The 115,343-nt window shown below is 36.1% G+C and carries 115 protein-coding genes, 1 tRNA gene and 2 pseudogenes (2 of these 118 running past the window's edge); 95 read left to right on the plus strand and 23 right to left on the minus strand.

Annotated features, from left to right (window positions below; translation table 11 throughout):
* The 7 genes from O7776_RS08890 to O7776_RS08920 form a co-directional block, all read left to right on the plus strand.
* Positions 1 to 42: the 3' portion of a hypothetical protein gene (locus O7776_RS08890; protein WP_274310237.1), read on the plus strand. 228 nt of this gene lie to the left of the window's left edge; only the last 42 of its 270 coding nucleotides appear in the window; the start codon falls outside the window, past its left edge; the stop codon is at positions 40 to 42.
* 93 nt (positions 43 to 135) lie between these two features.
* Complete coding sequence (locus tag O7776_RS08895) at positions 136 to 678, plus strand: DNA topology modulation protein (protein ID WP_274310238.1); 543 nt, start codon at positions 136 to 138, stop codon at positions 676 to 678.
* Positions 679 to 772: 94 nt separating this feature from the next.
* Positions 773 to 1,228 (plus strand): YoqH family protein, encoded by a 456-nt coding sequence (locus tag O7776_RS08900; protein WP_274310239.1) that lies wholly within the window; start codon positions 773 to 775, stop codon positions 1,226 to 1,228.
* Between the two features lie 194 nt (positions 1,229 to 1,422).
* Complete coding sequence (locus O7776_RS08905) at positions 1,423 to 1,872, plus strand: GNAT family N-acetyltransferase (RefSeq protein WP_274310240.1); 450 nt, start codon at positions 1,423 to 1,425, stop codon at positions 1,870 to 1,872.
* 967 nt (positions 1,873 to 2,839) lie between these two features.
* Positions 2,840 to 3,280 (plus strand): NUDIX hydrolase, encoded by a 441-nt coding sequence (locus O7776_RS08910; protein WP_274310241.1) that lies wholly within the window; start codon positions 2,840 to 2,842, stop codon positions 3,278 to 3,280.
* Between the two features lie 199 nt (positions 3,281 to 3,479).
* On the plus strand, positions 3,480 to 3,935 hold the full coding sequence (locus O7776_RS08915; protein ID WP_274310242.1) for a GNAT family N-acetyltransferase: 456 nt from the start codon (positions 3,480 to 3,482) through the stop codon (positions 3,933 to 3,935).
* Positions 3,936 to 3,937: 2 nt separating this feature from the next.
* Positions 3,938 to 4,198, plus strand: coding sequence for a hypothetical protein (locus tag O7776_RS08920; protein WP_274310243.1), 261 nt, complete (start codon positions 3,938 to 3,940; stop codon positions 4,196 to 4,198).
* 408 nt (positions 4,199 to 4,606) lie between these two features.
* Here the strand turns inward: O7776_RS08920 and O7776_RS08925 are convergent, their stop codons facing one another.
* Positions 4,607 to 4,888 carry a YmaF family protein gene (locus O7776_RS08925; protein ID WP_274310244.1) on the minus strand — a complete coding sequence of 94 codons (282 nt, stop codon included), beginning with the start codon at positions 4,886 to 4,888 and terminating at the stop codon, positions 4,607 to 4,609.
* Positions 4,889 to 5,384: 496 nt separating this feature from the next.
* On the opposite strand from O7776_RS08925, the gene O7776_RS08930 reads away from it, so the two are divergent.
* The 9 genes from O7776_RS08930 to O7776_RS08970 all read left to right on the plus strand — a co-directional run bounded on the left by O7776_RS08930 (position 5,385) and on the right by O7776_RS08970 (position 14,486).
* Entirely contained in the window at positions 5,385 to 5,585 is a 201-nt protein-coding gene (locus O7776_RS08930) for a transcription initiation factor TFIIIB (protein WP_274310245.1), read from the plus strand.
* A gap of 177 nt (positions 5,586 to 5,762) precedes the next feature.
* Positions 5,763 to 6,251 carry a DinB family protein gene (locus O7776_RS08935; protein ID WP_274310246.1) on the plus strand — a complete coding sequence of 163 codons (489 nt, stop codon included), beginning with the start codon at positions 5,763 to 5,765 and terminating at the stop codon, positions 6,249 to 6,251.
* A 477-nt stretch (positions 6,252 to 6,728) separates the two neighbouring features.
* Positions 6,729 to 7,190, plus strand: a complete 462-nt coding sequence (locus O7776_RS08940; protein WP_420802160.1) for an RNA polymerase sigma factor — start codon at positions 6,729 to 6,731, stop codon at positions 7,188 to 7,190.
* Positions 7,183 to 8,121, plus strand: coding sequence for an anti sigma factor C-terminal domain-containing protein (locus O7776_RS08945; protein ID WP_274310248.1), 939 nt, complete (start codon positions 7,183 to 7,185; stop codon positions 8,119 to 8,121). The genes O7776_RS08940 and O7776_RS08945 overlap by 8 nt, the downstream gene beginning before the upstream one ends.
* Positions 8,122 to 8,523: 402 nt before the next feature.
* Positions 8,524 to 9,972 carry a MocR-like pyridoxine biosynthesis transcription factor PdxR gene (gene pdxR, locus O7776_RS08950; protein ID WP_274310249.1) on the plus strand — a complete coding sequence of 483 codons (1,449 nt, stop codon included), beginning with the start codon at positions 8,524 to 8,526 and terminating at the stop codon, positions 9,970 to 9,972.
* Positions 9,973 to 9,976: 4 nt separating this feature from the next.
* Entirely contained in the window at positions 9,977 to 10,888 is a 912-nt protein-coding gene (locus tag O7776_RS08955; protein WP_274310250.1) for a D-alanine--D-alanine ligase, read from the plus strand.
* Positions 10,889 to 11,145: 257 nt separating this feature from the next.
* Positions 11,146 to 12,287, plus strand: a protein-coding gene (locus O7776_RS08960; RefSeq protein WP_420802120.1) for an IS3 family transposase whose coding sequence is annotated in 2 segments (ribosomal slippage) — positions 11,146 to 11,419 and positions 11,419 to 12,287 — 1,143 coding nt in all. Because the reading frame shifts where the segments join, the coding sequence is not laid out codon by codon here.
* Positions 12,288 to 12,865: 578 nt separating this feature from the next.
* The gene (locus O7776_RS08965; RefSeq protein ID WP_274310251.1) at positions 12,866 to 13,774 is read left to right on the plus strand and encodes a hypothetical protein; all 909 of its coding nucleotides are present in this window, start codon (positions 12,866 to 12,868) and stop codon (positions 13,772 to 13,774) included.
* Between the two features lie 31 nt (positions 13,775 to 13,805).
* Positions 13,806 to 14,486: a hypothetical protein gene (locus tag O7776_RS08970; protein WP_274310252.1), complete on the plus strand. Its 681-nt coding sequence runs from the start codon at positions 13,806 to 13,808 to the stop codon at positions 14,484 to 14,486.
* 169 nt (positions 14,487 to 14,655) lie between these two features.
* Here the strand turns inward: O7776_RS08970 and O7776_RS08975 are convergent, their stop codons facing one another.
* Together O7776_RS08975 and O7776_RS08980 are read right to left on the minus strand one after the other, a co-directional pair.
* Entirely contained in the window at positions 14,656 to 14,871 is a 216-nt protein-coding gene (locus O7776_RS08975; RefSeq protein WP_274310253.1) for a hypothetical protein, read from the minus strand.
* 272 nt (positions 14,872 to 15,143) lie between these two features.
* Positions 15,144 to 15,371 carry a hypothetical protein gene (locus O7776_RS08980; RefSeq protein WP_274310254.1) on the minus strand — a complete coding sequence of 76 codons (228 nt, stop codon included), beginning with the start codon at positions 15,369 to 15,371 and terminating at the stop codon, positions 15,144 to 15,146.
* A 52-nt stretch (positions 15,372 to 15,423) separates the two neighbouring features.
* Between O7776_RS08980 and O7776_RS08985 the strand changes: the two genes are divergently transcribed.
* From O7776_RS08985 to O7776_RS09000, 4 genes are all read left to right on the plus strand, one after another.
* A complete protein-coding gene (locus O7776_RS08985) occupies positions 15,424 to 16,545 on the plus strand; it encodes an S-layer homology domain-containing protein (protein WP_274310255.1) in 1,122 nt (373 codons plus the stop codon).
* Positions 16,546 to 16,865: 320 nt separating this feature from the next.
* Positions 16,866 to 17,348: a YjdJ family protein gene (locus tag O7776_RS08990; RefSeq protein WP_274310256.1), complete on the plus strand. Its 483-nt coding sequence runs from the start codon at positions 16,866 to 16,868 to the stop codon at positions 17,346 to 17,348.
* Between the two features lie 220 nt (positions 17,349 to 17,568).
* Positions 17,569 to 17,931: a VOC family protein gene (locus tag O7776_RS08995; protein ID WP_274310257.1), complete on the plus strand. Its 363-nt coding sequence runs from the start codon at positions 17,569 to 17,571 to the stop codon at positions 17,929 to 17,931.
* 104 nt (positions 17,932 to 18,035) lie between these two features.
* The gene (locus O7776_RS09000) at positions 18,036 to 18,452 is read left to right on the plus strand and encodes a hypothetical protein (protein WP_274310258.1); all 417 of its coding nucleotides are present in this window, start codon (positions 18,036 to 18,038) and stop codon (positions 18,450 to 18,452) included.
* A gap of 312 nt (positions 18,453 to 18,764) precedes the next feature.
* Here the strand turns inward: O7776_RS09000 and O7776_RS09005 are convergent, their stop codons facing one another.
* A complete protein-coding gene (locus tag O7776_RS09005; protein ID WP_274310259.1) occupies positions 18,765 to 20,654 on the minus strand; it encodes an acyltransferase family protein in 1,890 nt (629 codons plus the stop codon).
* Positions 20,655 to 21,277: 623 nt separating this feature from the next.
* On the opposite strand from O7776_RS09005, the gene O7776_RS09010 reads away from it, so the two are divergent.
* The 3 genes from O7776_RS09010 to O7776_RS09020 all read left to right on the plus strand — a co-directional run bounded on the left by O7776_RS09010 (position 21,278) and on the right by O7776_RS09020 (position 23,943).
* The gene (locus O7776_RS09010; protein ID WP_274310260.1) at positions 21,278 to 21,802 is read left to right on the plus strand and encodes a hypothetical protein; all 525 of its coding nucleotides are present in this window, start codon (positions 21,278 to 21,280) and stop codon (positions 21,800 to 21,802) included.
* 461 nt (positions 21,803 to 22,263) lie between these two features.
* Positions 22,264 to 22,977 carry an Ntn hydrolase family protein gene (locus O7776_RS09015; protein WP_274310261.1) on the plus strand — a complete coding sequence of 238 codons (714 nt, stop codon included), beginning with the start codon at positions 22,264 to 22,266 and terminating at the stop codon, positions 22,975 to 22,977.
* 357 nt (positions 22,978 to 23,334) lie between these two features.
* Positions 23,335 to 23,943: a cysteine peptidase family C39 domain-containing protein gene (locus O7776_RS09020; RefSeq protein WP_274310262.1), complete on the plus strand. Its 609-nt coding sequence runs from the start codon at positions 23,335 to 23,337 to the stop codon at positions 23,941 to 23,943.
* 211 nt (positions 23,944 to 24,154) lie between these two features.
* Here O7776_RS09020 and O7776_RS09025 read toward each other — a convergent pair whose 3' ends face one another.
* Positions 24,155 to 24,739: an NAD(P)-dependent alcohol dehydrogenase gene (locus O7776_RS09025; RefSeq protein ID WP_337999467.1), complete on the minus strand. Its 585-nt coding sequence runs from the start codon at positions 24,737 to 24,739 to the stop codon at positions 24,155 to 24,157.
* A gap of 195 nt (positions 24,740 to 24,934) precedes the next feature.
* Between O7776_RS09025 and O7776_RS09030 the strand changes: the two genes are divergently transcribed.
* From O7776_RS09030 to O7776_RS09090, 13 genes and pseudogenes are all read left to right on the plus strand, one after another.
* Positions 24,935 to 26,389 (plus strand): serine hydrolase domain-containing protein, encoded by a 1,455-nt coding sequence (locus O7776_RS09030; RefSeq protein ID WP_274310263.1) that lies wholly within the window; start codon positions 24,935 to 24,937, stop codon positions 26,387 to 26,389.
* A gap of 356 nt (positions 26,390 to 26,745) precedes the next feature.
* Positions 26,746 to 27,707 (plus strand): annotated as a pseudogene (locus O7776_RS09035) (helix-turn-helix transcriptional regulator).
* Between the two features lie 75 nt (positions 27,708 to 27,782).
* Positions 27,783 to 28,415: a type 1 glutamine amidotransferase family protein gene (locus O7776_RS09040; protein WP_274310264.1), complete on the plus strand. Its 633-nt coding sequence runs from the start codon at positions 27,783 to 27,785 to the stop codon at positions 28,413 to 28,415.
* A gap of 504 nt (positions 28,416 to 28,919) precedes the next feature.
* Complete coding sequence (locus tag O7776_RS09045) at positions 28,920 to 29,537, plus strand: DUF7010 family protein (RefSeq protein WP_274310265.1); 618 nt, start codon at positions 28,920 to 28,922, stop codon at positions 29,535 to 29,537.
* 184 nt (positions 29,538 to 29,721) lie between these two features.
* Positions 29,722 to 30,594 (plus strand): GNAT family N-acetyltransferase, encoded by an 873-nt coding sequence (locus O7776_RS09050; protein ID WP_274310266.1) that lies wholly within the window; start codon positions 29,722 to 29,724, stop codon positions 30,592 to 30,594.
* Positions 30,595 to 30,776: 182 nt separating this feature from the next.
* Positions 30,777 to 31,334 (plus strand): cysteine hydrolase family protein, encoded by a 558-nt coding sequence (locus O7776_RS09055; protein ID WP_274310267.1) that lies wholly within the window; start codon positions 30,777 to 30,779, stop codon positions 31,332 to 31,334.
* Between the two features lie 301 nt (positions 31,335 to 31,635).
* Positions 31,636 to 32,199: a GNAT family N-acetyltransferase gene (locus O7776_RS09060; protein WP_274310268.1), complete on the plus strand. Its 564-nt coding sequence runs from the start codon at positions 31,636 to 31,638 to the stop codon at positions 32,197 to 32,199.
* A 296-nt stretch (positions 32,200 to 32,495) separates the two neighbouring features.
* The gene (locus tag O7776_RS09065) at positions 32,496 to 33,014 is read left to right on the plus strand and encodes a hypothetical protein (RefSeq protein WP_274310269.1); all 519 of its coding nucleotides are present in this window, start codon (positions 32,496 to 32,498) and stop codon (positions 33,012 to 33,014) included.
* Positions 33,015 to 33,037: 23 nt separating this feature from the next.
* Positions 33,038 to 33,610, plus strand: a complete 573-nt coding sequence (locus O7776_RS09070; protein ID WP_274310270.1) for a TetR/AcrR family transcriptional regulator — start codon at positions 33,038 to 33,040, stop codon at positions 33,608 to 33,610.
* A gap of 23 nt (positions 33,611 to 33,633) precedes the next feature.
* Entirely contained in the window at positions 33,634 to 34,290 is a 657-nt protein-coding gene (locus O7776_RS09075) for a CPBP family intramembrane glutamic endopeptidase (protein ID WP_274310271.1), read from the plus strand.
* A gap of 260 nt (positions 34,291 to 34,550) precedes the next feature.
* Positions 34,551 to 35,006 (plus strand): AraC family transcriptional regulator, encoded by a 456-nt coding sequence (locus O7776_RS09080; RefSeq protein ID WP_274310272.1) that lies wholly within the window; start codon positions 34,551 to 34,553, stop codon positions 35,004 to 35,006.
* A gap of 230 nt (positions 35,007 to 35,236) precedes the next feature.
* Positions 35,237 to 35,695, plus strand: coding sequence for a GNAT family N-acetyltransferase (locus tag O7776_RS09085; protein WP_274310273.1), 459 nt, complete (start codon positions 35,237 to 35,239; stop codon positions 35,693 to 35,695).
* A 190-nt stretch (positions 35,696 to 35,885) separates the two neighbouring features.
* Positions 35,886 to 36,143, plus strand: a complete 258-nt coding sequence (locus tag O7776_RS09090; protein WP_274310274.1) for a DUF3953 domain-containing protein — start codon at positions 35,886 to 35,888, stop codon at positions 36,141 to 36,143.
* 366 nt (positions 36,144 to 36,509) lie between these two features.
* Here O7776_RS09090 and abc-f read toward each other — a convergent pair whose 3' ends face one another.
* On the minus strand, positions 36,510 to 37,958 hold the full coding sequence (gene abc-f, locus O7776_RS09095) for a ribosomal protection-like ABC-F family protein (protein WP_274310275.1): 1,449 nt from the start codon (positions 37,956 to 37,958) through the stop codon (positions 36,510 to 36,512).
* Positions 37,959 to 38,673: 715 nt separating this feature from the next.
* Here abc-f and O7776_RS09100 point away from each other — a divergent pair.
* The 3 genes from O7776_RS09100 to O7776_RS09105 all read left to right on the plus strand — a co-directional run bounded on the left by O7776_RS09100 (position 38,674) and on the right by O7776_RS09105 (position 40,248).
* Positions 38,674 to 39,030 (plus strand): cupin domain-containing protein, encoded by a 357-nt coding sequence (locus tag O7776_RS09100; protein WP_274310276.1) that lies wholly within the window; start codon positions 38,674 to 38,676, stop codon positions 39,028 to 39,030.
* Between the two features lie 137 nt (positions 39,031 to 39,167).
* Complete coding sequence (locus tag O7776_RS20325) at positions 39,168 to 39,455, plus strand: TIGR04104 family putative zinc finger protein (protein ID WP_420802161.1); 288 nt, start codon at positions 39,168 to 39,170, stop codon at positions 39,453 to 39,455.
* Positions 39,456 to 39,813: 358 nt separating this feature from the next.
* The gene (locus O7776_RS09105; protein ID WP_274310277.1) at positions 39,814 to 40,248 is read left to right on the plus strand and encodes an NUDIX domain-containing protein; all 435 of its coding nucleotides are present in this window, start codon (positions 39,814 to 39,816) and stop codon (positions 40,246 to 40,248) included.
* 218 nt (positions 40,249 to 40,466) lie between these two features.
* Here the strand turns inward: O7776_RS09105 and O7776_RS09110 are convergent, their stop codons facing one another.
* A complete protein-coding gene (locus O7776_RS09110; RefSeq protein ID WP_274310278.1) occupies positions 40,467 to 41,849 on the minus strand; it encodes an SMI1/KNR4 family protein in 1,383 nt (460 codons plus the stop codon).
* A 989-nt stretch (positions 41,850 to 42,838) separates the two neighbouring features.
* Between O7776_RS09110 and O7776_RS09115 the strand changes: the two genes are divergently transcribed.
* From O7776_RS09115 to O7776_RS09145, 7 genes are all read left to right on the plus strand, one after another.
* On the plus strand, positions 42,839 to 44,344 hold the full coding sequence (locus O7776_RS09115; protein ID WP_274310468.1) for a thiol-activated cytolysin family protein: 1,506 nt from the start codon (positions 42,839 to 42,841) through the stop codon (positions 44,342 to 44,344).
* A 634-nt stretch (positions 44,345 to 44,978) separates the two neighbouring features.
* Positions 44,979 to 45,596: a hypothetical protein gene (locus O7776_RS09120; protein WP_274310279.1), complete on the plus strand. Its 618-nt coding sequence runs from the start codon at positions 44,979 to 44,981 to the stop codon at positions 45,594 to 45,596.
* Between the two features lie 239 nt (positions 45,597 to 45,835).
* Positions 45,836 to 46,285 carry a GNAT family N-acetyltransferase gene (locus O7776_RS09125; protein WP_274310280.1) on the plus strand — a complete coding sequence of 150 codons (450 nt, stop codon included), beginning with the start codon at positions 45,836 to 45,838 and terminating at the stop codon, positions 46,283 to 46,285.
* A gap of 192 nt (positions 46,286 to 46,477) precedes the next feature.
* Entirely contained in the window at positions 46,478 to 47,002 is a 525-nt protein-coding gene (locus O7776_RS09130) for a GrpB family protein (protein WP_274310281.1), read from the plus strand.
* Positions 47,003 to 47,177: 175 nt separating this feature from the next.
* Complete coding sequence (locus tag O7776_RS09135) at positions 47,178 to 47,735, plus strand: cysteine hydrolase family protein (RefSeq protein WP_274310282.1); 558 nt, start codon at positions 47,178 to 47,180, stop codon at positions 47,733 to 47,735.
* Between the two features lie 826 nt (positions 47,736 to 48,561).
* Positions 48,562 to 48,690 carry a GNAT family protein gene (locus tag O7776_RS09140; protein ID WP_274310283.1) on the plus strand — a complete coding sequence of 43 codons (129 nt, stop codon included), beginning with the start codon at positions 48,562 to 48,564 and terminating at the stop codon, positions 48,688 to 48,690.
* A gap of 457 nt (positions 48,691 to 49,147) precedes the next feature.
* Complete coding sequence (locus tag O7776_RS09145) at positions 49,148 to 49,525, plus strand: DUF4181 domain-containing protein (RefSeq protein ID WP_274310284.1); 378 nt, start codon at positions 49,148 to 49,150, stop codon at positions 49,523 to 49,525.
* 432 nt (positions 49,526 to 49,957) lie between these two features.
* Here the strand turns inward: O7776_RS09145 and O7776_RS09150 are convergent, their stop codons facing one another.
* Positions 49,958 to 50,812 carry an effector binding domain-containing protein gene (locus tag O7776_RS09150; RefSeq protein WP_274310285.1) on the minus strand — a complete coding sequence of 285 codons (855 nt, stop codon included), beginning with the start codon at positions 50,810 to 50,812 and terminating at the stop codon, positions 49,958 to 49,960.
* Positions 50,813 to 51,410: 598 nt separating this feature from the next.
* Here O7776_RS09150 and O7776_RS09155 point away from each other — a divergent pair.
* The 11 genes from O7776_RS09155 (at position 51,411) to O7776_RS09205 (ending at position 60,207) form a co-directional block, all read left to right on the plus strand.
* A complete protein-coding gene (locus O7776_RS09155; protein ID WP_274310286.1) occupies positions 51,411 to 52,355 on the plus strand; it encodes a hypothetical protein in 945 nt (314 codons plus the stop codon).
* Between the two features lie 141 nt (positions 52,356 to 52,496).
* Positions 52,497 to 53,638 (plus strand): IS3 family transposase gene (locus O7776_RS09160; RefSeq protein ID WP_420802120.1). Its coding sequence is split into 2 segments (ribosomal slippage): positions 52,497 to 52,770 and positions 52,770 to 53,638, totalling 1,143 coding nucleotides; the frame shifts between segments, so codons are not numbered across the junction.
* A gap of 90 nt (positions 53,639 to 53,728) precedes the next feature.
* Entirely contained in the window at positions 53,729 to 54,676 is a 948-nt protein-coding gene (locus tag O7776_RS09165) for an alpha/beta fold hydrolase (protein ID WP_274310287.1), read from the plus strand.
* 61 nt (positions 54,677 to 54,737) lie between these two features.
* On the plus strand, positions 54,738 to 55,187 hold the full coding sequence (locus tag O7776_RS09170) for a hypothetical protein (RefSeq protein ID WP_274310288.1): 450 nt from the start codon (positions 54,738 to 54,740) through the stop codon (positions 55,185 to 55,187).
* 302 nt (positions 55,188 to 55,489) lie between these two features.
* On the plus strand, positions 55,490 to 55,693 hold the full coding sequence (locus O7776_RS09175; protein ID WP_274310289.1) for a helix-turn-helix transcriptional regulator: 204 nt from the start codon (positions 55,490 to 55,492) through the stop codon (positions 55,691 to 55,693).
* 1 nt (position 55,694) lies between these two features.
* A complete protein-coding gene (locus O7776_RS09180) occupies positions 55,695 to 56,081 on the plus strand; it encodes a DUF2178 domain-containing protein (protein ID WP_274310290.1) in 387 nt (128 codons plus the stop codon).
* Positions 56,082 to 56,333: 252 nt separating this feature from the next.
* On the plus strand, positions 56,334 to 56,774 hold the full coding sequence (locus O7776_RS09185; RefSeq protein WP_274310291.1) for an NUDIX hydrolase: 441 nt from the start codon (positions 56,334 to 56,336) through the stop codon (positions 56,772 to 56,774).
* A gap of 269 nt (positions 56,775 to 57,043) precedes the next feature.
* Positions 57,044 to 57,241 carry a DUF5412 family protein gene (locus O7776_RS09190; protein WP_420802172.1) on the plus strand — a complete coding sequence of 66 codons (198 nt, stop codon included), beginning with the start codon at positions 57,044 to 57,046 and terminating at the stop codon, positions 57,239 to 57,241.
* 551 nt (positions 57,242 to 57,792) lie between these two features.
* Complete coding sequence (locus O7776_RS09195) at positions 57,793 to 58,848, plus strand: ankyrin repeat domain-containing protein (protein WP_274310292.1); 1,056 nt, start codon at positions 57,793 to 57,795, stop codon at positions 58,846 to 58,848.
* A gap of 61 nt (positions 58,849 to 58,909) precedes the next feature.
* Entirely contained in the window at positions 58,910 to 59,923 is a 1,014-nt protein-coding gene (locus O7776_RS09200; protein WP_274310293.1) for a DUF4303 domain-containing protein, read from the plus strand.
* The gene (locus tag O7776_RS09205; protein WP_274310470.1) at positions 59,920 to 60,207 is read left to right on the plus strand and encodes a tyrosine-type recombinase/integrase; all 288 of its coding nucleotides are present in this window, start codon (positions 59,920 to 59,922) and stop codon (positions 60,205 to 60,207) included. The genes O7776_RS09200 and O7776_RS09205 overlap by 4 nt, the downstream gene beginning before the upstream one ends.
* Before the next feature lie 124 nt (positions 60,208 to 60,331).
* Here O7776_RS09205 and O7776_RS09210 read toward each other — a convergent pair.
* Both O7776_RS09210 and O7776_RS09215 read right to left on the minus strand, forming a co-directional pair.
* A tRNA-Val gene (locus tag O7776_RS09210) sits at positions 60,332 to 60,404 on the minus strand.
* 133 nt (positions 60,405 to 60,537) lie between these two features.
* The gene (locus O7776_RS09215) at positions 60,538 to 60,756 is read right to left on the minus strand and encodes a hypothetical protein (protein ID WP_274310294.1); all 219 of its coding nucleotides are present in this window, start codon (positions 60,754 to 60,756) and stop codon (positions 60,538 to 60,540) included.
* Positions 60,757 to 60,949: 193 nt separating this feature from the next.
* Here O7776_RS09215 and O7776_RS09220 point away from each other — a divergent pair, with 193 nt between their 5' ends.
* The 16 genes from O7776_RS09220 (at position 60,950) to O7776_RS09295 (ending at position 74,971) form a co-directional block, all read left to right on the plus strand.
* A complete protein-coding gene (locus tag O7776_RS09220) occupies positions 60,950 to 62,212 on the plus strand; it encodes a M48 family metallopeptidase (RefSeq protein ID WP_274310471.1) in 1,263 nt (420 codons plus the stop codon).
* Between the two features lie 297 nt (positions 62,213 to 62,509).
* Positions 62,510 to 62,836: a metalloregulator ArsR/SmtB family transcription factor gene (locus O7776_RS09225; protein ID WP_274310295.1), complete on the plus strand. Its 327-nt coding sequence runs from the start codon at positions 62,510 to 62,512 to the stop codon at positions 62,834 to 62,836.
* Positions 62,823 to 63,521, plus strand: a complete 699-nt coding sequence (locus tag O7776_RS09230) for an SRPBCC domain-containing protein (RefSeq protein ID WP_274310296.1) — start codon at positions 62,823 to 62,825, stop codon at positions 63,519 to 63,521. Before O7776_RS09225 ends, O7776_RS09230 begins: the two co-directional genes overlap by 14 nt.
* Before the next feature lie 218 nt (positions 63,522 to 63,739).
* Positions 63,740 to 64,453 carry a GntR family transcriptional regulator gene (locus O7776_RS09235; RefSeq protein WP_274310297.1) on the plus strand — a complete coding sequence of 238 codons (714 nt, stop codon included), beginning with the start codon at positions 63,740 to 63,742 and terminating at the stop codon, positions 64,451 to 64,453.
* Between the two features lie 266 nt (positions 64,454 to 64,719).
* Positions 64,720 to 65,145 (plus strand): phosphonate C-P lyase system protein PhnG, encoded by a 426-nt coding sequence (phnG, locus tag O7776_RS09240; RefSeq protein WP_274310298.1) that lies wholly within the window; start codon positions 64,720 to 64,722, stop codon positions 65,143 to 65,145.
* 11 nt (positions 65,146 to 65,156) lie between these two features.
* Positions 65,157 to 65,735, plus strand: coding sequence for a phosphonate C-P lyase system protein PhnH (phnH, locus tag O7776_RS09245; protein WP_274310299.1), 579 nt, complete (start codon positions 65,157 to 65,159; stop codon positions 65,733 to 65,735).
* Entirely contained in the window at positions 65,735 to 66,817 is a 1,083-nt protein-coding gene (locus tag O7776_RS09250; RefSeq protein WP_274310300.1) for a carbon-phosphorus lyase complex subunit PhnI, read from the plus strand. The genes phnH and O7776_RS09250 overlap by 1 nt, the downstream gene beginning before the upstream one ends.
* A complete protein-coding gene (locus O7776_RS09255; RefSeq protein WP_420802162.1) occupies positions 66,814 to 67,659 on the plus strand; it encodes an alpha-D-ribose 1-methylphosphonate 5-phosphate C-P-lyase PhnJ in 846 nt (281 codons plus the stop codon). Before O7776_RS09250 ends, O7776_RS09255 begins: the two co-directional genes overlap by 4 nt.
* Positions 67,659 to 68,495, plus strand: a complete 837-nt coding sequence (locus tag O7776_RS09260) for an ATP-binding cassette domain-containing protein (protein WP_274310302.1) — start codon at positions 67,659 to 67,661, stop codon at positions 68,493 to 68,495. Before O7776_RS09255 ends, O7776_RS09260 begins: the two co-directional genes overlap by 1 nt.
* A 12-nt stretch (positions 68,496 to 68,507) precedes the next feature.
* A complete protein-coding gene (phnM, locus tag O7776_RS09265) occupies positions 68,508 to 69,680 on the plus strand; it encodes a phosphonate metabolism protein PhnM (protein ID WP_274310303.1) in 1,173 nt (390 codons plus the stop codon).
* 13 nt (positions 69,681 to 69,693) lie between these two features.
* Positions 69,694 to 70,392, plus strand: a complete 699-nt coding sequence (locus O7776_RS09270) for a phosphonate C-P lyase system protein PhnL (RefSeq protein WP_274310304.1) — start codon at positions 69,694 to 69,696, stop codon at positions 70,390 to 70,392.
* Positions 70,389 to 71,210, plus strand: a complete 822-nt coding sequence (locus tag O7776_RS09275) for a PHP domain-containing protein (protein WP_274310305.1) — start codon at positions 70,389 to 70,391, stop codon at positions 71,208 to 71,210. Before O7776_RS09270 ends, O7776_RS09275 begins: the two co-directional genes overlap by 4 nt.
* A gap of 106 nt (positions 71,211 to 71,316) precedes the next feature.
* Positions 71,317 to 72,348 carry a PhnD/SsuA/transferrin family substrate-binding protein gene (locus tag O7776_RS09280; RefSeq protein WP_274310306.1) on the plus strand — a complete coding sequence of 344 codons (1,032 nt, stop codon included), beginning with the start codon at positions 71,317 to 71,319 and terminating at the stop codon, positions 72,346 to 72,348.
* Positions 72,349 to 72,458: 110 nt separating this feature from the next.
* Positions 72,459 to 73,313, plus strand: a complete 855-nt coding sequence (phnC, locus tag O7776_RS09285; RefSeq protein ID WP_274310307.1) for a phosphonate ABC transporter ATP-binding protein — start codon at positions 72,459 to 72,461, stop codon at positions 73,311 to 73,313.
* A gap of 24 nt (positions 73,314 to 73,337) precedes the next feature.
* Positions 73,338 to 74,126, plus strand: coding sequence for an ABC transporter permease subunit (locus O7776_RS09290; RefSeq protein ID WP_274310308.1), 789 nt, complete (start codon positions 73,338 to 73,340; stop codon positions 74,124 to 74,126).
* Positions 74,126 to 74,971, plus strand: coding sequence for a PhnE/PtxC family ABC transporter permease (locus O7776_RS09295; RefSeq protein WP_274310309.1), 846 nt, complete (start codon positions 74,126 to 74,128; stop codon positions 74,969 to 74,971). The genes O7776_RS09290 and O7776_RS09295 overlap by 1 nt, the downstream gene beginning before the upstream one ends.
* 273 nt (positions 74,972 to 75,244) lie before the next feature.
* Here O7776_RS09295 and O7776_RS09300 read toward each other — a convergent pair whose 3' ends face one another.
* Both O7776_RS09300 and O7776_RS09305 read right to left on the minus strand, forming a co-directional pair.
* Positions 75,245 to 76,675: a carbon starvation CstA family protein gene (locus tag O7776_RS09300; RefSeq protein WP_274310310.1), complete on the minus strand. Its 1,431-nt coding sequence runs from the start codon at positions 76,673 to 76,675 to the stop codon at positions 75,245 to 75,247.
* Positions 76,676 to 77,083: 408 nt separating this feature from the next.
* Entirely contained in the window at positions 77,084 to 77,758 is a 675-nt protein-coding gene (locus O7776_RS09305) for a glucosaminidase domain-containing protein (RefSeq protein ID WP_274310311.1), read from the minus strand.
* A 350-nt stretch (positions 77,759 to 78,108) separates the two neighbouring features.
* Between O7776_RS09305 and O7776_RS09310 the strand changes: the two are divergent.
* A pseudogene (locus O7776_RS09310) lies at positions 78,109 to 78,491 on the plus strand (DUF1801 domain-containing protein).
* Positions 78,492 to 78,700: 209 nt separating this feature from the next.
* The gene (locus O7776_RS09315) at positions 78,701 to 79,420 is read left to right on the plus strand and encodes a YwaF family protein (protein ID WP_274310312.1); all 720 of its coding nucleotides are present in this window, start codon (positions 78,701 to 78,703) and stop codon (positions 79,418 to 79,420) included.
* 137 nt (positions 79,421 to 79,557) lie between these two features.
* Here O7776_RS09315 and O7776_RS09320 read toward each other — a convergent pair whose 3' ends face one another.
* Genes O7776_RS09320 through O7776_RS09330 form a run of 3 tightly spaced genes read right to left on the minus strand, consistent with a single transcriptional unit; the run spans position 79,558 to position 82,006 of the window.
* Complete coding sequence (locus O7776_RS09320) at positions 79,558 to 80,613, minus strand: LLM class flavin-dependent oxidoreductase (protein WP_274310313.1); 1,056 nt, start codon at positions 80,611 to 80,613, stop codon at positions 79,558 to 79,560.
* A 13-nt stretch (positions 80,614 to 80,626) separates the two neighbouring features.
* Positions 80,627 to 81,565, minus strand: coding sequence for a ring-cleaving dioxygenase (locus O7776_RS09325; protein WP_274310314.1), 939 nt, complete (start codon positions 81,563 to 81,565; stop codon positions 80,627 to 80,629).
* A 12-nt stretch (positions 81,566 to 81,577) separates the two neighbouring features.
* Entirely contained in the window at positions 81,578 to 82,006 is a 429-nt protein-coding gene (locus O7776_RS09330; protein ID WP_274310472.1) for a MarR family winged helix-turn-helix transcriptional regulator, read from the minus strand.
* A gap of 136 nt (positions 82,007 to 82,142) precedes the next feature.
* On the opposite strand from O7776_RS09330, the gene O7776_RS09335 reads away from it, so the two are divergent.
* Entirely contained in the window at positions 82,143 to 83,264 is a 1,122-nt protein-coding gene (locus tag O7776_RS09335; RefSeq protein WP_274310315.1) for a DUF4362 domain-containing protein, read from the plus strand.
* A gap of 126 nt (positions 83,265 to 83,390) precedes the next feature.
* Here O7776_RS09335 and O7776_RS09340 read toward each other — a convergent pair whose 3' ends face one another.
* The 3 genes from O7776_RS09340 to mscL all read right to left on the minus strand — a co-directional run bounded on the left by O7776_RS09340 (position 83,391) and on the right by mscL (position 86,270).
* Positions 83,391 to 84,560, minus strand: a complete 1,170-nt coding sequence (locus O7776_RS09340) for an aminotransferase class I/II-fold pyridoxal phosphate-dependent enzyme (RefSeq protein ID WP_274310316.1) — start codon at positions 84,558 to 84,560, stop codon at positions 83,391 to 83,393.
* Positions 84,557 to 85,672 carry a methionine biosynthesis PLP-dependent protein gene (locus tag O7776_RS09345; RefSeq protein WP_274310317.1) on the minus strand — a complete coding sequence of 372 codons (1,116 nt, stop codon included), beginning with the start codon at positions 85,670 to 85,672 and terminating at the stop codon, positions 84,557 to 84,559. The genes O7776_RS09340 and O7776_RS09345 overlap by 4 nt, the downstream gene beginning before the upstream one ends.
* A 205-nt stretch (positions 85,673 to 85,877) precedes the next feature.
* The gene (gene mscL / locus O7776_RS09350) at positions 85,878 to 86,270 is read right to left on the minus strand and encodes a large conductance mechanosensitive channel protein MscL (RefSeq protein ID WP_274310318.1); all 393 of its coding nucleotides are present in this window, start codon (positions 86,268 to 86,270) and stop codon (positions 85,878 to 85,880) included.
* A 140-nt stretch (positions 86,271 to 86,410) separates the two neighbouring features.
* Between mscL and O7776_RS09355 the strand changes: the two genes are divergently transcribed.
* On the plus strand, positions 86,411 to 87,100 hold the full coding sequence (locus O7776_RS09355; RefSeq protein ID WP_274310319.1) for a lytic transglycosylase domain-containing protein: 690 nt from the start codon (positions 86,411 to 86,413) through the stop codon (positions 87,098 to 87,100).
* 71 nt (positions 87,101 to 87,171) lie between these two features.
* On the opposite strand, the gene O7776_RS09360 is transcribed toward O7776_RS09355, so the two are convergent.
* Positions 87,172 to 87,429, minus strand: a complete 258-nt coding sequence (locus O7776_RS09360; protein WP_274310320.1) for a GlsB/YeaQ/YmgE family stress response membrane protein — start codon at positions 87,427 to 87,429, stop codon at positions 87,172 to 87,174.
* 112 nt (positions 87,430 to 87,541) lie between these two features.
* Positions 87,542 to 88,087 (minus strand): cysteine hydrolase family protein, encoded by a 546-nt coding sequence (locus tag O7776_RS09365; protein WP_274310321.1) that lies wholly within the window; start codon positions 88,085 to 88,087, stop codon positions 87,542 to 87,544.
* A 367-nt stretch (positions 88,088 to 88,454) separates the two neighbouring features.
* Here O7776_RS09365 and O7776_RS09370 point away from each other — a divergent pair, with 367 nt between their 5' ends.
* The 10 genes from O7776_RS09370 (at position 88,455) to leuD (ending at position 101,626) form a co-directional block, all read left to right on the plus strand.
* On the plus strand, positions 88,455 to 89,630 hold the full coding sequence (locus O7776_RS09370) for an alanine racemase (protein WP_274310322.1): 1,176 nt from the start codon (positions 88,455 to 88,457) through the stop codon (positions 89,628 to 89,630).
* Entirely contained in the window at positions 89,618 to 90,943 is a 1,326-nt protein-coding gene (locus tag O7776_RS09375; RefSeq protein WP_274310323.1) for a D-arabinono-1,4-lactone oxidase, read from the plus strand. The genes O7776_RS09370 and O7776_RS09375 overlap by 13 nt, the downstream gene beginning before the upstream one ends.
* Before the next feature lie 340 nt (positions 90,944 to 91,283).
* Positions 91,284 to 92,954 carry a dihydroxy-acid dehydratase gene (gene ilvD / locus O7776_RS09380; protein WP_274310324.1) on the plus strand — a complete coding sequence of 557 codons (1,671 nt, stop codon included), beginning with the start codon at positions 91,284 to 91,286 and terminating at the stop codon, positions 92,952 to 92,954.
* 445 nt (positions 92,955 to 93,399) lie between these two features.
* Positions 93,400 to 95,142 (plus strand): biosynthetic-type acetolactate synthase large subunit, encoded by a 1,743-nt coding sequence (ilvB, locus tag O7776_RS09385; protein WP_274310325.1) that lies wholly within the window; start codon positions 93,400 to 93,402, stop codon positions 95,140 to 95,142.
* A complete protein-coding gene (gene ilvN, locus O7776_RS09390; protein ID WP_274310326.1) occupies positions 95,139 to 95,654 on the plus strand; it encodes an acetolactate synthase small subunit in 516 nt (171 codons plus the stop codon). The genes ilvB and ilvN overlap by 4 nt, the downstream gene beginning before the upstream one ends.
* An 81-nt stretch (positions 95,655 to 95,735) precedes the next feature.
* On the plus strand, positions 95,736 to 96,749 hold the full coding sequence (ilvC, locus tag O7776_RS09395) for a ketol-acid reductoisomerase (protein WP_274310327.1): 1,014 nt from the start codon (positions 95,736 to 95,738) through the stop codon (positions 96,747 to 96,749).
* A gap of 1 nt (position 96,750) precedes the next feature.
* Positions 96,751 to 98,295 carry a 2-isopropylmalate synthase gene (locus O7776_RS09400; protein WP_274310328.1) on the plus strand — a complete coding sequence of 515 codons (1,545 nt, stop codon included), beginning with the start codon at positions 96,751 to 96,753 and terminating at the stop codon, positions 98,293 to 98,295.
* A gap of 203 nt (positions 98,296 to 98,498) precedes the next feature.
* Positions 98,499 to 99,599 (plus strand): 3-isopropylmalate dehydrogenase, encoded by a 1,101-nt coding sequence (leuB, locus tag O7776_RS09405; RefSeq protein WP_274310329.1) that lies wholly within the window; start codon positions 98,499 to 98,501, stop codon positions 99,597 to 99,599.
* 15 nt (positions 99,600 to 99,614) lie between these two features.
* On the plus strand, positions 99,615 to 101,024 hold the full coding sequence (leuC, locus tag O7776_RS09410) for a 3-isopropylmalate dehydratase large subunit (protein ID WP_274310330.1): 1,410 nt from the start codon (positions 99,615 to 99,617) through the stop codon (positions 101,022 to 101,024).
* Positions 101,025 to 101,035: 11 nt separating this feature from the next.
* Positions 101,036 to 101,626 carry a 3-isopropylmalate dehydratase small subunit gene (gene leuD, locus O7776_RS09415; RefSeq protein WP_274310331.1) on the plus strand — a complete coding sequence of 197 codons (591 nt, stop codon included), beginning with the start codon at positions 101,036 to 101,038 and terminating at the stop codon, positions 101,624 to 101,626.
* A gap of 258 nt (positions 101,627 to 101,884) precedes the next feature.
* On the opposite strand, the gene O7776_RS09420 is transcribed toward leuD, so the two are convergent.
* On the minus strand, positions 101,885 to 103,621 hold the full coding sequence (locus O7776_RS09420) for an ABC transporter ATP-binding protein (protein WP_274310332.1): 1,737 nt from the start codon (positions 103,619 to 103,621) through the stop codon (positions 101,885 to 101,887).
* Positions 103,622 to 103,774: 153 nt separating this feature from the next.
* Here O7776_RS09420 and O7776_RS09425 point away from each other — a divergent pair, with 153 nt between their 5' ends.
* From O7776_RS09425 to O7776_RS09440, 4 genes are all read left to right on the plus strand, one after another.
* Positions 103,775 to 105,178, plus strand: coding sequence for an ABC transporter permease (locus tag O7776_RS09425; RefSeq protein ID WP_274310333.1), 1,404 nt, complete (start codon positions 103,775 to 103,777; stop codon positions 105,176 to 105,178).
* 13 nt (positions 105,179 to 105,191) lie between these two features.
* Positions 105,192 to 106,688, plus strand: a complete 1,497-nt coding sequence (locus O7776_RS09430; protein WP_274310334.1) for an ABC transporter permease — start codon at positions 105,192 to 105,194, stop codon at positions 106,686 to 106,688.
* A gap of 20 nt (positions 106,689 to 106,708) precedes the next feature.
* A complete protein-coding gene (locus O7776_RS09435) occupies positions 106,709 to 108,523 on the plus strand; it encodes an ABC transporter substrate-binding protein (protein ID WP_274310335.1) in 1,815 nt (604 codons plus the stop codon).
* A 321-nt stretch (positions 108,524 to 108,844) separates the two neighbouring features.
* Positions 108,845 to 110,662 (plus strand): S-layer homology domain-containing protein, encoded by a 1,818-nt coding sequence (locus O7776_RS09440; RefSeq protein WP_274310336.1) that lies wholly within the window; start codon positions 108,845 to 108,847, stop codon positions 110,660 to 110,662.
* A gap of 221 nt (positions 110,663 to 110,883) precedes the next feature.
* On the opposite strand, the gene O7776_RS09445 is transcribed toward O7776_RS09440, so the two are convergent.
* Together O7776_RS09445 and O7776_RS09450 are read right to left on the minus strand one after the other, a co-directional pair.
* Entirely contained in the window at positions 110,884 to 111,198 is a 315-nt protein-coding gene (locus O7776_RS09445) for an antibiotic biosynthesis monooxygenase (RefSeq protein ID WP_274310337.1), read from the minus strand.
* Positions 111,199 to 111,571: 373 nt separating this feature from the next.
* Positions 111,572 to 112,024 carry a YusW family protein gene (locus O7776_RS09450; RefSeq protein WP_274310338.1) on the minus strand — a complete coding sequence of 151 codons (453 nt, stop codon included), beginning with the start codon at positions 112,022 to 112,024 and terminating at the stop codon, positions 111,572 to 111,574.
* A gap of 301 nt (positions 112,025 to 112,325) precedes the next feature.
* On the opposite strand from O7776_RS09450, the gene O7776_RS09455 reads away from it, so the two are divergent.
* The 4 genes from O7776_RS09455 to O7776_RS09470 all read left to right on the plus strand — a co-directional run.
* Entirely contained in the window at positions 112,326 to 112,778 is a 453-nt protein-coding gene (locus O7776_RS09455) for a nucleoside deaminase (RefSeq protein ID WP_274310339.1), read from the plus strand.
* Positions 112,779 to 113,029: 251 nt separating this feature from the next.
* Positions 113,030 to 113,533, plus strand: coding sequence for an RNA polymerase sigma factor SigV (locus tag O7776_RS09460; protein WP_274310340.1), 504 nt, complete (start codon positions 113,030 to 113,032; stop codon positions 113,531 to 113,533).
* Positions 113,526 to 114,398 (plus strand): anti-sigma-V factor RsiV, encoded by an 873-nt coding sequence (rsiV, locus tag O7776_RS09465; RefSeq protein WP_274310341.1) that lies wholly within the window; start codon positions 113,526 to 113,528, stop codon positions 114,396 to 114,398. Before O7776_RS09460 ends, rsiV begins: the two co-directional genes overlap by 8 nt.
* Positions 114,399 to 114,682: 284 nt before the next feature.
* Positions 114,683 to 115,343, plus strand: partial view of a TraB/GumN family protein gene (locus tag O7776_RS09470; protein ID WP_274310342.1) — the beginning only. 692 nt of this gene lie beyond the right edge of the window; only the first 661 of its 1,353 coding nucleotides appear in the window; its start codon is at positions 114,683 to 114,685; its stop codon lies beyond the right edge, outside the window.

Below are 115,343 nucleotides of genomic sequence, written 5' to 3' on the forward strand. Positions count from 1 at the left end.
ATACTAGTGATGGAGTATTTTGATAAGTCCTTTTTAAAGTGATTTTTTACTAACGGAGCAGTATAGTTTAACAAAGAAGAACATTCTAATTTGTAGCAATATATTATCAATCCTAATAAAAGAAGGTGACATAAGGTGAAACGAATTATGGTAATTGGAGTTTCAGCAGGCGTGGGGAAGTCAACTTTTGCACAAAAATTAGGGAAAGCCTTAAATATAAATGTTAATCATTTAGACGCCTTATATTGGAAGCCAAACTGGGTAGAAGCAACCTTAGAAGAGTTTTCAGAAGCACAGCTGGATATTGTGAAACAATGTCAATGGATAATTGAAGGAAACTATAGTAATACTTTTCAGATTCGTGCCAAACATGCTGATACAATAATTTATTTGGAACTACCACTCTATGTTTGTTTATATCGTGTTGTTAAGCGATGGCTAAAATACATCGGAAAAACACGACCTGATATGGGAAATGGGTGTAAGGAAAAATTAGATTGGGAATTCATTAAGTTTATATATTCTACTTACTATCCTCGTAAAAGAAAAATGGTTGAACAATTTCAAGCATTTCAAGAAATAGACCCTAAAAAAGAAATTATTATTTTAAAGAGTAGACAGGAAATTAAATCATATTTATACAGTTTAAGTAATTGTGAAAGATTGCACTTAAACTAACGCGGCAGGATAGTTTAACAAGGAGCGATTGAAATACAATAAATATGGAGTTTTGGGGAATAATGATACTAAACAAATTTAAGGAGAATCAGAAATGAAAAAATTGCTTTTTAGCCTTATCTTCGTTTTAGTAATTCTTCCTTTACAAACACACTCTGAGAATAAAATTGAAGAGTTGCCACCTTGTTCAACAATACTTGAACCAACAAAAAACGTACCTAAAAATGCCAGAGGAGTAGCACTGATTTATAATATTGAAAGAAAGTTTAATGATGAACGAACTAGTCTCAGTGTTCACGCACTTCATTTACCAAAACCATCTAGTTTTGGGGATTATGATGGTTATGAAGTATTAGCATATATTCCGAAAGAAATAAGTTGGATTTTCTCATTGTCTCCTTTAACTAAATATGAAGAAACTACTTGGGCTGGGAATTTGGATGAAGTTTCTCCTATAATGCGACCTACTCGTATCAAAGTTCGGACAGTCAATACAAAGACAAAGAAAACGGGTCCTATTGTACTTGAAAAAATACTAAAACCTTGTTGAACTAAGGGGGGCGTTGATTAAAGAGGGATTAACGCTCTTTTTTTAACTTTTATTGTACTTACACACCATGTTATTGAAGGTGGATAGGAAGAAACTTTTTAAAAGCTAAAATACCTGCAATAGTTAGTATTCATCGAATATAGAACAAGAAAACAACAAATAAAGCAGTAAACAAAACTTGGGGAGGTATTGTAGTGAACCAACACAAAATGAAAATTACTCAGTATAACTCCAAATACGCTGAACAAACAGTGGATATGTGGCGAGATAGTAAGGAACAGGCTATTGGTCAAAAAGAAATTCACAGTTTTGAAAATCACGTTTACTTTTTAGATCATATATTACCTGAACAGTTTCAAATAGATTTAGCGTTAATTGATGAAAAGGTAGTTGGAGTGATTGCATATAATGAACGGGAAATAAGCCAACTATATATTCATGTAGATTATCAAGGAATCGGAATAGGTCAAAAATTACTAGATAAAGTTAAAGCACAATCAAGTGGAAGATTAACATTGTACACATTTGAAGTAAATGAAAATGCACAACGATTTTATGAAAAACATGGATTTGAAGTTATAGGTAGAGGTCATGAAAATGAAGAAAATTTACCTGATATTCAATATGAATGGATAATCCAATAAATGATGTAATCAGTTATTTTAGTGATAAAAAAGTTAGAGTTATTTTTCAACTGCTGGGGGCGTTGATCCAAGAAGGATTAACGTTCATTTTTGTTGAAATTATTGAACTAACGCAGCAGGTTATTTTAAAAAGGAACTGGAAACGCAAGCAGGATAATTGAGGTGGAATATTGAACAAATAGATAAAAAAGGAGGGATTTTCACGTGTCATATATTAATGAATTTCGAAATTACTTAGACTTTAATTCATTAGCATTACTACTGGAACTTTTACTAGTTACTTCCTGCATTTCGACGATTATATTTTTATTAACTAAAAATCAATATGTATCTTATCTTTCATCAGCACCAGTATTCTATGTTTTTTCATTGCTAACACACGTTTCTACACATTTGTTTTTTTTAGTTCTTGCGATGTCTATACAGGCGATAATTATAGTCGCAATACAATATCAAAGTAAGAAGGAAAAAAATCAGAAAGCACAAGAAAAAACTGTAACAAATTACGTCAACAATTAGTTGGCTTTTTTGTTGCATCGTTCTTGTTCCACTAACCGGGGCTATAGTGAAAGATCGTTGAGTTGCTTACGCAGCTCTTTTTTCTTATAGCACTAAAGAGGCTGTTTAGTGGAATAACTTATATGGGTTTGTGGTAATGTGAGGTTGTGAAGGGTGAAATCTAAGTAACCGGTAGGCCATCAGCGTTTGTGGCGAAAAGCCCTCTATTCATTTATCAGCTTCAAATAAAGTCCATGCTTTTGACAGTAACAATTCCATTCCCCCCTAAACTAGTAATATAAAAGGGATTATTGCCAACTTAATAGAATTCTGACATAAGGAGTGATCTTACTAACGTAGCAGTTTAGTTGAAGATCGAACAAAATATCTTCAACTAATATTTCTGATTAAAGGGAATCCACATAGTGTAGAGAATTTTCTGATAATTCCGAATAAATGAGGTGTAAATATGAAACTAGCATTTTATAATTTAGACTCTGTAAATGAAGCTAAGTTAGAATTTGTAGTAATAAGTGCCATTTATAAAGGAAAGTGGGTTTATGTGAGACATAAAGATAGAAAAACGTGGGAAATTGCCGGTGGTCATAGGGAACAGGGAGAAACAATCGAGGAAACAGCAAAAAGAGAATTATTTGAAGAAACTGGTTGTACAGATGTTGATTTAATTCCAATTTGCAATTGTTCAATGGATGATTCTGTTACCAAAACTTTTGGAAGGTTATATTTTGGAAGAATTAAGGGGGTTGGTCAGTTGCCGGTTTCGGAAATTGCTGAGATAAAGTTGTTTGATTGTCTTCCAGATAGTCTTACTTATTCAGAAACTCAACCAAAGCTATATGAAAAAACACTTGCTTTTATTCAGGATTGTGAAGTTATTCACTTAAAGTAACGGGGCTTTAGCTGAAAGGCGCTATCCTTAAATAAGGAAAGGGTCTTTTTGTTTATGGGCATATTATTGAATACACTTTAAATCTCCTGGATGTATATGTTAATGTTTGGATGAGTTTATGAAGAAATGTATCTATTAGGATAGAAGAGATAAGTAGTTTATTAAAAAGAATATTAAATCATACAAGTTGAGGTATATTATGAACTTACATTTTGAATTAATTAATCCTGAAAATTGGCGCATTTTTAGTTCATTAAAAGTAAAAAGGGAACAAGAAGATTGGGTAGCTTCAAACATAACAATATTAGCAAGAGCTTATGTATATCGTGAATATAAAAGTATTGCATATGCAATCTATGATTCTAACACACCTATAGGTTTACTTTTACAACGGGATTTTATAGATAATGGAAAAAGATGTTGTGTATTAGACCAATTTATGATTGATGAACAGTTTCAAGGTAAGGGCTATGGTAAAAAAGCAATGCAACTTTGGATTTCGTTAATTAAGAAAGATATAAATTATGATTCAATAATTCTCTGTTACAAAGAAGAAGATTTTATTGCATGTAAACTATATCAAAGTTTAGGATTTCAACATACAGGTGAAGTTGATGAAGATGAAGTAATAATGGAATATAAAATGTTCAACTAACAGTGACTTTATCGCATAAGCAATTCGCCCGCACGGTACATTTATGTCCTAATGGTGAAGCGAAAGAATCAACAGAACTCGTTGACCAATGGGCACCTACTGAAGAATACACGCGTCAAGCATTCGAATATGTGAAGCAAATTGTGAATGATATTGACATTGCGGTCAACCATAACGAAGATGGCAAAATATATGGTGTGACGTGTCTATTGAACGGTGAAAAGGTATCTGAAGTTAAGGATTTTGTAATTTCCGGAAAATAGATAACTGCAACTATTCGCTTACTTTCTTTTAATAAATGATAATGATTTTCCGCTTGAAGAAGTAACGAAAAGATTGAATATCCCACCATCCGAGACAACTAATGCTGGAGAACCATTGCCTTTAAATTCTGCTAGACATTATTTGACTACAACTTGTGAATATGGGTATTGGTATTGATCAATTCATGCATGTGAAAGAAACAGCAAGTGAGGTTATTTTAGAAGTGATACGTTCTCATTTATATAAATCGGAGCATAATGCAAAATCGATCAATACCGTAATATGACGCCGGACTTTAAACCGTTAAATAAAACAAGTACGTTCATTAATATTGAAACGGGCGAAGAATTAAAATGTATAGAACCGTTATTGAAACAAAAAAACCAAAGATTATGTCCTGAGAACTGTTATACGAGTGGCTTTTGAATTAATGTAGCAAATTCTAGTTGATGTACATGCCCATCATCAAGTGTAGTAATACCTTTGACAAAGTGTACATGTTTATCCTCGCTAACACGGATAGCAGGACCTGTTTCAATTGCAACCTCATGATGATGATCTAAAAAATCAGTATTAACCATAATTACATGTACATGACTATTCCCCTTAGGAATTACTTCACTTGTAACTCCTGCAAAACGAAGATTATGTCTGTCATCTCCTTCTTCAGCTAATTTGGTACTTGCCAAGAATTCATGAACATGTGTTTGTACTGACTCTCTGAAGCTTTTTTCTTGTTTGACGGTTCTTCTTTATTGAGCTTTTCTTTTTCGTTGAACTCACTATTCATTAAATAGAGCCCTCCTTAAAATTAGACTACTGAATATACTACTCGATAGCGAAAGTATTTATGATTAAAAGGAAAAATAATTATTCTAAAAGTATATAAACATAGCTACAATAAGACTTTTCAAGAAAGTGAAGAAAACACTGCAGGTGTTGTGCTATCTGAAAAAAACTTGTATAAATAGACAATTTATTTTAAATCTGCACCTCAACTTCAATTACAGACGTTAGTTGAATAACGATCTTCAACAATCGGGCGCGATTATGGGAAGGTTTGAACTCCAACTAACGGACAAGTTAGTTAGAGTAGGTGAAACTAATTTATTGTTCATTCGTAATTAGATTAAGAACATCAAAAAAATTACGATTCAATCAATTTTCTAAGATGGAGGTTTTCAAATGATTCATTCTATGAAAGCAACAGAATGTCCAAAATGTGGTGGAAAAGAATTGGGGAAAGGTAAACATAGTGGATATGGTTCTATGTTACCAAATAATAAATTCTTAGGGGTAGATGTTGAACACATTATTTGTACTGAATGTGGGTTTGTAATCGAAAGCTATGTAAAAAAACCAGAGAGATTTAAGGGGACACTTTAGATATTATTCAAGTAATGGGGTCTTTAATTGAAAACGATCTTTAACAATCGGGCGCTATCCTTGAATAAGGAAAGTGTTCTTTTCATTTCATTAAAGGGCCATTTAACGGTATAAAGAAGGAGAATTCAAAAGAGCATTGAAATAGAAAAGATATAATTAAAAGGGAGTGTGATTGAAATGTCCCATGCTAAAGATGTTTTGGTCGATCAGTTGTTAGCAAATGCGAACGACCCTAGCTTTTACGTTCCGTTTTCGGAATCAGTAGCAAACTTGTCAGAGGAAGAAGCGTTTTGGAAACCAAACGATGAAAGTAACAGTATCGCTGAAATTGTGCAACATCTACTTTACTGGAATGAGACATGGCAAAAGAGGTACAAAAAATCTCATGTGAATGCTGTTGCGCCAATAGATGATAATAATAAAAGCTTTATTATTCCGGAAAATAAAAGATTTGCTGACTTAAAAGAGTGTCTCCTAGAGGTTCTGCTTCAGTGGCAAGATCTACTAACTGAAGAAAAGGTTGAAAGTGAAGTGAATGGTTTCCCAGAGACTGCAAAGTGGTGGGGGGTACTGGGAAATATGTCTACGCATAACGCATACCATATTGGACAAATTGTTTACATCCGAAAACAACTACAAAAAGGCTGGAAAACTAATATTAAATGAGATAGTGAGACAACTTACATTTCTTGTTCCACAATCTGGCGCATTTCAAGAACAAGAAAAGTATCTATTTCAAAAGAAATGAGGTTTATTTGTAGAAGGAACATAAGATTGAGGTAGACGGCAAAGAAATGTATAGAATTTGGAATTCATATAGTAGATAAAGTTATTCAACAATCTGGCGCAATTATTGAATATGCCCATTTTTTCTACTTCAACTAACGAAGGCTATCTTCAATAGAAGAGTAGCTTTTTTTATTTTATTCAAAAGCGTATTCTCATACGAGAATTAACTAGTACACAATCATTAATTCCACTGTTTAAGCGTAGCCCCTTTATACACGGTTCGTCCAACGAAAATTTATTTCTCATTTTTTGTAAACTTTTTGTTACAAATAGACTCTGTATTAGTGAATGCTTTAGAAAGGAGTGCCTATGGATTCGCATCTTTTGTTGGAGATATACAAGAAGCAAGCAAAGATGATTTATTTTTATTTAAAAAAGAACGGCTGCAGTCATGAAGATGCAGAAGATATTGTTCAAGAAAGCTATACGAAATTCATTGCTTATAGCAGTGGTGTTCCTTCCGATAAAGCACTTTCCTATATTTTTACGATTTCCATGAATGAATTTAAAAAACTGTTAAGGAAACGGGGCAAGGAACAATCCATATCGATTGACGATAATCAATTTTGGATCAATTTTGCTAATGACCAGGATACAGAACTGAGTGTATTAACGAACGAAATGAATCATGAAATCGCACTGGTTTTAGATCTTATTCAAGAAATCTTTAAGCAGCTTTTACTATTAAAATATGAGCTGGAACTTAGTTATAAAGAAATTGCTTTGTTACTGGGCATGAAGGAAGAAACGGTCAGGACTTATTTATTTCGGGCAAGAAAAGAATTTCAAAAGAAGTGGAGGGAGCTACATGAATGATTTTTCAGATGACCTTTTTGATGAAAAGAAGATCAAGAAAGCCGTAAGAAAAGGGAAATTGAAGACAATCATTACCGTTATTATTATTTCTATCGTGGTATTCGTAGTTTTAAACATCGCGAATACTGCAATTTCGGCACATTATAGTGAAAAGGCATTTAAGCAATGGGATGCTTATGTCCGGCTCAGCACGCCAAATGGTTACATAAGTGAAACTGTCGATTCCAAAGGTATTTTAGGTGGTACAAGTAACTATGAAATTTCGAAAGATTTTAAAATCAAACCGGTTGTTATCGAACGAAAACAATACTCATTTGGTCAGAATTCACCTGTTTTAACATCTAGGTTTAGAGATAGCAAAATAGGTAGTACAGGTGAAGATTGGCAATTTGGCTATAAAGAAAATGGTTGGCGAGAAATGATGTTTTTCCATCCGAATGTATCCTATCAAAAATATAAGGATGATGAAGAACTGATTGAGCGTATGCAAAGCGATAAAATTTATGAAGTGGCACTTTCCTTTGACCAGCCTTACAAACCAAGGGAACTGTTCATGCAGCTTCCCGAAATGACATGGTTTTGGATAGACACTTATAGTCGTGAACAATTAAACGAGTTTCAACAAGAGGCAAAAGAAAACGATTGGTCTTCAACATTTATTCGTGAATATGATGCGCTAGGCTTCTCAATAAACAGACCTTATATTTCAATCCATGATTTAAAAGGTGAGTATGAAGAATTTGTAGAATTACTGCCAATGAGTATTTCCTCTGATCACCAGAATGCTTTTAACAAGATGAAAGATGTTAAGTTAGAGGATGTAGAAATATTAGGGGTGGTCGTTTATGGAACGAAGGAAGAAATAGTAGAAATTTTAAAAGAGCCGATTATAAAAGCTTCATCAATAGGTGGAGTCATTGAAAATTATTAGGATAAAATAAATAATATTGTCTTGAATTATCGAGTATTAAACAAGCCAGCTAGTAAAAGCTGGCCGTTATTCCAGAAAAGGGCGCTTTCCTTGGATAAGGAAAGGGTCTTTCTTCATGAAGAAGGTCAGATTGTTTAGTGAGAAATCCGCTAATTCCAGCATTATTTATTATGTTCAACCTGAATGGCATATTAAAGTTTTTCCAATTTCACTTGACGCACTGTAATAATAAATACTTTAAATTTCAGGTTTCTAAATATAGTATTTAAATGAAATAAACAAATGCATATTTAAAAACATGATAGTTCCACACAGCTACCACAAGGCAGTAAAAATACATATTGGGTGGACCTTTTGAAATCAGTGCAGGAATGTAAAAATGTTAGCAAGGGGATGAATTGAGTGTTTAACGATTTTAAGATTACGGAAGGCCGTCCTGTATATATACAACTTAAGGAATATTTAAAAAGAATGATAACCAACGGGCATTTACTTGAGCACCAAAAGCTTCCATCCACTCGTGAACTCTGTTCTTTATTATCAATTAGCCGAAACACCGTTCTAACAGCTTATGCGGATTTGGAACAAGAAGGGCTTATATATGCGGTAAAGGGAAAGGGAAACTTTGTCAGTCATGTTGAGATAATCAAATCCCCATCCATCCAAGTAAATTGGACTGAAAAAGTTAACGAGCAAACCTTTTTGGCAGATGAATTGGACCTTAAAAAGCATGGTGTACGCTGGAATAAGGAAATTATTTCATTTAATAGCATCGCACCCGATGAAAAGCTTTTTGATATAGAAAATTTTAAACGGGCTTTTTTAAATCGGATGTCTATTGAAGGAGACATCATTCTTAACTATGGATATGCAAAGGGCTATAAACCACTTATCGAATACTTACTTCGCTACATGGAAATTAAAGGAGTAGACACTCGAAATAAAGATATTTTAATTACCAATGGATTCACGGAAGGTCTGGAACTCATATTATCCTCTTTAAAGAAAAAGAGCGGCCGTGTTATTTGTGAAAATCCAACCAATGACTCTGCTCTTAAGCTCTTTCGATTACATGGCTTCGAAATTGATGGAATTGAAATGGATAATGATGGTGTCAATATTAGTCAGTTGGAAACAATCCTATCAAAAAATGAATATGATTTTGCGTACTTAATTCCGTCTTACCATAATCCAACTGGAATCGTAACGTCTTCAAAAAAAAGGAAAGAAATCATGGATTTGTTTTCCATATATCAGCTTCCTATCATTGAAAATGGATTTAATGAAGAATTACGTTATTCAGGGTCACATCTCGCATCATTGGCATCCTTCGCCGGACAAGGTAATAATGTTATTTATATTAGTAGCTTCTCTAAAATTCTTTTTCCTGGTTTACGGGTTGGCTGGATTTTGGCAGATAAAGATTTGATTAATTACTTAGAAAGTATGAAAAGAGCTCGAACAATTCATACGTCTACATTAGATCAAGCTGTGTTATATCAATATTTGATTGATGGATACTTTGAGAAGTATATAAAAAAAGCTAAATCAGTCTATAAGAAAAAGTATGAATTAACCGTTCATTATTGTAAGCAATTTATTCCTTTCAAACGAATAACTGGTGACGGAGGGCTTCACATTTTTATAGAACTAGAAGACCACATTGATTCACAAAAACTTTTAGAAAAATGTTATCAAAGGGGCGTTATTTTCTTACCTGGTAATGTTTTTCACACGGACAGCAGTGGAAACCATACTTTACGATTAGGATTTTCTAGGCTGAATGAAAGAGAGATTATTCAGGGCATAAAAATCATAGGGGATACGTTAAAAAATAATTATGGGGGCTAGAAAAATGAAAGTTGGCGTAATTATGGGAGGGGTTTCTTCCGAGAAACAAGTTTCGATTATGACAGGTGAAGAAATGATCGCGCATTTAGATAAAAATAAATATGAAATTGTACCGATTCACATAGAGAACAAAGAAGACTTAGTGGAAAAGGTGAACGATCTTGACATTGCACTACTGGCGCTGCATGGCAAATTCGGTGAGGATGGCACTATTCAAGGTACTCTTGAAACCATGGGAGTTCCTTATACTGGGAGTAGCATTCTGTCCAGCAGCTTATGCATGGATAAGAATATCTCAAAAAAAATCATCCGCTTTGAAGGCGTGCAAACACCGGATTGGATTCACCTTACGAACATGGAAGAACATAAAATGGATGAACTAGACAAAATGGGTTTCCCGCTAGTTGTGAAACCTAATTCAGGCGGTTCAAGTGTGGGAGTAAAAATTGTTTATGATAAAGAAACACTAAAGCCAGCTATTGCGGAAGTATTCAAATGGGATTCCGAAGTGATAATTGAAAAGCTAATTGTGGGAGAAGAAATCACTTGTTCCATTTTGGATGGAAAGCTTTTACCTGTGATTTCGATTCGTCATCAGGGAGAGTTTTTTGATTATACCTCCAAATATAATGATGTGGCTACGATTGAAGAGGTGGTCCAGCTCCCTCCCGAAACACATGCCCGTGTCTCTTTAGCTGCTATGACTTGCTATAATTCTTTGAAATGTAGTGTTTACGCCCGAATCGACATGATGATTCAAGATGGTATCCCTTATGTGATGGAAGTTAATACATTACCAGGGATGACGAAAAATAGTTTGCTGCCAAAAAGTGCACAGGGAACGGGTATTCCTTATCATAAGCTACTTGACTTAATCATTGAACATTCACTTAAAGTGAGGAGAAATAGTATTTAGAATATGCTGAAGTTAGTCCTAGAAATATTGGCTATACGCTCAAAGTTTAGGCATATTTATAATGGGAACAGCATTTTTTATAAATACCAAACAATTAAAAAATTAGGATGCGTAAAGCGAGTTGCTAAACTGACGGGTGCTTTACTTGAAGGTCATTGAGTTGCGGCACTGACCTAATAACATGAGACAAATAAAAACACCTTTCATTGAATAACGGGGACTTAAACCTGAAATAATCAATGTGGAGGTGTTTTTCTATGGGAACAAGAGTCAGTTATCCAGTAGAAGTGAAAATGAAGGCAATTGAAATGCGAATGGCTAACGTACCGGTAAAAGAAGTAATGGAAGAATTGGACATTCGAAACTATACGCAGTTGAAGCGATGGATGCATTGGTATCGAAATGGTGAAATGCACCGTCTTAAACAACCAGTTGGTAAACAATATGCCTTCGGCAAAGGACCGGAATTTGAAAGTGAGACAGCCAAGCTACAGGCAGAGAATCTAGAGTTGAAACAACAGATTGAAGTTTTAAAAAAGTACGCGGAATTGGAAGGGAAGTGGCGCCAAAAGTAGTACTTCAATTAGTTGAAGAATTAAAAGATGTTATGCCAATTGGTGAAATCTGTCGTCATTTAGGCGTAGGTCGCTCGTCATACTATCGTTGGAGAAAGGATGTGGATCAATCCACACAAAAGGAGATTCGAGATCAGCAGATTGGCGACTTGTGCAAACAGAATAAATTTCGATATGGTTATCGAAAGATTGCTAATCTGTACCCAGGAGTTTGTAGGAAGACTGTGCAGCGTGTTATGCAAAAATATGGTTGGCAATGTAAAGTAAAGGTGAAGAAACGGAAGCGTACCGGGCAGCCAGCATACGTCGCACCGAATTTATTAGCACGCGATTTTACAGCATCTAAGCCTATGGAGAAGCTAGTCACGGATATTACGTACTTGCCTTTTGGACAATCGATGATGTATCTTTCTAGTATTCTCGATGTCTACAATGGCGAAATTGTGGCACAAACTACTGGTATCAAACAAGACACTGATTTTGTGTTGGATACGCTCTATCAATTGCCTAAGCTACCAGAAGGATGCATTCTGCATAGTGACCAAGGCTCCGTTTATACATCCTATGCTTATCAAAAAGCAGCCAAAGAAAAAGGAATTACCATGAGCATGTCCCGCAAAGGCACGCCAGCTGATAATTCCCCAATCGAATCGTTTCATTCCACGCTAAAGTCTGAAACGTTCTATCTCGACGATATCTATCGCACAACGAACGCACGTGTGATACAGATTGTCGAAGAATACATTACTTATTATAACAATATCCGTATTCAAACGAAACTAAACAGCCAATCGCCGGTTCAATACCGTCAATTGGCTGCATAAAAGGGTGTTTTATTCTTGTCTCAAAAAGGGTAGTCAGTGCCTTGCATATGCAGCTCTTTTTTTAATTGAACTAATGGTGCAGGATAGTTCAACAAGAAATTAGAAAATAATGTTAAAATATACCTATGATTAAGGGAGGGATTTTATGGTTTTTGAAACGTTAACAGGACAACTTTCTACCGTAATTACACTTGCTTTTGGGGTGTTGCTAATCGTTCTATATTCTTCAATAAATAAATAAAATAAATACTTTGCTTGGTTTAGTCTTTTAATGGGAGTTGTAATTTTATTACTATTATTATGGTTCACTTTTGGCAATGAGGTAATTAGAGATCAGATATTAAAATATGGACTTCATTAAAAATTTTTTAAAGAAACGGGTGCTTTAGTTATACACGGCCATCATCCGATGAACTATTTTTTTCCTAAATATCCAGTAAATAATAGAAATCCATTGTGAAATGTTATGATAAAAGTATCTAAAATGAACCTTTCGGAACCTACGATATCAATCCCAACGAAAATGTACCACAATATGTAGGATTCTACTCAAATAATAATAGTGGAGGAAATAATCTATGAACTATCATATGAATGATAAACTACTAAAAATCCTAAAAAAAGTTTATAACAAAAAGAGATATGAAAAAGACGAAAAAGGTTATTATCGAGAAATTGATCATGGAGATGTATGGGATAATGAAAGAGCTGTTTATCTATTTTCAACAAATAATTTAAAAGATGAGGAAAAGACATATTTGGAAGAAAGTTATTACCCATTAAATGAGATAGAGCATTTTACTCACGATCTAGTGATCGATGAATTTAAGCTATTAAACAAAAATTTCAATGTAACGATGGATAAAGCACTTCAAGCTTATGTAGCAGGTATGAAAAGTTTTCCAAGGGGAAGACAACCAATATTAAGTTATCTTTATGCCAATCAATGTAAAAATCATTCTTACCTAAGTGATACAGAGTACTGTAAAAAATGCAGTGTTAAAAAAGAAAAATACTTAAATGTGGGGGAAGTGTTATTCAGTTATTATTTTGGTAGTTCATGGAATGAAGGTATTGAATTGATGTTGATAGAATTAAGAGAGTTTTCACAGCTAGAGGTTCCAACCCCAACAGAAGAAGATATAGTAATCTTTAGAAAGTTAATAGATATAATCAGAAGTGCCCCGCAAGGAGAAACGCCAGGTAAGTTAGAACAGCGAATTAAATCGAAAAAAGTATTTCCTAAGTTCAGTAAATATAGTGTACGTGGGCAGCTATTATCCTTGGCAGAACTTGGAATAATCCCGAATGATTTTTATCCGCCAATGGTTGATAAATTCATAGATACCGAGGAAAGAATGAAACTTTATGAGAAAGCAAATGGCTCCCCACGTTCGGATATTATTCTTCCACTAGCTGCATGGCGTGGAGAGTATGCAATTAATGAAGAACGTTTGGAGAAATATTTCGGGAAATATAGTAAATAAAATTTACATTAGGAGAAAAGGAGAAGTACTTATGAATCGGATTTATTTTAAAGACAACCCGTGGCCTAGTGGACATGGCATTAAGGAGTTTGAATGGCTCGCTAGGTTGAATCCTGATAGTGGGATTTGGTTCGACTTGCATTTGAAATCAGCAGACTATTACGAAGAGGACTCAGAGGATATTGAGGAGGACGACATACCTGAAGATACACACAGTTGGTTTCACAAAGGGGTATGGAATAACTACCATCAAGCGATAATATCCTCCACATATTGGGGGAATAAAGGATTTTTGGCTGGAACAGAAATGAATAAACTAGATTTTTATAATAACAAAACAACGACATTTCAAGTAGAAATGTTACCATTGGAGTCAAATGAGAGTTTTGACGACAGCGCTTTCGGAATTTATTTATTGGGTCATGACGCTGTCGCTGGTCATCATATTCGCTTTGAAAAGGATGAAAGTATTTCAGCCTTTACCGTGCATTGGACTGGTCAGATTGCATTAAACTATTCTGGAGAAATTGATTATGATTATGAGTTTGATGCGACAATTTCAAATGTAGCCTTTGGTGGAATTGAACTACCTAAGGGTTGTGGTATTGACGAGGGACATCGTTTATTGGAAAAATACGTTTCAGATATAAACTCATTTGAATGGTCTCCGGAACAGCACAAATTTTTGTTGCGAAAGTTTCGTATTATATAGTTCAGCCAGAACTTTCTGGTTGAACTTTTTTTATTTAGCCCAGGACCTATTTTTTTGTTATACAAAGTCATGCTACCTACTATAAACTTTTCATCAGCTTTGTTAGTTTGTTTATCCATAATATATAGAGCTTTTGGGTCGTCGTTTTTCTAATAACTATTCACTATAGTTACCACTTATTATGATTCTTATAGCTTTTTTCGTGAATGTAAACTTCATTTTCCATTCGTAACCAATTACTAATAGCAGTTATAATTACTACAAAAATCCCGAGCAAAATAAAAGATATACTATAATGTCCTAAAAAAAATAATATTAATCCAGCAATTAGCAGTAATATCATTAAAATTATTGACCATATTTTTAATTTTTCCTTTTTCTTCATAATATCTCCCTTCTTTAAACGTTAATACCACATTAATATTTTGTATTATTTTACCATAAATTTAAGTTGAAAATGTCCCACAAAGCGATGTTTGGGCACGTTTTTCTTCCTTAACCTTGTAAATGAATAAATCTGATGCCACCCGTTATACAACAATCGGGCGCTTTTCTTTAAGAAAATCAGCGCATTTTTATTGAAGGGCTAGATTGTGGAATACTGTAAGTTTAATTACCATTTTTTAGCTGTGAAAGTGTTTAATTTGTTAAATTAATTCACCTAAAAACTATAAACACTAATTTATAGGGAAGCCAAATTTGCCTTTTTCCCTGAAATACTTTCTTTTTCGGTTCGTAATGATACTCTAATGTAACCAAATCGTTAGCTAATAAAACCTCCATCAGATTTTCATGAGGAATACGACTAATTTTATATGAATCGCCTTTCTCGAAAACATTCCGCATTTCCATAATTTTAACTCTATTAATATCTGTATCAGTCATGTACACTACGTCTATTGGTAAAAATTTAATAGAAGAAAGTAGGGGCAAACCAATGAAAGCACTATATGTTTTTTTATCTTCCCTTGTATTATTTGGACTTATTTCTGTTTCGCCAGCAGTAGCAGCAGAAAAATCCATCGATTTATATTATTTGGATGATGTTGATTACGATCATTGGGCATACAATGAATTGGAACGTTTCTTGTATTCGGATATCATAGACGGGTATGTGGAAACAGAATCGGTTGAGGAAGATGGAGAGGAATATGAATATACATACGTCTCTATAAAACCAAAAAATTCAATTACTCGTGCTGAATTCACTAAAATTTTAGTGAATTCGATGAATTTACATGCAGGTGAAACAGTTAAATCGTTCCCTGATGTAAAACCGGCGAATTGGTATTACGAGTATGTTAAGGTTGCCAGTAGCCAAGGCATTATCAATGGTAAACCAGACGGTACATTCCGACCGAATGATAAGATTACACGTAACGAAATGGCAGTCATGATTTACCGTGCATTCGAGTCAACGCTTGATTTTTCAGCAACAGGAATAGTATTCCCGGATGTACCGCAGGGGAATTTTGCCTATGAAGCGGTTATGAAAACGGCAGCTGTAGGAATTATCAAAGGGTACGGAGATGTCTTCAAACCTTACAATGATGCAACTCGTGCTGAAGCTATCGTAATGATTGACCGTGCCTTGCATCTAGTGCCCGGAACAGATGAAGATCAACTTGCGATCATTCAAACAGTTGATCGTAACATTAAAGATGAGATGAAATTCACTGTACAACAAGACTTAGAAGCATTAGAAGCACTTTATCGTGAAACGACAATTGGTTACCAACTAGCATATTCACTTGATAGTTTGGATATGGGAGGTATGTTTGAAGAAACAGATACTATATTAATGATGGAACAGATTGGTGAATATGCGATCAATGCTGTTTCTGTAAATAATCATTTTGCTCAAGTCCGCATTGATAACTTAGTATATAAAGTATCTATGACAGCTACAGATATGTCTTTTAACACGACAATTGACTTATCAGGAACTGCTTATCTTAAGAAAAACGATGATGGTAAATGGAAAATTTATAACGTTGTTCTTGATGAAGAGGACTATGAACAAGATTGGGAAGAATCATTAAAAACTGAGATCAACTAAGAACAAAAAAGCGGAAGGAATTCTCAATTGTAGCTTTGCAATAAAGATTGATTATTTATAATAAAGATCGATAATTTGTAATAAAGATTGATTAAAATCATCTAACCTCTATATATTTCTTAGAGGTTAGATGATTTTTTATTGGATATTTATGTTGATATAATTGTGAAGATTGTGAAGAAATGTACTTAAACTAACGGAGCAGGTGTTGAATAGCAATAAAGCTATTTAAATCCAACGGCGACAAAATAATCGATTTTGGAACAAAAAGCAATTAATGCCGTCTTGGTAATAAATAGAATTTATTCGGAGGACGAAAATTGTTTAAGTATGTTTTACAACTCATCGTTGGAATCTTTACTTTAGTGGTATCAACATTAATAGCTTGGTATGAAGGAAGTGCAATAACTTATAATTCTTTGGAATGGGGGTATTCAACACCGTTTACCAAATTATTTAACATTGAGATCACGAATGGTCGAGATATTAGTCAACTTGATTATTTTGTTTATGCAGCTAAATTTCAACCACTATTTCCTGCTATTATGATGGTTAGTGTATGCTACATTTTGAGTGTAGTTGGTTATTATTTGGTAAAATATAAGCCTATATGGGCTATTGGTTTTTTGGGATTAATAGGTTGTATTATGATACTACTAAGTGGTTTTATTTTTAATTCAACAACAATAGGCGGAAGAATTTTTTTCTGGATTACTTTAGTAAGTGGTCTAATTAGTGTGGCTTTTACGGTCTTCGTGTGCTTAAGAAATTTCAAGCACATGGTGAGTGTTAATACAAATTAAATTGTATCTTTGGGATGAGCTTTATTTAAACAAACGTGGGCTTTACTTGAAGATCATTGAGTTACATATGCAGCTCTTTTTTCTTATTGAACTAACGAGGCAGTTTAATTCATTAAGAAATAATAATGAATTTACATAAATAATACATAATTTGAAATATATATATATTATTAAGTACAATAAAGATAAGAAATAGTTTTAATACTTAGGGGGTATTTATATGATTCTTGGATTACATCACGCACAGATAACTATTCCAAAAGGTGCTGAAGAGGAAGGTAAGAATTTTTATTGTAATGTATTGAGACTAGAAGAAATTGAAAAGCCAATTTCACTTCAAGGAAGAGGGGGCTTTTGGTTACAAGTTGGTGATAAAGAGGTGCATGTAGGAACAGAAGATGGCTTTAATAGATTAACAACTAAATCCCACTTAGCATACCAGGTAGAAGATGTATCATATTGGAGAAGAGTATTGGTGGAAAATAATATAAAAATATTGGATTCAGTACCAATTCCAAATTTTGAACGTTTTGAGTTTAGAGATCCTTTTGGAAACAGAGTAGAGATTATTAAAGAAATTTAAGATTCTTTTATTATTCAACTAACAGGGGCTTTAGTAAAATATCATGGGGTTGCTATAGGTAATTATTATTTCCTATTCAAACAACGCAGCATTTTATGGGGGTGATGGGAATTACAATATCTATTCACGATGGTGTGATAATTGGGTACTCAGCAAGTTTTCTAGAAAATGAGTTAACTTTAGATATCGAAACAGTGACAGATGAAATTGTAACTGTTACATTCGAGAAATATCTAGCACATGATTTCCGTCATGTAATGGCGGGAAGTATTTTGTTTGATATTGATGAAGTTGATTTAAATACATTTTTTGTAGAGAACAGAGAACAATTTGAGAACTTTAAATTATATGCTTGGCCGATTTGGCACGGTAACACGAATGAACTCGAACAAGTATTACAAAAAGAAAATTATAAATGCTATGTTATTTGTGCATCACTAGGATTAACTGGTTATGTATTCGCTAAAGCACTTAAAATCAAAAGAAATGACAAGTTCGGCGGGATTAACCAAAGTTTGTGAAGTATTCATCTTAAACTAACGGGAGCTTTAGTTAAACATTCGATTTGCGAAAATTACACATAAAAACAGACAAATAATCTACATGTATGAAGAGTATTGTCTGTTTCTTTATGTTAAACCCTATGATTTGTTTAGCAATAATCTTTGAGAAAACAACCTTGCCCAAAAATATATAAAGTAAAAATTACCACAGATTTAAGAAGATACACAGCGTCAGCCAGAGGATTAAAAGTTTGGTAGAAACTAGATAATCACCAGGCGTGTATTCGTATCAAAGAATAGTTACTTTACTGCAATAGTCCAACAATATCTTTAACCATTCGTACGTGTATTTATTGATTGTTGAATTAAATTTGTTAAGGTTTCTATCCCTTTTTGTTCCAAATGTACTCCGTCTGAAGCAAAATATTCTGGATGGTCTAGGGCCGCAGAATGCCAATCAATCAACGTAATATTGTCATGTTCTTGAGCTTTTTTATAGAGAGAATTATTCACTTTCCCCTCCCATGAACGTGGAACGCGCGTATTTACTAAATAAATATCAGCATTCGAAAAAGCATTTAGTAGCGTGTCAATCTGATTATTCGTAAAATAACCATTTGTTCCAAGTTGAATAATGACTGCTTTTTCTTGATGATTGAAATGAGCATAACTAGGTGCCAAATCGACAGCTTGTGAAACTTGTCGTCCGATTTTTGCGTTAATGGTAATATTAGGATATATATTAGATAAGCTTGTAGCAATATCTATCATTACTGAATCTCCAATGGCTAATATACCAGTATAAGATTCGTTCAAAGGATTTACGCTTGATTCGTTTTTCTCCGTTTGAGGTGTTTCAGTGTTTTGGTCCACACTTGTCTTAACTTCTTTATCTAGATTAGTATCATTTTTCTCTGGTGTTTTCTGATCGATAGAAGAAGATTGTTCCCCAAGATTTATTTCAACTTTTGTTGGATATAAATCCTTTTCTTGTTGATCTGTACCTACCACACCTGAGATTCCTGTAAAAAATATTAGAAGGAATAGAGGGATAAGGGCAGTGGATATTTTCCTAGAAAACGAAAAGCTTCCCCACTTATTTCTATTTACTAATAGATACTCCCGAAAATATAATCGGAATCCTTGTTTACGAATCGGCATTTCAATAAAGCGATATGATAATTCCGCAATTATCAAAATAAGGGCTAGCTGAAAACCGACACGCCAGTATACTGGATTTCCTATTTCGTGAACAGGGGTACTCAACACAATAATAGGATAATGCCAAAGATAGATTCCATATGATCTTGAACCGATCCAACAAAGGGGCTTCAAAGAAAGTATTTTCCCTAAAAAGCTACTTGGATGACAAACACAAGCTATTAATACCGCTGAGTTTATGCAAATAAGGAACATGCCTCCTCTGTAAAGAAATGCTTGATATTCATCCACAAAAAAAATGCTGAGAATGAAGATACTAAAGGCAATTAATCCTATACTATTTAGTTTATAAACATGCTCAGTAGAAAGTTTTTTGGACGAAAGTCTTTTCATGGGCCAAACTAAAGCTAACCAACAGCCTATCAGCAATTCAAATGATCGAGTATCTGTCCCATAATAGACACGACTTGGATCTGCTCCTGGCTGATACAGTATGCCCATTAACATTGCTGAACAAAATGCCCCGATAAAGACGATAATTGATAATTTGCTTTGCTTTTTAAATACATATAGTCCAATAATCAACAGAATTGGCCAAATGATATAAAATTGTTCTTCAATTGCTAACGACCATAAGTTTTTCAAAGGTGAAGGAGATCCAAAGCTATCAAAATATGAGACTTCGTGAAAAATAAACCACCAATTGCTTGAGTAAAAAATAGAAGATAATGCATCTCCGCGCAAAGTATTTAGAAGTTCCTGATTAAATAACATCACCCATACGAAAGTAGTCAAAATCATAACATATGCTGCTGGAAGTAGACGTCGAAACCGTCTAATCCAAAATTGTCGCAAACTAACAGTTAACTTATTTCCTTCAATTGGTAAAATGGAAGTGGTTATTAAGTAACCTGATAAAACAAAAAAGATATCGACTCCTAGGAATCCCCCACGGGCCCAACTAAAGTTAAAATGGTAAGCAATTACAGCTAATACTGCTAAAGCTCTAATCCCATCTAATCCCGGGATATAACGTTGATTGAATGTCTTGTATAACATAAATATTCCTCCAAAAACCTATAAAAACTCTTTCACATTATTTATCTATGAAATTATTAGTATGTAGGGTAATAACGCACGTTTCTTATTTTTTAAGTGCTTCATTATCAAAGACGTATGAAGTACTTAAAAAGTTAAAATAATAATAAATTTTATTATTCAGTTTTTTTGCATTCTTAGGCATTGCCACTATCATTTAGGTTCGATGGATGCGTTTTGAATAAGCACATCAAGCGGTATATGAAGTAGATGCTTGATTTTTTTTTCAAAAATCGTTTGATGATTCGAAGTGAGTGGTATTGGTGGCATTGAATTTTTTATTTCTGAGAAATTGAAAAGTAGGGAGAATGTGTTTTTTTACGTAACAAATTGCGTGAAAACTCCAACAGATATTATGGAACCACAAAAAATGGTACTTTCCATTGAGTGAGATAGTGCCGTTTTTGTAATTAATGTATTTGTTGCTTACAAGGACATCCAGTAATACGTCAGTTGGAATTTCAAACTCTACAACCTCCATATAACCCGGTACTGAAAATCAAATATATTCAATGTCTCTTGTTTGGAGAGTTTATTTAGGTCAAGTAAAGCTAATAAGGTGAAAAGAAGAGGGAGGAAAAATGTTGAAAACAAGAGTAATTTTAGGGATATTGTTGACTCTGCCACTAATAGGATGTTCCAATACTACTAAGATTGCATCGGAACCCCCTGCCACTTCAACAAATCTAGATCAACAAGAACCAGATAAGCCATACATCAAGGATGATGCAATCGCGGCATTCAAGAAGGACAAGAATTATAGCAACTATGAAATAACCGATTATGTATTGGTGGAAGATGGTAAACTACCACTGTTAAAGGCGATCATTTCCTTTCATGACCATGAAGCGAACACAGATTCCAATCTTGCTTTTGTTTACGGTGAAACGATTCTACGAGTGGGGTTTGCAACGAATGAAGAAGATGATGTAAAAACTTACGAAATTGCGGATAATAGTCAATTAACTTATGTAGGGGATGGTGCTGTAACAACATCAATTCGTAAAATAGAAACGAATGAAGTAATAGACTATAAAATTACCTTCTCACATGATGAGTCAACATCAACAACGAGGTTTGAGATTGTAGCGGAGAAATCAACAAAATGAGTGGAATGAACTTAAACTAACAGGGTGCTTTAGTTGAATAACGTTCTTCAACAATCGGGGGCGATTGTTTAATAAGTGATTCTTTTCTTCTTCAACTAACGGGTGCTTTAATTGAATATTCGCATCCCGAAATAATCAATCTTTTTTATTATAACCAAACTAGATAAATAAAGAACCAACTGTTTTGATCAAACTTTGTTTCAAAACAGTTGATTTCTTTCTGTATAAAATCAGCGTTTGCAACTTACTTTTAATCGAACTTTATTCAAAAGCTACATTCGCGGCTTTTTGTATGAATAACAAAAGGACTTGTGTGTATGGGGTCCCATCAGATTTAAGCAGTTTTACAACGTTTAGGCAAGAATAGTTGCTTATTTCGCTAGCTTCGGTACGTCCTTGATGATATTTGTTGACGCCCAATCATAAAATAGCCATACCTTTTGGGAAAGGGGATTGGTTTAATGACTGTTGCGTTAAACGTAAAGGGCAAGGATTCCATCATTATGGCAATTGATAGTAGGGCGTCATGGAAAAATACACCGGTCCACAATGATCAATGTCGGAAAATATTCATTTTACCGAATAAAGTGGCGATTTCTTTTTCTGGCAGCTTAACGCGTGTTATTTTCAATAAGGAAACGAACGAGATTATTTCTCGATATATGGATATTAATGATTTAGTTTACGGATTGGAGCATTATCCGAATAGTGAATACATGACGATAGCTGATACGATTGAATATGTCATAAGAAAATTTTGCAGTTATTATGCGGGATTTACGACTCAAATCCATCTAGGTGGCGCGGAGGAAGGGAATTTAGTGTTCGTATCGATGGAATTCAAAAACGGTGAACATATTAAAAATTATCCAATCCCTATAGATGAGTATGGTTTTAGATTTAGCGGGAGTGACCATGAGCAAATTTTTAGTAATATGATTACATTTAGCGAGCAACATCCACCAATAAGTTATGACGAGATGGCAGCCGCACTCATACAAAAAAGTAACGACGAGCTCATTGCATTTACTTATAACGTCATTGCGGAAGTGATGAAAGAAAACGTGGATAAAAGTAAGGAGCTGCAAACAGTTGGTGGAAATATTGATATTGTGCAGATTACAAAAGATGACACGGTTTGGGTAAGACGGGACGGGAAAGATATAGTGAAATAATTGGAAGTACAAAAGGCAATTAACATCTATCCTATCTATTTTGGAAATTCCTTATTAAGCTAACGTGGCGGTTAGTTCAATAGCGTTGGTTAACTTGTGTTCAACAATCGGGCCATATTGTTAAATAACATTCTTTTATGAAATGTATTTTTTGCGCAATCCCGCAATAAAGCGTATTTCTTTAATAGGGAATGCGCCTTTTTCCATTTAAGGGCCAAATTGTTGAATAACATTCTTTTGTGAAATGTTTCCAAACGACGGTTTAGGAATGTTATACTTTAAATAATCAACTGGAATGGTTAATTATGGTTATAAAATATTATTTTCATACGAATATTAAGCAATGTGGGAGGCAATATGTTTATTATTAGAACCGTTATTTTATGGGCTGTTATATCAATTAGTATTAATGCATATTTAATGACATTACCTATACCTACTTTCCGCAAAAGAGATTATCCACCTAATTACCTTATTCAACAAAACAATCGAATAGATTTTCAAAAAAACACGGAATGTGCAGCATTTTCAACAGCGTATCTATTACGTCATTTTGGTATAGAAGCTAAGGGAGAATCGTTATATACACATTTCCCTTGTAAAACAAAAGCAGGAAATGTGTATCCAAAGGGAATTCGTAAAATATTAAGAGAAAAAGGCTTTAAAACAATTTACTATAAAGGGAATATACATACATTAAAGTACGAAGTTAGTAAAGGAACGCCTGTAATTGTTTTTATTAAAGTTCATAAGGGACGTAATAATTTGCATTTTGTCCCCGTTGTAGGCTACGACGAAGAGTATATTTACCTTTCAGAATCGTTAGGGCACCTGGTGAATTGTGACGATGACAATAAAAAATATAATCGAAAAGTTCCAATTAAGGAATTTCAAAAATTGTGGAATGTAAAGAGAATCCACATGCTTCTTTATAGCAATACTTACATAGCTGTAGACGTCACGTAGCATTAATATCAATGACGAAGAAATTTTAAACTCTCTAGTTTTGCTGACAAGAAATTTAGTTTAACAAACGTCCCCAAACAATGCTTTGGGTGCATTTTTTCAATTAACGGAGTGAGCGTTACAACTAAAGTTAAACTAATCTTTTTATATCTAAAATAAACATGCCATCCTATGCAGGATGGCTCTTTCTTTGACCTTGCTTTGTTCAAGACTAAGGTATAATAATAATAATTTCCCCTAAAATACCACGATTTTCAGCATGTCGATGAGCTTCAACAATTTGCTCCATTGGATAGATGGAATTGATGACGGGAACTATTTCACCATTATTGACTAACTGTGCAAGGTGTGTGTGGTTTTTACGATTAGGAAATGCAATTACCAAACGAGTTCGGTGCTGTCTGTACCGTGCAGAAAGAAGAACACTGAATAGACCTCTTATTGGTTTTTCAGCATCAAATGCAATTGTGAGCAATTTTCCATCTGGTTTAAGTTTCTTTCTAAATGCTTTAAGTTCTTTTCCTGCTGAATCAAAGATGATATCAAACAACTCGAGTTCTTCAGGTGATGTTTTGCGATAGTCGAATACTTCATCTGCACCATAATTTATTACTGCATCCATGGTAGTTTTTGAAGCGAGTACTGTAACATGTGCTCCTAGTGCTTTTGCAATCTGTATGGCGAAAATACCGACACCTCCTGCACCACGTATAAGGACTCGATCACCAGCTTTTATGTTCCCTTTATCTACTAGAGCACTTGACGAGTGAAAGGTAAAATGAAAGTGATTTAATATTTTTTATATGGACAATGACTTCCTACGCCTCTAGACCGACACAAATTCATGCTTTGGTACCTATTCTTTATATAAAAAGGAATATATTGTAAGTATATACACTTTTGGAAATGATAAAGTTCACTTGTAGGTGCTGTTGAAGGCTTAGGTATTCCCGGAACAACCGAAACTATTTATGGAGGGGAGTTCTTTCATATGAAAATATTCAAAGTAATATTCAAAATTAGTTTAATCATTTTATGTTATACAATATTTCTTCCTACAACGCTAGTTTCAGCAAACCAAGATATTGAGAAGGTGCTAGACTCCTATATCGAATCGTATTTAGAAGAATATAAAGTTCCTGGGGCATCGATTGCTATTATTCAAAACAATGAAGTTTTTTATACAAAATCGTGGGGGATAACAGGAGAATCGGAGGAACAGGTCACGACAGAAACTCCTTTTACAATAGGCTCTATCAGCAAATCATTAACAGGTTTAGCCATCATGAAGCTAATTGATGAGAATATGATGGAACTTGATGATCCAGTTCAAAAGCATATTCCTTGGTTCGAGCTAGAAGATAAACAAGAAGTAGCTCAAATAACTATCAAACATTTACTTACCCAATCGAGTGGGTTTAGTACGTATACAGGGTTATCAATCTCAGACAAAGAATCTTTAGATTTTGATTCAATAAAGAAAAGTGTAGAGAGTCTATCAAACGTTAACCTTACTGCATTACCTGGAGAAAAATATCAATATAGTAATGCCAATTTTTTAATTCTTGGAGCACTTATTGAAGAAGTTACTAATCAAACATATGCAGAGTACATGGAACAAAATGTGTTTAAACCTTTAGGAATGAATAGAGCAGCAGCAGATTATGAGACAGCTTATGAAAAGGGATATTTAAGTGGGTATCAGTCATGGTTCGGATTACCTCTGAAAAGTTCCGTAACATATGATAATGGAGGAGCACCTTATGGATATATTACTGCAAGTGTTGAAGATCTAGTCCAATACATCAAATTTCTAAGTGGGAAAGATTTCAATGATTTTTTAAGTGATCATATAATGAATCAATATTTAACTCCACATATTCAAACAGGTGAAAACCGTTATTATGGATTAGGAATAAGAATATCTAATCCAGACTCTCAGGATAAAATGATATGGCATTCAGGCTCAACACCTGATTCTCATGCAGAGATGTTTTATATTCCGAGTACCGACTGGGGTGGAGTAATTCTTACAAATAAAAATAATCAGTTAGAAGAAGAAGGATTATACTACCTTAAAACCGGTATTATAAATATTTTAAATGGGGAGCAACCAGTTGATATTCCAAAAAATACGCCAACAATTCAATTCGCTAGCCTTGGGTTTATTTGTATGCTGTTTGTGTTATTCATTTATTTACTATTAAAATTAAAGTCAAAAAAAATACGCAAAAATGGTTTGTGGGCTATCTTGGGTTTTTTTTGCTTAATTTTATCAGCTATTCTTGTTCCAGTATTATTGAAATTTGTGGGGTCACCATGGCATGCAATCGAAATGTTTTCACCTGATTTAGCGTTCCTAACAATCATAACGGTTACATTATTGGCATTTAACGGCTTGTTGGCGATAAGAGTATCATTTAAGAAATTAAAGGACAGCTTTTAATATTTTTCAAGCTGGAATAACACGGATCCTTATTCAACTAACGAGGGCTTTACTTGAAGATCATAGAGTTGCATATGCAGCTCTTTTTTCTTAATTGAACTAACGGAGCAGTTTAGTTGAAGAGCGTTGTATAACTTTTGTTCAACAATCGGGCCAGATTGTGGAATAACGCAGTTGATGGGTTATACTAAAAATCAGAAATAGATTGTTAAGAATTATTCTTAAACTTACAAGACAGAATAATCTAATTCAAGGAAATAAGTTGAATTTAAATGATAAACTAAAGTTTACTTATTACTAATTAAGAAAAATAAACTTATATGATAGATAATAAATTCTATATGAGGTGGAATTATATGCCTAAAATTGACAATATGTTAGCAATTCTATGGATGCTTCGTCAGGTGAAAAAATTACTGCAAAACAAATTTCAGAAAAGTTAGAGATGAATATAAGGACTGTGTATCGTTATATTGATACAATTTCAACAAGTGGCGTACCTATAATTTCAGAACCAGGACATAACGGTGGATACACTTTATTGAATAATTTTATTGAGGCTCCTCTTTTTTTTGATTTTGAGGAGCAAACTTCACTTTATCATGCTGCTGTTTTTGCAGAAGAAGCTGGATATTATGGTGGCGAAGCACTAAATAGGGCTATTTCAAAGCTAAGCAAATATTCAAATCAAGAGCAGGAAACAAAGATAAACCAACATATAACTAGTCTTGAAGTAATAAGTCGATTAAGTTCACTCTCTATGGAACCTTTTTTGAAGGAGTTGGAGCAGGCCGTAGCTGACGGGTACTCAGTAAAAATTCTTTACCATAAAAGTGGCGAAAAGCAATTAAATTATAGATTGGTCGATCCGTACAGAATTATCTATTGGAATAACAAGTGGTATGTGATTGGATTTTGTCATCTTAGGAATGATATCCGTAGTTTTAGAGTAGACCGAATTGAAAGTCTAACGCCAACCGAAAATAAGTTTAACCGGCCAGAAAATTTTTCCGCACGTGACTTTTTTATAAAAAATCTTCTTCCAACTATAGAAGATAAGGAAGGGATTATTTCTTTGGTTATTAATGGGGATAAAAGTGTATTGGCTGATATTTGCCAACATTGGTTTTTAGGACATTATTTACAAGAACGGACTTCAAATCAAGCAGTTTTTCTTCTTGAAAAAGATATGATACATACATATGTACCTTATTTACTTTTACCGTACAATAAATCTATTAAAGTTATTGAGCCAATAAGTCTTAAGAAAAGACTTATTGAAGTTCTGTCGGAACTAATAAAATTTCATCAAGTATAATAACTTCCCTGACGTTAACTGTCAGGGAAGTTATTTTATAATAGGCTATATCAATTGTGATTGGAGTGTTATTGGATGCAAACAAAAAAAGTTTATCTTTATGTTATTAATACAATGTCAGACTGGGAATATGGATATTTAATTGCTGAACTAAACTCAGGAAGATATTTCAAAAAAGATTTAGCACCTTTAAAAGTAGTTACAGTAGGAGCTAATAAAAAAATGATTACTACGATGGGAGGACTAAGCATAAAACCAGATATTTCCCCTGATGAATGTAAACTTGAAAGTAAGGATCTTTTAATTTTACCTGGAGGAACTACTTGGAGAGAAGATATTCATCAACCTATCTTAAAAAAAATTGGCGAAGCTTTAAAGCTTGGTACTATTGTTGCTGCAATTTGTGGTGCAACTGAGGCCCTTGCGAATATGGGATACTTAGATTCTAGAAAACACACAAGCAATGACTTAGAGTATATTAAAATGGTCTGTCCTAATTATAAAGGAGAAAAATTTTATGAGATGAGACCTGCGGTATCTGGTGAGAATTTGATTACTGCATCAGGAGTAGCACCTCTAGAATTTACGATGGAAGTACTGAAAAAATTAGATGTATTTGCACCCGACACATTACATTCATGGTATAACCTAAATAAGACTCATAAACCTGAATACTTCTTCCAGTTAATGAATTCAATAAATAGCTGAGCTAAAAAATCAACTTAGCATTTTTATATTAGTTCAAATAAATACCATGCTTTAGACAATGTCAAAGTATGGTTTTTGTATATAACTTAAATATTTTTATGGAAGTAAAAAACTTACAAAGAACTCCTGGAATTGTTATTAATAGAATTGGTAATTAAATCTCTTTTTAATCTTATTTAACAACGGTGTGCTTTTTTCTTTGGCAATAATGTTGGAACGATATTCAACAATCTGGCGCGATTGTTGAAGAATCGTCTCTGTTCTTATTCAACTAACGGGGCAGTTTAGTGGAAGAGTCCTGGTTGATATTTGTACAACAATCGGGTCATATAGTGAATACGGTGTATAGAGGTAAAGGGGCAAAATGGTTCAGTAATTTGCCCACCTGAATATAAATATAAAAAGGTATATCGGATTTTTTTACGAATAAACTTTCTTATACTAAGGTAAGTTGATATGCGGTTGCAATGAACAAATACTTAGGTTAAAAGGAGGTTTTTATTTGTGACACAAACATCAAAAACTATTCCTAGATCCGCAGTACACGGAACGGCATTTGGTGTATTTTTCATGGCGTTTTTCGGTACTCTGTGGGCGTACACAGGAATTATGGGATTGCAAGGCTGGGGAGTTCCATTGTTGTTAGTTGCTACTGTTACCATAGGTATAGCTCTGTTCATCGGCGGTGTTTCATTATTACGTGCATCGCGAGAATTAACGGAACAAGTTTCAAAAACAGATTTAAAGCGTGGGAAACGTATGATGTTTTGGTTTAACATTATTTTCACGGCAGAGGGTTTGGCTATAGCAATTACGATTGCTGTCTGTAACGCTACTCGTCACACTGAACTTATACCTGTCTTAATAGCTATTATTGTCGGTGTTCATTTTATCCCATTAGCCCCTTTATTTCAAGTTAGACTCTATTATTTTACAGGTGCACTCCTTTGTTTACTTGCTATTATTACATTACTGTTTGTGCCTGCGAAGGTTACACTAGGGGAACATCAAATAAATGCATTTATGTCTGTGGTAGGCTTTGGCTCTGCCCTGATCTTGTGGGCAACTGGTCTGGCAATATGGTTAATGGGTAAAAGGTTGCTAGGTATCGTCCCGAAATAAATAACTTAAAAAGTGAGATAGTACTTTACAGCGAAAAAATATACCCCTACACATTAAAGGATTAGAATTTATTGAGGTAAAAAAAGATTGTGAATGATTTCACTTAAACTAACGGAGCAGTTTAGTTGAACAAGGATAGATGGTAAATTATGATAAGAATAGAAATGAAATAGGGGGATTTCTAATGTATACAGACAATAAAACAGTATTAAAATTAGTGGAATTTGATAAATATGATGTCTTAGGCTTAGTAGAACTTTCTACATCAGTCGGCTGGGATTATGATGAATATGAAATTAGAACTGTTATGTCATCTGGTAAAATATACGGTCATAAAAATGCTGTGGGGAAAATTGTTTCGAGTGCTGCAATAATACCTTATGATACTGATTTAGCTTCAATCGGTATGGTTATTGTAAATGAAGAATATAGAGGTTTAGGCTTAGGGAAGAAGGCTACTCAGGAGTGTATAGACAGTGTTTCTCAAAATACCTCAATAATGTTAATTTCAACTGAGGATGGAAAACCTTTATATGAAAACTTGGGTTTTATTACTGTCGATTCTGTACATAAATATTTAAGTGATAATTATATTCCAACTAAATTGTTTAATAATCCTCAAGAAATTACCTTAGAGAAATACCAAGAGAAAGATATTAATGAAATTATTGAATTAGATTCTGCTGCATTTGGTGATAAGAGGAGAAAATTACTTCTTAACAGGATAAATCAATCAAAACAATGTTTAGTTGTTAGAAATCTAAAGGGGAAAATTATTGGATTTGGATTATCCATATTAGGTCCAGTAAATCTATTAATAGGACCTATTGTAGCACCAGATTCACAAACAGCTGCTTTAATAATCGATGGGTTAGTTCTTAATCATCAAGGAAAGTTAAGGATTGATGTGACATCCAGTACTGACGAGTTAATGTTGTTCTTGGAGAAAAGTGGATTTATTAAAGTTAGTAATCCTCCGATAATGATAAAGAACTCTATTAAAATGCCACATAGGAATAAAGAGTTGTTTGCTATTGCTGCACAAATCTTTGGTTAGGGAAAGCAATATCCTTATTCAACTAACGGGGGCTTTAGTGCAACAAGGGTTTCAAATGGTCCCCAAACGACGTTTTGGGAACTTGCGAAGGTAATTATTGTAAGTTTAAAGAGTGATTCTATATAATTAAATTTACGATTTAAATGATGGAAGAATAACTTTAATTGAAAAGGGGTTTTTTATTGAACCAGGCATTATTAGTAATCGATGCACAACAAGAATTGATTGATGGTAACGAAAAAGAAAAAGCCGTTTTTAATCAGTCTACTCTGCTAGATAATATTAATTCAGTGATAAAAAAGGCAATGGTTTCAAATAGTTTAGTCGTTTTCATAAGAGACAAAGATGTTGCTGAAGGAAGTGGTGAGGGTTTCGAGATTCATCAGGATATTGATATTCCAGCAAAGGCAACGATATTTGATAAAGAGGCGACGAATTCTTTTTACGGGACGCCATTATTGGAATTTTTACAAGATAACCAGATTATGCATCTTGTTGTGATGGGATGCAAGACAGAGTATTGTATTGATACAGCAGTTAGAATGGCAACCGTAAGTGGTTTTGATGTCACGCTTGTGGAGGATGGTCATTCAACGACGGATTCTCAATCTTTAACAGCCGAGCAGATTATTAATCATCATAATGAAATCCTTCATGGGCATTATAATGTTGATAATTTTTCAATGGTTAGAAAAGCTGCCGAGAATTTATTTCAACCTACTCATAATGAGTATCGCTAGATGAGCTTTAAATAATAAAGTGCATCGTTATACAATATCACATCCATAAAACGTTCCCAAATAAAAGTTAGGTAACAAAACCTCGTTAGGGGAGCATTTCTTGTTCAACTAACGGGGGCTTTACTTGTAGATCATTGAGTTGCATATGCAGCTCTTTTTTTCTTTCTTGAACTAACTGGGCAGGATAGTTGAATAAGAAGGTATATTTTAAAGACTGCCGAAATATTAAAGACGTAAAGATTTAACGTTGTTCATCTAAGAATAAACGTTCCTAATTTAGTTATCATAAGGAGTGCTTAAATTGACTGTACATAGTAATTTCCCTAATTTAGAAACTGACAGATTGATTTTGCGGAATGTGGGAAAAGAGGATATTGACTTTATTTATCGACTCTTCAGCAACGAAAAAGTATGTGAATTTTTATATGATGAAGAATTGTTTACGACTAGAAAAGAAGCTACAGAGTTTGTTGAATGGAATTCAAATCCCGAAGAAAAGGGATTTAATCGGTGGATATTAGTAGAAAAAAATAATTATCAACAAATTGGAACGTGTGGATTTCATTGTTGGGACAGGACGAACAATATAGCGGAGATCGGCTATGATTTATGGCACGAATATTGGGGACAGGGATATATGAAAGAGGGAGTGATAAGTGTTATTGAAAGTGGCTTTAATAATATGGCACTGAATAGAATTAACGCATTTGTAGCTTTGGAAAATGTCAATTCTATAAAATTATTAGAAAAGCTAGGATTTAAGAATGAAGGGGTTTACAGAGATAAGCATTTATTTCGAGGTAATTATTATGACCACTACTCTTTTTCTTTGTTAAAAAGAGATTGGAATCAAATCAAAGGTTAATTCCACAATTAGACTGACGTTCCCTTTAGTGTGTGAATGATTGCAATTAAACTAACGGGGTGCTTTAGTTCAATAACGAACTTCAACAATCGGGCGCTTTCCTGTAATAAGGAAAGTGTTTTTTTCCATTTTGAGGCCATTTAATGGAGGAAGAATATCAAGAAGAATTGAATACTTATGGTAATGATAGTATTGTGTTTTAGTTTGTACTTAAGTGATCGATGCAGGTTAGTACAATAATGGATTGATTTCTATCGGCACATACATAGTAAGATTTTTTTAGGAGCGATAGTAAGATGAAGATATTCTTTTTGTTTTCTACAATCATATTAATACTTGCATCCTGTTCTAACAAAACAATTAAGATTACTGATGAATTTATAGAAAACGTACCATATCCAAAATCAACCGAGATTATTTATGAGGAAAATTTTGAAAATGGGGAAATTATCTTGTATAAGGATGAAACAGGGTTTCGTATAGCTTTCAGGTCAGATAAAACAGGGGATTGGACTCATAGTAGTAATGCAGAATTAAAACCAAAAGATGAATTTGATTGGACGATGAATAATGACCCAACCATACCAATAGCTATGTTTGCAGGAGTGATTACTACTGAGGAAATAATAAAAGTCATAGTAAAACAAAGAACATTGGAGAATGAAGCAAAAATTATTGAGACTGAAGAGGGATTGAGATTTTGGTTTACTTCCTTTGATACCTTAGAAGAATCACATTCTGGAGAACCAGACCCATTGAAGATTGAAGCATTTGATAGTAATGGAAACTTATTGTGGAAAGATGAAGTTTTATAATGCTAAGAACCGAAACCTAAAATTTGGAACTGCGCGGGGAAAGACGTGAAGAAATATTAAATGCTGCATTAAAGGTATTTTCAAGAAGAGCAATGGTTGCATCAAAAATCAGTGAGATAGCTAAAGAAGCCAACTTAAGTTACGGGCTAATGTACCATTATTTTAAATCAAAGGAAGAAATATTTACGCTTTTAGTCCAACGTGCTGCGGAAAGTTCTGTTCAGATTATAGAAAAGGCACGTCATCAAGAAGGCACACCATTAGGGAAAATTAAATGGAATACAGATCAGATTCTCCAAAGTTTATCGGAGGGGAAACAAATCTTATTATTTTTAATTATGATACAAGCTAGTACATCTGACACTATTACTGAAGAAGTGAAGCAACTTTTAACTTCAAAGGAATTCAAATCGCCATTTAGTAGCTTATTACCTCTAATCATAGAGGGACAACAGTGCAATGAAATTATTCAAGAGAATCCACTAAAACTAGCCGTCAGTTACTATGCTTTTATTCAAGGTTTTGCCATTAATAAGTTGCAGTGGGCTGAATGTCCGATTCCAGAAGCTGAATTGATCATTAAAATATTTAAATAATTTTTTAGAGAAAGAGGTATTTAATGAGGATACATAATCAAAATATGAAATTTTGGTGTTTGTTCACCTCACCATTTTTCATTATATTATTAGGCTTTTTGACAGCAACAACTTTTACCCATTTTATTGGTGAATGGGCTTGGATTCCTCTAGCGATAGTATATTGGAGTTTGCTTGGTCTTTCTATCTGGACTTTTAAAGGCAACAAAAATCTAGGTGATTGGTTTCAAAAGTCAAAGAAGGCTCCTTTTTGGGTAACAATAACAATGCTATTCGGTATGTTTCCTTTAACTATTCTTATAATGAATTACCATATGTTTAATTCAGTTTGGTTGATTTTCTATTGGCTCCTATTTGCAATAATTAATCCTTGGTTTGAGGAATACTATTGGCGAGGTGTCCTATTCGATGGCTTATTAACTAAATTCCCTAAATGGTTTGCGATTCTATATACAACTATACTGTTTGTTATTAGCCATCCATTAATGTGGGGAGTATTTTCTTATGCAAATAAGTCTTATCATTTGTATATCTATTTATCAGTAGCTGGTATAGTGTGGTCAATTACATATCTAAAAACGAAAAGTTTGCGTTTTGTTATTTTATCTCATTTAATTGTAGATATAGGGAATTTGAGTGTTCTAACTTTCTTAAATATATACCTACCACCTTCGATGTAATAATTATTCTTTTGTTGTCAACATTATACAGTGAATGCGACTTTTTGAAGATTAAATTTGTTTATTTCAGTATATGATCTTCAAGAAATGGGCGCTTTCCTGGAATAAGGAAAGTGCTTTTTCAATAAAGGGACATTTAATGGAGTAAACTTTATAGTAATTTAGATACGATACTGAGTTTAAAAATTCTGATGATTCTTTTTTTATAACATGATAATTTTGTAGTGAAGTAAATATTGTTATAAGAGGAGATGAGATTTATGAATGTCAAAATTGAAAAGATTCCAGCATATCTGATTGCTTACATAAGGCAGATTGGCCCTTATGGAATTAACAATGTGCAAACAATGGAAAAGTTAAAAGAATGGGCAAAATCTAACCACATATTTAATGACGAATCAATAATTCTTGGAATTGCTCAGGATAATCCTGAAACTACTAAACCCGAAAACTGTCGTTATGATACCTGCATAGTTGTTTCAAACGACTATTCAGTAACTGATGGCAATGTAAGAGAAGGAAATATTGCTGGAGGAAAATATGCTGTTTTTAAAATTAATCATACAGCAGAAGCAGTTCAGAAAGCGTGGATTGAAATTTTTCCAGAGTTATCAAGACAAGGATATCAATTTGATGAAGCAAGACCAATCCTCGAAAGGTATGTAGTCAAAATGGTTAATAATCATCTTTGTGAAATCTGCGTACCTATAAAATAAAAGGGTGGTTTTCCTAAGAGCTTCTAAAAGACATGCTTTGTAATGATATTCAACTATAGGGCGCGTTTATTTAGGAATGCATCTTTTAGTTAAAGGGCCATATTGTTGAAATATAGAGTAAGATTGTAAAGTTTCTCACTTAAACTAACGGGGCAGTTTAGTTCAATAAGCAGTAATGGAATCTGTAGATTTTAAATGGTAAAATTAATTAAAATTGGGAGGGGCATAATTTGAAAATCAAAACTGATCGTTTGTTAATCGTTCCTTGTACTGCGGAAAGCTATAATGCTTTTTCTGATAAGTATGAAATGGGGCCACACATTGAAATGCATTTAGAGGAGTTAAAAAATGATATTAAATCTATCGGTTGGGGCGTTTGGTTTGTCATTCACTGTGACAGCAACTTAGTTATAGGAGATGTGGGTTTTAAAGGGAAACCAAACGATCAAAAGACTGTAGAAATAGGTTATGGAATTAATTCTGATTATCAAAATAATGGTTTTGCAACAGAAGCTGTAAATGGTATTAAGGATTGGGCCCTTTCTTCCAACCAGGTTGATAAAATAGTCGCGGAGTGTGCTGAAGAGAATGTAGCGTCAATAAGAGTCCTTGAAAAGATAGGAATGAGTCGAACTTATTCTAAGGATGGCTTTATATACTGGGAAAACCCACAAAGAGTAGATAGTTAAAGGGATTTTCTAAACTAGTATAGAATTTTTTGTTCCACATAAGGGCGCGATTGTTGCATACGCTTCACTTTTCTTCTTCAACTAACGGGGGCTTTACTTCAATAAGGAGTAGAGCCTTTTTTACTAACGAAGCAGTTTAGTTTAATTAGGTATCTTTGAAGGTGACAGATTATCAGTTGGAGGTATAAAAATGGAAGCAAAAAAATTTGACATTTTAATGTTATTTCAATTTCTTTTTGCAGTTCTTGTTATATTAATTGGTATTTACGGCAAGGTTACGGAAAACTACAACTTACTACCATTGATGTTAATACTTCTAAGTGTAACGTTATTTATAATGGGTTTACGAGAATATAAAAGAACTCAGAATTTATTGTGGGGTACTATCTGTTTATGCATTTCGTTATACATTTTTTTCGTTGCAGTTGAAGGCATTATGTTTAATTAAATTGAAGTAGTGGAGTAGTGTTCAACTAATGGGGGCTTTACTGGAAGAACATTGAGCTGTATTAAACAGATCTTTTTTCTTATTAAATTAACGGAGCACATAGTGCAATAAGGAATCTTATTTTTATAACAAATTTAATTATTAGATTCGGTGAACCCTACCATAAGTAAGTGCGGTTTTATTTCAGTTCTAATCAAGATAGAAACCTAGTTATATGGAACATGCTTAGATAATGATTACAAAAGAGCCACCTAAAACCCATGTTTTAAAAGGTTTTAGGTGATTTTGTACTATTATTAAGTTTTCATTTATTTAAATAAAGATTTTTAAATTAGTTAGAATGATCGTAAGTTTTAATGCATATTTTTACTTCTCTATTAACGATTGCTCCTTGATTTCCACAATTCGAGTTGCAACATGTTCGACAAAATATTCATCATGTGAAACGAATATAATTGTGCCGTCGTATTCATGTATAAAGTTAGCGAGTGCTTTCCTTGTGGCGATATCTAAAAAGTTTGTTGGCTCGTCTAGCAAGAGGACATTATAGCGACCTATAAATAATTCACTTAAAAGTAAACGAATACGTTCTCCACCACTTAAAACAGAAATTTGTTTTTGTAAATCAGTATGCTTAAATTGCATATGATGTAGCACACTACGAATAAAAGTATCACTATAATCGCTTCTAGAGTTTAAAAAATGCCCAACCGTTTCATTAGGTAGGCTTTGATAAGCAAGCTGTGAAAAGATACCCATTTTCACTTTTGGTGATACATCAATGCTTTCATGTCCATCGACGATTGCTTGGAATAGTGTAGATTTTCCACTACCGTTTGGACCAATCAAGGCAATTTTATCTCGTAAACCAACATGTAACTGAGCTTGTTGTAATAGAAATTTCCCATCGATAGCTAGTGAAATATTTTGAATCATAATCGGAAATTTATTATGAAGCTCTAATGCTTTTGATTGATGGAATTGAATGGACATGGTTTCTTTAACTTGCTCGACAACCTGTAACTGTTCAATGCGCTTTTCAATCGCTTTTGCTGCACGATGCACTGATTTTTGGCTCGTTCCCTTAGATTTTGTTTCAATCATACGGTTCGCCTTTGTATTTAATTCTTTCTTCGACTTAGTATTTGATTGTGTGATTTTTGCAGCTTTTTTCATTTTATCAGCTGAAGCCTTTTCCAGATGTGCTTTTTCATGCATGTATTTATCGTATGCGGCATGCAGCTGCTGTATTTCAAGCTCCTTTTGTGCCTCATAATCTGAGTAATTACCGCTATAAACAGTAATTTTGCCTTCATCAATTTCCCAAATTGTTGTGACAAGTGCATCTAGTATCGAGCGATCATGGCTAATTAAGAGAATGGCCCCGTAATAATAGTCAAATTGTGTCTGTAAAAAGCGTATGCCGTCTTTATCTAAATGGGTTGTCGGTTCATCGAGTAATATTGCTTCATAGTAATGGCTAAATGCCTGTGCGAGCTTCAGACGCGTGTGTTCACCACCACTATAAGGATCAACCGCATGTAATTTATGCTGAAGTGCTACATCTAAATTATCTTGCACAAGTGCATGGTTCGTTTGCTCAAAATAATAAAAATCGACATGGGTAGATACACTACCTTGCTGTGGATTTAGTTCTCCGGCTAATAGTTTTAATAATGTGCTTTTACCAGCACCATTTTTTCCAACAATACCAATACGGTCGAATTGATGAACGGCTAAATGTGGAATAGTTAAGATATCCTTTTCTAAAAATTGTACATTTATATTTTTAAGCTCAAAGCTAATGTTTTCCATATTCGCTACCTCCGAAATAGTTTATTTCGTATCGATAGCTTATCGATACGAGTGGATTAGGTAATCCAGCTCGTATTATTAAAAGAATAGAAGCGTCTGCATAGTTATAGTCCTCCCTAAAAAAAGTAAGTCTAAAACGCAATAAAAAAGCAGACATTTATTATGCCTGCATCGAAAAAATATAGAAATCACCCGTAAAAAAGTGATAATCTATTGTATTTCTTCGTTTACAAGGCATGACAAAAAAAGTCCCAATTTAGAGGGTATTGCTTTTTCATTGCCAGCTTAGCGTAAACGTAATAAATACATATAAAAAATCCCTCTTTCCAATAAATTACTATTATTATAATCTGTTTTCGGGGAAATAGTCAATATTAGTGGTCCTGTATCAATAGTTGCTTGTATAACGAACCAGAAATCAGCATGTTTGTATTAGTAAAAAGTCGTACTTAAACTAGGCCCGAAAAACAGTATCATAAATAAGTGTTTTTTAAGTGGAGCATCAACCTTGTGATGAATGAAGAGTATTTAGCAATCAATAAAGTTTGTGAAAAAATGTTCTTAAAGAAACGGGTGCTTTAGCAAAACAAGGCTGCCTTTTGGGTAGTTTTTTCTTATTGAACTAACGGGAGTTTTGCTTAATAAGAATTAAAGGATTATTGTTCAACGTGGTTGAATAAGTGTTATATATACTAATCCTTTTGGAGGTACATAAATGGAGTTTTATAAATTTAGTAAAGATAGTGGTAAGAAGATTTCAAAATTTAATTCAAATTTTATTATGTCTCGTGTTATTCAAACAGATAAAGCAACTAATATAGGATATATGCACTTAGATGAAAATGGCGTTGTAGGGTACCATCAAGCAGTAGTATCTCAACTTTTGGTAATAATAACAGGAGAAGGGTATGTTCGTAATGATAAAGAAGAATATTTTAAAGTTCAGTCTGGAGATGCTGTATTTTGGGAAAAAGATGAATGGCATGAAACGAAATCAGATAAAGGATTAACTGCTATTGTAATAGAAAGTGTTGAGTTAAATCCTTCCTTATTTATGTCATTAAAGAAATAGATTTTGTTGAATTAACGGGGGCTTTACTTGAAGATCATTGAGTTGCTTGGCAGCTCTTTTATCTTATTGAACTAACGCAGCAGGTTAATAAATCAATACCTTAGAAGATTTAGAAATTATAATGGAGGTGATTAGCTATGCAAAAGTGTGAGAAATGCAATGCACATTTCAGTTGGAGTGAAATCTCTAAAACCTGTTGGCGGAATTATAAACCGATTAAATGTAACGAATGCGATACAACACATAAGATAACAGCCCCAAGCAGATTAATTTTTGTCTCTTTTACTATTCTTCCAATGCTCATCTTAGCTTATTCCCTGCCCCCTTATAGCAATGGTCTTTTGATACTTGGCATAGCTCTTTTTCATTTTATAATTGGTTCTTTGTTGGCCCCTTTTTTTGTTACTTATAAGAAGTCTTTGTGAACTAATGTACTTAAGCTAAACGGATGCTTTACTTGAAGATCATTGAGTTTCATAGTCAGCTTTTAATATTGACAAGGAACTACACAAGCGTTTAAAAGGGAAGTGTTAATTCCTAAACGAGAATACTTAAATAAGCATACATCCATAAAATACTTTTTAAGGGAAATTAGAGTTAATCCTTTTTTAAAATCTGATTACTTTGAAGAATAGTATTATCAGAGTGATTTTACAGAAAGCAAATCTTTCGCTAACGGGGAGCTTTAGTACAACAAACATTTAGAAAATTTTCCCAAACAACGCTTTGGTAATCATTTTAATGATATAATATTTATTTAAAATTACAATTCGGAGGTCGAAAATGAAAACTTTTGGAATACGTAATTATAACTTGAATTATTGGAAAAGAACTGGATCCTATGCTGTTATTCAAAATGACCAACAACAATTTTTGTGTGTTGAAGATTTGAACGGATATTTGTTTTTAGTTGGTGGGGGTATTGATGAAGATGAATCTCCTCAATCTGCGTTGTTAAGAGAGAGCATTGAGGAAACAGGTCATAAAATTCAAATCGTTGAGTTTATTGGAAAGGCTGAAAGACATTGGGTTTCTAAAAAATATCCCAATGACTCTCAACATAATATCGGATTATTATTCTTGTGTGAACTATTAGAAAAAATTGCAGAACCAATCGAAAAAGAACCTATGCGTTGGGTGGATTTTAATGATTTAGAAGAGCATCTTTTCCACGAACATCATTTATACTTAATAAAACAGTACTTAAATATTTTATAATCAATTAATATAGAACAAAATACATAAAACGTTCCCAAATGAAAGTTATAGCAATACACCCATTCTAGTGTGAGTGGGGGAATGAAAGATTAAAGCGGAACCGCCACTAAAATAATGAATGCTGAAGACCCAAAAAAGATGACAAGAAGAAGAGCCCGCTTTGAAAGCGAGCTCTTTTCATTATTAGAGATGAACCTAATCTGCAATTTAATCTGTGATTAGCCTTCATTTAACTTATTAATTACTTCCTTCGCAAACGCATTGGTAAAGCGAATAGTCCCGTGATTCTGTACGATACGTCCTTCCTCGATGCGATGATCAAGCCAATCTGTAATAAAAGAAGGGCCATATCCGCCTTGACCGAATTCTCCGCCAAAAGCGATTATGTTTTGATATGCTGCCGCATATTGATCACGACTGGTGTCCGGATACGACTTCGTATATAACCAAAACTGCACATCATACATGACATACGATAATTCATCTGCATGAAAAGAAAAATGACCTTTTTTTTCAACAATCCGTGTACATATACTGCGGATTTTCTGTTCAACCTGTTCCACTTCGGTTACTGGTGTGCACAGCTCCTCCAGCAGGGGAGAAAATTTACCGTGCGCAACTTTATCCAAGGCTTCTTCTTTGTCTTCTTCAGAAGTATCATATTGTTCTTCGCTCACTAAGCCTTTTATAAACTCTTCAAAATTATCGGCAAGGAAGGTAATCTCATAATCATCTTCTTGATCGACATGAACGACTTCAGGTTCACCAGCTTTACCGCATGCTCGGTAGTCTAACATAACGACATCATGACCGGCTGAAGGACAATCACAGATCACCACGCCAATATCAGGATATCCCCATTCCTCAATCATAAATGGACTGCCCAGATCTCCGCCCAGCGAATAGCTTTTCTCGCGACCAATTCCCATAATCCCTGTAATAGCAATATGATCCTCTGCCCAGGAAGTTGGTTCCTGTGTTGGAAAGTAGGTGTTCTTCGGCACCCCGCCATTCTGATGCTTCATTAGATGAATATAAGAGGAGGGGAGCTTATAACAAAGCTCTTTTTCTATAGAAGCGATTAGTTCATCCGTCGGTGGCTCAGATTGATAGGATGTTCTAGCATACCCGCTGTCCTCCCAGAAATCAGTTAGAAACATATCTGAAAAAGGACTCTCCTTTGCTGCGGAACCGCCAAGCTCGAAGTAAGCTTGCTTCTTGGCAAGCCGGTGTTCTTCATTTTTCTGCTTCTTCGCTTTATGAGTACTCGTTCTTAAAAAGTACTCGGTACTTTTAACACCAGGCTCTAATTGATCAGACCTGTTGAAGGCTTGAGCTGCTTCCTCATATCGCTTTAAATGATAAAGAGCAAAGCCTACCCGATAATGCCATAGAGAGTCTTGTTTGCCAGCCTCAGAAATTTTATCAAATTGATAGAGCGCTTCTTTGTAAAGCCCCAAATTGTTATAGGCTCGGGCCAAAAGGCTGATTGATTCATAGTCTCGTTCTTCATCAGGAATTTGTGAAAGCGAATCGATAATTCGCTGATGTTCGTCTACTTCATGCCACTCGTTCAATTGATCAATAAGCTTTTGTTCCATTTCTACCTCCAAATGATTATTTAGAAAATAACTATATAAGTATCTGGTAGCCCCTACCTTTAAAATAGTAACATCTTTAAATGAAGGATTCTAGAATTTTCCTATATGTTACAATTATGCTGGATTCATATTTTGATTTATTTGCATTTGCACAAGTTATAGAAATTTGTACATAAAGGTAACATTGCTATCGTAAAGTGGCATTTATAGAGTTTGTGTTTCTGTTCCGGAGCATGAATAAATGTAGAATAAATATTCATATTTTTTTGTTCTACACATGTTCTACACAACCCAAGTGAAAAACCAGTAAAACCAAGGTTCTATGCGAATGTCAAATTCCCTCCTGGGACGTACTATCAAGCCTTACAGCCACAACGGTTATAAGGCTTTTTTATTTATTCATTGTATTGCGTAGGGTTTATTGGTGCCCACGACTTGTCTAAGGTGCTATCTTAAAATTTTTCACCTAAAAGATAATAGGATTTGTGAGAAACAAGGGATTCGGTCGGGGCTTCGGTTACTGACGTAGAAACCCTTTTTTATTACCATGAAAATTACGTGAATATAGTAGTTGGATTATTTGAGGTGTATTTCATACTGACAACTAGAGAGTAAACCGCTTCGATTAAAAGGGGGAAAACAACTACTTCTTCCTATAAGCTCTTTACAGATGCGATTTGAACAATTATTAATCAAATGCAAGTAAGTGGTTATCGATCTCGTACAATCAAGGATTTCTATCAATCCCTTGCCCTGACTAAAAAGCAATGCTCGGAAAATGGCTCCTTGGCGTATGCGAGACTTTGACAGCAACCGTTACGACTAGAGTAATTAAAATTTAATATCTGACTATGTCATATATAGCTAATTATTAGCTATCAAGTATTTAAAATATGAGACTAAACTATTATATTTAAACAAAATATTTTTGTGGTATAATTTCCTAAAAAAGGAGGGGTTTTTTGGGAAATAAAAAATATTTTAAAGTAATGAAATTATTAGTAAGTTTATCTGTTTGTTTTTGCATTATAAATTATCCGATTATTTCCTTTGCTGAAACACTTGATAATCCTTTAGGTAGTGAAACAAGTAAACCTAATGACATTGATACTGGTATAGCAAACTTAAACTACAATAACAGCGAAGTTTTAGCAGTGAAAGGTGATAAGATTAATAGTTTTGTTCCAAAAGAAGGTATAAACTCAAATGATAAATTTATAGTAGTTGAACGTAACAAAAAATCACTTACAACTTCACCAGTAGATATTTCAATTATTGATTCTATGGTGAATCGTACCTATCCAGGAGCATTACAACTTGCAAACCAAGCTTTTGTAGACAATCAACCAAGTTTATTGATTGCCAAAAGAAAACCGTTAAATATTAGCATAGATTTACCTGGCATGAAAAGAGAAAATACTATGACTGTGGGTAATCCAACATATGGTAATGTATCTGGGGCAGTAGATGAGTTAGTATCTACTTGGAGTGAAAAATATTCAACAACGCATACTTTACCTGCAAGATTACAATATTCAGAATCTATGGTTTATAGCAAATCTCAAATAGCAAGCACTTTGAATGTTAACGCCAATGTTCTCGACAATTCACTGGGGATTGATTTTAATGCGATTGCAAATGGAGAGAAAAAAGTGATGGTTGCGGCGTATAAACAAATATTTTATACGGTCAGTGCAGAACTACCTAACAATCCATCAGACCTATTTGATGACAGTGTTCATTTTGAAGAGTTAACTCGTAAAGGGGTAAGTAATGATGCCCCTCCCGTTATGGTGTCAAATGTAGCTTATGGCAGAACAATTTATGTGAAATTAGAAACAAGCTCTAAAAGCAAGGATGTACAAGCTGCTTTTAAAGCATTACTGAAGGATATCAATACTAATGTAGAAACTAGTGGACAGTACAAAGATATTTTTGAAGAAAGTTCCTTTACTGCTGTAGTATTAGGTGGAGATTCACAAGCGCATAACCAGGTTGTCTCTAAAGACTTTAATGATATTAGAAAAATAATTAAAGATAATGCAGAATTTAGTCTCAAAAATCCAGCATACCCAATATCATATACAAGTGTTTTCTTAAAGGATAATTCGATTGCTGCTATTCATAACAATACAGATTATATCGAGACGACAGCTACAGAATATTCTAAAGGCAGTATCATCCTTGATCATTATGGTGCATATGTTGCTCAATTTGAAGTAGCCTGGGATGAATTTTCATATGATGAGAATGGAAAAGAAGTACTATCCCATAAAACTTGGGATGGAAGCTGGAAAGACAAAACAGCTCATTTCTCTACAGTAATACCACTACCGCCTAATTCAAAAAATATTAGAATTTATGCAAGAGAATGTACAGGTCTTGCATGGGATTGGTGGAGAACAATTATTGATGAATACAATGTTCCATTATCTAATGAAATAAAAGTTTCGATTGGCGGAACTACATTATACCCAACAGGTAGTATTTATTAGGTATTATTCATGTTCAGAAGTTGCCCAAAAAGTGTCCAAAAATAAATAAGAACAAGGGGTTTGATAGAAATTAGGGATACGGTCAGGACTTCGGTCACTGATGCAGAATCCCTTTTTTATTACCCTGAAAATTATGTGAATATAGTACAGGGGATATCTTCCAACTCAATTGAATGGAGGATTTTTTTACGATCGAAAAGTAAGGATTATTTGATGTAGACTTCTCACAGAAAACTAAAGAGTTTACCTCATCTATAAAAGCGGAAAGGGAACTACCGCTCGCTATAAGCTCTTTACAGAAGCGTTAGGGACATTGTGGGTGGTTACATCCTTTTATTATTTATTAGGGAACTTCAAAAGTTATGGTAATTATTGAGAGAAATTGTGAAGAAGTACTTAAAGTAACGAAGCAGTTTAGTGGAAGATTCCTGGTTGATCTTTGTACAACAATCGGGTCATATAGTGAATACGGCATATAGAGGTAAAGGGGCAAAATGGTTCAGTAATTTGCCCACCTGAATATAAATATAAAAAGGTATATCGGATTTTTTTACGAATAAACTTTCTTATACTAAGGTAAGTTGATATGCGGTTGCAATGAACAAATACTTAGGTTAAAAGGAGGTTTTTATTTGTGACACAAACATCAAAAACTATTCCTAGATCCGCAGTACACGGAACGGCATCTGGTGTATTTTTCATGGCGTTTTTCGGAACTCTGTGGGCGAACACAGGAATTATGGGATTGCAAGGCTGGGGAGTTCCATTGTTGTTAGTTGCTGCTGTTACCATAGGTATAGCTCTGTTCATCTGCGGTGTTTCATTATTACGTGCATCGCGAGAATTAACGGAACAAGTTTCAAAAACAGATTTAAAGCGTGGGACACATATGAGGTTTTGGTTTAACATTATTTTCGCGGCAGAGGGTTTGGCTATAGCAATTACGATTGCTGTCTGTAACGCTACTCGTCACACTGAACTTATACCTGTCTTAATAGCTATTATTGTCGGTGTTCATTTTATCCCATTGGCCCCTTTATTTAAAGTTAGACTCTATTATTTTACAGGTGCACTCCTTTGTTTACTTGCTATTATTACATTACTGTTTGTGCCTGCGAAGGTTACACTAGGGGAACATCAAATAAATGCATTTATGTCTGTGGTAGGCTTTGGCTCTGCCCTGATCTTGTGGGCAACTGGTCTGGCAATATGGTTAATGGGTAAAAGGTTGCTAGGTATCGTCCCGAAATAAATAACTTAAAAAGTGAGATAGTACTTTACAGCGAAAAAATATACCCCTACACATTAGAGGATTAGATTTTGTTGAGGTAAAAAAGATTGTGAATGATTTCACTTAAACTAACGGAGCAGGTTAGTGGACGAAGGGAAATCTAATTCCTATCTAAAATACCTGCAATAGGTAGTATTCATCGTATATATAACAAGAAAACAACATATAAAGCAGTAAACAAAACTTGGGGAGGTATTGTAGTGAACCAACACAAAATGAAAATAACTCAGTATAACTCCAAATACGCTGAACAAACAGTGGATATGTGGCGAGATAGTAAGGAACGGGCTATTGGTCAAAAAGAAATTCACAGTTTTGAAAATCACGTTTACTCTTTAGATCAAATATTACCTGAACAGTTTCAAATAGATTTAGCGTTAATTGATGAAAAGGTAGTTGGAGTAATTGCATATAATGAACGGGAAATAAGCCAACTATATATTCATGTAGATTATCAAGGAATCGGAATAGGTCAAAAATTACTAGATAAAGTTAAAGCACAATCAAGTGGAAGATTAACATTGTACACATTTGAAGTAAATGAAAATGCACAACGATTTTATGAAAAACATGGATTTGAAGTTATAGGTAGAGGTCATGAAAATGAAGAAAATTTACCTGATATTCAATATGAATGGATATCCCAATAAATGATGTAATTAGTTATTATAGTGATAAAAAAGTTAGAGTTATTTTTCAACTATTGGGGGCGTTGATCCAAAAAGGATTAACGTTCATTTTTTTTGAAATTATTGAACTAACGGGGCAGTTTTGTTGAAGAAGGTTTTCGCGAAGCTTTATAGAAATAGATTTAGAAGTATTATTTTATAGGTGGGAACAACATGAGGAAACCAATTGTTAATCTTAGTGATTATAACGTTAATTGGGAAAAAGAAATTGAATATGAGAAAAAAAGAATTGTTGATGTTATAGGTGATAAAGTTGTTGGAATTGAACATATTGGAAGCACTTCTATAAAGGAATTAGAAGCGAAACCAATAATTGATATTATTGTTGGGGTACAAGATTTAGATGAAGTATCCAACTTTGTTATTCCTCTTAGTGAAATTGAATATGAATATGTTCATAAACCTGATTTTAAAGATAGAAGGTTTTTTAGGAAGGGATTATGGGGTCAAGGTACTTGTCATCTGCATATCTGTGAAATTAATAGTAGTGAGTGGATTGAAAAATTATTGTTCCGAGATTATCTTAGGTTACACCCCCATGTAGCTAAAGAGTATGCTTCATTAAAAAAAGAACTTGCTTCTAAATATAAGTTCGATAGACCAACATATACAAAGAAGAAAGAACCGTTTATTAAAACTATTATCGAAATAGCTATGAAGGAAAAGTACAGTGGATAAACATCTCTTATTAAACTAACGGGGGCTTTAGTGCAACAAGGGTTTCAAATGGTCCCCAAACGACGTTTTGGGAACTTACGAAGGTAATTATTGTAAGTTTAAAGAGTGATTCTATATAATTAAATTTACGATTTAAATGATGGAAGAATAACTTTAATTGAAAAGGGGTTTTTTATTGAACCAGGCTTTATTAGTAATCGATGCACAACAAGAATTGATTGATGGTAACGAAAAAGAAAAAGCCGTTTTTAACCAGTCTACTCTGCTAGATAATATTAATTCAGTGATAAAAAAGGCAATGCTTTCAAATAGTTTAGTCGTTTTCATAAGAGACAAAGATGTTGCTGAAGGAAGTGGTGAGGGTTTCGAGGTTCATCAGGATATTGATATTCCAGCAAAGGCAACGATATTTGATAAAGAGGCGACGAATTCTTTTTACGGGACGCCATTATTGAAATTTTTACAAGATAACCAGATTAAGCATCTTGTTGTGATGGGATGCAAGACAGAGCATTGTATTGATACAGCAGTTAGAATGGCAACCGTAAGTGGTTTTGATGTCACGCTTGTGGAGGATGGTCATTCAACGACGGATTCTCAATCTTTAACAGCCGAGCAGATTATTAATCATCATAATGAAATCCTTCATGGGCATTATAATGTTGATAATTTTTCAGTGGTTAGAAAAGCTGCCGAGAATTTATTTCAACCTACTCATAATGAGTATCGCTAGATGAGCTTTAGATAATAAAGTGCATCGTTATACAATATCACATCCATAAAACGTTCCCAAATAAAAGTTAGGTAACAAAACCTCGTTAGGGGAGCATTTTTTGTTCAACTAACGGGGGCTTTACTTGTAGATCATTGAGTTGCATATGCAGCTCTGTTTTTCTTTATTGAACTAGCGGGGCAGTTTAGTTGATTAGATAAAGCATACTACGAAAACGACTGGGGCTTTAGTGTAATAAGCATTTCAACAACTTTCCCAAACGACGCTTTGGAAGCTTTTTGATATCGAACAACCTTTATTTAGTGAAAACGTCTATGTAAGAAATAGCCAAAATATTGAGGTGATATTATGCGATTTTTGTTCAAGAAGATAACACTTTTCAGCATAAGTTTTTTATCGTTTTGTTTAATAGTGATTGGATTTCTATTACAAATTGTCCTTATCCCTATACAAGATATTAATTTTTTAAGTAGTAAAGAGTTATTGGATTTTCAAAAAGAGTATGCAATAAATTATCCCTTAGGAACGGGGCTACTCTATATAGGTCTATTTCTGATGATTTTAGTCATAATTCTTTTCATTATTAAATTAAAAAAAAAGGAAATATAACAAACAACAATCAGGTACATAATTATCCAATCTCAATAAAATAACGTTCCCAAATGTAAGTTACCTCGTTAGGGGAGCATTTCTTGTTCAACTAACGGGGCTTTACTTGAAGATCATTGAGTTGGGCACTGACCTAATAACATGAGACAAATAAAAACACCTTTCATTGAATAACGGGGACTTAAACCTGAAACAATCAATGTGGAGGTGTTTTTCTATGGGAACAAGAGTCAGTTATCCAGTAAATGAAGGGGTTTACAGAGATAAGCATTTATTTAGGGGTAAGTATTATGACCACTACTCTTTTTCTTTGTTAAAAAGAGATTGGAATCAAATCAAAGGGTAATTCCACAATTTGACTGACGGTCCCTTTAGTATGTGAATGATTATACTTAAACTAACGGAGCAGTTTAGTCAATCTTGAAAATAGAGTATCAATAATGAACCTTTCTTGTTAAAATTTAGGTGAGGTGAAAATCATGAAAACTAAAAATTTATTGATTGTAATAATCCTTATTGGCTTAGTCGTTGGGGCTTTAGGCTACTACTTATTTATGGAAGTTTTTATTCCAAATATGATGTAATGATCTCCCTAGGATGTACTCTGTATTTTTTGTCAGCAGTAGATACATCTTTCGGAATATTACATTTCAAAGTAACGGGGGGCTTTACTTGAAGATCATTGAGTTGCATATGCAGCCCTTTTTTCTTTATTGAACTAATGAAGCAGTTTAGTAAAACTAGATAACTGGAAATATTATGGCTTAATAAAGAATACATAGAGATGAATGGGGGGATTAATTGTGAGGTTTTTGATTTTAATTATTGTTCTTACAATTTTCCTTTTCTTCTTAGAAAAAATAATAAATAAATTACTTGGTGTTGAAAAGAAGAAGATTTCTGAAACCTCAGGTAAAAAAGTGGACAAATGGGGAAGAGGCATTATTTTGGTTATCTTTTTATGTACTCTTCCGTTTTTTGTTGTACAGGAAACAAATGTTCTGAAATGGTATTGGATGCTCTATTTAACAGCCTTATTAGGTTTTCAGTCTATCCTTGAGTGGAAGTATCTGAAGAACTCAAAACAATATGTTACTACACTTATTTTTCTAATTTTAGGGGTAATTTTTTTGTATAATATAAAGTACGTTCTTCAATTTTTGGGTGAAGTAGTTACTTAACGGATTAGGCATTGTGAAAGAATGTACTTAAACTAAAGGGGTGCTTTAGTAAAACAAGACTATCATTTCGAAGGTCTATTTTTACATCCAAAACATTATGTGGATTTCGGCGATCCTTTTTTGAAATGTTACACTTAAACTAACGAAGCAGTGCTACAAATTTTGTCATAAGCATCAATGTGTGAAAAGACAATGAGGCAAACAGACAAGCCAAAAAACGGTGAATAATCCAGGTTTATTTATTCCCAATGTATCATTTATTTTTGTAGGATACAGTTTGTCTATATTAATATTAGTTTACTCAAAGATGAAGCCTCCTTGCCTCATTAGGTCTCTGATAACACTCCATTTAGACTCGGAAAGGGTATCTAGCCTCCATTCAAAAATCCCACTAGTCGTTTTGGCGTCGACTAATGGGACATTTATTTCAAATTATTTTAATGGAACCCATATTTCTGAATAGCAATCTGGACTGAATGGATCATCTTCTGTATACATTTCGAACTCTGGAGTACCTGCATGTTGATATCCGTTAGCAGGGAACCATTCAGAAAAAATTTGTTTCCAAACTTTTGTCATTGCATCAGGCATTGCACCATGTACTTCAAAAACACCCCATTTAGAAGCTGGAAGTTCGATTACTTCAAATCCATCTTGAACGTCACCTGCATATTCTGTAGCAACCCAATAGTCAATTTTCTCATTAGGTTTTGCTACACAAATACCAAGAACTCCTTTAATTTGTCCATTATTAATTTGTGCTAGCTTGTCAGTAGTGCCATCACCATTTAATTCATCCCACATTTTAGGGATTCCAATTAAATTGCCATTGTTCTCAAGTGAAAATTCTTTATTTACACCTATTGCTTTGAAGCCTTCACGTTCTACGATTTGATATTTCATTGGTTCTGCCCCTTTCAATCTCACCTCAATTACGAGGCGGTTATATGATTTGATCTTGCCAATATTTTTCCTAGCATCACTTGGTGAAACCTCATGCTGACGCCTAAAGGCTTTTGAAAAAGCCTCGGGAGTATCATAGCCGTACTTAAATGCAAGGTCGATAATCTTACTGTCTGTTCTTTTTAACTCGTCTGCTGCCAAAGTCAATCTTCTCCGCCGAATATATTCACCTACTGAGATCTCCGTTAATAATCCAAATGTTCGTTGAAAATTGAATGCAGAAGAGTTTGCTTCATTTGCAATGTCCACTATCGAAATTTCTTTTAATAAATTTTCTTCGATATAGTTAATTGCTTTTTGTAACGATTCTAACCAAGCTGACATGCTATTTCCTCCTTAATTAAATAGTAAAATTATTTCACTTTAAATACCTGTCTTTAAATGCTCTGTTCTGTCAGGATTTATTTCTATAAATAATTTTATCTTTTAATTTACCAAAATAAAGGGGTATCCTAAAAGTTTTATTGAAATAAAATACATAAGTAATGTGTAATAAGAATCTACCAGCTTTTCACTGGGGGGCAGTACTTGCTGATTCGGCAAGAATCTCACAGGTATAGCAAAAAAGTAGCGTTCGAAATCCTTCGATCATTCAATGGGGCGTTTAATATAATGAGTGGAAAAGAAGAATTGGCAAAAAAAGACTTAAAATAGAGATGTATTAGAAGAACCCTACTTTCTTGGGTTTTCGTTTTAAATACCTAAAAGATTGTGAAAAGATGTACATAAAGTAACGGGTGATTAGCAGAACAAGGCTGCCTTTAGGGGGAGCTTTTTCTTTTTGAACTAACGCAGCAGTTTAATTGAAGAAGGAATCCATCAATAACGAGTAGAATTATTAGTTATGTACCAAGAAGAAAATGGAAGTTTCGGAAACACTAAAAAATCACCACATAATTGAAAAAATGAGGAGAGATTATAATTGGGGAATGCTGCTATTAGTAATAATTTTGATAGGGCGAAAGTATTTATAAAAACAAAAACTAGAGGATTAGAGCGTTCTTTGTTTGAATATGAGTTTGAAAATGGTAGCCAGGAAAGTGTTCTTGCAGAGTTAAAAACTTACCAAAACAAGGATGGTGGCTTTGGGAATGGAATAGAGCCAGATTTTTGGTTACCACATTCATCTCCAATGGCTACCTGGAAAGCAGGTCAAATACTAATGGACATTGGTGCTGATAAAGAAGAACCAATGGTTAAATCTATGATTTCCTATCTAATAAATACTAATCATATGGAAACGGGAATGTGGGATACCGTGTTACCAGAGAACAATGAGTATCCTCATGCACCGTGGTGGCATTGGCAAGAAGGTATACAAGAAAATTGGATGTTTAATCCTGGGGTAGAATTAGCTGCATTTCTTGTGCATTGGTCCAATGAGAAAAGTGAATCTGCCGAAGTTGGTTGGAGTTCGATTGGTAAAGCGGTAAATTATTTAATGAATAAGAGCGAAATGGATAGACATGAAATAAACAACTTTCAGCAACTTATTAAAATAATTAGACCTCATGAATCTAACTTTGAGGATAAAACAGAATATTCTTTTGAAGTGGTTTCTGAAAAAATTATGGATCTCGCTGAAAAATGCGTGGATAGGGATACATCTGCTTGGATTCACGGCTATAAAGCTATTCCATTGGATTTTATTGATAAACCTAATCATCCGCTATGTTCAAGGTTTGGTCCATTAGTGGGAAAAAACCTAGATTTTTACTTAGAACAAATAACTAATGATGGACTTTGGGATATTTCTTGGAGTTGGGGAAGCTACCCAGAAAACTTCGAAGTAGCAAGGGAATATTGGAAAGGGATTCTTGCTGTTAATAGATATAAGCAGCTAAAGTCTTTCGGTTACCTTGAGTGAAAATTGTTATTTAACTAACGGGGGCTTTACTTGAAGGTCATTGAGTTGGGCACTGACCTAATAACATGAGACAAATAAAAACACCTTTCATTGAATAACGGGGACTTAAACCTGAAATAATCAATGTGGAGGTGTTTTTCTATGGGAACAAGAGTCAGTTATCCAGTAGAAGTGAAAATGAAGGCAATTGAAATGCGAATGGCTAACGTACCGGTAAAAGAAGTAATGGAAGAATTGGACATTCGAAACTATACGCAGTTGAAGCGATGGATGCATTGGTATCGAAATGGTGAAATGCACCGTCTTAAACAACCAGTTGGTAAACAATATGCCTTCGGCAAAGGACCGGAATTTGAAAGTGAGACAGCCAAGCTACAGGCAGAGAATCTAGAGTTGAAACAACAGATTGAAGTTTTAAAAAAGTACGCGGAATTGGAAGGGAAGTGGCGCCAAAAGTAGTACTTCAATTAGTTGAAGAATTAAAAGATGTTATGCCAATTGGTGAAATCTGTCGTCATTTAGGCGTAGGTCGCTCGTCATACTATCGTTGGAGAAAGGATGTGGATCAATCCACACAAAAGGAGATTCGAGATCAGCAGATTGGCGACTTGTGCAAACAGAATAAATTTCGATATGGTTATCGAAAGATTGCTAATCTGTACCCAGGAGTTTGTAGGAAGACTGTGCAGCGTGTTATGCAAAAATATGGTTGGCAATGTAAAGTAAAGGTGAAGAAACGGAAGCGTACCGGGCAGCCAGCATACGTCGCACCGAATTTATTAGCACGCGATTTTACAGCATCTAAGCCTATGGAGAAGCTAGTCACGGATATTACGTACTTGCCTTTTGGACAATCGATGATGTATCTTTCTAGTATTCTCGATGTCTACAATGGCGAAATTGTGGCACAAACTACTGGTATCAAACAAGACACTGATTTTGTGTTGGATACGCTCTATCAATTGCCTAAGCTACCAGAAGGATGCATTCTGCATAGTGACCAAGGCTCCGTTTATACATCCTATGCTTATCAAAAAGCAGCCAAAGAAAAAGGAATTACCATGAGCATGTCCCGCAAAGGCACGCCAGCTGATAATTCCCCAATCGAATCGTTTCATTCCACGCTAAAGTCTGAAACGTTCTATCTCGACGATATCTATCGCACAACGAACGCACGTGTGATACAGATTGTCGAAGAATACATTACTTATTATAACAATATCCGTATTCAAACGAAACTAAACAGCCAATCGCCGGTTCAATACCGTCAATTGGCTGCATAAAAGGGTGTTTTATTCTTGTCTCAAAAAGGGTAGTCAGTGCCTTGCATATGCAGCTCTTTTTTTCTTTATTGAACTAACGCAGCAGTTTAGTTGAACAAGAACATATCTCTATCAATAATAAAGTTTAAGCAAGGGGTGAGTAAAATTAGTGAATTCTTAACAATTAATCATAATAAAATTGAGATTCTTCAAAAAGGGAAAAATGGTACACCGATAATTTTCCTTACAGGGATGGATTGCTCATTTGATGAGTGGTACAATGTGATCGAGCCATTAAGTAAATTTAATCGAGTAATAATGTTTCATAGACCTGGACTTGGTGAGAGTGAAATTCGAAATGAAGTCCGTAATACACAGGCGGTCGTAAACGAAATAAATGAGTTGATGCTTCTACTTGGAATACTTGAACCTGTATTATTAGTTGGTCATTCGTATGGTGGTTTATGTGTTCAGCATTTTGTGAAAGAGCATCCTAAAAAGGTTGCAGGAATAGTATTAGTAGATTCAACTTCTGTTGATTTAAAGGACTTAGACGAATTGGATATACCAGTTTTAAATGAAGATTCAACCGATGAGATTTGGATGGAGAAAGGTGGTACTTATTCTCTTATGAATCAGGAAGAATTAAGAGAAAGAATTAATCCTACTCTTTCAAAAAAACAAAAACAACTCCCTTTTGATTTACAACAAAGATTATTAAATTTCCAGATCAATCCTTCGTTATACAAAGCAATGCATTCTGAAATTAGCAACTGGAAGAAGGACGCAGATACTATAAAGAACTTAGGGGAATTTCCTAATGTACCTTTAATAGTAATTGGTCGAGATAAAGAACATAATATTAGGTTGGGAATCGAGGATGGGTTACCGGAGTCGGAGTTAAGATTATTTGAAGAAAAGTGGCAAGACCTAATTATGAATCAAATTAATCTTTCTCAGAATAGTAAATTGATAATAGCACAAGAGGCAAGTCATTCAATACATATTGATAGACCATATATTATTATTGAATCAATAACTTGGATGATTAAAGAATAATTCCTTATTAAACTAACGGGGCAGGTTAGTGAAATAAAAAACTTTAATGGAGGTAGATTATATGGATTCTAATTATAAATGTATTATCGATATTCGTTTCAGTGGTGGAGATATTCAATTTGACGTTTCGAGTGACACACAGTTATTTAGTTTTAAATCAGGTATAGGTTTTATTGCTATCCCACATTTTTTTTCAACACTTACCTCTCTATATAAAGGAGAAATCAGTGAGGAAAGATTGGATTGTCATGGAAACTCTGATTACTATATATTTTCCAGTGATGGAACAAACATTTTTATTGAACATATAAGCCATTATCCAGATGGTATATTTAAATATCAATTTAATTTTAAAGAGTATATCAAAGCTATTATTATAGGATTTCAAAAATATCTTCAACAACTTGAAAAGGAAGGGATATTACCTTTAAAAACTCAAGAATTTGCTCATCCATTAGGTGATGAAGTATTAAATACTTTTTATGATTTCTCATCACTTTTAAATCGTTAATTTTATAAAACTATTTATGTTGTTCAACTCCCATGAAAGAACGTAATAATCTTTTATTCTCTGTGGTGAAGTGGTGATTTTTGCGCTTCATGGATGGCTAACGGGGGCATTATTTGAATAACATTGAGTTGCATATGCAGCTCTTTTTTCTTATTGAACTAACGGGGCGGGCTAGTTCAATAAAAATAAGAAGAAAAAGGATATATAGATGTAAAACATCTTTGACATCTTATATATCTTTTTTTATAATAAGGGTGTAAAAGATGTTTTACACCTTGCAGAATCTAAAGGTGGCTTCGTGAATGGAAAATAGAATTAAGGAATACAGAGAAAAAAGTGGTCTTTCACAAGGGAGATTAGCAGAAAAATGTAATGTGAGTAGGCAAACGATTAATGCTATTGAAAACAATAAATATGACCCGAGTTTACAGTTAGCATTCGATATTGCGAGGACTTTAAAGGTCACTATGGAGGAATTATTTATATCAGAGAAGGGAGAAAAATAGTATGAATAAAAAAATTATCGCATTTATAACCTTTGTTGTTTTCTTATCAATTGCAGGATTTTCTCTATATAAATGGATAAGATTTGAAACTATTGATGCTGGTAGTATATTCTTTAGTTTCCTTGCTTTAAGTTATTTTTTCAATTGGCTTAAATGGGGGCATCATGAAGGTGGTGGCGAGAAGGATGAATTAGATAGACATATCGAAACTCAAAGTGCCAAGATAGGTTATTATGTACTAATGATTCTTTCTGGTTTAATACTATTTATTTCCGAAGGAACTGGTAATTTTAATAACATCGATAATTATCCCCTTGTTATTGTGGTAGGTCTTACATTTATTACAGTTCCGATTACTGAATTTATTTATTCAAAAAAGTACAAATAATAATAACGAATTTTATCATCATATTAAATAAACGGGTAGGAAGTTTAATTTTTTACTCTTTTATAGCTGTTTGTGAAAAATGTACTTAAAGTAGGGCTTTACTTCAATAAGGAGTAGAGCCTTTTTCTACTTCAACTAACGGGGCAGGTTATTTGAAGAAGGGAAGAAAATGCTGCTAAATTTAAAGGATAATTCCATAGTGTAAAGAACTTATTTAAAGTAATAGTAACCATAAAATTTGAGGTGCAAAAAATGAATATTCAATTTTATGATATAGGATCAGTAAATGAAAAGGATTTAATATTTGCAGTTATAAGTTCTATTTATAAGGATAAGTGGCTATATGTAAGACATAAAGAACGAAAGTCTTGGGAAATTCCTGGTGGACACAGAGAATCTGGGGAACAAATTATTGAAACAGCTAAAAGAGAGTTATTTGAAGAGACAGGGTGTAAAATAGTTGATTTAGTTCCAATTTGCGACTATTCAATGGATGATTCTGTTAGTAAGGTTTTTGGAAGGTTATACTTTGCGAAGTTAAAGGAAATTGGCCAATTACCAATATCAGAAATTGATGTAGTGAGACTATTCGATAATCTCCCTAATAACCTTACTTATTTAGAGATTCAGCCAAAATTATTTGAAAAGACACTTGCTTTCATTGAAAATTGTAAAGCTTTGCACTTAAAGTAACGGGGGCTTTAGTGAAAGATCGTTGAGTTGCTTACGCAGCTCTTTTTTCTTATTGAACTAAAGGGACAGGTAGTTGAAGAGTGTTGTTTAACTTGTGTTCAACAATCGGGCCATATTATTGAATAACATTCTTTTATGAAAGTTTACCAAATGAGGGTTTGGGATTTTTTTGCGCTGTGAAATGCACATTTACATTTCCACTTTTCATCATATGGAACAATTTTCACTTCATCCTTCCTTAAACCTAAATTCATCTCTCCCCCCTCTAAATAACAGATTATGCAGTTCGTGGAGAATTAAATTTTAATAAAGAGAACAAAAAACCAAAGAATATTTATTGGAACTATCACGAAGAAAAAGCAAATATTAAATGGATTGATGAAAATACGGTTCTAATGGTCATGAATCAAGTGTACCTAATGAAACTTTTGATTTTAGACGATAATAAAAAATCGTTCTTCATCTAACGGAGGGCTTTACTTGAGGATCATTGAGTTTATGACTATGTTCAGGATGAACCAACAGGGATCTTTGCCGTTTCAACAAAGCTACCTTTTTCAGATGATTTTGAAGATACACTGCATGCGCTGTTTTATTGGTTGTCCTGTTTGACGGATATTAGAAGAAGTATTTTTATGTGGATTGGCATGTGGATCTTGATGATACGGATGCCATTTGGGATGAGGAAAATGATGGAGGATTAATACTCATATCTCCAACATAGTGCTGGAAGGATCAATCAAGTAGTAGGCTGGAAAGTGCATTATTAGTTTTTGTAAGATTAAATTAAGCAATGATGGAATGGATTGACTACGAGGGTCTTTTCCTTTTTTTATGAGACAATATTTTACTGCAACAAGAGGCTTTTAACGAAAGTACCCTTGATAGTACAGCTTCAAAACCATCCCTTTGAATAACAACATATTCATAGAGCGGTAAATACTACAAAAAGCAAACGTATAGTAAAATATAGTAATAAAGTAAATTTTAAGATCAAATGTGAGGAGTGAAAACACATATGGGGAAGAAGAGAAAAACTTTACCGAAAAATTTTGATGAACTAATTGAAGCAGGCGATCTATTAGCTTTACAAGAGGTATTTATGAAGTGCGAGTTAGATGCCCGTGGCGGTTACAGTAAAACAACAGCCTTGAGCTTTTTCAAAGTACCGGCTGAATTGGTTCGTTGGCTCGTAGAACAGGGTGCAGATATAAATGCGAGAGACAATTACAAAAGATCGGCTCTACATAATCAGGCAATAAGTTGGTGTGGTAATACTGAATTGCTTCTTGAGTTGGGTGCAGATATAGAAGCCTTGGATTATCAAAACGAGACACCTTTATTTGCTGCGGCTACTTTTTTTAAACCAAATGCAATTCGCACGTTAGTTTCTAAAGGTGCAAATATTAGCGCGGTAGATAAGATGAATCAGACGCCTTTAGATAAAGCTTTGGCAGTATGTAGAAATATAAATATTGTTGATATGGTGGAAGTTTCTGAGATTTTGCTGAACGCAGGTATAACTGTAACGCCGGAAATGAAAGACTCTATTAAGCGAATCGGAAAAGACTTTGAATTTCACAGAGAAGGTTTTAATAAAGAATTTTTGAATCAAACGGATGAGGCACTTTTCCGTCTTTATGAGCTATTTGATGTACCTCCAGTGGAGAAGCGAAAAACGCATGATGGTACGTCTCCAATAACAGTATCTACAAAGGGCTGGCAGGCACAACATAATGAACTTTGGAGTTTACTAATTCCTTCACAAGGACATGCGAAAACAGTACAAGGTGAGGTTATCCGTATTACTGGTAAAGTTTCATACGAAATTTTAGATAACGGCGGCATCAACTGGGATAATGATTTTCGTAAAATGCTCAAAAGTTTGAACGATTATTTTAGCTTAGGTATGCCATTACATCCCGATGCACTTCAAGAAGCCGTCACTTTAGCGAAAGAACTTCACAAAGGCGATGGTGATGAAGAAACGGCGAGACTATGTGAGTTGGCAGTGCAATGGGTACTTAACAATCCGACTCCAATTGTTTTAAAACAGCCCGAATATACGCGCTAATAAAAGGAGAAATGATTCTGTCGGAAAACGATAAATACATTTAAAGGGGATGCATTTCACGATGAGTTATGATGTTCAAATTGGAAGACTGATTAGTGGGCGAAGAGAAGTGGAGGGCAAGGGGACTTACCTACAATGCACAACCGATCAAACGATTCAGGAAATCTTAACATTTGGTCCCGAGGATGGGCTATTTATTAGCAGAAAGGATCTAGAGAATGCACTTTACGACTTTTGTAAATCTGCTATAAGCAACTATATAAAAGAAGAGAGCAACGAGGATGTGTATACTTTCTCTATTTATACTGATAGTTATCACAGTAGTTATTTAGTGTACATAAACGATCAAGCTACTTTAGAGGAAGTTGCGGATGATTGCTACACAAGTTATCAAGAAAATTACTTGAAAACGGGTAAGAAAATTTATAATGAAACAAAAGAGCAAGTATATCATTCTTGTAAATTTAGTGAAGGTGATTATGCCTTTATGTTTGACGAGATGCCTGATCAACTGGAAAGCTATCTTGAAACGATCGGTTGTGTTATCCAGGAAACTCCTGATTATTTAAGGAATGAGAAGAACTATATTTTCGAGAAAACAATTATAGATTCGGAACTCTTTTTGATTGCTATTGATGTTATTCATAGATTACAAAACGACCTAAAAAAGTTAAACCAAACTGAGGACTTCATTGCCTACGTTTCAGCAGCGGATGGTGTTGGAGGGGATTATTTAACCTTAAGTCAGCTCATAAGGAAATGTGTGCCCGAAGACCAATTGTATAAAGCGATGCCAGACTTAAAGGATAAAGACCTGGAATTTCAGGCGGCTGTCGAAACCACACAGCAACTCCCTATTGCTCAGCAAGTAAAACATTGGGTGACAGTTATAGAGAGAGGAGAATTTGGTAAAGGCAGCATGAGAAGCTTTTGGCGAACTGATTATGACGCCTATGAACAACTTGTGAAGCTTGGGCATCAAGTCATCCCATATATTCAAGATCATCTGAACGGTGAACTTAAGAACGAGAGCAGGGAAATTCTAATGTTAGTATTAGATGATCTGAAAAAATAAGCTGCCTCTTTAATACTGGGACTCTACAAGATCCACGAAATGTTGTTCGTGTCATGAAGCGACTTATTAAAAGTACGAAAGTATCTAACATTCGTTTTCATGATATTCGGCACACGCATGCATCGATTCTTATTTCAGAAGGTGTAGATATCGTTAAAATTTCGAAACGATTAGGTCATGCTAACCCAAAAATAACGTTCGAGTTTTATGCGCATTTATTACCGAATGCAGATAACGACATTGCAGATATTTTTCACCAAGCTATCCAAAGTAACACTAAATAATTGGAAAAAATCTTGCGGACAAATTGCGGACAAATCCAAAAATAAAGGTGTATGGTAGGAAATCATCCAAAAAGAAAAAACCTGAAAATGTTGATATAACAACGTTTTCAGGCACTTTAAATGATGGTCTCGACAAGTCTCGAACTTGCGACCCCCACCTTGTCGAGGTGGTGCTCTCCCAACTGAGCTACAAGACCGTGATAAGATACAAAAATAACTTGTTCTTATATATCATCATAGCATGTAAGATGGAAGAGGTACATAGAAAACTACTAAATTTTACTTTTTATGTTATTTTCAAAAGGAATGTTCGCGCTTTCCTCCTACTTACTAACGTTTTTTCTTTTTATCGTCTTTTAGTAATTGTTCCTTATTTATTATTTTTTCTAAGACTACATGGACGTAATATTTGTTATCTTCAATTTGGGTGACATTTACAACTTTCCCTTTACGTCCTTTAATTTTGATACTTTCATCGACTTCTGGTATACGTTCTAAACATTGACTTAGTACAGATGTGTTTTTTTCAAAATAATGAATCGCAAACATTTTGATACGCTCCTTGTAAACTCAAATAAAAGATTGAGTGAATTTTTTTTCAATTTATGATGATTCCGAGGCGTATAGAACCATCAGAAAAGGAGAATCAATTGCACCTCTGCGTATTTGTGTCCAGTTGAAAAATAGTTTCCACCTTTTGATAATATGATAGGGTAATCGAATGAATTGAGGTGGAGAAGAAATTATGAAAAAATGGGGTTTAATTGCTGTACTAACATATGGTCTGTACGTTGTGGCGATGTATTTTTATTTTTTTCATAGCCAAAATAGTGGGATACCAACCACTCTAAAAGGCACCGTAGCGGATCCAAATACTTTTCTAACAGCGCAGGAATTGGTGTTAAGTGAGGATTTATCAAGAAAAAGAAATTTTCTGTTTTTTATAGTAACGCCGTTTGAATGGTTGCTTTACTTTGTTATTTTGATTACGGGTATTTCACGTTTGTTCGAAAGATGGAGCCTCGAACAACAAAAATGGGCCATTTGGAGAAATGCAATGTATGTATTTTTGCTATCCTTTCTATTGTTCATCCTCCAATTTCCACTAGACTACTACAAGTATACGTTGAGCAAAAGCTATGGAATAAGTACGCAGCTTTTTTCCTCATGGATGAGGGATAATTTGATTGATTTTTGGCTGGATTTTGGGATGTCCGTTATTATTGTCACGGTCCTCTATTGGCTCATCAAAAAAAGTCCGAAGAGATGGTGGTTATTTGCATGGGCATTAACTGTTCCGTTTTCAATTTTCCTTATGTTCATCCAACCAGTTGTGATCGACCCAATATACAATGATTTTTCTCCACTAAAAGATAAAGCATTAGAGACGAAGATTCTTTCACTCGCAGAGCAAGCAGATATTCCTTCAGAGCATGTGTATGAAGTGAATATGTCGGAGAAGACGAATGCTTTAAATGCGTATGTGACAGGGATAGGTGAAAATTCTAGGATTGTGCTGTGGGATACGACATTAAACCGATTAACGGAAGATGAAATACTCTTTATAATGGCACATGAGATGGGCCACTACGTGATAAAAGATATTTATTTAAACATCACTGTATATTTGTTGATGACGCTCATTGGACTATGGTTAATTGCAAAAATCATGCCTTGGATGATCAGTCGTTATGGTTCGATATTAAAAATTAAACATATGAGCAATATTAATTCATTGCCATTGTTTTTATTGATTTCATCTTTTCTATTATTCTTCTCAAGCCCACTGTCAAATGCAGTTTCACGCTATCAAGAGGTCCGAGCCGATGAATATGCAATGGAACTAATTGAAAATCCCGAGGTAGCGGTCTCGACGTTTCAACAGTTGACCAAAGTTGGACTTGGTGAAGTAAACCCATCAGCACTTGTCAAATGGTTTCGCTACTCCCATCCGCCAATGTTAGAAAGAATCAATAAAGTAGCCGATCAAGCTGTAGAAGAATAAAACTAAGTTTGAACCAATCGAAAAGCGCATTAAATCTTTTCTTATTAGGGATTTGATGCGTTTTCCCTTTTTCTGAGAAACCGACAGAACCAAACACCGCTTTGGATGCACACAGTCCTAACGCCGGATTTGGTGTTTTACGCCATATGACAGAGCAGCAGAATTACAAGCTGCATGTGAGCTATGGTTGGATTCCGTGTTTTTATTTGTATTTTCAGAAAAGTCTTGACATTGTTTTTGCAACAATTTATATTTTATATAACTAAATGGTTATATGTGTAAGGTGAGGGAATGATCATGCCAAATTTTTATCGAGCTTTAGGTGATTCAACGCGACGTCATATATTACTTATGCTTAAACAAGGAAACAAAACACAAAAGGAGATAGTTGAGGCATTTGATATCTCTCAACCAGCAATTAAGAAGCATCTGAATATTTTATTGGAGGAAAAAATTATTTCAGAGAGCTTGAATGGAAAGTATCGTATCTATTCAATAAATCTTAACATGCTTCAAATTGCCTCCCAAGAGATGCTTCAATTTATTGGAGAACTGCTTGATGATAGGCTCTTAAGTTTAAAAAATTATGTTGAAAAAGGAGAGTTTAGCGATGAAGAAGATTGAAAATTCTATTAAGAGACAAATTGTTGTTCATGCACCTTTGAAGCAAGTTTGGGATGCTTTGACGAAGCCCGAGCATTTAAATAATTGGTATACAAAAAATGCTGATATCGATTTTTGCATTGGTGGAAGCTGTTATATGAATCATGGATGGGGGGCAACTTCTGAAGGGGTATTTACAGAAATAGATCCAATGAACCGCTTTGTAATTCGTAGCCAGGATGGAGATTTTACGACCATTACATCTTTAGAAAAAGTTGAAAATGGTATTCTGGTGAGTATTGAATATCAGGCTTCATTTATTAGTGAAATGAATCAATCTACAAAGGAAAATATGTTGTTTGGTACAAGTCAATTTTTAGAAAATTTAAAGAGCGTCTATGAAACTGGTATTGATAATCGTGCAAAGATTTGGAGAACATGGATTGGTATATCACACACAACAAATGATGGGAATAGGGGCATAAAGGTTTTACATGTAAAAGAAGGTTCGGTAGCTGCAGCAGCTGGAATTGAACCTGAAGATATTATACTGGAGATGGATGGTGAAGAAATAGAAGGCTATGAATCCTTTGAAAGAATATTAAATGAAAAAGATATCAATTCCAATGTACTATTAACAATAGAAAGTAATAGTGAAAAGGTACACGTAAACTGTCTTGTAGATGCTTATCCTGTACCTTATTAATAATCATCAGATTCGCCAAAATTCAACGCTTTTTCTCGATTGATGAAAATTTTTTCAAGCTTCCATTTAATTTAATGCAACGCTAGTGATTTCTAGGGTGAATTGATTTTCTTGTATTATTGTTAGTTAATATTTACATTTCTTATCACAACCTTAATAATTCGTTTAGTTCAATGCGTTATTATAGGATAAATACTATATTAATAGAGGTGAACAAGTTGGATGCACAGGAGCTGAAAATTAAGGACTACTTGTTAGAAGGTATTGTTACAGAGCAATTTAAGGAAGATAAAAAAATGCCAAGCGAATATATGCTGGTAGAGCAATTTAATGTACCACGTATAAAAGTACGAAACGTCTATAACTTGCTTGAAAAGATGGGTTATATTTATTCGCGACAAGGAATTGGTCGTTTTATGAAGCATCAGCGTAAGCAGTTGGATGTTGTCATGACAGGGGATGTAAGTTTCACAGAAAAGATGATGAATCAAACAGCACATTATAAGTCGATTGTGACAAAAGTCGAACAGGTGCCACCTGAGCACTCAATTTATAGTAAGCCATATGTCGATGCATCCAATACATTATATTTAATTGAACGTCTTCGTTTTATCGAGGACGAACCGGCAGCGATTCATCGTTCCTATGTCGTTGTAGAAAACTTTTCTGAAATTAAGCAGGCTAGCAACCGCATTTCGTCGATGTATGCATTTTATAAGAAACATGGATTTACGGATTTTCATAGCTCATTTTCACAGTTAGAAGTAGCTTTTCCGACAGAGCTAGATCGCGTTATGCTCGGCTGCGAAATGCTAGTTCCTCTAGTACGTGTTGAGTCAGACAATTGGGCGAATGATCAGCAAATTTTACTTGAGTATACTGAAATTCTTTATCGCACAGACCGTTTTTCCTTCCAACTGTTAGATAAGTAGCAAGCAAAATAATAAAGAAGTATCCAATATGCCCGTAAATTAAATATAGATTAGAAAACGGAAATCATTTTTCTAGTGCACAAAATCCCATCACTTTGACTACTGTCAAAAAGATGGGATTTTATTTTTGAGAAATAAGCACTTTTCGATAACGTCGAGCAAGTTGGCGCCAATTTTGTAAATGGAAATTTACACAACATTCATGAAACCTTGACACTGTATGACTTGGCAACAAGTTACTATGGGTGTTGAAAGGAGCTGGTTATGTGAAACGAGCACAACGAACAAAGCTACTCATCGAAGTAGGACGTCAAGAGGCACAGTATTTAGCACAACAAATAGTAGAACAATATGAGGTCATTGAACTACAAGCTCCGAAACAAGGGCTTGTTATGATCAAACAACGTGAATCTGCACAAAATACATTATTTTACATTGGAGAGACACTTGTTACAGAAACTAAAGTGAAAATTGGTAACGCATATGGCATTGGTATTGTTCGAGAAAATGAACCAGAGTTGTCGACGGCATTAGCTATTATTGACGCAGCTTACACAGGCGAATTACCGGAGACACAATTATGGGCTACTACATTTGATACATTGCAGCAACGGTTATTAGAGCAACAGCAACATATAAAACGCTCGATTGAACGTACGAAAGTTCAATTCGACACGATGATTACAGAGTAGGAGGCAAAATAATGGATTTAACACACTTTACACAAGACATCTTTCGAAAGTTAGTCGATTGCTTTGCGCGTCCAGGTACGACGGCGCCAATGCCAATGCTAGCAAAGGTAAATGTCAACGGATTGTATGATGAAACGATGTCTGTCATGATGACGCTTTTAGATGGTGAAGTGAGCTTTTATATTGCTTCAACTAATGAACAGCTTCAAAAGGATGTGCGCATGCTAACAGGGGCCAAAATAACAAATTTGGCTGAGGCGGATTTTATCGTAATTCCACATGATGCAACAGCACAGCAAGTTGAGTCCGTGTTCCATAATGCAAAAACAGGAGACTTAATTGACCCACAAAAATCAGCAACGATCTTATATGAAGTCGCACCAAATGCATCTAGAAATAATTTTTCGCTACAAGGGCCAGGTATTAAAACAAAATATGAAATAGCAATGGGGATTTCTCATCAACTTATGGAAATTCGGGCAAAGCGTAATAAAGAGTTTCCGCTTGGTATCGATTTAATCATGATCGACAAGCAACAAGAAGTCTATGCGATACCGCGAACAACAGTTATGACGGAGGTGGCAAACTGATGGCATATGTAGCAGTCCGTGGCGGAAAAGAAGCAATTGAATCGTCACTTGAACATTTATTTTATGAACGTGTGAAGCATGGAGAAAATGTTCAAGTCGAAACACTAATTGCAACAATGCGCGGCTTTTTAGATCAGATTATGTCTGAAAGTAGCATATTTAGCGAACGTTTGGCGGCTTTAGCAATGAAGCAAAGTGAGGGTAATTTTGAAGAGGCGGTATTTTTATTACGTGCACATCGCTCAACATTACCACGTATTCATTATTCAACGGTAACGGATCCGCGCGATATGTTCGTGCTACGTCGTATTTCAGCTAGCTTTAAAGATATTCCAGGTGGACAAATTTTAGGGGCATCGCATGATTATTTCCATCGTTTATTAGATTTTACCTTAGAGGGTGAAACGCAGGCAGATGTGTTTTTGAAGAAAGCGGGCTTCGAGCAGGCAGAGTTACCAGAGACGAGTAATTTACCATTAGAGCGTTTGCCAAAAGTGATGGATTTTTTACGGCAGGAAGGCTTGCTGCGCGAGTTTCCAGAAAGTAATGCTGAACCGAGCGATGTTACAAAAGAGGCGTTTGAATTTCCGACAAATCGTTCGCAGAGGCTGCAAACCTTGACACGGGGTCTTACAGGAACTGTGACATCTTTAGGCTATGCAGGCTTGCGTGGTTACGGCGCATCACACCCAAACGTAGGGGAAGTACGTGTCGGCTGGCAACCTATTCATCTAGCGATTGATGACGAAGAAGATCCTTATTATATCGGCTCAATTAAGCTTACTGAAGTAGAATCTTTTATCCCAGTAAATGTTGAAAAGAATGGGAAGCAAGAGCTAGAGTTTGATGTTGGCTACGGTGCATGCTTCGGGCAAAATGAGACGAAAGCAATTGCAATGTCAATTGTTGACCATGCATTAGAAGTAGGAGGAGATACGCCAATTCATGACGAGGAATTTGTACTACGTCATGTTGATATTATCGAATCTACCGGCTTCATTTCACACTTGAAGATGCCGCATTATGTAACGTTCCAATCGAAGCTTGAGCAAATTCGTAGCATTAAAAAGGAGGAGCAATGATGAGTGTCCCATTTGCATTATTAGATGAGCAATCGAAGCGTGAAATTCGACGTGCAGTGTTGAAGGGAATTTCGATCCCAGGCTATCAGGTGCCATTCGCTTCACGAGAGCTACCAATTGCACGCGGTTGGGGAACAGGTGGGCTACAAGTAACACTAGCATTAATCGGTAAAGAGGATGTGCTGAAAGTAATCGACCAAGGCTCAGATGATTCCGTCAATGCGGTGAATATTAAAAAGTTGGTACAAAATACAACAGGTGTGGACACGACAATTCGTACACAAGACGCAACATTGATCCAATCGCGACATCGTATTCCTGAAGTACCGTTACGTGCAGATCAAATTTTAGTACTACAAGTGCCAGAGCCAGAACCACTTCGACACATTGAGCATAGTGAATATAAAACGAAACGTTATCATGCGGAGAAGGAATATAGTGGTGCATATCTAATGCTATTTGAGCAAATTATGCGCTACAACCAAACATCGCAAGGGGCGGATTATCCAGTAATGGTAAACGGCCGTTATGTAATGAATCCAAGTCCAATCCCGCGCTTTGACAATCCAAAAATTAATAACAGTGACGCACTTATTTTATTCGGTGCGGGCCGTGAAAAGAAAATTTATGCAGTGCCACCACATACGCATGTTGTTTCATTAGCATTCGACGACTATCCATTTGTCGTAGAGCAGTTTGAAGGAAAGGTATGTCGCGAAACGGGCTTAACAAATGTATTCCTTGATGAGCTGACAGATGAAGTGACAGGTGAAAAGTACTATATGACAAATGATACAAGCTATATGGATGAAATTTTACAGCAAAAGGCGGCGACAAAATAATGCTAGAGCAACCAGTATTAACAGTGCGAAATTTTTCAAAGCAATACGGTGAAGGCTGTGAGCATTGTGTTGACACGCAGGCACAGCTTGAAAAAAACTACTGTCCAGTATGTAAAACGATATATGCGTGTCGCGATGTATCATTTGATTTATATCGTGGTGAAATTTTAGGTATCGTCGGTGAAAGTGGTAGTGGAAAATCAACACTGATGAAAAGCTTATACTTCGATGAAACAATCACGTCTGGTGAAGGGTATTTAGTTGATTATGAAAATGGTGAAACGAATATTTTCACAGAATCAAACCAAATGAAGCGTGCCATTCGCAATGATATTTTAGGGATGGTTTATCAAAATCCAATGCTTGGTTTAAAGATGAATTTTTCTTCGTTAAGTAATATTGCTGAAAAGCAAATCGCGGCGGGCAATCGTCATGTGCGCCAAATGGAAAACCGTAGCTATGAGCTTTTAGAGCGTGTCAATATTCCGTTGCATCGCAGTAAGGAAGCGCCGAAAAATTTCTCTGGCGGTATGCAGCAGCGTGTACAAATTGCCAAAGCGTTATCCAATAATCCACCTGTTTTATTACTTGACGAAGTAACGACGGGGCTTGATTTGTCTGTACAGGCAGATGTGTTGGATTTAATTAAGCAAATACAACGCGAGCTACAAATTTCGATGATTGTCGTATCGCATGATTTAGCTGTTATTCGTATGTTAGCAGACCGCACAATTGTTATGCTAAACGGTCAAATTATTGAGCACGGCTTAACTGATCAAGTATTAGAAGACCCGCAACATAAATTTACGCAGCAGCTTGTGTACTCATTACTTTAAGGAGGTAGTTCCATGTTAGCAATTAAAAATGGTGTCATCGTAACAGAACAACAATTTTTGCAAGGACACGTTGTATTAGTAAACGGTACGACTATTGAAGGAATTTTGCCAGAGTCTTTAGTAAATCTAGCAAATTATGAGGTTGTTGATGCACAAGGTGGCTATATTTCACCAGGCTTTGTCGATATTCATTCCGATTATATTGAGACAATTGTTAGCCCACGACCGACGTCAATGATGAATGTCAATCTTGGTTTACGTGAGAGCGAGCGTATTTTAATGACGCACGGGATTACAACGATTTTTCACTCGTTATCTTATTATGGTGACGATAAATATTCGCATAAGCTTATTCGTAATCCAGAAAACGTACAACGCTGTGTTGATGCTATTCATGCGACACATGACGAGCCCCATTTAATACGTCATCGTCTTCATGCACGCTTTGAAATTGATTCTTTAGATCAAATATCAAACCTTGAGCGAAATATTTTAGATGGTAAGGTACATCTCTTGTCGTTCATGGATCATACACCAGGGCAAGGACAATATCGTAATTTAGAATTGTATAAAAATATTATGCGCGGTTACCGTGATATTACAGATGGCGAGGCAACTACGCTAATTAAAGAGCAGACAGAAAAGGAAAAAATGTCGCTGGATGAAATTGAGCGTATTAGCTGTTTAGCAATTGAGCGTAATATTGCCGTTGCTTCGCATGATGACGACGATATAGCAAAGCTTGCACTTGTACAGTCTTACGGGACAACGATTAGTGAATTTCCGATTACGTTAGATGTAGCAAAAGAGGCGAAACGTATTGGCATGCAAACAATTGCTGGAGCACCAAATATTTTACTTGGTGGCTCACATTCGGGGAATTTAAGTGCAGCAGAAGCAATTCAAGCACATGTCATTGATATTATTTGCAGTGATTACTATCCGCCCGCTATGTTACACGGTATTTTCGAGCTAGCGAATAAATACGAAGAAGATTTGCATAGTCTCTTCCAACTTGTGACGATCAATCCAGCACGTGCGGTCAATATGGCACATGAAATTGGCTCGATTGAAGTGGGTAAAAAAGCAGATTTACTAATAATTGAGCAAATGGAAGATGGTTACCCTGTTGTAACGACGACAATTGTAGACGGCAAAACGATTATGAAAACGAACTATCGCTAAGGAGGCGTTATCATTGATTACAATCGAAAATCTACAAAAGTCTTTTACGATTCATCATTTAAATCAAACGTTTCCAGCATTAGAAAACTTAACTTTACACGTGCAAGAGGGTGGTTTTTTAGGCATCGTCGGTAAAAGCGGTAGCGGTAAGTCAACTATTTTAAAAAGTATTTACCGCACATACGAACCTCAAGCGGGAAGTATTTGGTTTGATTCAGCAGCGTTTGGCAAAATCGATTTATTAACAGCATCTTTACGTGACATAATCTATTTACGTAAACATGAAATTGGCTACGTCTCACAGTTTTTAAATGTAATGCCACGTACGACAGCTATAGAGCTTGTAATGCAGTCACTGTATGGTGTTGGAGCAAAAGAGGAAGAGGCACTAGAGAAGGCACAGTCAGCGCTACGTCATTTTGATATTGATGAAAAGCTTTGGAATAGCTATCCAAACAATTTTTCTGGAGGCGAAAAGCTCCGTTTGAACATTGCATGTGCAGTCGTAAAAGAGCCGCGTCTATTACTTTTAGATGAGCCAACAGCAAGCTTAGATCATGCATCAAAAATTAAAGTGCGTGAATCAATCGAAAAATTAAAAGCAAGAGGTACGACATTAATTGGAATTTTCCATGACTTAGAATTTATGGAAGGACTTTGTGACCAAGTATTTACGATGACAAAGCTTACAGAAGAGAGGACCGCTATATGACGACAGATTTGCATACGCACAGCCGCTATTCGGACGGTTCTTCAACACTTGAAGAGCTATTTATAGAAGCTCAAAAAGCAGGCATTACACAGCTTGGTGTCGTAGACCATGATACGATAAAGCACCATGAAGAGGGCCGCAGTTTGGCTGTGCAATATGGAATCGATTTTGTTGCAGGTGTAGAGATTTCTGCGTTCGATTATAAGCGAAATCGTAAGGTACATCTACTTGGCTACGGGTTTACAGGAGATTGTGCAAATATTGAAGAGCTTTGTCGTCCATTACTTGCGCGTCGTCATGCCCATTCAATTTGGCAGCTTGAACGTATCAAGGAAGTCGGTTTCCAGCTTGATCTTGAACGAGCGCTTCACTATGCCGAGACGTGTGGCACGCTATATAAGCAGCACATTATGCATGCATTAACTGATGCACCGTATAATTCAAAAAGTTATCAAACGATATACCGTTCTTTATTTAAAAAAAATGGTGTCGCATCAGGTGACATACGATATGTTGATGCCTTTGATGCGATGCACGCTATTCATGCGGACGGCGGAATTGCAGTGCTAGCACATCCAGGACAGCTTCAATCATTTGAAATTGCTGAAGAGCTTATTGCTTATGGCTTAGATGGTATCGAAGTCATTCATCCAGATCACTCAATGGAGCATATCGACTTGGCTAACAAGCTTGCTGAGAAATATCGCTTAATTAAAACAGGCGGCTCCGATTATCATGGTCAATACGGTAACTCTGTAAAGCTTGGTCAATATATTTGTCAGCCTTTACAAACTGCTGAATTGTTAAGCAAACGTTAAGTATTTTAAAGATAACACAAACAATATTTTCTTATGAAAAAAATGATGTTTTAATGGCACTATAGGTAAGTGCCTATAATATCGAACATAAAAAGGGAGATTAATAATGAACAAAAAGTGGTTATCAGCTTTAATGGCAATGCTATGTGTACTTATTTTATCGGCATGTAATTCTTCGAGCAACGATGCAGCATCCACAGATGCATCAACTGGTCCAGTAACACTTGTATGGTATCCAAATGAATCTGGCTCAGAATTGTCGGCTTCTCGAGATGCATTTTCAGCATTAGTTAAAGAGGCTACTGGTCGTGATGTAGAGCATAAATTAACGACTGACTATGCGATTGCGATCGAATCAATCGCCAATGGTAATGCACATATCGCATTTATGGGTCCACAAGGTTACATCGAGGCAAATAACAAAAGCAAAGATGTACAGGCATTAGTCGTACCATCTGGTGAATCAGGTACGTTAGACGATGCTGTTTATTATAGCTGGTTAGCTGTACCGAAAGACAAAGCTGAAGATTATAAAGTAGATGGCGAATTTTCAATGGATGCAATTGAAGGGAAATCGATCTCATTCGTATCAACATCTTCTACTTCAGGATTTAAAGTACCAACAAGTTCTATTATTTCTCACTTTAGCGATAAAAACTTAACAGAAGAAAAACTGATGGAAGGTAACGATGTGTTCCCGACAGTATTATTCGGTGACTCTCACCAAGGCTCAGCGGTAAATATGTTAATGGAACGTTCAGATGTATCGGCATTTTGTGACACTTGTGTAAGCTCATATGTTGAGCTAGTTGAAGGTGAAGCAAATAAGCCAGGCGCAGTTTATCGTGTAAAGGACGATGCAGCCGCACCATTTAATACTTTAACAGGTGAAGAATTCACATTGATCCAAGTAACGGCAGTATTAAATTCCCCATTCGTAGTAAACAAATCTGTGTTAACAGAAGAGGAAATTACGAAGCTTAAAGAAGCTTTCATTTCAGATGAAACAGCAAATAACACAGAGATTTTCGTACCAGAAGATTCAGGTGAAGCCGGTTTATTCTCTAAATCAGCGGATGAGCGTTTTTTAGAAGTAGAGGATGCTTGGTTCAACCCAATACGTGAACTATCTAAATAAGTATGAAATAGGCGGGCGGACTTTGTCATGATGATAAAGCCGCCCTTTATTCAAAAAATGTATAGGTTACACCTTTAATTTTAAGCCAATACAAAAGGAGATCGAACAAAATGGTTACTTCTGCGGTGAAAGAAAAACAACGTATTCAACAAAAGCAAACGTTTAGTTATCCACAAGTGGAAGGCTATGAGGATTTACCAACCACAGTTTTAAAGTTAACTAATCTTGTGAAAAGCTATGATCGCCAATCGACTGTGCTTGACGGTATTAATCTAGAGCTTCAAGAAGGAGAGTTTGTATCGATTATCGGAAAATCTGGTGCTGGTAAATCGACACTACTACGCTGTATAAATCGTATGATTGAGCCGTCAAGCGGTACCATTATTTTTAATAATACATCGCTTACTAAGCTTAATAAACGTGACCTACGTAAAGAGCGTACAAAAATCGGTATGATATTCCAACATTACAATTTAGTTTCACGTTTAACTGTTTTTGAAAATGTATTACATGGTCGCTTCGGTTATAAATCAACATTAAAAGGCGTTTTAGGTATATACAGTGAAGAGGAAAAACTACTCGCCCTACAAATTTTAGATAAGTTAGGAATGAAAGAGCATATTTATAAGCGATGTGACCAGCTAAGTGGTGGACAAAAGCAACGCGTCGGCATTGCCCGGGCACTTGTACAGGAGCCAACGCTGTTACTATGTGACGAACCAATCGCTTCACTCGATCCGAACGCTTCAAAGGTAATCATGGATCATTTAAAAGAAATATCACAATCGATGGGTATTACAGTGTTAGTAAACTTGCACCAAGTCGATGTGGCAATGCGTTATTCAGACCGGATTATCGGGTTAAGCAAAGGTGAAAAAGTGTTCGACGGTAAACCAAAGAATTTAACGCAGCATAACATTAAAGATATTTACGGCTCAGAAGTGGATGAATTAATTTTTGAATAAAATGATGCAAAGTGGAGGCATAGCATGACGGATATAAATATTTTACGAGTGAAAAAATGGCGTATGACAGGCATTTTCGTAGTGATTATTGGGCTATTATATGGCTCGTCGGTGCTGACAAAATTTAATCTTGTAGAAGGTATTGAATCGATTCCGGGGACGTTTGCTTGGATGGTTGCAAATCTCATTCCTTCAGCCGAATCATTAGAAAATTTACCGCGTGTACTTGAAAGTTTATGGGAGACAATCATTTTATCGATGCTCGTAACGACAACGGCTGCGATATTTGCCTTGCTATTTGCTTTAATGGGTGCTAAAACGACACAAGTGAGCCATACATTTGGCTTTATTGTACGTTTTATTGCATCGGTATTTCGAAATATCCCAGTCGTAGCATGGGCTTTAGTGCTTGTTATATCATTTGGTCATAATGTGATTACAGGCTATTTTGCATTATTTTTCTCAACGTTTGGTATTTTAGTGCGTATGTTTATTGAGACGATTGATGAGACGAGTTCGGATGGGGTAGAGGCGTTAACATCAACGGGTGCGAGCTACTTCCAAATGGTGTTTCGAGGCGTTATTCCAGATACGCTACCCCAAATGTTAAGCTGGGTATTTTATATGATTGAGACGAATATTCGTAGCGCTACATTAGTCGGTATTTTAACAGGTACTGGTATCGGCTTTTTATTTGATATGTACTATAAGCGAATGGACTACGGCATGCTTGGGCTTATTACAATTGCCATCGTAATTATCGTAATGGCGATCGAATTTTCATCGAATTACGTAAGGAGAGCGATTTCATAATGCAAGTAATTTCACTCATGCAAGGCGTAAAACAAAAAAATAACCGCATTCAAATAAAATTAATGACAAAATCAAGCCTGGTCATGCGTATTGTACTTTGGTCATTAGGGGCCTTCACACTAATGGGACCATTTTTATTAAATTATGGCACAGTCGATTGGGGAACAGCAGTATCATTAACACTAAATAATTTAAAAATGATGTTCCTGCAGCCCGCGTTTAACCAAATAACATTTACAGGTACACTCATTCAAATCTCTATAACATTAGCACTTGCGCTATTAGCGACTGTTTTAGGGGCAATCATTGCATTTTTCTTAGCCATTTTTAGTGCGAAAAACTTAGCACCCGCATGGCTTTCTAATGTAATTATCGCGGCCAATTCATTTGTTCGTGCAGTGCCGACAGTTCTTTGGGTATTAATCTTTGCAATTGTTGCAGGATTAGGTGCCGTTGCTTGTGTTATCGGGATGATTTTTCATACAGTTGCCTATTTAACAAAAGCTTTTGCAGAATCATTTGAGGAATTAGATGAAGGAACAATCGAAGCGTTACGTGCATCGGGTGCCAATTGGTGGCATATTATTTTTGGTGCAGTAGTACCACAATCTTCTTCGTACATCGTATCATGGACGTTTTTACGCTTCGAATCAAATTATGGCGTAGCAGTAGCAATGGGAGCAGCAGCTGCAGCAGGTGGTATTGGTTTCGATCTATTTATGTCTTCAAGCTTCTACTATGACTTGCATGAAGTTGGTATGATTACGTACTGTGCATTAATAGTAGCGATTATTTTGGAGCTCATTTCTATACGTATTAAAAAGAAGCTCATGGCACAAAATTGATGAAATGCATCATTGAATAGTGAAACTCTATTCGCCAGGCATAGACACAATTTATTGGTATGAAACGAGTAAACCCATATCTAACATGGGTTTGCCGAAATATTATCAGTTGATTGAATGAAAAGGGTTTTAGAATACTAGCGCGGGCATTGACTTTTACCAACTCTCTCCACATCAAAAATCTCGCATTTTTCTGAATCAGAAAAATGCGAGATTTTATTTTTAGGACAATCCAGTCATTTTTAAAGAGTTGGATCAATTGTTTGTTGATTCTTATTTCTCTGATAAAAATACTGGATTTGTAAAGGCTTTTCGCTTAAAGATTTGATAAATATAATTGAAAGCAACTAAGACTGTAAAGCTTAAACCAATGATGACACCAGTATCATAAGCTAGAGCAAATCCTTCTGGTGCTACCATTAAGTATACAAATACCACAGAAGTCATGAATAAAGCTGGTAAACCGGCAATCCAGTGGAACTTGCCTGTTTTTAATAAATATGATGCTGCAACCCAAAGCATAACTGTCGCAACCATTTGATTCGTCATCCCTACATAACGCCATAAGAATTGATAATCAATTGTTGATAAGAAGAATGCTGGTGCTGCTACTGCAACTGTTGCTAAAATCGGTGTTGCATTATTTTTTGGTAAACGAGATCCTAAAAAGTCTAACACAATCATGCGTGCTGAACGTAATGAAGTATCACCTGTTGTAATTGGTAAAATAACAATTCCTAAAATCGCTAAAATACTACCGAATGTACCAAGTAATGCAATTGAAATTTCGTCTACTACGCCACCTGCACCAATTTCAGCAAGTTTTGGTAATAATCCTTCTGTACCGCCATAGAAACTCATACCAGCTGCACACCAGATTAACGCAATAACACCTTCACCAATCATGGCACCAAAGAAAACTTTGCGTCCTTCAGATTCTTTCTTGATTGTTCTTGAAATAATCGGGCTTTGGGTAGAGTGGAAACCAGAGATTGCACCACAAGAAATAGTTACCATTAATAATGGCCATACAGGTAAATCATTCGGATGCATATTTGTTAAAGATACTTCAGGAATAGCAATATCCGAAGTTACTAGTGCTACTAATACCGCACCAGCCATAATGATTAATACCGCACCAAATACTGGATAAATACGACCGATAATTTGATTGATCGGTAAAATCGCTGCTAATAAGAAGTAAATGAAAATAGCAATAAGTGCTGTCATAAATGTAATACCTAATTTTGAAGATAGAACAGCGGCAGGTCCTGCTGTAAAGGCAGCTGCTACTAAAACCATTAGTACAACTGAAACGATATCAGTGAATACGCGCATAACTTTTCCTAAATAGCGTTGAACAAGTGCTGGGAATTGTGCTCCTCCATGACGTAGAGATAACATCCCTGCAAAATAGTCATGAACGGCTCCGGCAAAAATACAACCAAATACAATCCAAATCATTGCAACTGGACCATAGAGTGCACCTGCAATTGCACCGTAAATTGGGCCAAGCCCTGCGATATTTAATAGTTGAATTATCCAGCCCTTCCATGCAGGCATGGGCATATAATCTAAATTATCAGCTTTTGTATAAGCTGGTGTTGGCGTTGTATCATTTACAATAAAAACCTTTTCAATAAATTTTCCATAAACGATATACCCTACAATTAATAGAGCAATCGAACCAAGAAGTGTAAACATAAATCCCCCTCCAATTTTTCTGATAATTCAAATTATATAAATGTATGACTAGATTTGTAAACAGAGTTTTTTGAAAATTAAAGGGGAAAGATATATTAAAATTGCGAATATTAAAATAAAACATAGATAAACACACGTTAAGTAGTGAAAACTGTTATATAAAAATATAATGGATTTCGAAATATATTTAATGGGATGTATTAATGTGGAAGTAAATTGACGGATTTTGTGTTTTTAACACAGATAAAGCTCTAGCTTCAACGTCTCTCTCCATTCAGAAAAGGGGAGTTATTTCGGGGAAAGTTAGAGCATAAAGAAAGGTTTTCAAATTTTGAATTGTGTGAGTACCGGGCACCGATAATAAATAAAAAAAACAAGGATTTGAGTACTTTTACTCAAATCCTTTTTCTAATAATAAATATTTAATGATTGTCCTGCTTCAAGATTATTGGAATTTAGTTGGTTCCATTGCTTAATGGAAGTGACCTTAACATGATGAGCTTCTGCAATTAGAGTTAGTGAATCGCCAGCTTCTACTTGTATCGTTTTTTTGCTTTGTATCGGATTATCGTACTGCGCTAAGTCATATTGTGCAATGAGCGCGTTGAGTTTTTCATTGTATTTGGAATCTGTGGCGTAGGTGCCTGTTAAGAAGTGGGTCGCATCTTTATAAGAAGTTGTGTTGCTTTTGAATACGCTCGTATAAAATTGTTTATTCCACGAGACTCCGTTTCGAAGTAAGTTCACATAATCTTTTAAAGACTCTTCATAGGAAGTATACTTGCGGAATTCAGCTTGAATCGTTGTCATATTGCCTTCACCATCATCTTCTAACGTTTCAAGGGCGACCGAATTGTTTTGATATTTTCCCTTGATTCCAAATAAATTATAGTTTGGGGATGCAGCGAGTCCACTTTGTCCACTTTTACTCTCAAGAATGGCTTGTGCAATCATAACAGATGCATATAAATCATTGTCAGCACCAAGCTTGCGAGCAGTTTCAGCAATTTCGCCTATAAATGCTTCAACAGTAGGGGTTTCCTCGATCTGTTGAGGAGTAGCCGTGTTCATTGGCTTAAACAAAAAACGGTCGAGTCCGAAAACTAAGAGCCCAAGGATGGCACCAAGAAATAGGGTAGCTAGCAGAACTTTTCGAATGAATGCCATGCGATTTACAGATGTTGAAAGCTTACAACATCTTCCTCCTTTCTATTGTCATAAAATATTATCGTTATTAATTAAAGTTTATCATTATTATAACGAAATTGAGTGTGAAATAGTTTCAAAGAATGGATTTTTAACCTAGACCTTTTCATCCGAAAAAATGATCATTGGAAGCATTTGTTTTGATACGTTGATTGCTGTAATATAGTTATTTCAAAAGGTAAATTGTTAGTAAAAAAGTTAGATCATACTACGTGAGGAGTGGATATATGTACGAGCTAAAAACGAAGGAAACGGATGAAAATGTAATTGAATTTATAGAAAAAGTTGAGAGTCAAAAAAAACGTGAAGATGCGTATAGATTGCTCCAATTATTTACGGAAGCGACAGGCTTTGAAGCGAAAATGTGGGGGCCAAGCATTATTGGATTCGGCGCGTACCATTACGTTTATAAAACAGGTCATGAAGGGGATGCACCCCTTGTTGGTTTTTCACCACGTAAAGCAAAAATCAGTCTGTATTTTGCACTAAGCATACGACTGGCAAAGCATGTGTCTACATTAATAAAGTTGACGATATTGATACAGATATTTTAAAAGAGTTAATCCATCAATCGATTTTGTTTTTACAAAGCCAGTATCCTGAAAAATAGCGAAACGGGTATTCAAACGAACTTGATGTATCTATGTGACAACAACTAACTAACTAACTAACCAACCTGCACCATGCATGCCTACATTCATTTCACCTTAGTAAATTTCAGCATAATGCGATCAGTCTTGCACACAATTCTCTTGCAATTTATAAAATAGAGAATAAGGGAAACATTTATCTTTTTCCTATTAAAAAGAGGTGTTTAGTGTGCTAAATGAGAAGATTCAATCATTAGAAAATGGCTTTCGATTATTTGATTGGTATCACCTCAGCTGGCTGATGTTAACGGGGCTAGTTATATGTATTATGTATAAGATTTATAGTAGTGCGGATATAAAAAGGCAAAAAAAAATAAGAATACGATTGGCGCTTGTAATTTTGCTGTTGGAGAGCAAAAAAAATCTAGTATTAGTCTGGCAAGGAGAATTTTGGTACGGTTCGTTGCCACTACATCTATGCGGGCTGGGCATTTTTATTGTATTGGCACATGCCTTGTTGAAAGGTCACCACCTAGATATGCTGCTCTATTTTTTGACGATGCCAGGTGCATTCATGTCGCTACTTACACCAGATTGGACGAATGTGTCAGCATTTAATTACTTGCATTTTCATAGTTTTTTATTTCATGTATTATTATTTGCCTATCCTGTGACTATGCTATTATCAAAAGAATTAACGTTGTCCATACGTAAAATGTGGCAGCCAATTTTATTCTCATGCGTGACCGTTCCAGTTATTTATATATTGAATGTATTGTGGGGAACCAATTTTATGTTTATCAACCAAGCTGCGGAAGGGACACCACTGATGCTACTCGAGCAGTATTTAGGGAGGCAATATTATATTCTAGGCTTCATTGGTCTTGTAATGGTTTTTTGGCTCCTATTGCTTTTGCCAATAATAGTTTGTAAAAAAACTCAATATTAGTGAATAAAAAGAGGTGACCTTCGAATTAATTCGGTACCTATTAATAATTGAAAATATTGAACAAAGAAAGCAGCTAATAAATCGCTATTAGATTTATTAGCTGCTAAATATTTTGTGTGAAATTTGTTTATTAAATCCTATTTCGCCGTAAACTTCTTTACCGCAGGAATGATATCATTCCCAATAATCTCAATGTTTTTCATCACTTTTTCTAACGGCACACCGCCAAAGTCAATTTGTGCCATAAAGCGTTGCATGCCGTATAGTTCATATTGATAGTGTAGCTTTTCAATAATTTGATTAGTTGAACCAACCATTAACGCATCTGTTACTGAAGTAGATGCCTCGAATTGTCCACGAGGGTAGCCTTGCCCACGAATCGCCTGCATGCCGCCGTTTAAGTGTGGGTACATGCCTTCTAATGCTTCAGCTTCTGTTTCGGTTACATAAAATAAGCTCGTTGTTGCAATCGGTAGTTTTGAAGCATCATGGCCACTGCGCGTCGCTGCTTCACGATAAGCGTCGACAGAAGGGGCGAATGCCATAGCTGGCCCACCTAAAGTTGTCAGCATCATAGGAATACCCATATAGCCGGCTTTAATCGCGCTTTCCGGCGGCCCACCAACTGCACGCCAAATAGGCAGAGACCCATTAAGTGGCTGAGGTAAAATATGTGCATCTTTTAATGGTGCGCGGAATTTGCCTTCATAATTGACGATATCCTTGTCATTTAATTGCTTTAATAACGCTAATTTTTCCTCAAAAATCTCCTCATAATCACGTAGGCTCACACCGAATAATTCATGTGCACCAACACGTGAACCTCGTCCTGCAACGATTTCTGCACGGCCATTTGATATTAAATCAAGCGTTGCAAAATCCTCATAAACACGTACCGGATCGGCTACACTAAGTACCGTTGCCGAGCTTGCAAGTTTAATTTTCGAAGTTGCCTGAGCAATTGCGCCAAGAACAACTGAATGCGCTTGTGTTGCGAAGTATTGCTGATGGCTTTCACCGACAGCAAATACATCTATGCCTGCTTGCTCTGCAAATTTACTTGTTTCGATAATTTCATGGATTCGCTCCTGAGCTGAAATGCGCGAACCAGTTAAAGGATTCGGGATATGATCGCCTAATGTATATAGCCCAAATTCCATGCCGTTTTTTTCATCAATTCGATAGTTTTCCATTTGGAAACACTCCTTATTCAATCGGTTTTAATTTTGCTGTAATTTCTGCTCGTTTTGGCTCTAAAAAGTCTGGCAAATCTAGCTGTTCGCCTAACGTTTCGATGTTCCCATCTATTAAAAATCCAGGGCCGTCTGTCGCAATTTCAAATAAAATGCCATTTGATTCACGGAAGTATAAGCTCTTGAAGTAGAAACGATCAACAATACCTGAGCTCATAAAGCCACGTTTTTTCACCTGTTCGTTCCAATAAATCAATTCTTCCTCGTTTTTTACGCGAATTGCTAAATGATGAATGCTGCCTCGGCCAGGTTTTTCAGAGATGCCATCTTGCTCAATAATATAAATTTCGCCGAATAATTCATTATCAATCGATTGCATAAGCGTAGTTGTTGCTGTTTCAGTTGCTACGCTATAGCCAAAAATTTCACTTAATGTAGCTTTCAATTTGTGCATGTTTTTCACTGTTATTTCAACAGTGCCCATACCTTGAATTTGGTGCTCTGCTGGAACAGGAGAGCCTTCATATGTTTCCCAATGCGCAACCTTTGTGTTTGGTGAAGCAATAAGTGCCATACGTAACCCTTCAGAATCCTCAAAAAGTAGGGCAGGTCGACCAGCATACATTGTGATTTCACTTTGTCCAACACCATAAGAAGACAGGCGTTGTTGCCAATAAACTAAACTTTCTTCACTCGGTACGATCAAGCCGATTTTCGTAATAGCATTCGTCCCACGATGTGTACGACCAACTAGTGGGATTTCAAAAAAGGATAGCTCTGTGCCAGGGCTGCCAGTTTTATCACCGTAAAATAAGTGATACATAGATGTGTCGTCTTGGTTCACTGTCAGCTTCACTCTGCGTAAGCCTAAAACTTCGCGGTAAAAGTGATTATTTGTTTTTGCATTTTTTGTAATCATTGAAATGTGATGATGTCCTGGAATTGTATACATATAAAAATCCTCCTAATGTTTTTGACTGTTTTTTTCAACGCGTGATACTAAATTATATAGCTGTTTTTGTTCATCTCTTGTTAATACATCATCAAAAAACGATGATTGAAATTGAATTTGTGCATCCATTGCGTTTGTTAATAATAGTTTGCCTTTTTCAGTTAGTGAAATGTGTTTTGTTTTCCATTGCTGCGTTCGGGTAATAAGTTCATCCTGTTCTAGACGTGTCAGCATACGGGAAATACCACCTTCTGTAACCGTTACATTTTTTGCAAGTTCACTTTGTGTAATCGGCTGGGCAATTGAAATTTGGAGCAGCACATCAAATTGTGCGGTCGTCAAATCGTATTGCTTTAAAAATTCGTTTGATAATAAATTGCTTTGGTGTGTAAACCGCATCATACGTAACCAAATGAGTGTGCCGAGCGTATTATTTTTCAATGTTCCACGTCCTTTCTTAATCATCACTTTACTACTCAAGTGATAGCAAGTCAATAAAAATATCTTGAAATCAAAATAAATTTCATTTGTAACTTATTGGATGGTCAAACGTCAAATGCAAAAAGGGGATGAAACGATGAAAAAATGGTTGCTTCTGTTAGGTATTATGCTTTTAGTAGCATGCTCGGATAGGGAACCGATGAATGAACTTAAGCGCGTGCAATTAGAAAAAGTGAATACACCCGAAGAAATACAAGTTTTTGAACAGTCCGAGCTTACATTCATATCAGAACAATTACAAAAAGTGAAATGGGAACCAAATGTAAAAGCCGAGATGGCACGAATAGAGGATATACAATTACGATTATTTATTGAACGCGAGCCAAACATGCCCGAATATATTATTACCTACCGCATCTGGATTGAAAAAAATCAGTCCCTTACAATCATTAGTTCGGATGAAAAGGAAGGTTACGGACGACTAGATTCCAAAAAAGCCGAGCCCTTTGTGAAATTTTTATTTGAGAAAATTGATTCATTAAAGCCGGTTATTGATGTGCATGGAAAAATCGAAAATGGTGAAGTGTTTGAGCAATTTGTTCAGCAGGCGACAGACAAAGCCCCGACAACCGTCTCGATTACCCATTACACAATTGAAGGCGATCCGATTTATTACCGTGTCGATTACGATGGCACGAATTTTCAATTAGAAATCGATAAGCGTGAAGATAAGTTTGGTAGTGGTGGGTTTGAAAATTATACATGTCAAGCGTTGGCTGATGTGCATAACGGAGTAATCATGGAATATTACTTAGCGCAATGTGATGATACTGAAGCAAAAATTCATTTACTTGCAATGCCGTTCGATACTGACAAGGAATCATTTACAAAAGAGCATCTTCCTGAAATGGCACTTACAATCGGTGAAAGGGCTATAGCTGTTCAAAAGGGAACGTATTCTTGGACATTGTCAACAAATAATCCGGCAGAAATGATGACTATAAATGCAGACCATGCCGTACCCAATCAAATGGTCAATGTAGGGAATGCAGTAAAGGTGGATAAATCTGCTTCACGAAACATCCAATTTGAAGTGGAGCCGAGCCGCGTAGAATACCATGTGTGGAATGATGAAAAAATGATGGGCACATATCCATCACTAAAAGACATTGATACATCCGAGCCATTTATTTTAGAAGTTTTTGCGTATTGGGGCGAAAACTACGCAACCTATATAACCGCAATGCAATTTGAATAGTGCAAGGGTGTCTTTGTAATTGTTCAAGGACACCTTTTTTATTTAAAAGCTATTCATATTTTTTCCAGTGCATAAACAAAGGTCAATGAATCCAAACCAGGATTCATTGACCTTTATTAATGTTTGTTATTTTACTGCCACATTACTAGCGAAAGCTAGTGCTTGTGCAAAATCTTCGAGTAAATCATCTTCGTTTTCTAAACCAACTGAAAAGCGAAGTAAACCGTCTGTAATGCCACGTTTTGCGCGTTCTTCTGGTTCCATTGCTGCGTGACTCATTTTTGCAGGGTACGATAAGATCGATTCCACACCGCCAAGACTTACCGCGAATACTGGGATTTGCATCGCATCAACAAAATCTTTCGCGACCGCATAGCTCGGTAAACTAAATGATAAAACGGCACCAGCTGAAGTGGATTGACCATTGTGAATAGCAGCACCCGGATGTGATGCTAACCCTGGATAATACACCTTTTCAACAAGTGGCTGCTGCTCTAAAAATTCAGCAATACGTCCGGCAACGCGTGTTTGCTCGTTGAAACGTACCGCCGTTGTTTTCATGTTTTGAATTAATGTAAAACTATCTTGCACACCTAATACGGAACCAAATGAGTTTTGAATGAAGTATATTTGATTGCCTAACTCCTCATCCTTCGTAACAACTAAGCCCGCTAAAATATCCGAATGCCCCGATAAAAACTTCGTAGCCGAGTGAATGACAACATCGACCCCTAAATCAAGTGGACGCTGGTGTAGTGGTGTCATAAAGGTATTATCTAAAAACGTCATGGCACCGTGTTGATTAGCAATGTCAACAACAGCGCGAATATCGGTAATTCCTAGTGTAGGGTTAGAAGGCGTTTCCATATAAATGAGCTTTGTTTCGGGCGTTACTGCAGCTTTTACCGCTTCGACATCAGTAAAATCTACAAATGTGTGTGTAATGCCGTAGCGAGGTAATACTTTTGTAACGAAGCGATAGGTACCACCATAAACATCTTCTGTAATGACAATATGATCACCTGCAGATAATATCATAAAGCATGCTGATACAGCCGCCATACCAGTAGAAAATGCAAAGCCACTATTTCCACCTTCTAGTTCGGCAATAGCCTTTTCAAGTGCTGCACGTGTTGGATTACCTGAACGTGCGTAATCAAATTCACCAAATTCATCGATCGATTCTTGATGGAAAGTCGAGCTTAAATAAACAGGAACATTAACGGCACCTTTTTTATCGGCATAGCCTTCACGAATTGCCCCATGTATTAGCGCAGTTTCAAGACGTTTACTCATGCAAATTCACCTCGTAATTTGTCGAATACTTGCTGTAAATCGGCAATTAAATCTTCAGCTTCTTCAATTCCAACAGAGAAGCGTAGTAGACGGTCACAAACACCACGGGCTACGCGCTCCTCATATGGCATATCCGCATGTGTTTGCGTTGCAGGGTATGTAATAAAGCTTTCGACACCGCCTAAGCTTTCTGCGAATGTAATTAGGTTTATTGCCTTTAAGAATGGATTAACCATTGCCGCATCTTTTACTCGGAATGACAGCATGCCACCTTTACCTGTGTATAAAACATCTGTAACAAGTGCTTCATTGTTTAAAAATGCCGCTACTTTTTTCGCGTTGGCATCATGTTGCTTTAATCGTAAGTGCAGTGTTTTTAACCCGCGAATTAATAACCAAGAATCCATTGGCGCTAACACCATACCAATCCCATTATGGTAGAATGCTAATTTTTCACATAGTGCTTCACCTTTGGCAACAACTAATCCTGCTAATACATCATTGTGTCCACCAATATATTTAGTAGCACTATGTAGCACAATATCAGCACCTAGCTCAATTGGACGTTGCAAGTATGGTGTGTAAAATGTATTATCTACGATTAAAAGTAAGTTGTGCTTTTTTGCAAGTGTTGCAAATGCCACTAAATCAATTTCCTGCATTAATGGGTTCGTTGGTGTTTCGATGAATAGTGCTTTTGTGTTTTCCGTAATTAAGCTTTCAACTTCTTCGACATTAGTAAAAGCATTATAAACCGGCTTTATGTTATAGTTTTCTGCAAACGTTTTAAACAAACGATAAGTCCCGCCATATAAGTCTTCAGGAACGATCAATTCGTCATTTGGCTTGAATAATGACATGACAAGCTGGACAGCTGCCATACCAGAGCTACAGGCAAAACCTTGGTCGCCGCCTTCTAAATCTGCGATGCCTTGTTCTAATATGGTACGTGTTGGGTTTTTCGTACGTGTATAGTCAAATCCTGTAGATTCACCAATACCCTCGTGCTTATAGGCAGTTGACAGATAAATAGGGGGATTGACTGCACCTGTTTTTGCATCTGATAAATTTCCAAGTTGAACAAGCTTTGTTTCGATAGAACGTTGTGACATGAAAACACTTCCTTAGATTATACTTAAAATTTCGAATGAATCGATTATTAAATCAATTTAACAAAAAACACTGTATGAAACAATAGTCTACGATAGGAATTCAGAAAAAGTTGTGGAAAAGTAAAGCAGTTGGGAATAGCGCGCTAGTAAGATAGGGAAATAAAAACCCCCTAAATTGCAAAAGAGCATCTTAGGGGGGGAAGGATTATTTTGATTGTTGTTGCTTTAATAAGTCGCGAATCTCTTTTAGTAATTCTTCTTTCACATCTACCTCAGGTGTCGGCTCTTCTACAACTGCTTCTTCCTTCTTGCGATTTAATTTTGTAATTAAACGCAATGCCATAAAGATTGCAAAAGCAATAATGAAGAAATCAATGATCGATTGAACAAATACACCAAGTGCCACCTGTGCATCACCTGAACCAAATGTCCATTTTTTTGTTAAGTCAATGCCACCTGTTAGCATACCAACTAAAGGCATAATAATATTTTCTACTAATGAAGTAACAATTTTACCGAATGCAGCCCCAATAACAACTGCTACTGCTAAATCGATTACATTCCCCTTCATCGCAAATGCTTTAAAATCTTTCCACATAAAAACAGCTCCTTAATATGTAAATTGTTGCGAATTCTTATTGTACAGGTTGTTTTTAACAACTTCAACTAGGAATCTAGTATTCACTTCTATTATAATAGTGGAAGAATCTCACCAAGATTAACAGGTTGGAGGCATATATGGCTATAAAGAAACAAAAAAAACCAATATTATCACCGAATGTAAAGCTATTTTTAATTGTATTATTAATTCCGATTGCATTAACAATCTACATATTTGCCTATTTTAGTTGGCAGCAAATTCGTGAATTACCATTTATGGAGCACTTCGCTGAAAAGTCGGTGTACCAGCAAATTCAAGAGCAGTTCGATTTAGCGATTCCCATTGAATATATCCCGGTATATGTAGCGGCAGAGGAAGAATATGGCGTTCCTTGGACACTTTTAGCTGCACATCATCGCGTTGAAACACGTTTTTCAACAATGAAAACGCTTGTCTCACCAGTTGGGGCAGAAGGGCATTTGCAGTTTATGCCATGTACCTTTGTTGGCTGGAAACATCCATCATGCAAAGGGTTAGGTCAAGGTGAAATTCCTGAAAAAGATAAAACGAACCCAAATATTATCAAAAAATACGGGGGATATGGGGTAGATGCAAATGGTGATGGAGTAGCAGACCCATTTGATATTGAAGATGCCGTTTTTAGTGCGGCCAAATTTTTATCCCTTGCCGGCGTAAAGGACGGTCAATTTAAAAAGGCCATTTTCCAATACAACCATAGTGACGAATACGTTCAGGATGTATTACACTTTTACAACCAATATAAAGAATACGATGAGCAATTAAAATTAGTAGCACTCAAAAAATAAGTTCAAGTCACGAAAATGGGAATGTCCCAGAAGATATTCCAGGACATTCCCATTAATGAAAGATGTAAAGACTATGTTGCTTTACGCATGGATTTCATGATAAAGCTTACGATGAAAATCAATACGATTGCACCAATTAATGCTGGGAAAACATAGAAGTCAGATACTTTCCAACCCCAGTTACCTAAAACCATACTACCTATCCAAGAACCAATAACACCAGCAACGATATTACCAATAATTCCACCTGGAACGTCTTTACCTAAAATAACACCTGCTAACCATCCAAGAATACCTCCGATGATTAAAAACCAAATGAAACTCATCATTTTCCTTCACTCCTTTGAAAAATATGAAAGATAATTGCATCTAATAAATTATTTCCAATATACCGAAGGATTAAACATGTTTTTATTAAAAATTATATTTATAATTGATGTTTTATATGATATTTGCACCTAAAGATGATTCAAAATGACTAATTACCCATTCATGTCCAATTTTATTAAAACTTGCAACTGCATCTTTATATACAGTTATGTTGTAACCTAAGTTATAACTGTCAACTGCAGTATGTAGTACGCAAATATCGGTACATACGCCAACTAATACAACTTCGTTTACATTTCGCTCACGCAGCAATATATCTAAATTTGTTCCAGCAAATGCACTATAACGATTTTTATCAAATGAAATGACATCGTGTAGATATTTTTCATACATGTCCTTTACTGTACCGTATAGCTCACGTCCGTGTGTGCCTTCAATATTATGCGGAGGGAAAAGCTTTGTCTCAGGGTGAAACGGATCATTTTCTTGATGCAAATCATTTGCGAAAAAGACATATTGTTTTTCTTGAACAAATTGTTCGATTAAAGATGCAATTTTCTGTTCAATTGCTTGACCGGGTTGTCCACAAGTTAGTTTCCCGTCTGTTGCGACGAAATCATAAGTGTAATCAATGACAATCAATGCTTTGTTTCCCATAAAAAACCTCCTAAAAGTTTGTCATTCTATTATGCCATGAATGTAGAATTTATGTTTAGTAAAGAAAATGTAATATATTCAGAAAATTTTGATTTTTGAATTCAAATAATATATAGTAATAGCATACACATTCAAATGAGGTGATGATAATGGATATGGCATTAATGAAAAAGTTGAATCGTCAAGGTCTATTGTTTGTGGGAATTCACACTTTAATCGTGTTAAATTTTGCATTGGATTTTTTATTACTGAAGTAAATACTGAAAATTTAAACCTAGCAGAAGGATGCTAGGTTTTTTATGTGAATTAAAGGGAATTAGCGCGTTATGGAGAAATTTTCTTTTAGAAACATCTGTGAGGTGAGGGTATGGAGCATTACAATGAAGCATTTAAAAACTTGGAGCATCCGTTTGCGTGGTTGGATTTAGATGCGCTCAATCAAAATATCGAGTACGTCAACAATAGCTGTGGTAATAAACAGGTACGTATCGCGACAAAATCGATTCGTTCGGTTGCTGTACTCGAGTATATTGCAAAGCGCCTTAATAATTTCGCCGGTTTCATGACATTTACTGCAAGTGAATCATTATTTTTATTTGAAAAGGGTTTTGATAATTTACTTATCGGTTACCCGGTTTATGAAGAACACGCCATTATGAAGCTTGCGGAATGGATAAAAAAGGGGAAGTCACTGACATTTATGGTCGACCATGTGCAGCAAGCGTCTCTATTAAATGCAATTGCACGAAAAATGGACGTGACATTGCAAATTTGTATTGATATTAATGTTTCGACTGATTTCAAAGTGCTGTATTTCGGCTCTAAGCGTTCGCCGATTACTAATTTTGAAAAATTAGATGAACTATTAAAACAAGTACAAACATTCCCGTATATTAACGTAAACGCGGTTATGGCCTATGATGCACAAATTGCAGGGGTTGCCGATCAAACGACGACTTATTTTGGTGCAAAAGGTGCGCTTATTCGCACATTAAAAAAACAATCATTGAAAAAGATTACAGCACTACGTCGGCTTGCTGTTTCGTATGTGAAAAGCAGTTATAATATTTCATTTGTGAATGCGGGTGGCTCAGGAAGCATGAAATGGTGCAGCAAGCAATGGGATGTCACAGAGATTACAGTAGGCTCAGCATTTTTTGCTCCGAAGCTATTTGATCACTATGCAAACTTGCAATTGACTCCAGCTGTTGGCTTTGCGTTACGTGTGACACGCCAATTTTCTGATGACATTGCTGTTTGTCATGGTGGAGGTTATAGTGCATCTGGTGCTGCTGGAATCGACCGTCTACCCGCATTTTTTGAGCCGGAATGCTTTAGTCTTCTAACATTAGAAGGTGCTGGCGAGGTACAAACACCAGTACATGTGAAAGAGGGGAAAGTGGCGATTGGCGATACGATTTATATGCGTCATGCAAAAGCTGGTGAACTATGTGAGCGATTCAATGTGCTCCATACTATTGAAGGTGGGACATACAAAGGATCATTCAAAACATATCGGGGGGAAGGGCAATGTTTTCTTTAAACAAATGGAAAAATGGGCAAAAATGGAAGAACTGGTCTGAAAACTATGTGGCGTATCCGAGCATGTATTACGCACCACATACAATTGAGGAAGTATGCAAAATCGTCAAGGAACATGTGGTTTTAAAACGGACGATTCGTGTAACAGGGGCAGCGCATTCATTTAGTCCGATTGCTTTACCGGAACAATCTGCACTGTCACTACATAATATGCGCGGGCTCATTGCAGTTAATAAAGAACAACAAACCGCTACATTTTGGGCGGGAACTTTTTTATATGAAGTAGGCTCGATGTTAGCGCAGTATGGATTTGCACTGAGCAATATGGGCGATATACAACAGCAAACGTTGGCAGGTGCGATATCGACAGGTACACATGGAACAGGTATTGAATTAGGCTCCTTTTCTTCAATGGTAACAAGTTGGGGATTTGTAAATGGAGAAGGAGATTACATTGAGCATGAACGCGGCAATGATGCGCTTTCCGAAAGTTTGCATGTATCGGTTGGTATGCTTGGAATATTAGTGAAAGTAACATTAAAGGTTGTGCCACTTTATAGTTTGGCCTACACGTCTGAGCGTAGCAATTTTTATAGCGAGGTGTCCCAGTTCCAACAAACGATTCGAGATTATCGAAATGCGGAGTGGTTTTACTTCCCAGGAAGTGATTATATCCAAGTGAAAAAAATGCAGTCGGTTGCACCGGTAAATCAACCAAAGCTAGAAAAGTTCGTTGATCAAGTAAAGATACAAGCATTAGAAAATGGCGTGTTTTATATAGCCTCTGAATTTTGCAAGTTTGTTCCAAAAGCAAGTTTAAAGGTGAGTAAGTTGACTTCAAAAGTGGTCGGGGAAGAACAGCGAACGGGGAAAAGCTATGAAATTTATCCGTCACCAAGACATGTGAAGTTTGTCGAGACCGAATATGCCGTAGCGTTGTCACAGGCTGAAGCATGTTTAGAAGAAGTACATGCAATGTTTAACAAGAAAAAGTTTGACGTGCATTTTCCAATTGAAATTCGAACAACAGCCGGAGAAGTGGGCTATTTAAGTCCAACGCAAGGGCAAGAGAGTGCGTTTATTGCGTTTCATATGTACAAAGGCATGAACGAAGGCCCATTTTTTGATTGGGTACACGAAACGATGCAAAAATATAACGGTCGTCCACACTGGGGTAAAATGAATCGCTACAACAAGGACAACATCGATACGTATTATGTGAATGCACCAAATTTCAATGAAATTCGGAAGCAGCAAGATCCACAAGACGTTTTTTTAACACATTATTTCCGAAATATCTTTCCCAAGCAGTAGAAAATTTGGAGTTTCGAAATAAATTTATAAAAATTAAAATTTTCGAAATATTGTGCTAGGAGAGAAAAAGTATGCAACAAAGAGGATGAAAGCGATTCCAAAATTTTTAAACTTTTTGAATTGTATAAAATATTCAAAAAATAGTGTTGACGCAGTGGGCAGATTCATACTATGATAACAACAATTTAGTACACCACTTCGTAAAACTTCACAGTGATGTTAGTTTACAGCGAAGCAATGTTCGACACTTACGGAAGAAAAAGTTCGAATATTTAGAGTTTTATAGATTTTAAATAAGTATATAGCGAGAGTAAATGTATTGCGTTGAGGGGCGTTAAAAATGAGAAGTGATATGATTAAACTTGGGGTTGACCGAGCTCCACACCGTAGTCTTTTATACGCTACTGGTAAAGTAAAGGCGAAAGATTTAGAAAAGCCGTTTATCGGTGTTTGTAACTCTTACATTGATATTATTCCTGGACATGTTCACTTGCGAGAGTTTGCGGACGTTGTTAAGGAAGCCATTATAGAAGCGGGTGGGATTCCATTTGAATTCAACACAATTGGAGTAGATGACGGTATTGCGATGGGTCACATTGGAATGCGTTACTCATTACCATCACGCGAAATTATTGCAGATGCAGCCGAAACAGTTATTAACGCACACTGGCTTGACGGTGTGTTCTACATTCCAAACTGTGACAAGATCACTCCAGGAATGTTAATGGCAGCGGTTCGTACAAACGTACCATCTGTATTTGTATCAGGCGGTCCAATGGAGGCAGGTATATCGGCAACGGGTAAAACACTTTCTTTAACAAGTGTATTTGAAGGGGTTGGAGCTCACAAAGCCGGAACGATGACTGCAGAGGAATTACTTGATATTGAAAACAATGCATGTCCGACATGTGGTTCTTGCTCAGGGATGTTCACAGCGAACTCCATGAACTGTTTAATGGAAATGTTAGGTTTAGCATTACCAGGTAACGGTACCATTGTCGCGACGAGTGAAAAACGTAAAGAACTAATCTACGAAGCAGCAAAACATTTGGTGCGCATGATTAAAGAAGACGTAAAACCACGCGACATCGTAACAAAAGCAGCAATTGATGATGCATTTGCTCTAGACATGGCGATGGGTGGCTCTACAAACACTGTATTACACACATTAGCGATTGCAAATGAAGCAGAGATTGATTATAACATTGAAGATATTAACAAAGTTGCAGAGCGCGTACCGTACTTAGCGAAAATTATGCCAGCATCAGATATTTCGATGGATGACATTGCAAAAGCGGGCGGCGTGCAAGCAATTATTAATGAATTAACAAAAATTCCAGGTGCGATTCACCCAGACCGTCCTACTGTAGCTGGTGTAACAATGCGTGAACTTGTCAAAGATTATGAAATCTCGAACGACAAAGTCATTCGCACAAAGGATAACCCATATAGCCCGGTAGGTGGTTTATCAGTATTATTCGGTAACATCGCACCTGAAGGGTCAGTTATTAAAGTAGGTGCAGTTGATCCTTCAATTAAGACGTTTGCAGGCGAGGCTATCGTCTTCAATTCACAAGAAGAAGCACAACAGGCAATTGACGAAGGTGTTGTTCGTGAAGGACATGTCGTAGTTATCCGCTATGAAGGGCCAAAAGGTGGACCGGGAATGCCTGAAATGCTTGCTCCAACGTCAGCGATTCAAGGTCGCGGGTTAGGAACGAAAGTCGCATTAATTACTGACGGACGATTTTCAGGGGCATCAAGAGGGATTTCAATCGGTCATATTTCTCCAGAAGCAGCTGAAGGCGGTCCAATCGCCTTAGTCAATAACGGAGACATAATCGAGATTGACTTACCGAGTCGTAAAATAAATTTAATCGTTTCCGACGAAGAATTAGCAAAGCGTCATGAAAGTTTACAACCATTTGAACCAAAAATTAAACGCGGCTGGTTAGCTCGTTACTCAGCATTGGTAACGAATGCTTCTAAAGGCGGCGTCATGAAAATCTAACTTGAATCATATAAGTTAAAACGTTGATGAGGTTAAAGGTTACAGAGTTTTGTATTTACCAGAGAGCCGGTACTGGTGGAAGCCGGCGATACAACTGTATCCGACATCCCCTCGGAGTGAGCTATTAAACGCGTTTCGCAATTAGATGGCTCCGGGCATAATCGAAGTGCTCGTTATTAATGAATCGTGCGCAAGAGCTTAGTTGCACAGTTTTCTCATACGAAAATTGGAGCTTTGCGGTCAACACGGTTTGCGAGGTAGCAAAATGGAATGGGTTGCTTTTATTTGAAACACCTATTTATTGACGCTATAGACAAGGGTGGTACCATGGAAAGTCTTTTTCATCCCTACGCAAGAGGTTTCTTTTGCGTGCGGAGAAAGGGCTTTTTCTTTTTATCTAAAAACCAATTCAAATATATTTTCAATCTAGGAAGGAGAATTTTACATGAGTGCAAATGTTTCAGCTAGTCAAGAAACCGAGCTACAAGCAGAAGAGATCAAAAAACCGCGTGATGGTGCTGATATTTTAGTGCAAGCGCTACACGATCAGGATGTAGATATCATTTTCGGTTACCCAGGTGGAGCCGTATTACAAATTTATGATGCAATCTACCGCAATCCGATTCGCCATATTTTAACTCGACATGAGCAAGGTGCAATTCACGCAGCAGAGGGGTATGCACGTGTTACGAATAAACCAGGTGTTGTCATCGCAACATCGGGCCCAGGTGCTACAAACTTAGTGACGGGAATTGCCGATGCGATGATTGATTCGATTCCACTTGTTATTTTTACAGGTCAGGTGGCGACTTCAGTAATTGGTACAGATGCGTTCCAAGAAGCCGACATTATGGGAATTACAACGCCAATTACAAAGCACAATTACCAAGTGCAAGACGTACGTGATATTCCGCGTATCGTAAAAGAAGCGTTCCACATTGCAAACACAGGTCGTAAAGGCCCAGTTGTGATTGATTTCCCGAAGAATATTTCACAAACGGTGTTCCAAGATGAAATTCAAACACCAGAAGAAATTTACTTGCCGGGTTACCAGCCAACAACAAAGCCGAATTATTTACAAATTCAAAAGGCGATTCAAGCGCTATCGTTAGCGAAAAAGCCGCTAGTACTTGCAGGTGCGGGTGTATTATTTGCTGATGCGCGCGATCAATTAACTGAATTTATAGAAAAATACAACTTGCCAGTAGTGAATACATTACTAGGTCTTGGTAGCATTCACGGCGAGCATGAGCAATTCTATGGAATGGCAGGGATGCACGGTTACGCAACGGCAAATGATGCCATCACAAAATGTGATTTATTAATCAATATTGGTGCACGCTTTGATGACCGTTTAACAGGTGATTTAGCAACATTTGCACCAAACGCAACGATTGTTCATATCGATATCGATCCAGCTGAAATTGGTAAAAACGTACCGACCGATATTCCAATCGTAGCAGACGCAAAAGAAGCGCTGAATGCGTTATTGAAAAAGGATTTCCAAGTAGCTGACACATCGGCTTGGATTCAATATTTAAACGATAATCGTGAAAAGTATCCATTATGGTATGAAGAGGCAGGCGATGAAATTTTACCGCAGCAAGCGATGGAAATCATTCACCGTTTAACAGATGGAGAAGCAGTTGTAACAACAGATGTTGGGCAACATCAAATGTGGGCAGCGCAATACTACCGACTAAACAATCCACATGGCTGGGTAACTTCAGGTGGACTTGGTACGATGGGCTTCGGTTTCCCTGCTGCAATCGGTGCACAATTTGCCAAACCGGATAAAAAAGTAATTTCAATTGTTGGGGATGCCGGTTTCCAAATGACAAACCAAGAACTAGCGCTATTAAATGAGTTCAACTTACCTGTAAAAGTTGTCATTATAAATAACAGCTGTTTAGGCATGGTACGTCAATGGCAAGAAACATTTTACGAGGAACGCTATTCTCAAAGCCTAATGCCGATTCAGCCTGATTTCGTTAAATTGGCGGAAGCATACGGCATTAAAGGGGTTCGCATCGAAAAGCTATCAGAAGCAGAAGAGATGTTTGCAGAAGCGATTAATTCTGATGAACCAGTCGTAATTGACTGCCGCGTGAAGCAGTTAGTGAGCGTATTCCCTATGGTAGCACCTGGTAAAGGATTACATGAAATGATTGGAGTGAAAAAACCATGAAACGTGTTATCACTGTAACAGTAATTAACCAAAGTGGTGTATTAAACCGCGTGACTGGTTTATTAATGAAGCGTCAATTTAATATTGAATCAATTACGGTAGGTCATACGGAGCAATTAAACTCCTCAAAAATGACCTTCATAGTAAATGTAGAAGACGAAACGAAAATTGAACAGCTGATTAAACAGTTGTCAAAACAAATTGACGTATTAAAGGTCAATGATATTACTGAAAAGGCAATTGTTTTACGTGAATTAGCGTTAATCAAAGTCGTATCACCACCAAACTTACGCTTAGAAATGAACTCAATTGTGGAGCCTTTCCGCCCACAAATAGTGGACACATCGAAGAACGTTGTAACGTATGAAGTGGTTGGTCATCCAGAAAAAATTGACGCGTTTATTGAGTTAATTCGCCCATATGGCATTAAAGAATTAACACGTACAGGCGCAACAGCAGCAATCCGCGAAGCACAAAAAGTAGAAGGCCCGCAGCTGTCGATCTTGAAATAAGGTTATCCATACGGGGCGGCGGATGACATCCAATGCCCGTATTTCAAAAATAAATTACTTTACTTATTGGAGGAAATGAAAATGTCAAAAATGTATTATGAAAATGAAATCAACGAACAAGTACTACAAGGTAAAAAAATCGCAATCATCGGTTATGGTTCTCAAGGCCATGCTCATGCGCTTAACTTAAAAGAATCAGGCTTTAACGTAGTAGTAGGTGTACGCCCAGGTAAATCATTTGACCAAGCAAAAGAAGACGGTGTTGAAGTTAAAACAGTAGCAGAGGCAGCAGCAGATGCAGATGTTATCCAAATCTTACTTCCAGACGAGCGCCAAAAAGCAGTATTCGAAGCAGAAATCGCGCCACACTTAACAGCTGGTAAAGCTTTAATGTTCGCACATGGCTTTAACGTGCACTTCGATCAAATTCAACCACCAGCAGACGTTGACGTATTCCTAGTTGCGCCAAAAGGTCCTGGTCACTTAGTTCGTCGCCAGTTCACAGAAGGTGCAGGCGTTCCTGGTTTATTCGCAATTCATCAAGATGCTACTGGTCAAGCTCGTGATTTAGCCCTTGCTTACGGTAAAGGAATCGGATCAGCACGTGGTGGCTTACTTGAAACTACTTTCGCTGAAGAAACTGTAACTGACCTATTCGGTGAGCAAGCAGTACTTTGCGGTGGTACAACAGAATTAGTAAAAGCAGGTTTCGAAACATTAGTAGAAGCGGGCTACCAACCAGAATTAGCTTACTTCGAAACATTACACGAGCTTAAGTTAATCGTTGACTTAATGTTCGAAGGTGGTATGGCTACTATGCGCTACTCAATCTCAGATACAGCTGAGTGGGGGGACTATGTATCAGGTCCACGTATCATCGATGCTTCAGTAAAAGCTCGTATGAAAGACGTATTAACAGACATCCAAGACGGTACATTTGCTAAACGTTGGATCGAAGAAAACGAAACAGGTCGCCCAGAGTACACAAAATTCAAAGAAGCTGGTGCAAACCACCAAATCGAAGAAGTAGGCGAAAAATTACGTGCGATGATGCCATTCATCAACCAAGGAAAACAAAAGGTAACAGTGAAATAATATGCGAAAAATTGACATTTTTGATACAACATTGCGCGATGGGGAGCAATCGGCTGGTATTAATTTAAATACAGCAGAAAAGCTAGAAATCGCAAAGCAGCTAGAGCGTTTAGGTGTCACAATTATTGAGGCGGGATTCCCTGCCTCATCTCCTGGTGATTTAGAAGCGGTATCATTAATTGCCAAAACGGTGAAAAACTCAATCGTGACAGGCTTAGCACGTGCAGTTAAAGGTGATATCGATGCAGTTTGGGAAGCGATTAAACATGCGGAGCAACCACATGTCCACACATTTATCGCAACAAGCCCAATCCACATGGAATACAAACTAAAGAAAAATCCAGATGAAGTCGTAGAACAGGCAGTTGCCGCAGTAAAATACGCAAAAGAGAAGTTCTCTTTAGTGGAGTTTTCTGCGGAAGATGCATTCCGTTCAGATAAGGAATATTTAGTACGTATTTGCCAAGAGGTTATTAAAGCAGGAGCAACAACAATCAACATCCCAGATACAGTTGGTTATGCGTCTCCAGAAGAATACGGTGCATTATTCCAATACCTACGTGAAAATGTGATCGGTTCTGAAAACATTAAGTTCTCAGCTCACTGTCATGACGATTTAGGAATGGCGGTAGCGAACTCGATTGCTGCCGTTCAAAACGGTGCAGACCAAGTAGAATGTACAATTAACGGTATCGGTGAACGTGCCGGTAATGCCGCATTAGAAGAAATCGGTGTTGCACTTCATATCCGTAAAGACTTCTACGGTGTCGAAACAGGGCTGAACTTAAAAGAAATTAAACGTACATCACAAATGGTAAGCCGTTTAACGAATGTAGTCATTCAACCAAATAAAGCGGTTGTAGGTAAAAATGCATTCGCACATGAATCAGGTATTCACCAAGATGGCGTTCTAAAAAATCCTGAAACGTACGAAATCATTTCACCAGCTCTTGTAGGTGAAGACGAAGTACCATTAGTTTTAGGGAAACACTCTGGTCGTGCTGCATTCCGTGATCGTGCGGAAACAATGGGCTTCCAGTTATCAGATGAAAAACTTAATAAAGCATTCGCCGAGTTCAAAAAACTAGCGGATCGCAAAAAAGAAGTAACTGAGGAAGACTTAACAACGATTTTAACCGAGCAACAAGTATCAATCGAAAATGTGCCATTGTTCGAATTAAAATCAGTGCAAGTTCAATACGGTACTGAAAATATTCCAACAGCGACAGCATCTGTTGTAACGCCTGAGGGAGAAGTAAAAACACTTGCCGCTACAGGCTCTGGTTCAGTAGAAGCAATCTTCAACACATTAGAGCAATTAGTCAACGGTACAGTGAACATATTAGATTACCGCGTAAAATCAGTAGGCAAAGGTCGCGACGCACTAGGTGAAGCTGTTATTAACTTGAAATATAACGGCTATACATCAACAGGCCGTGACTCAGCACAAGACGTACTTGAAGCGTCAGCAAAAGCCTATCTAAACGCGATCAATCGTCAATTAATCCAACAGTGCATTCGCGAAAAGCAAGTTGTTACGAATTAAATATTATTGAAATTAAAGCTTTTTATAAGTGGAAAAATAGTTGTTTGAAGTGGAGGTGGTGACTCCTGGGGGAACAGCACGAGGGAGAGACTACAGGCTCGAGCCGTGCCCCCGGAAAGCGTCCACCGAAACGGAAAACAACGGTGCTTAATAAGAAGATTCTACTAAAAGTAATTTCACGTCGAAAGAAAGGTGTTTTTCAAATGGAAAAGAAAATTACAGTACTACCAGGTGATGGCATTGGTCCAGAAGTTGTTGCAAGTGCGGTAAAAGTATTACAAGTAATCGGGAAGCGTTTTAATCATACGTTTCATTTAGACTATGCGGCAATTGGTGGTGCAGCAATCGATCAATATAACAACCCGCTACCAGATGAAACAATTGCAAAATGTGAAGCGAGCGATGCGATATTATTAGGCGCTGTTGGAGGTCCAAAATGGGATAACAATCCACCAGAATTACGCCCAGAAAAAGGTTTGTTAAAAATTCGTAAGCACTTTGATTTGTTTGCCAATTTACGTCCTGTAAAAGCTTTCCCAAGTTTACTTGCGTCTTCTCCATTAAAACGTGAAGTTGCGGAAAATGTTGACTTAATGATCGTCCGCGAATTAACAGGAGGGCTTTACTTTGGGGAACCACGTAAAAAAACAGATGCAGGTGCTATTGATACATGTGTGTATTCCCGTGAAGAAATCGAGCGAATTGTAGACAATGCTTTCGAATTAGCTCGCTTACGTCGAGGTAAACTTTGCTCGGTAGACAAAGCTAACGTACTTGATACTTCACGTTTATGGCGTGAGATTGTTGAAGAAAAGAAAAAGCAGTACCCAGATGTAGAAACAGAACATAATTTAGTGGATTCAGTTGCAATGAAGCTGATCACAAATCCCGGTCACTATGATGTCGTTGTGACAGAAAATTTATTCGGCGACATTTTAAGTGACGAAGCTTCTGTTATTACGGGTTCTTTAGGTGTATTACCTTCTGCTTCAATTCGCGGCGATAACTTTGGTCTTTATGAGCCAGTACACGGTTCAGCGCCAGAAATTGCAGGCCAAGGTGTCGCAAACCCAGCTGCTACGATTCTATCAGTGGCAATGTTATTACAATATTCGTTTGGCTTAAAAGAAGAAGCGGCAGAAATCGAACGTGCAGTTGCCGCAGTATTCGATGATGGCTACTATACTGCCGACCTAGCACAAGAGCATACACGTGCACTTTCTACAAATGAATGGACAGAAAAAGTACTAAATGAAATCGACGCAAGCTTCGTTTCAGATAGCATAATGATTTCATATAACTAAGGAACGGTGAAAACTATGGGGAAAAATATCATTGAAAAAGTGTGGGAACAACATGTCGTACATCGTGAAGATGGCAAGCCAGATTTACTGTACATCGATTTACACTTAATTCATGAAGTAACAAGCCCGCAAGCGTTCGAGGGACTACGCTTAGCTGGCCGTAAAGTACGTCGCACAGACCTATGCTTTGCTACAATGGACCACAATGTACCAACAAAAAATCTACCAACAATTAACGATCCAATTGCGAAAAAGCAAATTATGACACTTGCAGAAAATGCAAAAGAGTTCGGAATTGAACTTGCAGATATCGGTCACCCAGATCAAGGAATTGTACACGTTATCGGGCCAGAGCTAGGACTTACACAGCCTGGTAAAACAATTGTTTGTGGTGATTCACATACAGCAACGCACGGCGCATTCGGTGCTATCGCATTCGGTATTGGTACTTCAGAGGTTGAGCACGTACTTTCAACACAAACATTATGGCAATTAAAGCCCCCAACAATGGAAATCCGTGTTAACGGAGAGCTTGGTGTTGGCGTAACAGCAAAGGATATCATTTTAGCAATTATTGCAAAATGGGGCATCGGCGTTGGTACAGGTCATATTGTAGAGTACACTGGGGAAGCAATTCGCAAACTATCAATGGAAGAACGTATGACAATTTGTAATATGTCAATCGAAGCAGGTGCAAAAGCTGGTTTAATTTCACCTGACGATACAACAGTAGAATTCCTACGTGGTCGTCGTCATGCTCCACAAGGCGAAACGTTTGAAGAAGCGGCAAAATACTGGTTAAGCCTAGCTTCAGATGCAGATGCAACATATGATGTTGTCCTTGAAATCGAAGCGGATGAAATCGAACCAATCGTAACTTGGGGTACAAACCCAGCAATGGGCGTTGGCGTATCAAAAACGGTACCTACAGCGAGCGATTATGATAATGAAACAGACAAAGCGGCTTTAGATAAAGCACTTGCTTATATGGATTTACAAGGTGGTCAAAAAATTACCGATATCGAGATTCAGCACGTGTTTATTGGCTCTTGTACAAACTCACGCATTAACGACTTACGTGCAGCAGCCGAAATCGTCAATGGTGAAAAGTTAGCACCAGGTGTGAAGGGCATTGTTGTTCCAGGCTCTTGGTCAACTAAAAAACAAGCAGAAGAAGAAGGCTTACACCAAATCTTCATAGATGCTGGTTTTGAATGGCGCGAATCAGGCTGCTCGGCATGCTTAGGGATGAACGAAGACGTAATTCCTTATGGTGAGCGCTGTGCATCAACATCAAACCGTAACTTTGAAGGGCGTCAAGGCGCGGGTGCTCGTACGCACTTAGTGTCACCAGCAATGGCTGCAGCTGCGGCAATTCACGGTCGTTTCGTAGACGTTCGTCAACTACAAAAGCAAGAGGCGTAAGGAGAGATTGTATGAAACCGATTAATATCGTGAACAGCATTTATGCGCCACTAGATCGCAAAAATGTTGATACAGACCAAATTATTTCGAAAGAATTTTTAAAACGTATTGAGCGTACAGGCTTCGGTCAATTCGTATTTTATCACTGGCGTTTTGATGCGAATGGCAATCCAATCGAGGACTTCGTATTAAATAATCCAGCATACAAAGGCGCAGAAATTTTAGTTGCGCAAGATAATTTCGGCTGTGGTTCATCACGTGAGCACGCACCATGGGCTATTTTAGATTATGGCTTCCGAGTCGTTATTGCACCAAGCTTTGCGGATATTTTCCACAATAACTGCTTCAAAAACGGAATTTTACCGATTAAGTTAACGGAAGCAGAGTGTGACGAGTTACTTGAAAAAGGGATTGCAGAAGCACAAGCTATCGAAGTAAACCTTGAAGCACAAACAGTAACAACTGGATACGGTAAAACGTATATATTTACAATTGACCCGTATTATAAAGAAATGTTACTAAATGGCTGGGATGAAATTTCGTTAACATTCAAATACGAAGAGCAAATCGCAGCATACGAGAAAAACCGTGTAGCATATTAAATGTTAGACTAGGTTAAAAGCACAGGCTTTCAACCTAGTCTATTTTATTATTACAAAAATTGATACGATCAACGCCTCGCGACCTAAACATACCATTTGTTTAGGTCATGGGACTTTTTAATGTGCGTGATTTATGTGGAAGGAACATCCATTTTACCCCTAGCTGCTCTTGAATGCTTTAAATGAATGTCGCAATTACTGTAATGAAACCATCAAAAAAAGATTCTCGGCGGAACATTTGCCGAGAATCTTCCTATATTAAATCGCTACCCAATGCCCATCAGAAACCTCAACAAGCTTCGTATTCTCTACATCGAAACGATTGGACAATAGCTGTTCTTCAGACATGACTTCACGTTTTTTTTGCTTTTCGATTGCTGGGTCTGGAATCGGGATTGAATTTAACAGCATTTTTGTATAAGGATGTTGTGGATTCGCATATAATTCTTCACTTTCTGCTAGCTCCACAATTTTACCACCATACATTACAGCTACTCGGTCACTAATATGTTTAACCATCGATAAATCATGCGCAATAAATAAGTAGGTCAATCCAAGTCGTTGCTGCAAGTCTTTAAGTAAATCGACAACTTGCTTCTGAATCGATACATCAAGTGCAGATAATGGCTCATCGCATACGATAAATTGGGGCTCAACTGCCAGTGCACGTGCAATGCCAATTCGCTGACGCTGACCACCACTAAATTCGTGTGGGTAACGTAGCGCATGTTCTTTATTCAAGCCAACAAGTTCGAGCAATTCCTCAACACGTGCGCGGCGCTGTTCCTTTGACGTTGTTAGCTTGTGCAAATCTAACGCCTCGCCAATAATATCAAGCACCTTTTTTCGTGGATTTAATGACGAATAAGGGTCTTGGAAAATAATTTGCATATGACGACGCATGCTTTTTAATTCTTTTTTCGTTAAGCGACTTACAGGAACCCCTTTATATAACACTTCACCATCTGTTGGTTCATGTAATTGAAGTAGCGTACGACCTGTTGTTGATTTACCAGAACCCGATTCTCCAACGAGACCTAAAGTTTCACCTGGATAAATTTGAAACGATAAATCGTCAACCGCTTTTAAGACATTGCCTTTCGCAAGTTCGAAATGCTTTGAAATATGCTTTACTTCAACAAGCGGTACGTTAATATCAAGCTCCGGTGCTAAATTCGGCATTACTTTTGGTTCTTTCTTTTCATGCAGTTTTGGTAGTGCGTTCAGTAAGCGTTTTGTATATTCATGCTGAGGATTTTCGAAAATATCTTCCGTGGTCCCTTGCTCGACTACTTCGCCTTCCTTCATGACAATAACGCGGTCACACATACCTGCTACTACACCTAAATCATGGGTAATTAAAATGATTGATGTCCCAAGGCGTTGCTGCATTTGCTTCATTAATGAAAGAATTTGTGCTTGAATCGTTACGTCGAGTGCAGTTGTTGGTTCGTCAGCTATGAGTAGAGAAGGATTACAAGCAAGTGCCATGGCAATCATTACGCGCTGACGCATACCACCACTAAATTCATGTGGATATTGATTATATCGTTCTTCACTATTTTTAATGCCGACTAATTTTAATAGCTCAATTGTTTTGTTATGTGCTTCTTTTTTCGATAATCCTTGGTGCTTAATTAAGCCTTCTGCAATTTGTTCACCGATACGGATCGTTGGGTTCGTTGAAGTCATTGGATCTTGGAAAATCATACTAATATCTTTTCCGCGAATCGCTTCCATTTGCTTTTCGCTTTGCTGTACGAGATTTTTTCCTTGAAATTCAATTGTACCTGATTTCAAATACGAAGGTGGGGAAGGTAATAATCGCATAATCGAACGCGCAGTTACACTTTTACCACTTCCTGATTCGCCTACAATGCCGACTGTTTCGCCAGCATTCACATGAAAGCTTACACCTTTTACAGCTTCAAATTCTGACTCATTCGTAATAAAAGAAACACGTAAGTCCTTTACGTTTAGCAGTTTTTCACTCATTTTTTACTCATCCTTTAAAAAATTTTGAATATTTGATATTGACGAAACGTTATTACTAATACATACTGTACTAAACAGGTAGGAATTATGCAATATAAAGTTTTGAACTATTCCGTATCATGTACATAAGAATAGTAGAAAGGGGTTGCACAGGTGAAAGTAGGGCAGATCTTGCATGATAGCTTTGAAAAAAACGCTTCACATAAAAGCTATTACGTTGCCTATATTTTATTAGGCTTCATCGTGCATATTGTCACATATCTTCTTTATATTAGTGGCGGTATGAAAACGAAAAACATTAACAAAACTGTGGAAATCGAAAAGCAACTAGTTGATGATGGTCATGTACTTAGATGGACTCACGAATATGAAATGCAAGAGCGAGCGAAAGCCACATTCTTTAAGCAGACAATTGATGAAAAAAAAATCAAGTTGCAAGTACAGCAACTAACGCTGCAAAAATTACAGCGAGTGATAGCTAAAGAGCTTGCAGCACAAGGGATAGAGCAAAATACGTATAGTTATTATTTTGGGCAACTATTAAAAAAACCGCAGTTTTTATTCATTAGTTTTATACCCGGGATATTCATGTATGTACTACTTTTTATTTCTAGTAATCCATTTATTCGATTTATCTTTGAAAGAATCCTTCAAAGTATTTTCGTAATTTTAGGGGTTGCGACACTTGTTTTTACGATTTTGTACATTTCGCCATTCGATCCTGCGCGTAACTTACTCGGAGCAGAGGCAACGGCAGAGCAAGTTGCCAACTTTAATCGATTATATGGCTTAGATCAACCGTATTTCGTACAGCTTTGGCATTCATTGTCTGGACTATTTACGTTTGATTTAGGGACGTCATTTGCTGGGAAAGAAGATGTAACGCAAAGTATTTTAAATAAATTCCCGGTTACGTTGGAAATCGCGCTATTCTCGTTATTAATGGCGGTAGCAATTGCGATACCAGTAGGGATTATTTCAGCGGTACGTCCGAATTCATTTGTAGACTATGTGTTTATGTTGATTGCATTAATCGGTCTTTCGATTCCAAGCTTCTGGCAAGGGTTAATTTTTATTTTAACGTTCAGTTTAGAACTGAAATGGTTTCCAGCTACTTACAATCCAAACAACTGGATGTCGCTCGTATTACCGATTGTCGTACTAGGAACTTCGATTACAGCTTCCATTGCACGTATGACACGTTCGAGTATGCTGGAAGTAATTCATGAAGATTATATTATTACTGCAAAGGCAAAAGGATTGTCAGGGCGTAAAGTCATTACCAAACATGCGATTCGCAATGCGATGATTCCGATTATTACGGTAATTGGTTTATTATTCGGTGGGATGCTAGGCGGAGCGTCTGTAACAGAAAAAGTATTTAATATTAGCGGTCTAGGAAGTTATATAGTAGATAAGCAATTCATTCCTGATATTCCCGCTATTTTAGGTGGGGTTGTTTACATTGCGATTACTATTTCAATCGTCAATATGCTTATAGATATTTTATACGCATTCTTTGATCCGCGCATTCGTTCAAAAATGAAGAAGTCATAGGAGAGGGTAATAGGTGAAATTCATTTCTGATGTAAAACTGCTATTGAAAATCACACAAGAATATGTAAATGCACAGTTTACCATTGCTTTTTCGGCGATTTTTTCAATGTTGTTTTTACTTTATAGTTTTAATTTTAATGAACAAATTTGGCGACCGATTGTGTTAATATTTTTCGCCATATATGGAGTAACAACGCTTTATGTAGCCATACTATCATTATTGATAAAGAAGGATTTGGCTGCTCATAGTGAAATTTCGAAGCGTACTAGATTATTAGGAATCCCACTAATTTTAACGATTCTCGTTGGTAATGTGTTTGCGGCAGGCTTTGGCTTTATGCTCGCTACGAAAAATAAAACAGTGGAATATACATTTATCGTCTATGCGTTTAATACACAAATTTTTCTATTATTGATTTCTAGTTTAAATATTTTTAAACCGTATGTTGTTGATACGTTTTTAGTGGCGATGGGGGCGTTTATTGCGCTGGCGGTGGTATTTTTAGGCGTAGCGATTTTAATTGCACGCCAAGTAACGCCAACAACTGCACCGAAATGGATGTTTTGGCTTGGTGTTGTGCTACTTATCCCAGTTATTACGGGCAATTTCTTCTCACTACTGGCAGGTATTACATTAATTCGCAAGGCACGAAATGCGGATCCATCTGCCGTTGAAAAATGGCAAAAAATGTGGGATAAAATTTTGCGCAATACGATGGCATTATTCGGCTTATTTTTCATTGTCTTTATGTTTAGCTTATCCGTTATTAGCCGCTGGACTTTTGACTATGATTTTGCGGTGGAAAATAACTACAATGCGCTATTATTATCACCAACATTGGAATTCCCATTAGGTACAGATAACTTCGGGCGTGACTTGTTTTCACGGATTGTGTTCGGGGCTCAAATATCACTAATTGTTGGTTTTTGTGCCACAGTCATTCCCGCTTTAATTGGTGGCGCGCTTGGTGCAATTTCGGGGTATTATGGAAAAAATACGGACAATATCATTATGCGCGCATTGGATATTTTATATGCGATTCCTGGTATTTTATTAGCAATTGCGATTATTGCAGCGTTTGGTGCGAATACAACGAACTTAATTATTGCATTAAGTGTTGGGGCCATTCCGACTTATGCAAGGACAATGCGTGCAAACGTCATGCAAATTTCCAATTATGAATTTGTAGAATCTGCTCGTGCTTTAGGGGCTAGTGACGGTGCGATCATATTCAAGCATATTGTTCCGAATGCACTCGCTCCAATGATTGTCAAAGCAACATTAACTATTGGTGGCGCGGTTATTTCTACGAGTAGTTTAAGTTTCCTTGGACTTGGAATTGAACCACATATTCCAGAGTGGGGCAATATTTTAAAAGTCGGTAGCACATATCTTGAGTCACAATCTTATTTAGCCATTTTCCCAGGTTTATGTATTATGCTACTTGTTTTATCATTTAACTTTTTCGGTGATGGCCTGCGAGATGCGCTTGACCCGAAATCTAATTAACTTTTTGGAGGAATTTACTTATGAACAAGAAATTATTTACGTTAGCTTCAACTGCAACAGTTGCGGCAGTTGCATTAGCAGGTTGTGTGGAAACAAAATCGGATGTAAAAGAAAATGATGGCAATACAACAGAAACAGCAAGCGCAAAACCATCTATTGAATTACTAGGAATGGCCTCTTCAGAGCAAGATATGAACATTGTGCGTGACCAATTAGTGAAAAATGGCTTTGATGTAAAACTAAACATCCAACCAGATTATGGTTCGTTCAAAGCACAACAAGATGCCGGAAATTTTGATATTTCGATTTCAGGCTGGACTACAGTAACAGGTAACCCTGACTATGCAGTACGTGGATTATTTAAAACAGGTGGCGACTACAGCAATACATCAGATGAAACGGTTGATAAATTAATTGATGAAGCAAGTACATTAACAGGTGACGAAGCAAAGGAAAAGTATAAAGAGCTAGAACAAGCGTTAGTATTCGACAATGCTTATATCGCTCCTTTATACATTTCTCAAAAATTCCAAGGGATATACAAAGCAGAAGTAAATCCAGATACAGTGCGTTTACCGAAATCACGCGCACAAGCTTGGGAAACGATTTCATTCAATGATGAAGCGAAAAATGATAGTGAGACGTTAAATTTACACCAAGCGTTAGCATCATTAACTTCACTTGACCCTGTAAAAGGAAACGATGGCTCGATAAACACATTAAATACAAATATGTATGTACGTTTAGTAAATTTATCAGATACAGATGAAGTTGTTTCAGAGGGTTCATTATCATATGACCATGTAGCTGCTGAAAATAACGAAGAATACTATTTTGTATTACGTGATGATATCAACTTTGCAAAAGTAGAAGGTGAAAAAGCAGTAGATACGGGTGATTTAGTATCGGCAGAGGATGTCGTGTTTTCTTTAAACCGTGCAAAGGATAAAGAATCGGTACCAGATCACCGAACTTATTCAATTCACGAAAACATTGATACAGTAGAAATCGTATCAGATATTACAGCATTAGAATCAGTAAAAACGGCTGACGGTAAAACTGTGTTAGAAGAGCTTTCTGATAAATTACCTGCAGCGATTTCAGAAATCGTAACAGATGAAAAAGCGGTAGATAACGCAGCTGGGAAATACCAAGTAGTGAAACTAACAACGCCAAAACCATTCCCACAGGTATTAAACTACTTAGCGCATCAATCTGGCGGTATTGTGTCAGAAGCAGCCGTAACAGCAGTCAATACGTTTGACGTAGCAAGCTATGATCCTAATAAGGATATTGCTTACGGTGACCAATCAACAGTGACAGAAGGCGCAACGTATGCCAATCATTTAGCGGCATCGGGGCCATACATTTTAGTTAAGAAAAATGACTATGAAGCAAAATTCGTAAAAAACCCAGCGTACCAAGTAGGTTCTGAAAATGAACCGAAAATTAATAACATTTCAGTTCGCTTCATTCAAGACAACGACAGTGCACTTTCAGCATTACGTAACGGTGAAATCCACGTGTTACAATCAGTACCTGAAACAAAAACAGATGTAGTAGAAGGGGATTCAAACTTACAATTGAAAACAGCGGACAGCAACGCAGTATCTTACTTATTATTTAACACAACTGGCCGTGAAACTTCAAAATCAGCTGATTTACGTAAAGCCGTTCTTTACTCAATCAACCAAGATGAATTCATCAGCTACTACCAAGGAAAGAAAAAACCAGCCGTATCAACAGTTTCTCCTTTAGTGGACACAGGGCTTAAATTAGAAGCAGATGCAGCAAAAGTAAAAGAATTCTTAAACGCATATAACGAATCTAAATAATTTCTTAAAAACCGAAGCCACGAATGATCGTGAGCTTCGGTTTTTTGGTGAGATAAAAGTTACATTTATCTTGGAAATCTAAAAATATTTCATTAAGAAGATTGTAAATATTTGAATGGCTAGATGTGGAGAGAGCGACTTCTAGGGGATTAACCCATATGACAACACATTTGTAACCTAGAAAACGTATTTTATGAAAATAAATCTCTCCCATCATTTGGTGAAGAATCATATATACATAAAATAAGGAAAATCAAACAATCAATGCTAATTTCATGTTACACTACTGTTACGATTGAAATTCTAGAAAGGTTGATTGACATGAATAACAAAAAATCAGCATTTTTACTATCAATAGCCGCAATTCCAGCTGCCGTGACATTTGTTAGTAATGATGTGTCTGCCAACAATACATATGACTGGACCCAAGTTCAAGAAGTAATCAAATTAATCGATAAAATCGACCCGACAAGCACTACATATAACTACTATTTGACAGAAGCGTACAATGCATATTATCGCCTGCCGGAATATGAGCGCCAATATGTTTCGAATTCTTCTCGCTTATTTAATTATTATAATAATACAGACTCTAACGGTAATTATATACAAAATAGTTTAGATGTCTTTATTAAAAAAATGATTTCGATTTCGATTAGTAAATCTTCATTTTTACGTGATGTAAAAGAAGCGAATCGTTATTATGATGCCTTATCCGCTGCACAAAAGGCGGGGCTTTCCCAATACTATGTGACGCAGCTTACTACATATAATACAAATATTGCTAAAATGACAGCGGTGGAAAATAGCTTCAATGCGCTCGATGTAATGGATGCTAACTATGTGGCCAATTATTTAGCTGCGTTACGCGACTTCAATACGCTCGATTATAGCTATCGTAAGCTAATCGAAACAGTAGTAAACAAAAAGATAGAGCAATACAATCAATACCATAGCGCAGATTATAATCGTTCCATTGCACAGCAGGTTATTACAGCAATTTCCAAATTGACGACTTCATCAAATGGAGCGGATGTTGTGAAAGTTCGCGCCTTATATAACGGGCTAACTACCATCCAAAAAAGCTATATCTCGAACTATCGCGACCTGCAATATATCGAGGATGTACAAAAGAATATCGAAAATGGCTGGAATCCTGACTATGAAAATGAAGATGAAGAGGATATCCCAAAAGATGAGATTTCTGTCATTGAAAGTGGAACTACCTACACGATTTATTTGCCAGTTGCAAAAATGAAAAAGCATTCCTCTACTACGATTAAAGTGTCTGATACAATCACGCTGTCGATTCCAAAGTCAGCCATTCCTGAATCAAATAAAAGTGCCGTAGTCGTGATGACAATTGACGATTATGAGGATTATGGATTAAATTTTAATGCAACAATGTACGATAAGGAACTTGAATTTTCAACGTATATCGATATTATTGTCAAAGGCTTGAGCGCAAGCGATACGATTTTAAAAGTGGCAGAAAACGGGGATACTGTGGCAGCGCCATTTAAACGTGCGTCACAGCAACATACGATTAAAACAAAGACATCAAATGAATATGTCGTTGAAAATGAGGAGCCGCACTTTTATGATATCGCCAAAGAACCACTCCAATACGAAATTATGCAATTAGCAAAGCGTAAAATTGTATCGGGCTTAGAAGAAAATTATTACAAGCCTAAAGCAAACGTAACGATTGCACAATACGCAGCAATGATTAGCCGCGCGATGGATTTAACGACATCGGACCATGCAACATATAGCGACATTCGTGGGAAATGGTTTGAAGAGGCCATTGAATCACTTATTGCAGCCAATATTTTAGACAGCAAATCAGGTAGCTATTTTTACCCAAATCAAATCGTGACTCGAAAGCAAGCAGCCCAAATGTCCATCCGAATGCTAGAACATGCAGGGGTTGCCATTACCGCACCGAACTACTCAGCTGTAACGTTTAAAGATTTTAAACAAATGACGGGAACTGAACGTTACTATGCGGCAGTTGCCAATGAATTAGGCATTTTCGGTGGGAAAGCAGATGGTCGCTTTGATCCAAACGGTCAATTAACACGCTCTCAAATGGCGAAAGTTTTATACCGAACACTACAAATTGCTAATATGATGTAAATAATGGCAGAGGTATTAGATATGCAATATTGGACAAATGACTTGCGTTTACCCTAGCATTAGAAAACCTGCGGATGAAAGTAGTGGGGTAGCCAATTTGTTTAGCAAAGTTATATTTACCTAAAAAACTTTAAAACATGAGATAACTTAAAAAGATGTTCGGAAATTGGTACATACCATTTCTGAACATCTTTTTTATTTGCGTTAATTAGATAGGGATGTTATTTAGCTAACACCCCAGCAATTTCAGAAATGACGACACGATTTGAAATAACAGGAGATTCACCTCTACCGCTAGCTTGACGGCTGTGTATCGCTTTGAAGTCATCCGAGGTTCTCCAAGCTTCAAATTGCTCCAATGTATCCCAATAGCTCATAATATTCATTTCATCGTGATCTTCAGGTTGTGTACAAACGTTTACTTCCACTTTATTGAAGCCATCCCAATTTAATAATGATTTACTAGCTATAAATGCGGGTGCCATTTTGTGACTGAAGCCTTTTTTTACACAAATACGGTTTGTAACTGTGAACATAATTTCCAGTTCTCCTTTATTATTCTTATTTGATAATGATAATCAATTAACGTTAAAACATAGATTAATTGAGAATAAAATATCTTGTTTTAAAGGTTTGTTTATCCTTTTTAGTTATTGAAATCATTATCATTTATTAGGGATGAAACTTATTATTGATAATGAGAATCGATAAGCGATAAAGGAGTATTAATTATATGAAAAAATGGAAGTGGTTATGCACGGCGATGCTGACAATGGCACTAGCAGCATGTGGGAATGAAAAGGATCGTCAATGAAAAAGAAAATGCCGAAACGTTGATTTAACAGCGTTTCGGCATTATTTAGTTCAAGATAGTTTGATGTAAAGGTACTTGCTGGATTTTCCTTATGCTTATTGTGTTCGTCTGTATTCTTTCTTAGTACCATCTGCAAACGTAATTTCGATTTCAACGGTTTTGAAATTATTTGGTTGTCCAAATTTTTGCAGTACTTCATCGATTACCACATCTGAATCGGTAGTAGCATCAAATGTGAACGATTTAAAAATCGGTAAGAGTGTATCCATTGCTTCATTACCTTGGATCATTTTTTTGTTCAATTCATCTTCAATTTTTACCTCAATACCATTCTTTTCTTTTTCATAGCTCACGTCATAGCTTATATCTTTGTCATATTCAATTTCCAATTCAAAATGTGTAAAGTTAAATGGCGCATCTGCAGGTGCAGTAGTATTGATTGAATTTTGTTCAACAGCTGCATTATCTGGCACATTATTAGCTTTTTCTTTATTACCACATGCAACTAAAAGTGTACTCACTACGATTAAAAATATTATTTTTTTCATGAAAATACCACCTTTCTATTAAGAGTGTACCCATTTTTGTCGTTAATTAAATCCGATTGGCTGTTATTTATCTGTATTTAATGCATAAACACCATAAATTACAGTTGATGAGAATGAGCAATCCTGACCAACGGTTTGTGCTAGGAATTATTCGTAATGATTCAACATACTTATTAGTTACTCGGGGAATTAATATAGCATTTACTTAATTATTGTTTTGAAAAGGTCATAAATATACCAAATACATTATAGGAATACGCACAGATGTTTGCTAAAATAAAGTAGTAAGGGGGGCGATTAAATGAATTCATTTATGGAACGAGCAATCGAGCTAGCAATTGCAAATGTTAAAGAAGGTGGCCAGCCTTTTGGAGCAGTGCTAGTGAAGGACGATAAAATTATTACAGAAGGTGTAAATGAGTTACATATCGTACATGACATTAGTGGGCATGCTGAGTTACTTGCAATTCGGCGTGCACAGCAACAATTAAATACGAATGATTTAACAGGCTATACGATGTATGCAAGTGGTGAACCGTGCGCAATGTGCTTAGCCGCGATGTATTTTGCAAATGTGAAAGATATTTACTTCGCAGAATCAGTAGAGCAAGCAGCGAAAGTCGGTCTTAGTACATCAAAATTTATTTATAACGAATTAAAACAAGATAAACAAGACCGTTCAATGATGATAAAGCAGCTACCAATTGATGAAAAATCAATCAGCCCAATGCAAATCTGGAAAGATAATCAATAATACACGACTACTATGCATTTTTGATGTATAGTAGTTTTTTTTGTGGATAGAAATGTATAAATCTTCGAATACAATCCAGATCAGAAAAGCGATCAATTCACATGATTAGACGCGAAATATACTCTTCTAAACTATTGTTATACAAAACGGATAAGGCGATTTTCAACAAAATTTGAAAAATTATATAAACTTTTTCCTCTACCTCAACCGTCTATTAAGTGTAGATAAAAGAAAAGAAAGGGTCTTACAAAATGAATTCACACATAGAACAGCTATTTACTAACTATGTGCGGGACAACAAAAACCAGCTTTACATATTGGCATATAGCTATGTAAAAAATGAGCAAGATGCACTCGATGTCGTTCAAGATAGTATTCAAAAAGGTTGGACGGCGTTAGGTACTCTTGAAAATCAACACCAAATAAAAAGCTGGTTATATAAAATTGTTGTACGTACAGCCATTGATTTTTTACGTAAAATGAAACGCATTCAAGTTACAGAAGACGATACTTTGATTAACTTAAGTGAACAACAGCACGATGCCTATCGCAATCTTGATTTGGAAAGTGCGTTGGAAAATTTACCTTTTTCATTGAAGCAAATAATCATTCTCCGATTTTTTGAAGACTTAAAGCTAGAAGATGTAGCTAATATTGTAGACATTCCATTGAGTACAGCGAAATCTAGACTTTATAAAGCGTTAAAGCTTTTAAAAATTGATATGGAAGATGAGGAGAAAATACATCATGGATAAAAAATTAAGGGATTTAAAAAAGCAGTATCAAAATATTCCAATACCTAAAGAGTTAGATGAAGTTGTTGAGCAAGCATTGCAACGCAAAAAGAAAAAACAATGGAAACCACAATGGTTCTTCACATTAGCAGCAGCCTCTGTTTTGCTCTTTACAATTTCAATTAATACCAATTCAGCATTTGCTAAAAATATGGCGAACATACCGATCATCAATTCAATTGTAGAAGTACTTACATTTTCAAAATTAGAAGATCATCAAGGCAATCATGAAGCATCGATTGAAATTCCAAAAATTACAGGGGATTCAGAGGAAATTGCCGAGCTCAATGCCCAGTATGCTGCAGAGGGTAGAGAAATTTATGAGCAATACTTGGAATTTTCTGCGGAAATGGATAAGGACGGTCATTTTGGTGTAGAAAGCGGATATCAAGTGTTAACAGATAATGAACAAATCTTGTCTTTTGCACGTTATGTTGTAGAAATGGTAGGTTCATCATCAACTATAATGCGCTATACAACGATTGATAAAACACAGCAAATTGCGATTACATTGCCAGGTCTATTTAAAGATGAACGCTATGTTGAGACAATTAGTAGCTACATTGTAGAGCAAATGAAGCTAGAGATGGAACAATCGAATGGTGAGAAAGTCTACTGGGTAGCGACAGGGAAAGAAGATGATGCACTCTTCGAAAATTTCGAAAAGATTCAAAAAGAGCAAAACTTCTACATTACAAATGAGGGCAAGCTTGTCATCTCTTTTGATAAATATGAAGTTGCGCCAGGCTATATGGGCATTGTAGACTTTGAAATCCCAACCGAACTTATTCAGCCTTTACTCGTAAGCAATACGTATATTAAATAATCGCTTGAAAATTATAGCCAGATATAGCTTTGGATTTGGGGAATAGTTAAACGGTCACTAAATTTATGCACACGATTAAGTACAATTTTTCATGAAAAGAAAAATTGTACTTTTTTTAGAACGACTTTTAAATATACTCTTTGTTATACTCAACACTTGGAGATGAGCTAATAATTGTATAAATAACCCAATAATTTAACAAGAAATACAATATTTTCTAATTTATTTATGTTATAATTATTTTTGTTCTATGCATATTTATATATTTGTAAGGGGATGAACTAATGAATAAATTTACAAAAACTGCTTTTGCAACAACAATAGGGGCATCATTATTATTAACGTCCGTAGCGCCGTTAGTAAAAGCAGAACAATTAATGCCAAGCATTAGCGATTGGGCAATTGAAACGTTAAATGAAGGGGAAAAATACGGGATTTTCCCACTTGAATGGTATTATGATGATTTTCAAACTGCCATTTCTCAAGAGCGATTAAATACATTATTACAATTAACAGAAGAGAAAATCGCCTCTCTTGAATTAGAAAAAAATGAGCAATTCAAACCAGCTATAGTAAAAGGGAATAATACGCGTGGTGATATTGTTAATCGCTTATATAATATTGCTGCTCAGTATAATATTGGTTCAGGGAAAGACCCAGTTACGTATATGCAACAACGTAATGTATTGCGTGGATCTGGAGCAGGGCTAATGCTTGAAGAAAAGGCTACTACACAGCAAGCTGTTATTTTTGCCATTCGTTTAATTCAGGATGTTTATGAGCAAGCAAACGCTGGAGCCAAGGGGGTTGCTTGGGTAGTAGCAGACGAAGATACGACAGTTTATTTATTAGGTTCGATTCATCTAGGTGTGCCGGATCTTTATCCAATGCATAAAAAGCTAACAAATGCCTTTAATGAATCACAAGGTTTATTTGTAGAAGCGA

Origin of the sequence: Solibacillus daqui (genome assembly GCF_028747805.1) — a bacterium.
GTDB lineage: Bacteria > Bacillota > Bacilli > Bacillales_A > Planococcaceae > Solibacillus > Solibacillus daqui.

Coding starts and splice junctions, on each gene's coding strand:
- ilvC (WP_274310327.1), top strand. CDS start 95,736: ATGTCAAAAATGTATTATGAAAATGAAATCAACGAACAAGTACTACAA.
- O7776_RS09065 (WP_274310269.1), top strand. CDS start 32,496: ATGAAGATATTCTTTTTGTTTTCTACAATCATATTAATACTTGCATCC.
- O7776_RS09140 (WP_274310283.1), top strand. CDS start 48,562: ATGGGAACAAGAGTCAGTTATCCAGTAAATGAAGGGGTTTACAGAGAT.
- O7776_RS09455 (WP_274310339.1), top strand. CDS start 112,326: ATGAATTCATTTATGGAACGAGCAATCGAGCTAGCAATTGCAAATGTT.
- O7776_RS08930 (WP_274310245.1), top strand. CDS start 5,385: ATGATTCATTCTATGAAAGCAACAGAATGTCCAAAATGTGGTGGAAAA.
- mscL (WP_274310318.1), bottom strand. CDS start 86,270: ATGTGGAAAGATTTTAAAGCATTTGCGATGAAGGGGAATGTAATCGAT.
- O7776_RS09110 (WP_274310278.1), bottom strand. CDS start 41,849: ATGGAACAAAAGCTTATTGATCAATTGAACGAGTGGCATGAAGTAGAC.
- O7776_RS09340 (WP_274310316.1), bottom strand. CDS start 84,560: ATGAGTAAACGTCTTGAAACTGCGCTAATACATGGGGCAATTCGTGAA.
- O7776_RS09200 (WP_274310293.1), top strand. CDS start 58,910: ATGAGTTATGATGTTCAAATTGGAAGACTGATTAGTGGGCGAAGAGAA.
- O7776_RS09090 (WP_274310274.1), top strand. CDS start 35,886: ATGGAAGCAAAAAAATTTGACATTTTAATGTTATTTCAATTTCTTTTT.
- O7776_RS08940 (WP_420802160.1), top strand. CDS start 6,729: ATGATTTATTTTTATTTAAAAAAGAACGGCTGCAGTCATGAAGATGCA.
- O7776_RS08965 (WP_274310251.1), top strand. CDS start 12,866: ATGAACTATCATATGAATGATAAACTACTAAAAATCCTAAAAAAAGTT.
- O7776_RS09185 (WP_274310291.1), top strand. CDS start 56,334: ATGAATATTCAATTTTATGATATAGGATCAGTAAATGAAAAGGATTTA.
- ilvD (WP_274310324.1), top strand. CDS start 91,284: ATGAGAAGTGATATGATTAAACTTGGGGTTGACCGAGCTCCACACCGT.
- phnC (WP_274310307.1), top strand. CDS start 72,459: ATGGTTACTTCTGCGGTGAAAGAAAAACAACGTATTCAACAAAAGCAA.
- ilvN (WP_274310326.1), top strand. CDS start 95,139: ATGAAACGTGTTATCACTGTAACAGTAATTAACCAAAGTGGTGTATTA.
- O7776_RS09255 (WP_420802162.1), top strand. CDS start 66,814: ATGATGAGTGTCCCATTTGCATTATTAGATGAGCAATCGAAGCGTGAA.
- O7776_RS09195 (WP_274310292.1), top strand. CDS start 57,793: ATGGGGAAGAAGAGAAAAACTTTACCGAAAAATTTTGATGAACTAATT.
- O7776_RS09355 (WP_274310319.1), top strand. CDS start 86,411: ATGGCTATAAAGAAACAAAAAAAACCAATATTATCACCGAATGTAAAG.
- O7776_RS09040 (WP_274310264.1), top strand. CDS start 27,783: ATGCAAACAAAAAAAGTTTATCTTTATGTTATTAATACAATGTCAGAC.
- O7776_RS09230 (WP_274310296.1), top strand. CDS start 62,823: ATGAAGAAGATTGAAAATTCTATTAAGAGACAAATTGTTGTTCATGCA.
- O7776_RS08900 (WP_274310239.1), top strand. CDS start 773: ATGAAAAAATTGCTTTTTAGCCTTATCTTCGTTTTAGTAATTCTTCCT.
- O7776_RS09215 (WP_274310294.1), bottom strand. CDS start 60,756: ATGTTTGCGATTCATTATTTTGAAAAAAACACATCTGTACTAAGTCAA.
- O7776_RS09225 (WP_274310295.1), top strand. CDS start 62,510: ATGCCAAATTTTTATCGAGCTTTAGGTGATTCAACGCGACGTCATATA.
- O7776_RS09005 (WP_274310259.1), bottom strand. CDS start 20,654: ATGTTATACAAGACATTCAATCAACGTTATATCCCGGGATTAGATGGG.
- O7776_RS08970 (WP_274310252.1), top strand. CDS start 13,806: ATGAATCGGATTTATTTTAAAGACAACCCGTGGCCTAGTGGACATGGC.
- O7776_RS09440 (WP_274310336.1), top strand. CDS start 108,845: ATGAATAACAAAAAATCAGCATTTTTACTATCAATAGCCGCAATTCCA.
- O7776_RS08985 (WP_274310255.1), top strand. CDS start 15,424: ATGAAAGCACTATATGTTTTTTTATCTTCCCTTGTATTATTTGGACTT.
- O7776_RS09280 (WP_274310306.1), top strand. CDS start 71,317: ATGAACAAAAAGTGGTTATCAGCTTTAATGGCAATGCTATGTGTACTT.
- ilvB (WP_274310325.1), top strand. CDS start 93,400: ATGAGTGCAAATGTTTCAGCTAGTCAAGAAACCGAGCTACAAGCAGAA.
- O7776_RS09030 (WP_274310263.1), top strand. CDS start 24,935: ATGAAAATATTCAAAGTAATATTCAAAATTAGTTTAATCATTTTATGT.
- leuB (WP_274310329.1), top strand. CDS start 98,499: ATGGAAAAGAAAATTACAGTACTACCAGGTGATGGCATTGGTCCAGAA.
- O7776_RS09115 (WP_274310468.1), top strand. CDS start 42,839: ATGAAATTATTAGTAAGTTTATCTGTTTGTTTTTGCATTATAAATTAT.
- leuC (WP_274310330.1), top strand. CDS start 99,615: ATGGGGAAAAATATCATTGAAAAAGTGTGGGAACAACATGTCGTACAT.
- O7776_RS09020 (WP_274310262.1), top strand. CDS start 23,335: ATGTTTATTATTAGAACCGTTATTTTATGGGCTGTTATATCAATTAGT.
- O7776_RS09100 (WP_274310276.1), top strand. CDS start 38,674: ATGGAGTTTTATAAATTTAGTAAAGATAGTGGTAAGAAGATTTCAAAA.
- O7776_RS09175 (WP_274310289.1), top strand. CDS start 55,490: ATGGAAAATAGAATTAAGGAATACAGAGAAAAAAGTGGTCTTTCACAA.
- rsiV (WP_274310341.1), top strand. CDS start 113,526: ATGGATAAAAAATTAAGGGATTTAAAAAAGCAGTATCAAAATATTCCA.
- O7776_RS09050 (WP_274310266.1), top strand. CDS start 29,722: ATGTATACAGACAATAAAACAGTATTAAAATTAGTGGAATTTGATAAA.
- O7776_RS09365 (WP_274310321.1), bottom strand. CDS start 88,087: ATGGGAAACAAAGCATTGATTGTCATTGATTACACTTATGATTTCGTC.
- O7776_RS09400 (WP_274310328.1), top strand. CDS start 96,751: ATGCGAAAAATTGACATTTTTGATACAACATTGCGCGATGGGGAGCAA.
- O7776_RS08945 (WP_274310248.1), top strand. CDS start 7,183: ATGAATGATTTTTCAGATGACCTTTTTGATGAAAAGAAGATCAAGAAA.
- O7776_RS09375 (WP_274310323.1), top strand. CDS start 89,618: ATGTTTTCTTTAAACAAATGGAAAAATGGGCAAAAATGGAAGAACTGG.
- O7776_RS09435 (WP_274310335.1), top strand. CDS start 106,709: ATGAACAAGAAATTATTTACGTTAGCTTCAACTGCAACAGTTGCGGCA.
- O7776_RS09180 (WP_274310290.1), top strand. CDS start 55,695: ATGAATAAAAAAATTATCGCATTTATAACCTTTGTTGTTTTCTTATCA.
- O7776_RS09015 (WP_274310261.1), top strand. CDS start 22,264: ATGACTGTTGCGTTAAACGTAAAGGGCAAGGATTCCATCATTATGGCA.
- leuD (WP_274310331.1), top strand. CDS start 101,036: ATGAAACCGATTAATATCGTGAACAGCATTTATGCGCCACTAGATCGC.
- O7776_RS08915 (WP_274310242.1), top strand. CDS start 3,480: ATGAACTTACATTTTGAATTAATTAATCCTGAAAATTGGCGCATTTTT.
- O7776_RS08980 (WP_274310254.1), bottom strand. CDS start 15,371: ATGACTGATACAGATATTAATAGAGTTAAAATTATGGAAATGCGGAAT.
- O7776_RS09450 (WP_274310338.1), bottom strand. CDS start 112,024: ATGAAAAAAATAATATTTTTAATCGTAGTGAGTACACTTTTAGTTGCA.
- O7776_RS09295 (WP_274310309.1), top strand. CDS start 74,126: ATGCAAGTAATTTCACTCATGCAAGGCGTAAAACAAAAAAATAACCGC.
- O7776_RS09370 (WP_274310322.1), top strand. CDS start 88,455: ATGGAGCATTACAATGAAGCATTTAAAAACTTGGAGCATCCGTTTGCG.
- O7776_RS08975 (WP_274310253.1), bottom strand. CDS start 14,871: ATGAAGAAAAAGGAAAAATTAAAAATATGGTCAATAATTTTAATGATA.
- O7776_RS08935 (WP_274310246.1), top strand. CDS start 5,763: ATGTCCCATGCTAAAGATGTTTTGGTCGATCAGTTGTTAGCAAATGCG.
- O7776_RS09360 (WP_274310320.1), bottom strand. CDS start 87,429: ATGATGAGTTTCATTTGGTTTTTAATCATCGGAGGTATTCTTGGATGG.
- O7776_RS09260 (WP_274310302.1), top strand. CDS start 67,659: ATGCTAGAGCAACCAGTATTAACAGTGCGAAATTTTTCAAAGCAATAC.
- O7776_RS20325 (WP_420802161.1), top strand. CDS start 39,168: ATGCAAAAGTGTGAGAAATGCAATGCACATTTCAGTTGGAGTGAAATC.
- O7776_RS08995 (WP_274310257.1), top strand. CDS start 17,569: ATGATTCTTGGATTACATCACGCACAGATAACTATTCCAAAAGGTGCT.
- O7776_RS09345 (WP_274310317.1), bottom strand. CDS start 85,672: ATGTCACAACGTTCTATCGAAACAAAGCTTGTTCAACTTGGAAATTTA.
- abc-f (WP_274310275.1), bottom strand. CDS start 37,958: ATGGAAAACATTAGCTTTGAGCTTAAAAATATAAATGTACAATTTTTA.
- O7776_RS09290 (WP_274310308.1), top strand. CDS start 73,338: ATGACGGATATAAATATTTTACGAGTGAAAAAATGGCGTATGACAGGC.
- O7776_RS09300 (WP_274310310.1), bottom strand. CDS start 76,675: ATGTTTACACTTCTTGGTTCGATTGCTCTATTAATTGTAGGGTATATC.
- O7776_RS09420 (WP_274310332.1), bottom strand. CDS start 103,621: ATGAGTGAAAAACTGCTAAACGTAAAGGACTTACGTGTTTCTTTTATT.
- O7776_RS09460 (WP_274310340.1), top strand. CDS start 113,030: ATGAATTCACACATAGAACAGCTATTTACTAACTATGTGCGGGACAAC.
- O7776_RS08910 (WP_274310241.1), top strand. CDS start 2,840: ATGAAACTAGCATTTTATAATTTAGACTCTGTAAATGAAGCTAAGTTA.
- phnM (WP_274310303.1), top strand. CDS start 68,508: ATGTTAGCAATTAAAAATGGTGTCATCGTAACAGAACAACAATTTTTG.
- O7776_RS09335 (WP_274310315.1), top strand. CDS start 82,143: ATGAAAAAATGGTTGCTTCTGTTAGGTATTATGCTTTTAGTAGCATGC.
- O7776_RS09080 (WP_274310272.1), top strand. CDS start 34,551: ATGAATGTCAAAATTGAAAAGATTCCAGCATATCTGATTGCTTACATA.
- O7776_RS09320 (WP_274310313.1), bottom strand. CDS start 80,613: ATGGAAAACTATCGAATTGATGAAAAAAACGGCATGGAATTTGGGCTA.
- O7776_RS09075 (WP_274310271.1), top strand. CDS start 33,634: ATGAGGATACATAATCAAAATATGAAATTTTGGTGTTTGTTCACCTCA.
- phnH (WP_274310299.1), top strand. CDS start 65,157: ATGGATTTAACACACTTTACACAAGACATCTTTCGAAAGTTAGTCGAT.
- O7776_RS09170 (WP_274310288.1), top strand. CDS start 54,738: ATGGATTCTAATTATAAATGTATTATCGATATTCGTTTCAGTGGTGGA.
- O7776_RS08955 (WP_274310250.1), top strand. CDS start 9,977: ATGAAAGTTGGCGTAATTATGGGAGGGGTTTCTTCCGAGAAACAAGTT.
- O7776_RS09325 (WP_274310314.1), bottom strand. CDS start 81,565: ATGTATACAATTCCAGGACATCATCACATTTCAATGATTACAAAAAAT.
- O7776_RS09150 (WP_274310285.1), bottom strand. CDS start 50,812: ATGTCAGCTTGGTTAGAATCGTTACAAAAAGCAATTAACTATATCGAA.
- O7776_RS09000 (WP_274310258.1), top strand. CDS start 18,036: ATGGGAATTACAATATCTATTCACGATGGTGTGATAATTGGGTACTCA.
- O7776_RS09275 (WP_274310305.1), top strand. CDS start 70,389: ATGACGACAGATTTGCATACGCACAGCCGCTATTCGGACGGTTCTTCA.
- O7776_RS09130 (WP_274310281.1), top strand. CDS start 46,478: ATGAGGAAACCAATTGTTAATCTTAGTGATTATAACGTTAATTGGGAA.
- O7776_RS09250 (WP_274310300.1), top strand. CDS start 65,735: ATGGCATATGTAGCAGTCCGTGGCGGAAAAGAAGCAATTGAATCGTCA.
- O7776_RS09105 (WP_274310277.1), top strand. CDS start 39,814: ATGAAAACTTTTGGAATACGTAATTATAACTTGAATTATTGGAAAAGA.
- O7776_RS09445 (WP_274310337.1), bottom strand. CDS start 111,198: ATGTTCACAGTTACAAACCGTATTTGTGTAAAAAAAGGCTTCAGTCAC.